Raw genomic sequence first — 112166 nt, forward strand, 5'->3', positions numbered from 1 at the left:
GGCTTCATGTCTTGGGCGCGGTAGTGCCAGTGCGTGAGGACGAGGACCTGGCGTCGTGAGAGGGGGCGTCTGGTGGTGTTCTCGTCGGGTTTGCGCTGGTTGTGTTTGGAGTGTGCTTGGCGGAGTGCGGTGAGGGTGGTCGAGTGACGGTGTGACTTGGTGGATCGACGAAAGTTGATGGTGGGTGGGGACTCTTGCCCGCTGCCACGGTGTCGGTCCTCCGAGGACGCTCGCCGTATGGGCCTACGCGGACGGTGAGGAGATCGTCCTGCTGATGAAGGGCCAGGGCGACAGCGGGTGGCGGCCGTCCTCGGACTCGTTCTACGGGTTGTCGCCGAAGCAGGTGGCCGATCTGCCGACCGAGCCGAAGAAGTTGGAGCAGGTGTTGCTGGGCCTCAGGGGCAAGTGGCACGCGGTCAGCGTCGACGGTGCCAAGGAGGAGACGATCGGCGAGTTGAAGGGCCAGGAGCGGCTCCGGGCCCTGACCGAGGTGGCCGGGGGGCTGCTGAGCACGACGCCGGCCTCGGGGAAGGTGCGGGCGGCGGTGTACCGGATGGTCGCCGGGCTGCCCGGCCTCAAGGTCAGGGGGACGGCGACCGATCCGCTGGGCCGCACGGGGGCGGTGGTGTCCATGCCGCTGAAGACGACGGTGCCGCTCGGCCTCTACACCGCGCCGAAGCAGCTCGGCAGCTACACGCGGCAATGGATCATCGACACGGGAACCGGGATGCTGCTGGCCACGCGTGATCTGGTGGCGACGCCGCCGCATGGTTCGCTGAGGCTTCCGTCGGGCGACAACGGCAAGCCGCGCCGCCTGACCGTCGCGACGCAGCCCGATCGGTTCCACCGACCGGGTGAGGTGCTCCAGTACGACGCCTACAAGGTCGCGGAGTGGACGGACTCGGGCCCGAAGGGCTGACCGGGACGGCCGGGTGGCGTGACGGGCGTCGCGTCGCCCGGCCGTGTCAGGACGTCCAGAGGCGGAGCTTCTCGGGGTTGAGGACCGCCCAGATGTTCCTGATCTGGGCGTTCTCGATGTCGAAGGCCATGACGGAGACGGTGGCGCCGTCCAGCTGGGCGGCCAGGCCGGGCTGGCCGTTGACCGTGCACTCCACGAGGGTCGCGCCGGAGCGGGTGGCGAAGAAGCGGGCGATCTGTTCGGCCCCTTGGAGGGGACGGGGTTCGGCGTGGGCGAGTCCGCCGCCGTCGCCGGTCGCGGTCGCGTCGGGGGCCAGGAGGCTGACGAGGGCGTCGATGTCCTTGGCCTCCCAGGCGCGTTTGAAGGCGCGGACGACGTCGGCGTGCTGGGGCGCGGGCGGGTGCTGGGACGCGCGGATGCGGCGGCGGGCCGAGGTGGCCAGCTGGCGGCAGGCCGCCGGTGTGCGGCCGACGATCTCGGCGACGTCGGCGAAGGGGTAGCGGAAGACGTCGTGCAGGACGAACGCGACGCGCTCGGCCGGGGTCATCGAGTCGAGGACGACGAGGAACGCCATGCTGACCGACTCGTCGAGGGTGACGCGGTCGGCCGGATCGGTGCTCGCCCATTCGTCGCGGTCGGGCAGCGGCTCGGGCACCCATTCGCCGACGTACTGCTCCCGCCTGGCGCGGGCCGAGCCGAGCAGGTCGAGGCAGACGCGGGTGGCGACGGTCGTCAGCCAGGCGGCGGGGGACGCGATCGCGTCCTGCCGCCGCGGCGGCATCGCGTACCAGCGGGCGTAGGTCTCCTGGACGGCGTCCTCGGCCTCGGTCAGGGAGCCGAGGAGCCGGTACGCGAGGTTGATCAGCCGGCGCCGCTCGCTCATGAGCGGGTCCGGTCCGGTCGGGGTGGTCATCGGGCGCCGACTCCTTTCCTCTCGTGGTCTCGACGAGTCAGCGCGCCGGGATGTGAGGTCGCCGCCTCACATCCGCGGGGAGTCCGTCGTCGTACCCGGGGACGAAGGAAGGAGCGATTATGGAACCCGTCAACATCGCGATCGTTTACTACAGTGCCACGGTCGGGGCGCCTGATCGGTTTAGTCGCGTTTGATGACGCCGGTGAGACCCGCTACGACGGCCGTGGTCAGGATCCATCCGGCGGCTATGAGCGCCCAGGAGCAGTACATCGCCGTGCCGTGGGGCTGCCATGCCTTCTGCTGCCCGAGGTCGATGACCGGTAGCAGGACGTCCAGTGTGTAGGCGAACGCGTTGAATGCGGGTCCGTCCGGGCTGCTCCGCGTCATGGCACCGGGATGCGCGTGGGCGAAGATCCAGGTTCCGGCGAGGAGCAGTCCGGCCAGCCATCCCGCGGCGAGGCGCGTCCGGTAGCCGTAGCCGACGGTCAGGTAGAGCAGCCAGTTGGCCAGCTTGCCGCCGAGGCCGAGCACGTGGCGGCGGTGCCGCTGCTTGGCGATGGCGACCTGGCGCGCGGCCTCTTCCCGTCCCGCACGGCGGTACGCGGCGGCCAGCTGGTCGTAGGCCTGTGGTGTGTAGCCGCCGCGGTCGCGGGCCAGCCAGCGCAGGCGTTGCCGCCCGTCCGTGCCGTCGTCGGCGAGGGTGCCGTAGGTGAAGCCGTGCAGGCGCAGGACGGCGGGCCACGTCGCCTGCGCGTCATGGAAGACCCTGACCTGGGCGTTCGTGAGGTTGACGAGCCCGTCCGGAGCTTCGCCGGGCAGCAGGATCAGCTCGTCGGCACGCGCCGCTTCGAGGTCCAGGGCCTGCTGGCCGGAGTTGCGCAGGCGGGCACCGGTGAAGTCGCAGGCACCGCCGATCCGGGCGCCTTTGATGCGGACCTCGCCCTCGGCGGTGAATCCGCTGCCGCATTGGACGTCGTGTTCCACGATGAGGCCGTAGCCGTCCAGTGCGGTTCCGCCGGGAGCTTTCAAGTCGGCCCTGGACATGTCTAGGTAGGAGATGCGGGCGCCCGCCAGGCGGATGCTTCCTTCGGCCCGAAGGTTCTCGCACAGCATGTGCTGGCCGACGGTGAGCCAGTTCGCTTGGAGCGCGGTGCCTCCGGCATTGGACAGGTGGGCGTCCTGGAGGACGAGTCGTCCGTCGATATGGGCGCCGAGCAGGCGAACCTCGCCTTCGGCGGTGAAGCCGCCGCCGCAGTGGAGGCCGTGGTTCACGGCCAGGCGGTCGGCGTTCAGGGCTCGGCCGCCGGGGTTGGTGAGGCGGGCCCGGCGGAGGGAGAGCTTTCCGCCGATGGTCGCGCCGAGAAGGTCGACGGGCCCTTCCACGGTGGATCCGTCGTTGAGTTCCAGGTCGCCGGTGGTGCGGAGGCTCCGGGCCGACAGGCCGGGCAGGTGGCAGCCGTGGAGGCGGACGGTCAGGGCGCTGGCGTCGTTCAGGGTGACGACGTCGTCGAAGTCGCAGCCGTCCAGTAGTAGGGGACGGGTGAGGGTGCACGCCTCCAGGTCCAAAGGGCCGGTGAAGAGGGCGCCCCGGATCTTGATCGGCCGGATGCGGCCGCCGTCGGACGGTGGCGCCTCGACGAGCCGTTCGCCCAGCCACGCGGCTCGCACCGTGCGGTGCGGGGGATCGCCGCCGCTGAGGTCGACCGGCTCGCCGGCGTCGATGCGCGGCATGATCCGCTGCTCGTTCTCGGTCATCGCAGTCCTCCGGTAGCCGATGCCGGAAGTGTGACGGAGGAGGGAGGCGGCGGGCCGGAGCGTGGGCGGGAGCGATGAGTTTCGGAAGTGTCGGTGGTCGTATCGATGATGGGGTCCGCCACGGTCCCTGAAGGGAGCACGGACATGAGCGCGGTACGGGTTCTGGTCGGTACGCGCAAGGGCGCGTTCATCCTCGAATCGGACGGGAAGCGCGAGCGGTGGGAGGTCAGCGGGCCGCACTTCGGGGGGTGGGAGCTGTACCACGTCGTGGGCTCCCCCGCCGATCCGTCGCGGCTGTACGCGTCGCAGTCGAACGGCTGGTTCGGGCAGGTGATCCAGCGGTCGGACGACGGCGGCCGGACGTGGCGTCCGATGGGCAACGAGTTCGCCTATGACGGAGATCCGGGCACCCACCAGTGGTTCGACGGCACGCCGCATCCGTGGGAGTTCGCCAGGGTGTGGCACCTGGAGCCGTCGCCGGCCGATCCGGACACCGTCTACGCCGGGGTCGAGGACGCCGCCCTGTTCCGGACCGTCGACGGCGGTCAGAGCTGGACGGAGCTGCCGGGGCTGCGCGGCCACGGGTCCGGGTCGTCCTGGCAGCCGGGCGCGGGCGGGATGTGCCTGCACACGATCGTGCTGGACCCCGTCGACGAGGCGCGGATGTTCGTCGCCATCTCCGCGGCGGGGGTCTTCCGGACGGACGACGCCGGCAAGACGTGGCAAGCGGCGAACAGGGGCCTGCGGTCGGAGGGGATCCCGGATCCCGAGGCCGAGATCGGCCACTGCGTCCACCGCATCGTCCAGCACCGGTCGCGGCCGGAGGTGCTGTTCATGCAGAAGCACTGGGACGTCATGCGCAGCGACGACGCCGGCGGGACCTGGCGGGAGATCAGCGGCGACCTGCCCAGCGACTTCGGGTTCCCCATCGCGGTCCACGCCCACGAGCCGGACACCGTGTACGTCGTCCCGATCAAGAGCGACTCCGAGCACTACCCGCCCGAGGGGCGGCTGCGCGTCTATCGCAGCCGGACGGGCGGGGACGAGTGGGAGCCGCTGACCAGGGGCCTTCCGCAGGAGCACTGCTACGTCAACGTGCTCCGGGACGCGATGGCCGTCGACTCCCTCGACGAGTGCGGTGTGTACTTCGGGACGACCGGCGGCCAGGTGTACGCCTCGGCCGACGCGGGGGACACCTGGGCGCCGATCGTCCGGGACCTTCCCGCGGTCCTGTCGGTGGAAGTGCAGACCCTGCCGTGATCCGCGTGGTGCTGCCCGCCCATCTGCGCGCGCTCGCCCGTGTCGACGGCGAGGTGAGCCTGGACGTCCGGGAGCCGGTCACGCTGGCCTCGGTCCTGGACGTGCTGGAGGACCGGTATCCGATGCTGTGCGGGACGATCCGCGACCGCGGCACCGGGCGGCGCCGCGCGTTCGTGCGGTTCTTCGCCTGCGCGGAGGACCTCTCCCACAAGCCTCAGGACGCTCCGCTTCCGGATCCCGTCGTCGAGGGGAGTGAGCCGCTCATGGTCGTGGGCGCCATGGCAGGGGGTTAGGAGATCAGGTTCCGGTGGTCACGACGATCTTGCCGATCTGGGCGTTCGACTCCAGGTAGCGGTGGGCGTCGGCGATCTCGTCCAGGGTGAAGGTGCGGTCCACCATGGGCCGGAAGGCGCCCGAGCGGAGCCCGGACGCCACGAAGGCCTCCGCGCGGCGCAGCCGTTCGGGCTGGGTGGTGGTCTCCAGGAGGGTGTAGGTGCGCATGTTCAGCGGCGGCATGCCGAGGTCGATGCCCGGATAGGGGGTCGGTTCGCCGCTCAGCGCGCCGTAGACGAGGAGCATGCCCTCGCGGGCGACGACCCTGGCCAGGTCCGTGACGCCGGGGCCGGCGACGGCGTCGAAGACGAACTCGGCGCCCCGCCCGCCGGTCGCCGCGAGGACGCGGTCGACGACGTCGTCCGACTCGGTGACGATGACCTCCGCGGCGCCCGCCTTCAGCAGCGCCTCCTTCTTGGCGGCGGTGCGGGTGAGGGCGATGGGGGTGGCCCCGACGCGATCGGCGACGTGGATGGCGGCCAGCCCGACGCTGCTGGACGCCGCGTTCAGCACGACCGTGTCGCCCGGCCGCATCCCGCCGACCTCCACCAGGGCGCCGTAGGCCGTCACGTACGGCATCCACACCGCGGCGCCTTCGACGGCACCGATCCCCTCGGGACGGTGCAGGACCGCCGCGGCGGGCACGATCGCGCGTTCGGCGTAGACGCCGTAGTCGTTCTGGGAGAACGCGGGCACGGTGCTGACGGGCTGGCCCGGCCGCAGGCCGCCGACTCCCTCGCCGACGGCCTCGACGACCCCGGCGGCCTCGGTGCCCAGCCGGGCGGGGAACCGCCGCACCGGCTCGATGTAGTGGCCGGTGCGGAACAGCACCTCGGCCCGGTTCAGGCCGATCGCGTCCACGCGGATGCGCACCTCGCCCGGTCCCGGTTCGCCGACCTCGACGTCCTCCAGCCTCATGACCTCGGGGCCTCCGAGCTCGTGGAACAGCACCGTCCTGGCCATCGTGTCGTCCTCTCTCGCGATGCGGTGATCTACTCAAACCCGAAAGTACGATCGCTGTCAAACTTTGATGAGTGTCGTACTATGGGCGGCATGGACGACGACCGCAACCCGCACCATCCCGACGTGCGGACGATCACGCTTCAGCAGGTCCTGGAGGCCCTCGTCGACCCGGTGCGGCGGAGCATCGTCACGCAGCTGTGCGCCTCGCCGGTGGACCTCAAGTGCGGCGGCTTCAACCTGTCCGTGAGCAACTCCACGGCCACGCACCACTTTCGGGTGCTGCGCGAGGCGGGCCTCATCCGGCAGTACTACGTGGGCACCTCGCGGATGAACACGTTGCGGCGCGACGAGTTCGACGAGGTCTTCCCCGGGCTCCTGGACACCATCGTGGCCGCCGAACGCGCACCGGCCTCTCGCGCGAACTAGGGCGAATCGGGGAGGGTGATGCGGACGGTCGTGCCCTGACCGGGCGCGGAGAGCAGTTCGGCGCGTCCGCCGTGGGCGGCGGCTATGGCGGCGACGATCGGGAGGCCCAGGCCCGCGCCGGTGGTGCCCTGCTCGGCCCGGTGGAAGCGCTCGAACGCGCGGGCGGCGTCGTCCGGGGACATGCCGGGCCCCTCGTCGGTGACCTCGATGACGCCGGGCGCGAGGCGGATCGTCGCGGATGTCCCGGGAGGCGTGTGCGCGCGAACGTTCGCCAGCAGGTTCGCGAGGACCTGCCGTATGCGCGCCTCGTCCACGGTCGCGGTCAGAGTTCCGGGGGCGTCCAGAGTGACCGGATGCTCCGCGGACGCGGCGGTCGAGTCGGCGATCGCGTCGCGGGCCAGGGGCACGAGGTCCACGGGCACCGGCCGCAGGGCGGCGCCGCGGTCCAGGCGGGCGAGCTCCAGCAGGTCGGTGACCAGGCTGTTCATCCGGCGGGCCTCGTCCTCGATGCGGCGCATCGCGTCCGGCAGCCCGTCCGGGCTGAGCGCGCCGTGCCGGTACAGCTCGGCGTAGCCCTGGATGGTGGTCAGCGGGGTGCGCAGCTCGTGCGAGGCGTCCGCGGCGAACTCCCGGACGCGGGCCTCGGAGCGGCTCGTGGCCCAGAACGCCTGCTCGATGCGTTCCAGCATGACGTTGATGGCGGCGGCGAGGCGGGCCGTCTCGGTGCGCCGCCCGGGGTCCGGCATGCGTGCGCGCAGGTCGCCGCCGGCGGTGATGGCGTGGGCGGTCGCGGCCATCCGGTCGAGCGGCCGGAGACCCCGGTGGATCAGCCATCGGCCGAGCAGCAGCAGGACGGCGAGCAGGGCCGCCGCTGTGGCGACCTCGGTCAGCACGAGGTTGCGGACGGCCGCCCGGATCTCGTCGAGCGGCGTCGCCACGACCACGACGCCGTTGCGCCACGGGCGGGCCACGGCGCGCATCCCGGCGAGGGAGAAGGGGCCGCCGCCGGCCTTGGCGGCCAGCTCGGCCGGGCCGAGCCGGCGCACGTCGGCGACGGCGCGGTCCGGCGCGGGCTCGTCCCCGCTCAGCACCCGGACCTGCCCCTGCGCGGTCACGGCGAGCACGACGAACTGCGCGGGCGCCACCCCCTCCCCGGGCAGGCCGGGCCGGACGAGGCGCGCGACGGCGCGGTCCCGCGTGGCCTGGAGCTGCCCGTCCACGCGGTGCATCAGGTAGCCGTGCAGGACGAGCGCGCTGACCGACCCCATGATCGCCAGACCGGCGAGGGTGACGGCCAGCAGCCCGGCGAGCAGCCGCGCGTTGAGCGTCATGGCCGCAGCGCGTAGCCCACGCCGCGCTGGGTGTGGATGAGCGGGGCGCCGAGCGGGTCGAGTTTGCGCCGCAGGTAGCTGATGTACGTCTCGACAACCTGTGCGTTGCCGTGGTGCTCCCAGCCCCACACGCCCTCCAGCAGCTGCGTGCGCGACAGGACCTTCCCGGCGTTCCGCATCAGGTACGCGAGCAGCCGGAACTCCGTCGGCGACAGGTCGACCTCGACGCCCGCGCGGCGGACGGTCCAGCGGGCCTCGTCGAGCTCCAGGTCGCCCGCGCGCAGGACGCCGTCGTCGGCGGGCGGCGCCGCGGCGGGCGGGGCGGCCCGCCGCAGGACGGCCCGCACCCGCGCCACCAGCGCCTCGATCGAGAACGGCTTGGTGACATAGTCATCACCGCCGAGTGTGAGCCCGGTGACCGTGTCGGACGGCGTGTCCCGCGCGGTCAGGAAGATCACCGGGACCTGGTCGCCGCTCGCGCGCAGCCGCCGGCACACCTCGAAGCCGTCCAGGTCGGGCAGCATGACGTCCAGCAGGACGAGGTCGGGCCGCGCGGACCCGGCCGCGCGCAGCGCCTCGTCCCCGGTGCTCGCGGTGAGGGTCGCGAAGCCGTGGAAGCGCAGCGCGACCTCGATGAGGTCGCGGATGTTGGCCTCGTCGTCCACGACCAGGACCCGCCGGCTCTCGCTCATCGGCTCCTTCCCCGGCGGCCGCCGTCCGCCTTCAGATGTGCCCGGAGGCTCGCACCGCGGGCCCAGTTCACCAGATCAGACTGCCAGGCCCAAGCCCCTGCGGCTCCCGCCGTGCAGGTCAGCGCTTCTTGGGCTCGCGGATGAACGCGGCGGTGCGGGTGGTCCCGGAGCGCTCGCCGAAGACGAGGACCTGGTCCCCGTTGGCCAGGGCCGAGAGCGTGGACTTGGCGCCGTTCTCGCGGACGCGGGTCTTCGCGTCGGTGGTCCAGGTCCAGGTGGCGCCGTCGGTGCTGCGGACGGTCAGCGCGGCGCCGGAGCGTCCGGTGACCTGCCCGCGCTGCCAGGTCGCGAGGTGGTAGCCGTCCTTGCGCTTCACGGTCGCCTCGCCGTGGACACCGCGCAGGCCGCGGATCGCCCGCGCCGCCCGCGGGTGGTCCTTGCGGGGCTGCGCCTTAGCGGACGTCGAAGGCGACGGCGAGGGGTTGGCCGCGGCGGCAGGGACGGCGACGTACAGGCCGAGGCCGAGAAGGCCGGCCGCACCGAAGCCGGCCGCGAGAGTCTTCTTGTTGGTACGCATGCGGCCATGTAACCGGCGCCGCCTGGCAGAACCCCGCACAGGACCCTGGGAGAACCCTGGGAATCGCCTGCGGTCTCGCCGACGGCCGGGTCAGGGCGCCTGGTCGTCGGCCAGGGTCGCCAGGACCTGCTCGCCGTACTTGGCCAGCTTGTTCTCGCCGACGCCGTTCACGCGCCCGAGCTCGGCGAGCGAGGACGGCAGGGCGGTGGCGATCTCGCGGAGCGTCGCGTCGTGGAAGATCACGTAGGCGGGGACGCCCTGCTCCTTGGCGGTGGCGCCGCGCCAGGCGCGCAGCCGCTCGAACACCGGCACCGCCTCGGCGGGCAGCTCGACCGGGGCCTTGCGCTCCTTCGCGGCCTTGGCCGCGCGGGCCGTCGCGCGCTCCGGCTCGCGGCGCATCATGACCTTCCGCTCGCCGCGCAGGACGTCGCCGCTCGCGTCGGTCAGCACCAGGCAGCCGTGGTTGCTCTCCACGGCGACGAGCCCCTGCGCGAGGAGCTGGCGGACGACGGCGCGCCACTCGGCGTCGCGCAGGTCGGTGCCGATGCCGAAGACCTTCAGCGAGTCGTGGTCGAACTGGATGACCTTCGCGTTCTTCTTGCCGAGCAGGATGTCGACGATGTGCCCGGCGCCGAACTTCTGCCGCCGCTCCCGGTCGAGCCGGACCACGGTGGACAGCACCATCTGCGCCGGGACGGTCGCGTCCCACGTCTCCGGCGGGGTCAGGCACGTGTCGCAGTTGCCGCACGGCTCGCCGGACTGCCCGAAGTAGTTGAGCAACTGGACGCGACGGCACTCGACCGCCTCGCACAGCGCCAGCATCGCGTCGAGGTGCTGGCTCTGGCGGCGGCGGTGCGCGGCGTCGCCCTCCCCGCCGTCGATCATCTTGCGGAGGTTGACGACGTCCTGGAGCCCGTAGGCGAGCCAGGCGGTGGACGGCAGCCCGTCGCGTCCGGCGCGGCCGGTCTCCTGGTAGTAGCCCTCCACCGACTTGGGCAGGTCGAGGTGCGCGACGAAGCGGACGTCGGGCTTGTCGATGCCCATGCCGAACGCGATCGTCGCGACGATGACGAGGCCGTCCTCCCGCAGGAAGCGCGCCTGGTTCGCCGCGCGGACCTGCGCGTCCAGACCCGCGTGGTACGGCAGCGCCTCGATGCCGTTCTGCGTGAGGAACTCGGCGTGCTTCTCCACCGAGTTGCGGGACAGGCAGTAGACGATCCCGGCGTCGCCCTTGTGCTCGGTCTGGAGCAGGTGGAGGAGCTGGCGCTTCGCGTCGGTCTTCGGCTCGATGCGGTACTGGATGTTCGGACGGTCGAAGCTCGCGACGAAGTGCCGGGCCTGCTCCAGCCCCAGCCGGGACGCGATCTCGGCGCGGGTCGCCTCGGTGGCGGTCGCGGTCAGCGCGATGCGCGGGACGTCCGGCCAGCGCTCGTGCAGCCCCGACAGCATCAGGTAGTCGGGGCGGAAGTCGTGCCCCCACTGCGAGACGCAGTGCGCCTCGTCGATCGCGAACAGCGAGATCGTCCCGCGGTCGAGGAGCTCGACGGTCGCGGGCACGCGCAGCCGCTCCGGAGCCAGGTAGAGCAGGTCGAGCTCGCCCGCGACGAACTGCGCCTCGGTCACGCGGCGCTCGTCGAAGTCCTGGGTGGAGTTCAGGAAGCCCGCCCGGACGCCGAGCGCCCGCAGCGCGTCGACCTGGTCCTGCATGAGCGCGATCAGCGGCGAGATGACGATCCCGGTGCCCCGCCGGACCAGGGCGGGGATCTGGTAGCACAGCGACTTGCCGCCGCCGGTCGGCATCAGGACGAGGGCGTCCCCGCCGGAGACCACGGTCTCGATGATCTCCTGCTGGCCGGGCCGGAACGCGTCGTAGCCGAACACGCGCCGCAGCGTCTCCAGCGCCCTGCCCGCCGCGTCGGACATGCCGCCGGACGCGCCGGGCGCCGCGTCCGGTGCGCCCGACGCCGCCTCGCTCAGCTCGGTGCCGATCTCGGGGGAAGCCATCGGCCCATCCTATGAGCCGCCGCCGACACTCGTCCGGAGGAACGGAGCGCCGCTCCCCCGGACGCCGGTCTCAGCGCTTCAGGCCGTCGATCAGGTCGGGGGTGAGGGCGTCGAGGTCGTCCGCGACGAAGGAGGCGAGGGCCAGGGCGTCCGGCGCGGGCGGGTGGGCCGGGCGCGGGATGGCGATCACCTGCATCCCCGCCGCGTGCGCGGAGCGGAGGCCGTTGCTGGAGTCCTCGATCGCGACGCAGTCCGCGGGGGAGACCTCCATCTGCGCGGCCACGGCCAGGTAGCCGTCGGGCGCCGGCTTGCCCGCGTCGACCTCCTCCGTGGACACCGTCGCCACGAACAGGCTCCCCACCCCGAGCTTGCCGAGGACGAGGTCGATCAGCGCGCGCGGGGACGAGCTGGCCAGCCCCAGCGGACGGTGCGCGGCCAGGCGGCGGACGGCCTCCTCGGCGCCCGGCAGCAGCGGCAGGCCGTCCGCGTACCGCTGCGACATCTGGTCGACGACCTCGTAGGCGACCTCGTCGGCGCTCAGGCCACCGATGAGGTCGGTGGCGAGGTAGTCGGCCCACTCCGCCGTGCTCATGCCCATCAGCCGGTCCTGGGTGTCGGGCAGCCAGCGGCCGCCGCGGTCGGCGACGTAGGCGCGCCGGACCTCCTCCCACACGGGCTCGGAGTCGATGAGAACACCGTCCAGGTCGAACACGACGGCCCGCACGGACATGGGTCCCTCCAGGGGTTCGGCACGCGTGATCACTACCCGGTGCGATCGCGGGGGAACCCGGCGCGATGGTTCCGGCGAACCCCCAGGGACCTGTATATATCCGGCGAATCCGACACGGTGCGGCGGGTGTCTGGCATGGTGGGTGATCTCCGTCCCCCTCCGGAGCTCACCGCAGAGGAGATCTGCAATGGTGTTCGTTGGCTTCCTCCTGCTCGCCGCCGCGATCGCGGTCGGCGCCGGCGTGGTCCTCGACGACGGCGGACCCGCGCACCTCGTGGTCTTCGGCCGGACCGTCCCCGGCGTGGAGGAGCAGTGGCAGGTGTTCCTCGCCGGCGCGGCCGTCGCCGTCGTGTTCGTCGCCGGGATGTCGCTCACCTTCATGGGCGCCGCGCGCCGCGTCCGTGCCCGCCGCGACCTGCGCTACCTGCGGGAAGAGCACGAGGAGTCGCTCACCACCCTGGAGATGGAGAAGCGCCGCCTGGAGCGGGAGCTCGCCCGCGTCCGTGGAAGCGGCGCCTCCGGCCCCACCGCTCCAGACCCGTCCGGCGCCCCGGGCCCGTCCGGTCCTCCGGTCCCGCCCGCACCCCGCCGGACGCCGCCAGCCCGTCCCGCGGCGCCCGCCGTGCGCGTCGCCCCGCGCTCGCAGATCCCGGCCACATCTCCCTTCTTCGACCGGACCGAATGAGCGCGCCTCGTCCCCGATGATGAGCGGGACGGCCGGCGAAATCGCCGCGTGGAGGGATTCCGCGGACGCCGCCGCCCAGCAGGATCGTGATGTGCGGATTCTTCTCAAGGTGGGCATCACCGCGGTGGCCCTGTGGGCCGCCACCGCGCTGATCCACGGCATCACGGTCACCGGCGACTCGGCCGGCCGGCGCGCGCTGACCCTCATCGCCGTCGCCGTCATCTTCGGCCTCGTCAACGCCGTCATCAAACCGGTCGTCAAGACGCTCGGCTGCGCCTTCTACATCCTCACCCTCGGCCTCATCGGGCTGGTGGTGAACGCGCTGCTGCTCTGGCTGACCAGCGAGCTCGCGGAGGAGCTCGACCTGCCCTTCCACGTCGCCGGGTTCTGGTCGGCGTTCTGGGGTGCGATCGTCGTCGGCGTCGTCGGCTGGCTCCTCCACCTCGTCCTCGGCGGGGACGACGACGATGACTGACCGCCCGGACGCGGCCGCCGCTCAGCCGTCCAGCAGATGGGGCGCGGCCACCGCGGCGCGCTCGAACGGCCCGTGCTCCAAGCCGTCGACCCCGGCGTACTCGCGGTAGGACACCGGACGCGTACCGGGCTCGCCGATCAGCACCCAGCGGCGGGCCCGGACCGCGCCGATCAGGAAGTCCGCGTCCGTGACCGCCCCGGCCCCGGCGACGACCAGCGCGTCGAACTCCTCCCCGTCCACCGCGACGCCCGCGCCCAGCGGGGTGCCGACGACCACGTCCGCGGTGCGGAGCAGGACCTCGCTCGCCGCCTCGGACGCCTCACCGCCCTCCATGAACCCCCTGAGCTCCTCGATACGGGCCATCGCCCGCCGCTGATGCGTGGGGATCAGCTCGGCGTCGTCCGCCGGATCGGCGCCGCAGATCTCGCGGACGTTCTCCCGCGAGCGCGCCTCCGCCTCCGCCGCCGTCGCCTGCTCGGCGTCCCGCCTGGCCAGCTCCTCCGCCGCCTCCGCCACGTGCCGGTCGAGCGCGGCCCGCACCTCCGCCGCACGGGACGCCGCCTGCTCGGCCTCCGCCCGCGCGCGCTGGGCGGCCGCGAGAGCCTGCTCGCGGGACGTCCGGGCGGCGTTCACCCGCTCCTCGATCACATGGGCGGCCTGCTGCGCGCCGCGTGCCTCCAAACTCGCCTGCGTGGCCCGGTCGACGGACTCCGCGGCCAGCCTCGCCTGCTCCCGGTGCTCCGCGCCCGCCTTCTCCCGCTCCGTCGCCAGCCACGCCAGCTCCGTCCCGAGCCGCTGCTGCGCCTCCTGCGCCGTCGCGAGCCGCGACCCGCCGTCCGACACGAACGCCGCGATGCCCTGCCGGTGCTCCTCCGCCCGCTCCGCCGCGTCCTTGGCCTCCTTCGCCCGCCGCGCCGCCTCGTCCGCCTCCCGCGCCCGGGCCTTCACCTCCGCGCGCAGGCCGTTCAGCCCGGACGGCGGCGACGCGACGTGCAGCCGCTGCCCGAGCGTCATCTTCCGCCGCAGCGCCGACAGCGCCGACTCCGCCGACACCAGCCGGTAGTAGCTCGCATGCCCCTCGGCCGCCGCGTCCGCGTCCGCCGCCGCCAGCCGCTCGGCCTCCTCCGCCGCCGCGGGCAGCGCCTGCCTGGCCCGCTCCAGCTCGTCCACCAGGGACTCTTCCAGCCGCCGCGCCGAGTCGAGCTCGTTCTTGGCCGTCATCGCCCGCTGATCGAGCTCGGCGCACCGCGCGAACGCGGCATCCGCCGTCCGGGTCAGCTCGCCCGCCTCCGCGGCGGCCGCGTCCGCCACCGCCTGAAGCCGCTCCGCCTCCGCCCGCGGACCCTCCAGCTCCGCCTCCGCCTCGGCCTGCACGACGGCCAGCCGCTCCGCCTCCGCCTCGGCCTCCTCAGCCGCCCGCCCGGCCGCGGCGACCACGCCCTCCGACTCCTCGATCCCCGCCGCCAGCGCCGCCTGCTCCGCCTCCAACTGCTCCCGCCGCCGCAACCCCTCCGCCTGGACGGACTCCAGCGCCGCCGCGTCCCGGGGCCACTGCTCCAACCACATCAACCCGCGCTGCAACATGCGCGCTTCCGTCCGCCACGACTGCCGCCACGCCTCCCCGACCGGCCGCACGACCACCTCGCGCACCCGCGCCTCGGGCGCCTGCGGCGCTTCGCTCCCGACCTCCGGGACGACCGGCGCGGGCAAGGTCTCATCGGCGCCGACCTCGTCCGGAATGACCGGCAGCCCCTCGACCCGGGTGACCACCGACGGGGACTCCGGCTCGTCGGGCTCCGGCAGACTCACCGGCCGGAACTCGACCGTCCCGTGGGCCCCGAACTCCCTGACCGGCAGATCCGCCGCCCCGGCCTCCTCAACGACGGGCGCCGCGATCGTGCCGGTACTTCCCTCCTCCACGGGCCGGGTCTCGATCAGCAGCGGGAAGACCTCGGGATCGTCCTCGAAGCCTTGCAGCAGCTCAGCGGCCCTCTCCTGCGTCGGCGCGAGCAGCAACGCCCGGTCACCCCCGGCCGCCAGCGCCTTGACCACCGCACGGACCGCCTCGACCTCCGCCGCCCCGTCCCGCACCTCGACGAGACGGACCTGATCCGTCCCCTGCGCCAGCGACCCGGGCGACACGAGCAGCCGTGCGAGCACCTCCCAGTCACCCGCCACCCGTCCCTCACGCAACGCCCGCAACGCCGCGACATGCGGCGCCCACCCCACCGGCGGCACGGCCTCGGGCACCGCCCTTACTTGCGCGTCGAGCCGCTCGTACACCTCGGTCAGCGCCCCGAAGACGCTCTCGACCAGCTCCCGCCCACCCCACGCGTCCTGCTCCACACCAAGCGGCGGCGTGACGTTCGCCGACCCAGCCTGATCCCCCACAGGCTCGATCGGCATCGTCTCGAACCCCGATCGAGCATCCAGCACAGGCTCCTCAAGCCCCCCGACAACAGACCCGCCGTCCCCAACATCAGGCACGGTCTCCTCAGGACTCCCCGCCAAGGAAGCCGCCACATCACGCCCCACCTCGGCAGATGCGCCCGGCACGCCGGAAGGGGACCCAAGCCCCGTGGACACCGCCGCGTCCTCGCCGGGCATGGACACGACCTCAGACTCCGGCAGCGCAACCGGATCGGGCGCAGGCGCAGCCTCGGTCGGCGTGGGGCCGCCCTCGAATCCGGGAGCGCCCGAGAGTGGCTGCTGGGCCGCGGGTGTCACGGGCGTGGCTTCAATGGGCGCGTCCCCAGACCCGAGCGCGCCCGGGGCGGGCTGCGTGGGCGTGGACGCATCGCCAGCTTGCGCGGACGTGTTCTCGGTGGGCGCGTCCGGAGTGGCCGAAGCGGACCCAAACCCCGTGGACACGGGCGCGTCCTCGCCGGGTGTGGACCCCGGTAGCGCAGACGTGGGCAGCGCAGCCGGATCAGGCGCGGGCCCTGGAGGCGCCGACGCGGTCTGGGCGGGCGTGGGGGCGTCCTCAGACCCGGGCGCGGCCGAAAGTGGCTGCGTGCGCGCGGGTGCCACCTCAGGTTCCGGCGTGGCGTATGTGGGCGGCGCGGGCGTGACCTCGTTGGGCGCATCATCAGACGCGGGTGCGGCCGGGGCGGGTTGCGTGGGCGTGGACGCGGCTTCCGGCTCCGGCGCGGCGAAGGTGGGCGGCGCGGGCACTGTGGGCGTGGGCGTGGCCTCGGTGGGCGTGGGCGCGTCGTCAGCTCGCGTGGACGTGGGCGCGGCCTCAGGCTCCGGTAGCGCGGACGTGACCGGCGCGGCCGGATCGGGTGCGGGCCCTGAGGGCGCAGGCGCTGCCTCGGCGGGTGTGGGCGCGTCCTCCAACCCGGGCGTGGCCGAGAGTGGCTGCGTGCGCGCGGGTGCCACCTCAGGTCTCGGTGCGAATGCGGGCGGTACGGGCGCTGTGGACCCAGGCGCCGCTTCGCTGTGGGTGGACGCGTCCTCAACCTGCGTGGACGCGGGCATGACCTCAGGCTCCGGCACGGCAGATATGGCTGGCGCGGCCGGATCGGGTGGCGTGGCTGAAGCGGACCCAAGCTCCGTGGACACAGGTGTGGGCTCGGCGGGCGTGGGCGCGGCCTCAGACCCGGGCGTGGCCGAGAGTGGCTGCGTGCGCGCGGGTGCCGCTTCGGGTTCTGGCGCGACGAATGTGGGCGGCGCGGGCGTGGGCGGCGTGGCCGGATCGGATGCGGTCCTAGTGGGCGCAGACGCGGCCTTGGCGGGCGTGGGCGCATCATCAGACGCGGGTGCGGCCGGGGCGGGCTGCGTTGGCGTGGACGCGGCTGCGGGCTCCGGCATCGCGGAGGTGGGCTGCGTGGGCGTTGTGGGCGCGGGCGTGGCCTCGGTGTGCGTGGGCGCCTCGTCAGCTCGCGTGGACGTGGGCGCGGGCTCAGGCTCTGGCATCGCGGACGTGGCCGGCGCGTTCTCTGGCCCGGGTGCGGCCGGGAGTGGCTGCGTGGGGGCCGGTGTGGGGGCGGGTGGGGGCTTGAGCTCAGGGTCGGGTGTGGTTGCCGGGTGTTGTTCGTCCGGTCCGTTGTTGCCTGCTGACTGCTTCACCGACGCCATCCCGTTCCCAGATCGACCCCGGGGCCGTATTTCTCCCCTTCTGCTCGGGTCTAACGTCTCACAGGTCAGGATCAGCGGTGTCCGGCGAGAACGGCATGGTGATCTTCGCCGTCGCGGGGTTGCGGGTCGGGGTGGACGAGGGCCGCGGACAGGCGGGGCAGGGCGTGCAGGAGGTTGTGCTCGGCGTCCACGGCGACCTGGTGGGCTCGGACGACGGTGGAGTGCGGGTCCACGGTGACGTCGCATTCGGCGCGGAGGCGGTGGCCGATCCAGCGGAGGCGGACGTCGCCCACGGCGAGGACGCCGGGGGTCGCGGCCAGGGCGGATTCGGCGCGGTCCAGGAGGGCGGGGTCGACGGCGTCCATGAGGCGGCGCCACACTTCGCGGGCCGTCTGGGTCAGGACGCCGAGGATCGCGGCTGTGATGAGGAGGCCGACGGCGGGGTCGGCCCAGGGGAGGCCGAGGGCGACGCCGGCCGCGCCGAGGAGGACGGCGAGGGACGCGAAGCCGTCCGTGCGGGCGTGGAGGCCGTCGGCGACGAGGGCGGCGGAGCCGATGCGGCGGCCTACGCGGACGCGGTAGCGGGCGACGAGTTCGTTGCCGCAGAAGCCCACGAGTGCCGCGAGTGCGACGGCCGCGAGGTCGTCCACAGGCTGTGGATGGAGGAGGCGCTGGACGGCCGCGTATCCGGCGGCGACGGAGGACGCGGCGATGGCGAGGACGATGGCGACGCCCGCGAGGTCCTCGGCCCGGCCGTAGCCGTAGGTGTAGCGGCGGGTCGGCGGGCGCCGGCCGAGGATGAACGCGATGGCCAGCGGGACGGCGGTCAGGGCGTCCGCCGCGTTGTGGAGGGTGTCGCCGAGCAGCGCCACCGAACCGGAGAGCGCGTACACCCCGGCTTGGATCAGGGTGGTCGCGCCGAGGCCCGCGAGGGAGATCCACAGGGCGCGCATGCCCTCGGCGCTGGCCTCCAGCGCCGAGTCGACCTTGTCGGCGTGCTCGTGCGCGTGCGGGCGCAGCGTGTGGAGGAGCCTCCGCGCCCGCCCATGCCCGTGACCGTGTCCGCTCATGCTTCAACGATGACGTAGATCACACGTTGCAGCACGTCGACAACAGCGTCGTGTTCGCAGGAGCGAGATCAGTGCGGGTTGGTGGCCAGCAGCTCCGCGAGGAGGTCGTCGAGGGTCACGATGCCCGCGAACTCGCCGCCGTCGTCGTTGATGACGGCGAGCTGGGCGCGGGCGCGGCGCATCCGGGTGACGGCGTCCAGGACGGTCGCCTCGGCGGTGAGGACGGGCGCCGGGTGGGCGAGGTCCTCCGCGCGGCGGTCCCCGTCGGGCTCGGTGATCGCGGCGCGGACGTGCACGATGCCGGTCATGGCGCCGTCGCGGTCGCGGACGAGCAGGCGGCTGTGCCCGCTGGCGGTCGCCGTCCGGCGGATCTGCGCGGCGGTCGCGCCGGCGTCGATCGTGGTGACGGACGTGGCGGGGACCACCAGGTGGCCGACGGTGGCCTCCCGCGCGGAGATGGCGCGGCCGAGGAGCTCGTGGTCGTGCCGCCCGATGAGGCCGAGGCGGCGGGACTCGCCGAGCAGGTGGCTGAGCCGGGCCGGGTCGGTGTGGCTGTCCAGCTCGTCCTTGGGGGTGACGCGGATGAGGCGCAGGAGGCCGTTGGTCGTGGTGTTCAGCGCGGCCAGTATCGGGCGGGAGACCTTCGCGAAGCCGCGGAACGGCAGGGCGAGGATGATCGCCGAGCGCTCGGGGTGCGCGATCGCCCAGGACTTCGGCGCCATCTCGCCGACGACCATGTGCAGGAACGTGATCACGGCGAGCGCGGCGGCGAGCGCGACGGCCTTCGAGCCGGCCTCGGGGACGCCGAGGGCGTGCAGGGGCGGTTCGAGGAAGTGCTCGAAGGCGGGCTCGGTGACGATCGCGAGGCCCAGCGAGCACATGGTGATGCCGAACTGGGCACCCGCGAGCATCAGCGACAGCTCGCGCGTCCCGGCGACGGCGGCTGCGGCGGGCCGGCTGCCGCGGGTCGCGGCGCGTTCGAGCTGCGAGCGGTTCGCGGCGACGAGCGCGAACTCGGCGGCGACGAAGAACCCGTTGCCGAACAGCAGCAGGACGGTGATGAGCAGCGAGGTCAGCGGGTCCATGTCGCCCCCTGGGAGGACGTGGCGTCGGACGGGGCGGGCGACGGGACGGCGCAGGGCGGGTCGGAGAGGTCCGGGCGGCCGGCGCCGTCGGCCGGGGCGGCCGCGGTGGTGCGGATGCGGATCTTCTCGGCGACGCGCCGGGCCACGCTGACGACCTCCAGTTCCACGTGCCCGGGGCGGCCGGACGCGGGGTCGAGGGCGACGGTGAGGCGGTCGCCGGGGCAGGGCAGGCGGCGCAGTTCGGCCATGACGAGGCCGCCGAGGGTGTCGTAGGCGTCGCCCTCGGGGAGGCCGAGGCCGGTCTGGCGGCCGACCTCGTCGATGCGCAGGCCGGCGTCGACGAGCCAGGAGCCGTCCGGGCCGGACGTCGGCGCGTCCTCGCGGGCGTCGGTCTCGTCGGCGATCTCGCCGACGAGCTCCTCGGCGACGTCCTCGAAGGTGAGGATGCCGGCGAGGCCGCCGTACTCGTCGACGACGCAGGCGAACTCCTCGCCGGAGTCGCGCATCCGCTCGATCACCCCGTAGAGGGGCTGGCTGCCGGGGACGAGGAGGGCGGGCCGGGCGATCCGGGCGACCGGGATGGACTGGTCGAGGGAGTCGTCGGCGACCTCGCGGACGCCCGCGACGCCGATCACGTCGTCGACCTCCGTGCCGTAGACCGGGTAGGCGCTGTGCCCGGTCTCGCGGATCAGCGCGACGAGGTCGGCGAGGGGCGCGGTGCCGGGCAGGGTGCTGACCTGGGGCCGCGGCACCATGACCTCGTCGGCGGTGCGGTCGCCGAAGGACAGGGCGCGCTCCAGCAGGCGGGACAGGTCGGCCGGGAGATGGCCGGAGCTGTGCGACTTGCCGATGATGTCGCCGATGTCCTCCAGGGTGGCGCCGCCGTGCAGCTCCTCGACCGGCTCGACGCCGACGGCGCGCAGCAGGCGCTCGGCGGCGCGGTCGAACAGCCGGATCAGCGGCCCGGCGACGGCCAGGTAGACGAGGGTGGACGCGGCCAGCGCGCGCGCCAGGTTCTCGGCGCGCGCGAGCGCGAGGTTCTTGGGGAACAGCTCGCCCAGCAGCATCTGGATCAGCGTGGCCAGGACGAAGCCCGTGGCGAGCGCGATCGCGCCGGTGGCCCCGGCGGGGATGCCGGCGAGGTCGAGCAGCGGCTCGATCAGCTCGGCGAGCGCGGGTTTGGCGATGAAGCCGACGACCAGGGTCGTCATCGTGATGCCGAGCTGGGCGCCCGACAGCATGAACGACAGCCGGCCGATGACCTTGAGGGCCCGCCGGGCGGACGTGTCGCCGCGGTCGGCGGCCGCCTCCAGCGTGGGGCGGTCCGCGGCGACGTAGGCGAACTCCTGGGCGACGAAGTATCCGGTGGCGGCGGTGAGAAGGATCACCGCGAGCACTCCCAGGGCCGCGCTCAGCACGGCGCACCGGGTCTATGACTGGGGTCCGACACCGCGGACTCACCACTCCTCTCGTGAACGACCTACCTTGCGTAACGTCACCTCACACCACGAGGTTCCAGCTGCCCAGGGTACGGCGGCGTGATGATCGCCTCACCTGGGTCGCGCGGCGCGCCGCGGACGGACGGCCGGTGCGCGACGCCCCGCCGCGGCGGGGGTGTCGCGGAAGGAAGACCCTTGTCTCGCTCAGTGTCACGGATCACACTTGGAGGCGAGCGCACGTCCGATCCTGGAGCGGTCTCTGCTCCCAGACCGCCCGGCCGGGGGCGCCACCGGGGACCGACGGGACCGATCGCGGGGCAGATGTGGATGAGAGCGGGGCTGGGGCCGCCGCACCCATGAGCCGGGAGGGCGTCGACCATGCCCTCGGCACCCTCCGGGACGAGCGGGAGCGGATCGCCGCGTCGCTGCTGGAGCTCGACGGCCACCACGGCAACCGGCTGCTGAAGGGGGCGCGGCTCGGCGGGGAGACGTGGCGGCGGTGGGACGCGGCGCAGAACCGGCTGGCGATGCTCTGGCGGCTGTTCGACGCCTACCAGCGCGTCCTGGAGGAGGCCGCCGAGGTGCGGGGGCGGTCGTCGCGGCCCGACGCGGCGACGCTCGTCGAGCTGACCGGGATGCTGTCGGGGACGTCGGTGGAGGTCCCGGACGGCGAGATCCCGCTCCAGTCGCGCACGCTCCTTGGGCCACAGGCGCGGCGGGTGACGCTGGACGAGGCCGTCGCCCTGATGTCGGAGGCCTTCGAGTTCGTGGCGGCGGAGATCGCGGCGATCGACGCGGCGTGGACGGAGCTGCTGCCGCCGCTGGAGGAGGCCGAGGAGACCTGGCGGGAGACGGCGCGGCTCGCCCACGCGCTGGACGGGACGCGCCATCCCGAGCTGGACCGGCTCGGCCGCGAGCTGACCGCGCTGGGCCGGCTGGTCCGCACCGATCCGCTGTCGCTGGTCCGGGACGGCCGGGTCGACACGTCCCGCCTCGACCGGGTCACGTCGGTGCTGGCGTCGCTGCGCGGTGAGCTCGCCGGGGTGGCCCGCCTCCGGGACGGCTACGAGGAGCAGATCGCGCCGATCGCCGCGTTCATCCGGGAGGTGGAGGACACCGAGCGCCGCGCCGCCGAGACGTACGCGGCGGTGCTGGAGAAGATCGAGTCGCCGATGCTGCCGGAGCCGGCCCGCGACCTCGGCGCGGGGCTGCGCGACCGGCTCACCGCGCTGGAGCGGCTGCGGGAGGCGGGCCGCTGGGTCGAGATGGCCGGCCGCGTCGCCGAGCTGGAACAGGCCGCCGCCGACGCGCTGGAACGGGCGCGCAACGACCTGCGTCTCAGTGCCGGACTGCTCGAACGCCGGGGCGAGCTCCGGGGGCGGCTGGAGGCCTACCGGGCCAAGGCCGCGCGCCTGGGCCTGGCCGAGGACGAGACGCTCACCCGGCTCTACGGGGAGGCCCGCGACGTGCTGTGGACGGCGCCGTGCGACCTGCGCGGCGGCACCGTGGCGGTCGCGGAGTACCAGCGTGCGCTCAGGGCGTGCGAGACCGAGACGGGAACGCCGCGATGACCCGATGTGCCCAGGACGGCTGCACGGGCGAGATCGACGCCGACGGCTTCTGCGACGTGTGCGGCATGGCGCCGCTCGCGGAGCCGCCGCCGGTGGACCCGTCCGCCGCGTCCGAGGGGAGCCCCGCGCCGGGGACCGGTGGCTCGTCCGTCCCCGTGGGCCCGCTCTCCGTCGGGACGACCCCGACCCCGCCCGCCGTGCAACCCACCTCCGAATCGAGCGGTACTGGGAGCTCCGGGGACGGATCGGTGCCCTCCGGCGGGACCGGGCGGACGGCGTCGCGCGGCGGGACGCGAGGGACGGGCTCCAGCGGCTCGACCCGGCGCGGGATGCTCGGCGCCGGGCTGGTGGAGGTGCCGCCCGTCCCGGCCCGCGATCCCGCGTCGGCGGTCATGGCGGTCGCCGAGGTGCCGGAGAACCGGCGCTATTGCAGCCGGTGCGGCGAGAAGGTCGGCCAGGGACGCGACGGGCGCCCGGGCCGCACGGAGGGGTTCTGCCGGACCTGCGGGCATCCGTTCTCGTTCACGCCGAAGCTCCGCAAGGGCGAGATGATCGGCGGGCAGTACGAGGTGCTCGGCTGCCTGGCGCACGGGGGCCTCGGCTGGGTGTACCTGGCCCGCGACCACAACGTCAGCGAGCGCTGGGTCGTCCTCAAGGGCATGCTCGACTCGGGCGACGCCGACTCGCTCGCCGCCGCGACCGCCGAGCGCGCGTTCCTCGCCGAGGTCGAGCACCCCAACATCGTCAAGATCTACAACTTCGTGCGGCACGGCGGCTCCGGCTACATCGTGATGGAGTACGTCGGCGGCCGGTCGCTCAAGGAGATCCTGCTCAGCCGCCGCGAGGCCGAGGGCGAGCAGGCCGCGCTCCCCCTCGGCCAGGTGATCGCGTACGGGCTGGAGGTGCTGAGCGCGCTCGGCTACCTGCACGGCGTGGGCCTGCTGTACTGCGACTTCAAGCCGGACAACGCGATCCAGTCCGAGGAGCAGCTGAAGCTGATCGACCTCGGCGGGGTCCGGCGGGTGTTCGACGCCGACAGCCCGATCTTCGGGACGCCCGGCTACCAGGCGCCCGAGATCGGCTCGGCCGGGCCGTCCGTCACCTCCGACCTGTACACGGTGGGGCGGACGCTCGCGGTGCTGAGCTTCCCGTTCCGCGGCTACACGGGACGGCACCTGCGCAGCCTGCCGCCGCGCGAGGAGGTGCCGCTGTTCCAGCGGCACGAGTCCTACCACCGGCTGCTGCGCCGGGCCACGCACCCCGACCCCGCCCGCCGGTTCCAGAGCGCCGCCGAGATGGCCGAGCAGCTCACCGGCGTGCTCCGCGAGGTGCTGTCCGCCGAGGACGGGCGGCCCCGGCCGGCGCCGTCGGCGCTGTTCGGGCCGGAGCAGTACGCCGCCGGCACGGAGATCCTCGGCATCGGGAGCCTCGGCGACGCCCGCCCGATTGCGGCCCGCGCGAACGGATCCCGTGGCGGTAAGGCCCGCGCGAACGGGTCCAGTGCGAAGCTCGCCACCGCGGCCGGTACCCAGGCGAGCGGGGCCGGTGCGGGCGGGCGGGTCGTGCCCGTCCTCGCGCCGCTCTCCTCGGCGGCGGCCGCCGCGGCGCTGCCCGTCCCGCTCGTGTCGGGGACGGATCCGGCGGCGGGGTTCCTCGCGGGCCTCACCGCCCGCGACCCCGGCGACCTCGCCTCCGCGCTGGACGCGGCGCCCGTCCCGTCCCGCGAGGTGCGGCTCGCGCTGGCGCGGGTGCGGATCGAGCTGGGCGACCTGGACGGTGCGGGCAAGCTCCTCGACGAGCTCGGCGCAGACCGTCCCGACGACTGGCGCGTCGACTGGTACCGGGGTGCCCGCGCCCTCGCGGGGGGCCGGTGCGCCGAGGCGGCGGCCGTGTTCACCGACCTGTACGACCTGATGCCGGGGGAGCAGGCGCCGAAGCTCGCGCTGGCCTTCTGCAACGAGTGCCGGGGCGACGCGGCCGGTGCCGAGCGCTTCTACGAGACGGTGTGGCGCACCGATCCCACGCACGTCAGCGCCGCGTTCGGGCTGGCCCGCTGCCGGCTGGACGCCCGCGACCGCGCGGCGGCCGAGCGGGTGCTCGACTCGGTCCCCCGCATCTCCAGCCACTACCAAGCCGCGCAGCTCGCGGCGGTCGCGACGGCCGTGCGCGGGCGCCGCCCCGGCGAGCTGGACGCGGCCGTCCTCGTCGAGGCGGGGCGGCGGCTCCAGTCGCTGCGGCTCGACACCGAGCGGTACGCGGCGTTCGCGGCGGAGGTCCTGGAGGCGGCGCTGGACTGGCTGCGCGCCGACCGCGGCGCCGCCCGGCGCTCCGACCGGCGGGTCCTCGGCGTGCCGTTGCGGGAGCAGGCCCTGAGGGGGGAGCTTGAGGGGAAGTACCGGGTCCTCGCCAAGCTCGCGGGCGGGCAGGAGCAGCGGCACGCGATGGTGAGGCGCGCGAACGCGGTCCGTCCGAGGACCCTGTTCTGATCATGGACGCCGACATGAAGCCCGGCACGGACGCCGGTCGGAAGGCATTAGGGGAGGCGCGCGGCGGGGCCTGCGCGTCCTGCGGCGAGCCCTACGAAGGGACGGACCGGTTCTGCGAGCGCTGCGGCCATCCGCACGCGTGCCGCATCGCCGTCCCGAGGCCGGAGGCCGGGCCCGGACGCTGCGCCGACTGCGGTGCGGGAGCCGTCGGCGCCGACGGGTACTGCGACCAATGCGGCCTGCGGCAGCCGTCAGGCCGGGAGCATCTGGAGGCCGAGCTGAAGGGGGACGCCGGTCCGCCGTCCGCCGCCGCCGTGACGGACGTCGGCTCGCGCCGCGCCCGCAACGAGGACGCGTTCGCCCTCGTGGCACTCCCGCAGGCGGTGTGCGGGGTCGTGTGCGACGGCGTGGCGACGGCTCCCGGGTCCGAGGAGGCGGCGTGGCTCGCCGCCGGGACCGCCGCGCGCGTCCTCGCCGGACGGCTCGCCGCCGGGATGAGCCCCCATCTCGCGATGCGGACCGCCGCGGTCCTGGCGGGCGAGGCCGTGGCGTCGCTGCCGGGCAGCGGCGCGCCGGGTGACCCGCGCGGCCGTCCCGCCTGCACGTTCGTGTCGGCGATCGTCCAGGACGGCGGTGTCACGGTCGGCTGGATCGGCGACAGCCGGGCCTACTGGCTCGCGGGGCCGGAAGGCGGGTCCCGGCTGCTGACACGGGACGACTCGTGGGCCGTCCGGATGATCGCGCGGGGGACGATGAGCGCGGCGGACGCCTGGGCCGACCGGCGGGCGCACCTGCTGACGGCCTGGCTGGGCACCGGCGCGGGCCTGCTCGACCCGCACGTCACGGCGTTCCGGCCCGGCGGACCCGGGCTCGTCCTGATCTGTAGCGACGGGTTCTGGAACGACCTGCCGGACGCGTCGGCCATCGCGGCCGTCGCACGAACCGGCACGAACACGCCCGCAGGCCCGGATCCGGACATGGACGTCGGCGCGGACCCGTTCGCCGATCCGCTCGCCGTGGCCCGGCGCCTGGTGCGGGCGGCGCTCGACGCGGGCGGGCACGACAACGTCACGGTGGCGGCCATCCCGTTCCCGCCGCACGGCCCCGACGGCGCGTCCACCGGCGGAACCGAACCCAGCCTCACCGAATTCAGGGAGCCCGGACCATGACCGACCTTCCCGAGTTCACCATCAGAGTCGACCAGAACCCGTACCTCCCGGCGGACGGCACCGAGATGCACGCGATCATCTCCGTCGAGGCGCGCGCGTCCGCGGGCGCCCGGCCGGGCACCCCGCGCGGCGAGGCGGCCGAGATCATCATCATCGACACCTCGGGGTCGATGTCCTACAGCGGCAAGATGGCCGCGGCGAAGCGGGCGGCGAAGGCGGCGGTCGGCGTGCTGCGCGACGGCGTGCACTTCGCCGTGGTCGCCGGCGCGAACCAGCCGCGGATGGTGTACCCGCAGCAGGAGCGGCTGGTGCGGGCGGGCGAGAAGACCCGGCGGGACGCGGCGGGCGCCGTCCAGCGGCTGGACGCGGCGGGCGGGACGGCGATCGGGTCGTGGCTCCGGCTGGCCGACCGGCTGTTCGCGGGGCACGGCGACGCCGTCCGGCACGCCATCCTGCTGACCGACGGGAAGAACCAGCACGAGTCCGACGAGGAGCTGGAGTCGGCGCTCCGGCAGTGCGCGGGCGCGTTCGTCTGCGACGCGCGGGGCGTCGGCACCGACTGGAACGTCGCCGAGCTCCGCAAGATCACCTCGGCGCTGCTGGGCGGCTTCCTCGACGTGCCCGACCCGCGCGATCTGGAGGCCGACTTCCTCGCGATGGCGCGGGACGCGATGGGCAAGGAGATCGCGGACGTGGTCCTGCGCGTCTGGACGCCGCAGAACGCCGAGGTCGGGCTGATGAAGCAGATGGCGCCCACGGTGGAGGACCTCACCGGCCGCCGGTCGGAGGCGGGGACGCGGCTCGGCGACTACCCGCTCGGCGCCTGGGGTACGGAGCAGCGCGAGTACCACCTGTCCGTGACGGTCCCGCCGGGCGACGTCGGGCGGCAGATGCGCGCCGCCTGGGTGAAGGTGATCGCTCCCGCGCGGGGCGGGGAGGCCGAGCGGGTCCTGGCCACCGGGAACGTCCTCGCGGAGTGGACGGACGACGAGGCGAAGTCGACGAGGATCAACATGCGCGTGGCGCACCACACCGGGCAGGCGGAGCTCGCCCAGGCCATCAACGAGGGCATGGAGGCCCGGCGCGAGGGCGACGAGGACACCGCCACCGCCCGGCTGGGGCGGGCCGTGGTGCTGGCCAAGCGGGTCGGGAACGAGGAGATCGCCGGGCTCCTGGACCGGGTCGTCGACGTCGTGGACGCGGAGTCGGGCACCGTCCGGCTGAAGCGGGACGTGTCCAAGGCCGACGAGATGTCGCTGGAGACCCGGTCCGTGCGGACGGTGCGGACACGCCAGGGCGAGGAGCCCCCGAACGAGGCCGGGAGCTGAGGCCATGCCGGTATGCCCGAGCGGGCACGCGTCCGCCGCCGACGACTACTGCGACGTGTGCGGCACGCTCATGGGGGGCGCGCCGCGCGCCGAGTTCTCCGAGGCGGGCCGGGGTCCGGCGGCGTCCCCGTCCGGGTCCTCGGCGGCTTCGTCACGCGGCGGAGCGGGAGAGGCGGGAGCGCCGGAGGTCTGCCCGAGCTGCGGTACGCCACGGTCCGGACGGTTCTGCGAGGTGGACGGTCACGACTTCGAGGCTGGTGCCGCCCGGACGACCGCCCTGTCCACGGCCCGCGCGGCGGAGATGGCGCGAGCGGCCGGGGCCCGCGCGGGGGAGCGCCCTGCCCGCGCGGTGGAGGACGCATCGCGGGTTCCGCCTCCGCGGGGCGCCGATCCGCCGAGTGGAGCCGAGGCTCCGCCGGGCTGGTCGGTGCTCATCAGCGCGGACCGCGACTACTACAACTCGGTGATCGCGCAGGAAGGCCCCGACTCGGCGTCGCTCGCCTTCCCCCCGTACTGCCCGGACCGCCGGTTGCCGCTGGTGGGCGACCAGGTGCGGATCGGACGGCGCAGCACGTCCCGCGCCATCCTGCCCGAGATCGACCTCAGCGTGCCCCCGGAGGACCCGGGCGTCTCGCACCTGCACGCCGTCCTCCTCGCCCAGCCGGACGGGACGTGGGTGCTGGTCGATCCCGGTTCCACCAACGGGACGACCGTGAACGGCGGCACCGAGCCGATCGCGGTGAACGTCCCGGTGCCGCTGCGGGACGGGGACCGCGTCCACGTGGGCGCCTGGACCACCCTCACGATCACGCTGCGCGAACCGCCGGGCGGGACGGGGACGTCCGGTCCCGGGCGGGAGGGACCGCGATGACTCCGCCTCCGGGACAGCTTGCGCCCGCGACCCGCCCGTCCGCGAAGCCCGCGCAGCCGGGTGCGGACCAGTCCGCACCCCTGGTGACCGGGATATCCGGGAACGTCGCCGAACGGCGGGAGGGCCGGTTGGCGACGTTCGTCCGGGGACGCTGGATCCACACCATCCCGGGGCGCATCCGCGCTTACACGGCCGCGATCCTCGCCGCCCTGGCGGTGCTGCTCACCGTCCTCACCGTGGCCGTCGGCAACGCGCGCGACTCCGTCCAGACGATCGGCCACGACGCCGGACCGCAGGTCGTCGCCACCGGCACACTGTACTTCGCGCTCAGCGACATGGACGCGCAGGTCTCCAACATCCTGCTGATGGGGCGCGACCACGACCTCGGCATCGGCTACGACGCGACGCTGCGGGTCTACGAGCGGCGCCGCGCGGAGGCGGGCGCGGCGGCGGTGCAGGCCGCGCAGCTCGCCAGCCGGGACGCCGACCTGCGGACGACCGTCCAGCAGGTCCTGCAGGGCCTCGGCCGGTACGAGGAGCTCGTCGGGCGGGCCCTGCTACTCGACCAGCAGGCCGACCACCCGGCGGGACGGCTGCCGGGGCAGGTCGTCGACGCCTACCGGCAGGCGACCGACCTCATGCGGCTCGAACTGCTGCCCAAGGCGTACAACATCACGCTCGACAGCGGCGCGAACGTCCGGCAGGCGTACGAGACGAAGCGGTCGGCGGTGCTGTCCGGCCGGGCGTGGGTCGCGGTGACCGGCGCGCTCGTCCTGCTGCTCATGATCGCCGCGCAGGTCTACCTCGCCCGGACGTTCCGCCGCGTGCTCAACCCGGCGATGGTGCTCGCCACGGTCGCGGCGGCCGTGCTCGCCGCCGTCGGCACCGGCCTGCTGACGGCGCAGGCCGGGCACATCCGGACCGCCAAGCAGGACGGCTTCGACTCGATCCTCGCGCTGTCGCGGGCCCGCGCGATCAGCCACAGCGCGTTCGCCGACGAGAGCCGCTACCTGCTCGACCCGGGCCGCGCCGACACCTACGAGCAGACGTACCTCGACAAGTCGCTGTCCGTCCTCTACCCCGATCTCGGCACCAGGCCCGTCGTGCTGGAGAACTACTACACGGGCCTGGACGAGCAGGTCGGCGCGTACACGCCCGGTGGGCCGGTCCGCTTCCTCGGCTTCTTCGGCGACGAGGCGCGCGGGATCGGGCGCGGCGGACCGGAGGCCGACGCCCTCGTCCGGACGCTCCGCTCGTACCGGACCGTCCTCGACAACGACCGCCGCATGCGCGCGCTCGCGGCCGGGAACGACCGGCCCGGGGCCGTCGACCTGCGCATGGGCAAGTCGTCCAGCGCGCTCCGCGACTTCGACGCCTACGACGCGGCCCTGCGCGGGCTGACCGGCGTCCACCAGGACGTCTTCGACCAGGCCATCGACGACGCGGACGGCGGGCTGCGGGGCTGGTCCGCGCTGCCGCCGATCGCCGCCGCGGCCATCGCCCTGCTCGTGCTCGCCGGGGTCCGGCCCCGGCTCGCCGAGTTCCGCTGACCCGCCCGACCAGCCGCCCGACCAGCCGCCCGACCAGCCGCCCGACCAGCAGCCCGACCCGGAGGAGCACGCCATGCGCGCGACCCGCACCGCCGCCGCCGTGGGCGTCCTGACCGTCCTCGCCGGGACGTCCGCCTGCGGGCTGGACGGCTCGGAGCCGCACACCGTGGCCCGCAAGCACTCCCTGGTCATCGGGGTCAAGGAGGACCAGCCGATGCTCGGGTTCAAGCGCGGCGGCACCTACGAGGGCTTCGACGTCGACGTGGCGCTCTATGTCGCGGGCCGGCTCGGGGTCCCGCGGGACCGGGTGCGGTTCCGCACGACGAACTCCTCGGTCCGCGAGTCGGCGCTGGCGTCCGGCGCGGTCGACATGATCTTCGCGACGTACTCGATCACGGCGAAGCGCAAGACGCAGGTCACGTTCGGCGGCCCGTACTACGTCGCCCACCAGGACACGCTGGTCCGCGCCGACGCCACGTCCATCGGGAACGTCCGGGACCTGAAGGGCAAGCGTATCTGTGAGGTGACCGGGTCGAACTCCTGGCGGCGCGTCGTCGAGGAGCGGAGGATCGCGGCGCGGCCGGTCACCGCACCCACCTACGGCGCCTGCATGGACGACCTGGCCGCGGGAAAGCTCGACGCCGTCTCCACCGACGACCTGATCCTGGCCGGGTTCGCCGCGGGCCGCGGCGTCCGCATCGTCAACGCGCCGTTCACGGACGAGAAGTACGGCGTCGGCCTGAAGAAGGGCGACCTGGAGGGCTGCGAGCTCGTCAACCGGGCGATCACCCGCATGTACCAGGACGGGACGGCGGCGCGCCTGCTGGACAAGTGGTTCGGCAAGTCGGGGCTCAAGCTGACGACGAGCGTCCCGCAGTTCGAGGGCTGCTCCTGAACGCGGCTCCGGCATCCATGATCGTCACTGAGAGTGGCCAATTGCGGACACCGTGTCGCGATCGTGCGGCGGGCGGTGCCGTTCCCGTCAGGAAGTGGCCGAGGGCAGGGCGCCGAGGGCCTCGCGGAAGGTGCCGTAGATCGGGACGAACTTGTCGATCCCGGTGATGCGGAAGACGCGCTCGACGCGCGGCGGGAGCGCGATCAGTGCGACGTGGGCGCCGTGCTGCACGGCGCGGCGGTTCGCGGCGACGATGGCGTTGAGGCCGGTGGAGTCGCAGAAGGTGACCTGCCGCATGTCCACGATCATGATGCGGGCGGTGCCCGCGACCTCGAAGAGCGTCTCCTCGAAGCGGGCGCGGGACACGACGTCGATGTCGCCCTGCACCCGCACGAGTGTGCAGCGGTCGTCGTGCATCAGGTTGATGTCGAAGTCCATGAGCCGCCTCGTGCCCTGACGCGAGCGGGCGCTACGGGCCCGTCCTGGGTGACTCCTCAGGATCGCCCAGCCGCGCCCGCATTCCAAGCATTTCCAGGGAAAGGGACCGGGTCGCCCACGCCCGCCCCGGACCGTAACGCCGCGCGCGGGGACCGGTCGGTGGCCCGGCGTCGCCGAGCGGCCGACGGCGGGCCGTCCCGGGGGCCGTGCTCCGGTCGTGCTCCGGGCCGTCCTGCGGCCGTGTCCCGCGCCGAACGCCCGGAAACCGCCGCAATAACCTACTGGAGAGAAACTTACTTCACAGTAAGAATGGTCGGCGGCTCCGTCGCGACGCCGAATGAGACGGAAGTCCAGACGCCCGGTTCTTGACCGGGCAAAATCTCCCGGGGTAGGCCGTGACCTGCACGGAGGCCATTCATGACCGGCCCGGCGGTGAGAAAGGGAGGTGGTGACCGGAGCCCGGATCGGCGCAGAGGTTAGAGTGGCGGTGCCGAAATTCGGGAGGCTGGGTGTTCTACACGTTCATGACGCGCGTGGTGCGTCCGATCCTCTGGCTGCTTTTCCGCCCCCGGGTGGTGGGCGGCGACAACGTGCCGGGCTACGGGCCGCTCATCGTGGCCAGCAACCACCTGTCCTTCATCGACAGCTTCATCATCCCGCTGGCGGTCCCCCGCCCGATCACCTACATCGCCAAGGCGGACTACTTCGAGGGCGGCGGCCTGAAGAAGGGCTTCGTCCGCTGGTTCCTCACCAACCTCGGGCACGTGCCGGTCCGGCGCGGGGCGCGGCGCGCCGCGATGGGCGCGCTGGAGCAGGCCGTAGAGATCCTGGAGAACAGCGGCGCGTTCGCCGTCTACCCCGAGGGCACCCGCTCCCCGGACGGGCGGCTCTACCGCGGCCGCACCGGCGTGGGCTGGCTCGTGCTGACGTCGGGCGCGCGGGTCCTGCCGGTCGCCCTGGAGGGCACCGAGAAGATCCAGCCGATCGGCGCGTCGTTCCCGCGCGTCTTCGGGCCCCGCCCGACCGTGCGGATCGGCCCGCCGATGGACTTCTCGCACTACCGCGACCTGCCGCCCGCCAAGGCACGCCGCGCCATCACGGACGAGATCGTCGAGACCATCCAGAAGATGTCGGGCCAGGAGTACGCCGCCGCCTATAACGAGCGCGCCGACCAGCAGCAGCCCTGACCGCCGGTCACGCGGCGCCCCGGCGGACCGGGCCGCCGGGCGCGCTCAGCCGCCGAGGTTCGGGCTCTTCTCCTTGATGTCGGTGCCGGTCTGGTCCTTCGCGGTCGACTTCAGCCCGTCGATCGCGCCGGACAGCGACCCCAGCTCGCCTGGGTCGACCTGCCCCGACTTCAGCTTCTTGGCCAGCGCGGTCAGCCTCGACCAGACGGCGTCGGCGGGCTGCTTCAGCGCCTTGCACAGCTTCGGGTCGGCGTTGATGAGCTTGCGGGCCGCGTTCAGCCGGTTCGCCGCGAACGCGCCCGCGGCGGCCGCCTTCACCAGCGCCGTCTTGCGGCCGTCCGCGCCCTGCTGGAAGTCGCCCGCCTGGTACGGCTTCCAGATGTAGCGGTGGAAGGCGCCGAACGACAGGCCCGCGTCCGCCGCGAACCGCGTCTTCGCGAACTTCTTCGTCTGCTCGGTCGGGCAGGCCGCGGCGCCCGAGGCGGAGCCGCTCGGCGCGGACGCGGCGGCGCTCTGCCCGGCGGGCGTCACCGGCGCGCCGATCCCGCTGCTCGGTGTCCTGCCGTCGTCGCCTCCGCAGGACGTCAGCATCGTCATCGCCAGCAGCAGGGCGGGCACCACGAGCAGGCTGCGCACCATCGTCCATCCCCCGAGAACGGTCGCGAGGCCGTCCGGCGGGGCCCCTTTCCGGGCGATCTACCCGGCCGCGGGCAAAGGACCGTTCACGGACGCGGCACGGCACGGCCCGCTTTCCGGCTCCGGATCGTCCCGAGGGCGTGTCGTCTGCGGTGACTTGCACGGTCTGCGCCGTAAGGTCGCCGGCATGGCCCACAGGCTCCTCCCGATCACGCTCCTCGCGACGCTGGCGGCCGTGTCGGCCTGCGGCGGGGGCGGCGAGCACGCCGAGCAGGTCCGCGGCACCGCCGGGGCCGTCCTCGCCGGCACCGGCTACACCTCCGACCAGCTGAAGCAGGCGCTGCTCGTCGAGTCGCCCGGCTACCAGCGCGCGGGCGAGCCCGACTCCGGCGAGTACGGCTCGCTGAAGGCCTTCCAGGACCTCGGGCAGCTCCGGCGGCAGGTGAAGGTCGACAAGCCGCGCTGCCAGAGCGGCGGGGCGGGCGGGCTCGTCGGGGACGTCGACCCCGGCGTCCCCGCGGCGCTCACCACCTTCGCCAAGCGGGACGGCCAGACCGTCACCGAGACGCTGATGGGGATGAGCGACACCGACGCGGAGAAGCAGGTGACCGCGCGGGTGCCCGCGGGCTGCCTGACCTTCCGCACCGGGGTCGGCAACCAGTGGTCCGAGCACCGGGTCGCCGAGTCGCCGGCGGGCGACATCGGCGACGGCTCCCGCACGGTCGGCGTCACGACGATCACCGGCCGCGCGTCCACCCGGACCTGGTACGTGGTCGTCAAGGGCCGCCACTTCCTCGCGACGATCAGCGTGTTCGGACCCGACGCCACCCGCCAGGAGGCCGAGCGGATCGCCCGGCTGTCGCTCGCGCAGGCCGACCGCGTACTGCGCTAGCGGAACGCTCTCGCGGCCGGTGCCGTCCAGCGGATACCGTTCGACTACGCGGGCGGACGCGCCGCGCGGGCGCGCGGCCCGCGACGGTCGCGGCGCCGACCGAACCATGCGGCCAGTGGGGGTGCGCTTGATCGGCAAGGAGGGCCGGGTGACCGGCCGGATCGGTCCCGGGCTGGTCGGGGAGGTCATGGTCCCCGTCCGCGGCGGGGTCGAGGCGTTCTACGCGCATCCGGTCGATCCGCGCGACGAGATCGGCGTCGGGACGATCATCGTGGTGGTCGAGTACCACCCGCCCCGCACCGTCTACGTCGCCCCGGCCCTCGCCCGGTGACGACCGGCTGATCCTCTTTCAGGCGAACCGTCCGGGCCGCCCCCGCGTCTATTGGGAAACGCGCGCGGACCTCCCCCCGGGGCCCGGCGCCGAGGGGGAAGGAGGATCGGATGCCCGTGGTCGTCGTGGCCGTCGCCGCCGTCGCCGCCGTCATCGTGCTCATCGTGCTGTTCAAGCTGGTCTGGCGGGTGGCCGAGCCGAACGAGGCGCTCATCATCTCCGGTCTGGGGGCGAGGGCCCACAACCGCGACACCGCCGAGAGCCTCGGCTTCAAGATCGTTACGGGCAAGGGCACCTCGGTGCTGCCCGGCTTCCAGACCTGCCGGCGCCTCTCGCTGGACACCCGCGCCTCCGACCTCGTGGTCACCTGCGTCACCCGGCAGGGCATCAAGGTCCACGTCCGCGGGGTGGTGATCTACAAGGTCGGGGACGACTTCGTCTCCATCGCCAACGCCGCCCGGCGCTTCCTCGACCAGCAGAAGCTGATGGACGACAAGACCCACCAGCTGTTCGCGGGCCACCTCCGGTCGATCATCGGGCACCTCACGATCGAGGACCTGATCCACAACCGGGAGGAGCTGACCAACCAGGTCCGCACCTCCTCCGCCGACGAGATGAGCAAGCTCGGCCTGGTCGTGGACTCGCTCCAGATCCAGGAGATCGAGGACGACTCCGGCTACATCGAGGCGCTCGGCCGCCCGGACGCCGCCGCCGTGGCCGCGAAGGCCCGCATCGCCGAGGCGGCCCGCAACCAGGAGGCCACCGTCGCCGAGCAGGAGGCCGAGCGGCAGAACGCGGCCGTGATCCGGGACACCGAGATCAAGAAGGCCGAGTACGAGGGCCAGGTCCAGCAGGCGGCGCAGCAGGCCCGCCAGGAGGTCATCCTCAAGGAGACCCGCAACGCCGAGCTGGAGGCCGAGCGCACCGAGAAGCGGCTGGAGAGCGAGATCCGCAAGCCCGCCGACGCCCGCGCGTACGAGCAGGTCACGCTGGCCGAGGCCGAGCGGGAGGAGCGCATCGCGCACGCCCAGGCCGCGGCGACCGAGGTCCAGCTCCGGGCGCAGCGGGAGGCGGAGGCCACCCGCATCCTCGGTGAGGCGCAGGCCCAGGCGACCCGCCAGAAGGGCCTCGCCGAGGCCGAGGCGATCAAGGCCCGCGGGGACGCGCTCGCGCACAACACCGACGCGGTCATCGCCCAGCAGCTCGCCGAGCAGTGGCCGCAGATCGTCGAGGCCGGCGCGGGCGTGTTCGGCAACGTCGACAACATGGTCGTGCTCAACGGCGCCGAGGGCGTCGAGGACATGCTCGCCAAGGCGCTCACCCTCGGCGGCACCGGTCTCGGCGTCGCCCGCCAGCTCCTCGCCGGCATGAACGGCGCCAACGGCCAGAACGGGCAGAACGGACGGAGCGGCGGCGCGCCCGAGGCGTCGCCCGTCCCCGCGGCTCCCGTCGAGGCGCCCAAGGACAACTGAGGACACAGGAAGAGCGGCACCGTGCGGGGGCTCCGGCCCCGGCGGAACGAGGCCCGGCCGGGACGTCCCGGCCGGGCTCCTGTGATCTCGGCGTGCGGAGCGCCGTCCGGGCCCTACGAGTGGGCCGCGACCGCTAAGTTCGAGGCATGTCCGTCCCGCGGCTCGCCGTTACCGTCGACCTCGTCGTGCTCACCGTGCGGGAGCAGCGGCTGTGCGCGCTGATGTGGCGGCGCGACCGGGCGCCCTACGACGGCGCGTGGTCGCTGCCCGGCGGATTCATCCAGCTCGACGAGGACCTGCCCGTCGCCGCGTCCCGGCTGATGGCCGAGCGGGCCGGGCTCGCGGACGTCCGCATCCACCTGGAGCAGCTCGCCACCTACGGCTACCCCGACCGCGACCCCCGCCAGCGCGTGGTGAGCGTCGCCTACCTGGGGCTCGCGCCCGACCTGCCCGCCTCCAGCCGGGCCCAGGTCCTGTGGACGGCCGTGGACGACCTCATCCACCGCGACCAGGCCGCCTTCGACCACCGGCGGATCCTGTGCGACGGCGTCGAGCGGGCGCGGGCCAAGCTGGAGTACACCTCGCTGGCCGCCGCGTTCTGCCCGCCCGAGTTCACCGTCGCCGAGCTGCGCCGCGTCTACGAGATCGTCTGGGGCACGAGCCTCGACCCGCGGAACTTCCACCGGAAGGTCACCGGCGCCGACCGCTTCCTCGTCCCCACCGACCGGACGACGACCCGCGACGGCGGGCGCCCGGCGCGGCTCTACTCGCGCGGCGACGCCGAGCAGCTCCGCCCGCCGATGCTGCGCCCCCGGACATGAGCCGGACAGGGCGCGGAGCTGACCGCTATCGGCCCTGACCTGGGGCGATGGACCGAGCACGGGGTGCCGTTCGCTATGTTTGCACCCTATGAACGGTGACTCGTCCGAAGTGCTCGGACTGCTCGTCCGCGACATCGGCGAGGCCGGGGTCGCGGAGATGGCCGGCTCCCCGGGGCTCGCCGCCGCCGTCGACCAGCACGTGGCCGGGCTGCGCGACGAGCTCGGCGAGCGTCCCGGCGAGGACGAGCTCATGGGCTACCTCCGGGTCTTCGCCGAGGAGGCGTTCAACCGCGGCTGGTGGCCCGGCAGCACCCGCGACTGGGAGTTCGTCCGGATCGTCGCGGTCTGCTGGATGCTGCGGGAGTCGGCCGCACGGTAGCCGGGCCCCCTTCGCCCGCCGCGCGGCGGTCCGTAGGCTGGTGCCCACCACCCCTGCTCTCTGGAGGACAACGGTGTCCGACGTCACCACCCCGCGCTTCCGCTCCGTCCTCGACCGGTTCGTCGCCTACAAGCCCGGCAAGGTCGTGGTGTCGCCCGAGGGCCGCTCGTTCAAGCTGTCGTCCAACGAGTCGCCGCACGGCCCGCTGCCCTCGGTGCTGGACGCGATCGGCGAGGCGGCGGCGAACGTCAACCGCTACCCCGACAACAACGCCACCGCGCTGATCGAGGCCATCGCCTCGCACTGCGGCGTCCCCACCGACCACGTCGCGGTGGGCTGCGGCTCCGTCGGGGTCTCGCAGATGCTCCTGGAGGCGGTCGCCGAGCCCGGCGCCGAGATCGTGTACGCGTGGCGGTCGTTCGAGGCGTACCCGCTGCTGGTGGCGCTGTCCGGGGCGAGCGCCGTGCAGGTGCCGCTGCGGGACGAGACGCACGACCTCGCGGCGATGGCCGACGCGATCACCGAGCACACCCGGCTGGTGTTCGTCTGCAACCCGAACAACCCGACGGGCACCGTCGTCCGCCGCGCGGAGATCGAGCGGTTCCTCGACCGCGTCCCCGCGGACTGCCTGGTCGTGCTGGACGAGGCGTACCGCGAGTACGTCCGCGACGACGAGGTCCCGGACGGGCTGGCGATGTACGGCGACCGCCCGAACCTCGCCGTGCTGAGGACGTTCTCCAAGGCCTACGGGCTCGCCGGGCTGCGCATCGGGTACCTGGTCGCGCACCCGCTGGTGGCCGGGGCGATCCGCAAGACGTTCCTGCCGTTCAGCGTGAACTCCGTCGCGCAGGCCGCCGGCGTCGCGTCGCTGGCCGCGACCGGCGAGCTGCTGGCCCGGGTCGAGGACACGGTGAAGGAGCGCGAGCGCGTCCGCGACGCCCTGCTCGCCGACGGCTGGACGGTGCCGCCCACCGAGGCGAACTTCGTCTGGCTGCGTCTCGGCGACCGGACGACGGAGTTCTCCGAGGCGTGCGACGCGCAGGGGGTGAGCGTCCGCCCGTTCGCCGGTGAGGGCGCCCGCGTCTCGATCGGGTCGCCGGAGGAGAACGACGCCTTCCTGGCCGTCGCCCACTCCTTCCCCCACGGCGGCTGACCGCCGCGGCCGGCGGCGAGCGCACGCGGCCCGGTATGGCATGGCACGGCGCCGGGAAACGCACGCGCCCCCGGACCGGCACGGTGTCCGGGGGCGGCGCATGTCAGCCGCGTGCGTGGTTCAGCTCGCGCCGGCCTTCGGGCCGAGCTTCTCGACGATCAGCCGGTAGAGCTGGCGGGGGCGGCCGGGCTGCGGCGTCCGGTTCGGCGGCAGCGGCCAGGCCAGCCCTTCCTCGACGAGGGTGCGCAGGAGCCGGCGCGCCGTGCGGGGGGTGACGCCCAGCATCTTGCCCGCGTTCTCCGCGTCCACGATCAGCGGCTGCTCCTGGTCGCCGAGCTTGTCGGCCAGCCGCGCGAGGATCTCCAGCCCCTTGGGCTTGGCCTGCGGCTGCGTGCGCGGCGGCGTCCGCGGGGCGGGCACGAGCGCCCGGCCGTCCCGGTCGAGCGCGAAGCCCTGCGCGCGCTGCGAGCTCTGCGAGCGGGCGAGCGCGGCGCGGGCGTGGTTCTCCGCCTCGTGCGCCGTGCGGCCCATCCCGATGCCGACCTCGATGGCGAGGCCGAGCTCCTCGCGGACCCGCTCGACGAACGGCGGCGTCCGGAAGCCCTCGGTGGACGCGGTGACCGAGCCGCGCGTGGCGATGACCAGGTAGCTGTGGTCGTCGAGCGGCCACACCGAGGCGTTCATCCGGTGCGCCTCCTGGAGCAGCACCCGGTGCAGCGCCAGCTTCAGCTCGTCGCGCCAGTACCGCGGGGTCACCCGGCGCGGCGTCTCGCGGAGCGTCGGCACGTCCACCAGCACGACGACGAGCTGCGACTCCTCCAGCCGGTGGTGGGCGCCCAGCAGCGCCGCGGTCTGGAGGGAGCTGCGGATCGCGGCGCCGGTCGGCCGGACGCGCAGGGTCGGCACGCCCGCCATCTCCATGCGCTCCGCGGTGGCGTGCACGCAGGTCATCGCGACCGTCGTCGCGCCCCGCCGCCACAGCCGCTCGTGGAAGGCGGCGAGCGTCCCCGGCCCGGCCGCCTCCTCGCGCAGGTGCACCTGCTCGGTGCCCAGGTTGATCTCGGCGTACGCCTCCTCGACCTCCGCGCGGCCGAGCACGTCGATGCTCACCCGGGACGGGTCGAAGCGCTCGTCGAGGGACGCCCGCAGCAGGGCGCCCTGGAGGGCGGCGCCGTTCAGCGGGACGTACGTGGCGGGCATCGTGAGCACGCCCGCCTTCCGGGCGAAGTCGTACGGGACCGGGCTGGCGAACAGGCACACGTCCACGCCCGATCCCAGCCGGACGACCTTGTCGGCCGCCTCCTGTTCGTCCCGGTACGCCGCGGCCACCAGCCGGCTGGGCACCGGCGTCGGGCCGTGGCCCATCAGCATGACCCGCTCCACCAGGTCATGGGGGCCCACAACGCCGATCGTGAGGTCGGGTGTCACCGACCCCGTTCGTGCGGCCGTCATCGATGATCGCTCGCTTCCGGTCCATCCTCTCGGCGGGGGCCCGGCCCCGGCCATGCGTTCGCGCACGCTCCGCCCAACGGTTGACTCATGGCTTGTCGCCCCTGCCTTCTGACCCAGCACCGCAGTTCCCGTGCGATTCGCGTTCCCTAGCCCCCGCCCACCACCCTGAAGCGGAAGAGGGCATCTTCTCTTGGCCAGATCGGGTCAGGGCGACGAAGTGTGACGCCCAGACGCGAAATCGAATCAAGAGTGCGGCGAAAAAGTAACCTACGCGACCCCCTAGTCAGTAATTTGTCACCATTCGGCCAGCCTTGATCCTGCATCTTCGGTCGTCCGAAGTTGAAAAACAAGACCCGAAAACACCGCGAGGGGCCTCCCCTGGCGCTGTTGCGCACTGGAGAGGCCCCTGCGGCGTGCGTTCGGTTCATGCCCGGGCCGAAACTCGACCGTGTCGACGCCCGGGCGACCGGAAAGACGAGTGATCCGTTCGAGAGGCCGTGACCGTCCGCAGCGGTGAATTTCTACCGCGTTACGGTCCGGTCCGACGGGACCGTTCCAGACACTACCTCCCAGGTCAGCGCCTCGGCATCGGAGACAGGGAAGCGTTACCGCTCAGCCATGCGTAGTTGCCTTGTAACGCGGTGCTGAGCGAAAGTCGCGGTCCCGCGTTACAAGCCCCGTCAGGGGCAACTCGGAAGTGGGTCAGGTCCCGCCCGCGGGGGCCCGGCGCCGGGCCGCGCCTGCCCGTCCGGCGGCAGGCCACTTGCGGCCGTTTCCCGCACCGCAAGTGACCACCTGGTCGGGGCTAGTCGGCCTCGCGGACGATCTCGGCGCCGAGCTGCGAGAGCCGCTCGGCGGTGTGGGCGTGCCCGCGGTCGAGGTAGTAGGCGGAGGTGATCGTCGTCTCGCCCTCGGCGGCGAGGCCGGCGAGCACCAGCGCGCTGCCGCAGCGCAGGTCGTGCGCCTCGACCTCGGCGCCGCGCAGCCCCCGCGGCCCGTTGACCTTGGCGCGGTTGCCGTCCACGTCGATGTCGGCGCCCATCTTGCGCAGCTCGTCGGCCAGCTTGAACCGGCCGTCGAAGATCCGCTCGTAGATGTAGGACGGGCCGTCGGCCAGGCAGGACAGCGCCATGATCGGCGACTGGAGGTCGGTGGCGAAGCCCGGGTACTCGTCGGTGATGACGTTGATCGGGCGGAGCGTGCGGTCGCGGCGGACCTGGAGCACCGCGCCCTGCTGGTGGAACTCGACACCCATCTGCTCCAGCTTGTCGGCGGCGACGCCGAGGTGCTCCAGCGTCGCGCCGACGAGGTTCAGGTCGCCGCCGGTGATCGCGGCGGCCATCACGAAGACGCCGGCGTCGATGCGGTCGGGCATCACGGTGTGCTCGACGGCGGTCAGCTCGTCCACGCCCTCGACCGTGATGAACCCGGTGCCGCCGCCGCTGATCTTGGCGCCCATGGCCTGGAGGATCGCGATGTTGTCGAGGACCTCGGGCTCCAGCGCCGCATTCTTGATCAGCGTGGTGCCGTGCGCGAGCGCCGCGGCCATGATCAGGTTCTCGGTGCCGGTGTGCGAGGGGGTGTCGCAGTACAGCGTGCCGCCGCGCAGGTCGCCGGCCTTGATGTGGATGATGCCGTCGCCGTTGTCGGCCACGTGCTCGGTGACCGTGGCGCCCATCCGCTTGAAGCCGTTGTAGTGGAAGTCGAGGTTGCGGCTGCCGAGGTTGCAGCCGCCGACGCCCTCGATCACGGCCTCGCCGAGCCGGTGCAGCAGCGCCGGGACGAACAGGAACGAGCCGCGGAACCGGGACGCGATGTCGGCCGGCAGCACCGGGCTGTCGAGCGAGGAGGCGTCGATGACCAGCGTGCGCTCGGTCTCGTGCAGCTCGGCGCGGGCCCCGACAGCGCGCGCGAGCTCCACCGCCCGCCGCACGTCCTCGATGATCGGGACGTTGCGCAGGACGGTGCGGCCCGTGGAGGCCATCAGCGACGCGCCGATCATCGGCAGGACCGCGTTCTTCGCGCCCTGGATGAATACGGTGCCGTGCAGCTGCCGGCCGCCGCGCACGCGGTAGCGAACCTCGTGGCCCATGCTCATGCCGCCTTACTCCTTCTCGGGTGTGCGTTACGGTGCCTACCGGATCATGCGGGACGACGGCGGATCCAAGGGCCGAGCGCGCCGAACGGTGTCCCCCCACTGCGCCGACGCGACCCAAGTAAACCACCGAGCCGCCAGTGGGGCGTCCGGTCCGGCCGCGCCGGTGTCCGTCTGATCGTTTAGATACCCCGGGGTCCCCGCGAGTTCGCAATCGGGGCGGAAAAACCGGGACCGGACCTGTCCGCGCCCGGCCGGGCACTAGGGTGATCTTCATGGACGAGTCGCCCGGCTGGGACGCCATCGACGACGCCCTGCGGCCCCTCTACGGCGATGCGGAGCCGTACCACATCGGCACCGTGATCAAGTGGGCGCTCGGCGGTCCGGACCCGCTCGACGGGGTCAGCGTCTACCCCCGCACCGAGCCGGTGCCGCACTGGCACTTCGTCTCGTACGGCATGTCGGAGCTGTACTCGAAGGAGTCCGAGAACCCTGACGAGTCGGGCTGGGGCTTCGAGTTCACGTTCCGGCTCGTCCGCGATCCGGCCGCGGAGACGCCGCCGGTCTGGGCGGTGAACCTGCTCCAGAACCTCGCCCGGTACGTGTTCACCTCGGGCAACTGGTTCGAGCCGGGCCACCACATGAACGTCAACGGGCCGATCGAGGCGGAGCGCGAGGACTCGGAGATCCGCGCGGTGGCGTTCGTCCGCGACCCGGAGCTCGGCGAGATCTCCACCCCGCACGGGCGAGTGGAGTTCCTCCAGGTCGTCGGGCTGGCGACGGAGGAGTACGAGGCCGTGCGGCAGTGGAACGCGGCGGCGTTCCTGGACGCGCTGGCCCCGCACCTGCCGCTGTTCGTCACCGACGTCGGCCGCCGGTCGCTGCTGGCCGATCCGGAGCTGGCGCGGACCGTCCGGGAGGGCATCGAGCGGGACGGGTCGAACAGCGGCCTCCTGTTCGTCTCGACCGTGGACTGGGACCTGGACGGCGGACCGGGCGGTGCCGGTACCGTGACGCTGCGCCTCGGCGCTTTGCAGGCTCCCGCGATCGCCCAGGCGCTCCGGGGCCGCCTCCCGTTTGACCGCCCGCTCGTCCTCCAGAGCGAGGACCGCGTGCTGACGTTCCATCCCGCGGACGCGTTCTCGGTCGAGGAGACGGATGAGGGGAACCTCGACGTGGGCGTGCCGTCCGCCGCGCTGGACGACCTGACCGCCGCGATGCGTCCCACGGCGGGCACGGCGGACGTCCCGTCGCTGCCCGGCCTGACCGTGGGGATCGTCCCGACCGCGCTGCGCGACGGCTACGGCGAGAAGACGGGCGAGGTCGTCGGCTGACGCGCGCGGGGCGCGTCAGGTGAAGGTGCGGCCGGTCAGGCGCTCGTAGGCCTCGACGTACTTGGCGCGGGTCCGCTCGACGATCTCGTCCGGGAGGGGCGGCGGGGCCTCGCCGGACGCCCGGTCCCAGCCCGACTCGGGCGACAGCAGCCAGTCGCGCACGAACTGCTTGTCGAAGGACGGCTGGGCGCGGCCGGGCTCCCACGCGTCCGCGGGCCAGAAGCGCGAGGAGTCGGGGGTGAGGACCTCGTCGCCGAGGACGAGCGCGCCGTCCGCGGCCCAGCCCAGCTCGATCTTGGTGTCGGCGACGATGATGCCGCGCTCCAGGGCCAGCTCGGCGCCGCGCCGGTAGACGGCGAGGGTGGTGTCGCGGAGGCGGGCGGCGACGTCCGCGCCGGTCGCGGCCTCGACCTCGGCGAGAGTCATCGGCTCGTCGTGGTCGCCGACGTCGGCCTTGGTGGTCGGGGTGAAGATCGGTTCGGGCAGGCGGGACCCGTCGGCGAGGCCGTCCGGCAGCGGGACGCCGCAGACGGCCCCGGTGGCGCGGTAGTCCGCGAGCCCGGAGCCGGTCAGGTAGCCGCGCGCGACGCACTCGACCTTGACCATGTCGAGGCGGCGGGCGACGACGGCGCGGCCCTCCCACTCGGCGGGCGCGCCCTCCGGCAGGCCGGTGGAGACGACGTGGTTCGGCACGACGTCCGCGAGCCGCTCGAACCACCACAGCGACAGCTGGGTGAGGATGCGCCCCTTGTCCGGGATCGGGGTGCTGAGGACGTGGTCGAACGCCGAGATCGTGTCGCGGGCGACCATGAGGAGGTCGCCGCCCGGCAGCTCGTACAGGTCCCGGACCTTGCCGCTGTGCAGGTGCTTCACTTGGTCTCCAGGATCTCCACGGGGTCGCCGAGCGCGAGCTCGCCCGTGGTGCGCGGGAGGGCGTTCTGGCCGAAGCGGATGCCGCGGTCGATGGTGCGGTAGGACGCGAGGGTCCGCAGCGGCTCGCGGCCGCGCTCGCCGGTGTCCTGGTCGGTGGTGGTGACGACGCAGCGGGCGCACGCCTTCATCATCTCGATGACGCAGCCGCCGACGCGCAGCAGGCGGACGGAGTCCTCCCCGTAGGGGCCGAGGCCCTCGACGACGAGGCTCGGCCGGAACCGGTTCATCGGGAGCGGCTCGTCCAGCCGCGCGTTGAGGTCGGCGAGCGACTCGGCGGACAGGACGAGCAGCGGGTAGGAGTCGGCGAACATCGTCTCGCCGCCGCCCCGGGACGTCGGCCGGTGCCCGGTGAAGCGGACCAGGCGGCAGTCGGTGCCGAGCAGGGCGGAGAACCAGCGGGCCGGGTCGTCGCCCTGGTCGACGCCCTGGCACTCGTGGCGGTGGACCATCACGTCCAGGACGTCGCCGGTGTCCGTGGCCTTGTGGACGAGCGTCTCGGCTCCCGCGACCTCCACCGTGAGGACCTCGCCGTCATAGGACGGCCGCAGCCGCGCCATCTCGGCGTGGTCCCGCTGGGACAGGAAGCGGCCCTCCGGGGTGACGAGCATGAACTCCCGGTCGTGCCGCAGGCCCCTGGGCGTCAGCTCGGCGGTGGTCAGGGGCGTGCCGCCGCCGCCCTTGAGGGGGTAGACGTTCAGCTCGGTCAGGGTCGCCTTCTGGGTCACCGGGTCAGCCCTCCGTCAGGTCAGCGCCGCGAGGCGGTCGAAGACGGGGCCGAGCCGCTCGACGAAGCGCTCGGGGCGGCACACCTCGTCCAGGCGCGCCTCGTCGAGGGTGAGGCCCGCCTCGGCGGCGTGCTTGCGGAGCGTCTCGCGGAACGGGACGCCGCTCTCCCAGGTCTCCATCGCGGCCTTCTGGACGAGCGGGTACGCCTCGTCGTCGCGGGACATACCCGCTTCGACGAGTTCCAGCAGCACCGTCGAGGTGTAGATCAGGCCGCCGGTGGACTCCAGGTTGGCGCGCATCCGCGCCTCGTCCACGACCAGGCCGGACATCAGCCGGTTCGTGAGGTTCAGCATGTAGTCGAGGGCGATGGACGCGTCCGGGAGGGCGATCCGCTCGGTGGAGGAGTGGGAGATGTCGCGCTCGTGCCAGAGCGGGATGCCCTCCAGCACCGGGACGATCTGCGCGCGGACGATCCGGGCCATGCCCGCGAGCCGCTCGGAGATGATCGGGTTCTTCTTGTGCGGCATCGCCGACGAGCCCTTCTGGCCCTTGCCGAAGGGCTCCCAGAGCTCGCGGACCTCGGTGCGCTGGCCGTGCCGGACCTCCAGTGCGACCGCCTCGCACACCGTCGCCATGATCGCGAGGGCGGACACCCACTCGCTGATGCCGTCGCGCATGACGACCTGCGTGGAGACGTCGGCGGAGCGCAGCCCGAGCTTGCGCGCGACGTGCAGCTCGACGGCGGGGTCGATGTTGGAGTAGGTGCCGACGGCACCGGAGATGGCCATGACGCCGACGGCCTCGCGGGCGCGGCGGAGCCGGTCCCGGGAGCGGGCCATCGCGAACGCGAAGTCGGCGACGCGGTGCCCCCACACGTCGGGCTCGCCGTGGATGCCGTGCGTCCGGCCGACGCGGAGGGTGGCCCGGTGCGCGAGGGCGTGGTCGCGGAGGGTGGCGACGAGCGCGTCCGCCTTCGCCAGCAGGATGTCGGTGGCCTCGACGAGCTGGAGCGCGAGCGCGGTGTCGAGCAGGTCGGACGAGGTCATGCCGAAGTGGACGTACCGGGCCGCCTCGCGCGGTTCGGTGTTGTCGGCCCAGGCCGACAGGAAGGCGATCACGTCGTGCTGGGTGACCGCCTCGATCTCGTGCACCGCCGCGGGCGTCGGCGGCGGTGCCTTGCGGACCGGCTCGACCACCTCCGCGGGGATGGTGCCGGCCTCGGCGTGGGCCTCGACGACGAGGACCTCCACCCGGCACCACAGCTCGTACTTGTGCGCGTCGCTCCAGACGCGTCCCATCTCCGGCAAGGTGTAACGCTCGATCACCTGATGATTGTCCCAGGTCGAGGCCGCGCCGCGGACGTCCGGGTCCGGCGCGCCCAGCGGGCGAGGGCGGGGACGGGCGCCGAGCAGGCGAGGAAGATCCCGGCGGCGAGGAACCAGCCCCCGGCGGACAGCCCGGTGAGCGCCAGCGTGAACACGGCGGGACCGGCCATCTGCACCGTGGCGGTGGCCGCCTCGGTGGCGCCCTGGTAGGCGCCGCGGGCGTCCTCGCGCATCAGCGTGATCGACAGCCCCCAGCTCGCGGCGACGAAGCCGAGCTCGCCCGCGAGGTGCAGCAGCGCGGCGGCGATCACGACGGACGCGGCGAGCGCGCCGGCCCCGCCCGCCGTGGTGGCGAGCAGGACGCAGCTCGCGGCCAGGGCGGCACCGGCCCACACGGCGGTGCGCGCGGCCTGCGCGGTGGTGGCGGCGAGCCGGGAGGCGGGCACCTGGAGGGCGGCGATGCCGATCGAGCTGATGACGACGACGGCGCCGCTCAGCCCGAGCGGCAGGTCGGTCGAGCGGGCGATCCACAGCGGGAGCCCGGTGGACAGCATCGCCCAACAGAGCGAGAGCACCGCCGTGGCGCCCACCACCGCGAGGTAGGGCCGGTCCCGCAGGACGAGCCGGGCGGCTCCCGCGTCCCCGGACTCCGCGGCGCTCTCGCGGGCGGGCGGGACGTCCGGAATCGTGGCGGTGACGGCGGCCAGCACGACGAAGCTGAGCGCGTTGCCGACGACGGCCGCGAGGTAGGCGGACGGCCGGTCGGCGGCGAGGACGAGCGCTCCGAGCCCCGCGCCCGCCGCGTAGCCGACGTGCTGGGCGACGCGTTGCCGGGCCAGCGCCCCCACGCGGGCCTCGGTGTCGGTGACGAGGCCGGCGACCAGGGCGGTCCGCACCGCGGTCGCGCCGTTCGCCGGCGCCGTGAACGCGATCGTGACGACCAGGAACCACCAGGTGCCGTCCACGGCGAGGTAGGCCGCGGCGGCCGCCGCCCGCAGCAGCGTGACGGCCACGAGGATCCGGCGCGGGCTGTACCGGTCGGCGAGCGCGCCGATCGGGATCGCGACGGCCAGCGCCGCGCCGCCGGCCGCGGCCATGGCGGCGCCCACGAGGGCCGGGGACAGGTGCAGGACGCGGGTGAAGAACAGGGCCCAGATCGTGAACCACAGGCCGTCGCCGAGGGCGGAGATGCCGCGCCCCCACAGCAGCCGCCGCAGGCCCGCCCGGGCGATCGCCGTGTCGCCCTCCGGACGCGTCGCCGTCGCCGTCATGGCATCCACCCTTCATGTGATCGTGAATGGTGAATGTAACCAGGATGCGCCGGATCATGCAAAGATGATTCATGAAGTTCTGAATGGTGCTAGCGTGAGAGATGCCGCGAAGGGAGCGCCCATGGCCGTGTGGATCGACCCGCAGGACCGCGTGCTCGCCTCGGTCACCGCCCTCGCGGCCGAGCTGGCGGATCCGATCCGGCTGACGGTCCTGCAACTGCTGACCGCCGAGGGCCCGCACACGCTCAGCCGCCTCGCCGACACGCTCGACGTCACCGCGCCCCGCCTCGCCAACCACCTGGCGCGGCTCCGCGCGAGGGGCCTCGTCACCGTCGAGCGGACGGGCCGGCACGCGGTGTACCGGGCGTCCGCGCCCGGCCTCGACGACGTGCTGGCCGCCCTCGCCCGGTACGCGCACGCCGACCCGTCCGCCCGTCCGGGCCGTCCGGCGGCACCGGGCGACATCGCGCGGACCTGCTACGGCCACACCGCCGGACGGCTCGGCGTCGCCGTCTACACGACCCTGGTGGACCGCGACGCGCTGCGCCCGCCCGACGGCGACGGCACGGTCACGCTCGGCCCCGGCGCCGCCGCGTTCGCCGACTTCGGCATCGACCTGGACGGGATCGCCCCCGGGCGCCGCAAGCTCGCCACCGCCTGCCTGGACCGCACGCTCCGGCTCCCGCACCTCGGCGGCGTCCTCGGCGACGCCGTGCTCGACGCCTTCCTCCGCCGCGGCCTCGTCGAGCAGAACGAGGGGAGCCGCGACCTGACGATCACCGCCGAGGGCGCCGAGGCGCTACCCGCCCTCCTGCCTGGCTTCACCCCGGATCCGGAGCCGATGTCCGGGTAAAGGGCCGCACACCCGAAATTGGGCCCTGGGTTTCCCGTCCCGCGTTGTGCCTGGGTATTGCGGCTTTGGTACCGACATCGAGCGCACATGGGGGACACAGCCATGCCTTACGCCACCACCCGCGACGGCACCGAGATCTACTACAAGGACTGGGGCAGCGGCCCGCCCGTCCTCTTCTCCCACGGCTGGCCGCTGAACGCCGACGCCTGGGACGACCAGATGAAGTGCGTGGCCGACAACGGCTACCGCGGCATCGCCCACGACCGCCGAGGACACGGCCGCTCGTCCCAGCCCTGGGACGGCTACGACTTCGACACCTTCGCCGACGACCTCAACGACCTGATCAACCACCTGGACCTGCGGGACGTCACGCTCGTCGCGCACTCCATGGGCGGCGGCGAGGTGACCCGCTACATCGGACGGCACGGCACCGGCCGCGTGGCCAAGGTCGTCCTGCTGTCGGCCATCCCGCCGCTCATGGCCCAGGCCGACGGCAACCCCGAGGGCGTCCCGGCGGAGGCGTTCGACCAGATCCGCGACGGCATCCTCACCGAGCGCTCGCAGTTCTGGAAGGACACCGCCGAGGGCTTCTTCTCCGCCAACCGCCAGGACACCAAGGCCACGCAGGGCAACAAGGACGCCTTCTGGTTCATGGCCATGCACCAGAGCATCAAGGCCGGCGTCGACTGCGTGACGGCCTTCCAGGAGACCGACTTCCACGACGACCTGAAGAGGTTCGACGTCCCCACCCTCGTCGTGCACGGCGACGACGACCAGGTCGTCCCGATCGACGCCACCGGCCGCAAGACCGCCGAGATCGTCGAGGACGCCACCCTCAAGGTCTACGAGGGCGGCTCGCACGGCATCGGCCTGGTCCCCGGCGACAAGGACCGGTTCAACCAGGACCTGCTGGACTTCCTCGAACGCTGACCGCGCTCAGGAGCCGACCGTCTCCACCGCCTTCAGCGCGATATCGGTGCGGTGGTGGGCGCCGCGGAGCCCGATCCTGCCGACCGCCTCGTAGGCGGCGGCACGGGCGGCCGCGAGGTCCGGGCCCGTCCCGACGACGTCGAGGACCCGGCCGCCACTAGCGATCAGGCGGCCGTCGTCGCCGAGCCCGGTGCCCGCGTGCAGCACGTACGCGCCGGGCACCCGCGCGGCCTCGTCCAGCCCGGTGATCTCGTCGCCCTTGACCGGCGCGGCCGGGTAGCCCTCGGCCGCGACCACCACCGTCACGGCGGCGCCCGGCTCCCAGGACGGCTGGAACGCCGGGTCGAGCCCGCCGATCGCGCACGACTGGAGGAGCCGCCCGAGCGGGGTGGCCAGCCGGTCCAGCACGACCTGGACCTCCGGGTCGCCGAACCGCGCGTTGAACTCGATCACCTTGACGCCCCCGGCCGTCAGCGCCAGGCCCGCGTACAGGACGCCCACGTACGGGGTCTGGCGGCGGCGCAGCTCGTCCACGGTCGGCTGGACGACGGTCGACATGATCTCCTCGACCAGGCCCGGCGGCGCCCACGGCAGCGGCGTGTAGGCGCCCATCCCGCCGGTGTTCGGGCCCTCGTCGCCGTCGTGCGCGCGCTTGAAGTCCTGCGCGGGCAGCAGCGGCACCGCGTGCTCGCCGTCGCACAGCGCGAACAGCGACACCTCGGGCCCGTCGAGGTACTCCTCGATGACGACCCGGTCGCAGGCGGCGGCGTGCGCGAGGGCCGCGGCGCGGTCCCCGGTGACGACGACGCCCTTGCCGGCCGCCAGCCCGTCGTCCTTCACGACGTAGGGCGGGCCGAACGCGTCGAGCGCCTCCTCGGCCTGCCCGTCGTTCTCGCACACCCGGGACGCCGCCGTCGGCACCCCGGCCGCCTCCATGACCTCCTTGGCGAACGCCTTGGAGCCCTCGATGCGGGCGGCGGCGCGGTCGGGCCCGAAGCACGGGATGCCCGCCGACCGGACGGCGTCGCCGACCCCCGCCATCAGCACCGCCTCCGGGCCCACCACGACCAGGTCGATCCCGAGCCGCGCGGCGAGCTCGGTCACCGCCGTCGGATCGAGCGGATCGAGGTGGTGGTTGTCCGCGATCTCGGCCGTGCCCGGGTTTCCCGGGGCGCAGTGAAGGGCGGTGACGACGGGGTCGCGGTGCAGGGCGCGGGCGAGCGCGTGCTCGCGGCCACCCGATCCAAGGACGAGTACTCGCACGTCACGCGAGCTTAGTGGGAGCGGGCCGGGCGCGGCGCCCGGACCGCGGGTCCCGGCCGCCGCCGCGCCCGCGTGAGGCCGCCGTCACACCGGTCACGGGTGAACCCGGGCATTGTTCCCGGCGTCCTAGATATCGGCTGGTAGGCTCGGACGGGCTTGACGGCCTGTCGTCTAGTGCGTGGAAGGAGGTGGTCGGGATGAGTCCTGGTGATACTTGCAGTTCGCCGGAGAACCCTCACAGTCCGGACTGGACTGTTCATCCGTCCGCCTCCATCTGGCAGCCGGCCGTCGCTCTCGCGCGCTCCCCTCGCTGACGCCTGGGTCGAGCGCGCACGCGCGTGCGTGGCCGGCGGGTTAGGAGCACTCCATGGCCATGACACGAGTCCGCCCGGGCCGCGCCCTCTTCAAGACCCGCGGCCGCCCGCACGGCGTCCCGCGGCAGGGCCGCGACCGCGACTCCTCCGTCATCGACTGGGCCGCCTACATCGACGGGCACCGGGTCTCCACCGGTACGGTCGCCGACGCCGTCCGCCTGATCCGGGACGGCGAGCTCACCCGCACCGGCGACAGCGCCGGCTTCGTCTGGGTGGGCCTCCACGAACCGTCCGCGACCGAGCTCGCCGAACTGGCCGAGGTCTTCGGGCTGCACCCGCTCGCCGTCGAGGACGCGATCCACGCCCACCAGCGGCCCAAGCTGGAACGGTACGACGACGTCCACTTCGTCGTGATGAAGACCGTCGGCTACGTCGCGAGCGGCACGGGCGGCGCCGAGGTCGTCGAGACCGGCGAGATCATGATCTTCTGCGGGCCCGACTTCGTCGTCACCGTCCGGCACGGCGCCCACGGCGCGCTCGGCCCCGTCCGGCGGCAGCTCGAAGCCGACCCCGGCCGCCTCGCCATGGGACCCGCGGCCGTCCTGCACGCCGTCGCCGACCGCGTCGTGGACGGGTACGTGTGCGTCGCCGACGCCGTCCAGGAGGACATCGACGAGGTCGAGGAGGCCGTCTTCTCGCCGGAGCGCACCGACGAGTCACGCCGCATCTACCGCCTCAAGCGCGAGGTCATCCAGCTCAAGCGCGCCGTCGGGCCGCTCGCGGGCCCGCTCCGCAACCTGTCCGGCCGCCGGTTCGTCCCCGCCGAGATCAGGGAGTACCTGCGCGACGTCGAGGACCACCTCACCCGCGTCCGCGAGCAGGTCGAGTCCTACGACGAGCTGCTCAACCCGATCCTCCAGGCCCACATGACCCAGGTGACGGTCGCCGACAACCAGGACATGCGCAAGATCTCCGCCTGGGGCGCGATCTTCATGGTGCCGACCGCGATCGCCGGGGTCTACGGCATGAACTTCGACTTCATGCCCGAGACCCGCTGGCACTACGGCTACCCGATGATCCTCGTCGTCATCGCCCTGTCCTGCCTGTCCCTCTACCGAGGCTTCCGCCGCAACGGCTGGTTGTAGTTAATGCAATCCCGGCCCAGGCCGCTCGCCTGGCGGCTGTACTCATGCAATCCCGGCCCAGGCGCTCGCCTGGCGGCTCGCACCTGACCGCGCTTGGGCGAGCGCTGCATCGCTTCGCGATCTTCCCGGTGGGGGCTCGCCTTCGGCTTCGCCCCCACCGCTCAGTTAACGCGCTCGCGTGCGTGGCTGAGGTCCCCGTGCGTGGTTTTGTGCCCCGTGCGTGGCCTAGACCTCGTGTGTGGCTTAGAGCCCGTGCGTGGCTTAGAGCACGTGTGTGGCTGGGAGGCCTTGCGGGCGTGGGTTTGTGGGTTCTGGCAGGGGGAGGCCTTGCTCGGTCATTACTCGGCGGAGGCGGTCGGGATAGTCGGTCACGATCGCGTCCACGCCGTACTTGATGAGGCGGGACATGTCCTCCGGCTCGTTCACCGTCCACACGACGACCGGGAGCGCGAACGCGTGCGCGTCGTCCACGAGGCCGGGCGTGACGAGCGCGTGCTCGGGCGACAGGGCGGTGGCGCCGGCCGCGAGCGCCGCGCGGACCGGGTCGTCCGGTGGCGCGCCGGCGAGCCACGCCGTGCCCGGGACGAGCGTCTTGCGTTCCAGCAGCGCCACGCGGCCGAGGCCCGGGTCGCGCCTGCGGACCTCGGTGAGGACGCGCCAGTCGAAGCCGAGGAGGCGGCTGCGTCCCGTGAGCCCGGCGGCGGCGAGGACGTCCGCGACGGCGGAGGTGAAGCGCGCGACCTCGGCGTCCGGCCAGCTCGGGTCGGTCTTCAGCTCGACGGCCAGCCGGACCCCCGCGGGGCCGAGCAGGTCGCACGCCTCGGCCAGCGTCGGGATCCCGGTGCCGGGGAGCGGCACCTGCGTCGCCGCGAACGCGTCGCCCGGCCGCCGGACGCCCGCGTCGACCGTCCTGAGCTGCGCGAGCGTCAGCCCCCTGATCGCCTTGCCGACGTAGGGGAACGCCGGATCGCCCGGGTGCGCCGGTCCCGTGTCGGTCAGCGTCACCGCCGACAGCACCTGGTCGTGGCCGAGGACGACCACGCCGTCGGCGCTCAGCCCCACGTCCAGCTCGATCGCGTCGACGCCCAGTTCGAGAGCGTGCGCGAAACCGGGCAGCGTGTTCTCCGGACGGAGTCCCCGCGCTCCCCGATGGCCGTGCACCTCGACGGTCCCCCCGGTGGATGGCACGGCACGCACGCTACAGCGGGTGACCGAACGCGCGGTGGACGATCGGTGAGATCGGTCGAAACGCCCGTTGGCGCGACCCGGCCGCCGGGCGGGGCCGTCAGATCAGCGAGCGCAGCGACAGGGTCTGGTCGCGGCCCGGGCCGACGCCGATCGCGGAGATCTGCGCCCCGGACATGTCCTCCAGCGACCGCACGTACGCCTGCGCGTTCTTCGGCAGGTCGTCGAACGACTTGGCGCCGGTGATGTCCTCCTGCCAGCCGTCCAGGTACTCCAGGACGGGCTTGGCGTGGTGGAACTCCGTCTGCGTGGTGGGCATCTCGTCGACCCGCCGGCCGTCGATCTCGTAGGCGACGCAGACCGGGACCCGCTCCAGGCCGGACAGCACGTCCAGCTTGGTGAGGAAGTAGTCGGTGATGCCGTTCACGCGGGTCGCGTACCGGGCGATCACGGCGTCGAACCAGCCGCAGCGGCGGTCTCGGCCGGTCGTGACGCCGTACTCCCCGCCGGTCTTGCGCAGGAACTCGCCCCACTCGTCCAGCAGCTCGGTGGGGAACGGTCCCGAGCCGACGCGGGTCGTGTACGCCTTGAGGATGCCGATCACGCGGTTGATCTTCGTGGGGCCGACGCCGGAGCCCGCGCACGCGCCGCCCGCCGTCGGGGACGAGGACGTGACGAACGGGTAGGTGCCGTGGTCGATGTCCAGGAGCGTGCCCTGGGCGCCCTCCAGCAGCACGACCTTGCCCTCGTCCAGCGCCTTGTTCAGCACGAGCGTGGTGTCGGCGACGAACGGCTTGAGGCGCTCGCCGTAGGCCAGGTACTCCTGGACGATCGGGCCGGTCTCGATCCGGCGCCGGTTGTAGACCTTCGTCAGGACCTGGTTCTTCTCGCGCAGCGACAGGTCGAGCTTCTGGGTCAGGATGTTCGGGTCGAACAGGTCCTGGACGCGGACGCCCATCCGGTTGATCTTGTCGGCGTAGGCGGGGCCGATGCCGCGGCCGGTGGTGCCGATCCGGGCCTTGCCGAGGTAGCGCTCGGTGACCTTGTCCAGCGCCCGGTGGTGGGGCATGATCAGGTGCGCGTTCGCCGAGATCAGCAGCCGCTCGCAGCCGATGCCGCGGTCCCGCAGGCCGTCGATCTCCTGGAGCAGCACGGCCGGGTCGATCACCACGCCGTTGCCGATCACCGGGACGGCGTCGGGGGAGAGCACCCCGGACGGCAGCAGGTGCAGCGCGTAGCTCTTGTCGCCGATGACCACCGTGTGGCCGGCGTTGTTGCCACCCTGGTAGCGGACGACGTAGTCGACGTCGCCGCCCAGCAGGTCGGTGGCCTTGCCCTTGCCCTCATCTCCCCATTGGGCTCCGACAAGAACGATGGCCGGCATGCCGCTTTCCTTCCCACGACGAAGGCCCCGGTCGCAGCAAGCGCGCGAAGGGGCCTCTTGCGATCAAATCGTACCCGTACCCGGACGGTGCAGAAACCGCACCTCACCGGCCCGGTCCCGGTCCGGTTCCGAGCCGGTGACGTGAAGGTGGCGAAGGTACCAGAGCGGCGGGAGAGGCGCCGCCCGTCCGGATGCCGCCCGACCGGACACGGGCGCGATCAGCCCGCCAGCGCCTCGGCGGCCTCGGTGCTGCTGTCGCGGAGGAAGGCCTTGCAGCGCTCCGCCTCGTGCTCCTCGCCGATGGCCGCGGCGGCGCGTCCGAGGGCGTGGAGGGCGCGCAGGAACCCGCGGTTGGCCTCGTGCTCCCAGGGGATCGGGCCCTGGCCCTTCCAGCCGGCGCGGCGGAGCTGGTCGAGCCCCCGGTGGTAGCCGGTGCGCGCGAACGCGTAGGAGTCGATGACGCTCCCCTTCGCGAAGGCGCGGTCGGCCAGCTCGGCCCACGCGCCCGGGTAGTCCGGGTGGCGCGCGGCCACCTCGAACGGGTCGACGCCGTTCTCCAGGGCCTCGCGGGCCTCCGCGTTGTCCGGCAGTTCGGTCGGAGGGGGGCCGCCGAGCAGGTTCTGGGTCATGCGGCACATCGTAAGTCGCCGCCGCCCGCCCGCATCAACCCGGGTGGCGCGCCGTTCCGGAACCCTGGCCGGTCAGGCGGGCGCGGGCATGGGGAGCGGGAGCCGGAAGTGGGCGGCGCCGTCCGCGCTGGACGAGCGGACCGCGGGCCAGTTGCTGCGGATCGCGAGGATCGCCTCCCGGTTGCCGAGGATGACGTCCGCGTCGAACTCGGTGACGCCGCGCCGTCCGGCCAGCTCCGCGAGGTAGGCGACCAGGCGGCTGCCGAGGCCGCGGCGCTGCCACGGGTCGGCGATCAGCACGGCGATGTCCGCGCGCGCCGGGCGCCGCACGTCCCGGATGTACTCGGCGACGCCGATGACCTCCCCGGCCAGCAGCGCGACCAGGGCCTCGCGGTCCCAGTGGTCGAGGTTCTCCAGCGTGCCGACCCAGTGGTCGGGCAGCCGCGGGGTCCCGGAGAAGAACCGCGTGTAGAGGCTCGCCTTGGACAGGTGCTCCGCCATCCGGCCGAGCCGCTCGCGGTCGGTGACGCCGTACGGGCGGATCCGTACGTCCTCCAGCGCGGGCGGCCTCGGCGTCCCGGACGCGGAGGGCGGCGGCTCCCCCGTCCGGGCGAGGGCGGCGGCAATGTGGGCCACGCTGCGCACATCGAGTTGCTTCATGAAACCCATTGGACCGCAACGAGTTTCGTGAAGCAACCAACTGGGGATGGCGAGTGCGCGTCCGGATCCGGAAACGCCGGAGGCGCGGGGAATCAGGCCCCAGGGCCGGGGCGGGGCTCCACGTCCGTGGGCCCGAGCGGCGCGCCGCACGCGTCGCAGGTGAAGCGGTCGGTCAGCGCGCCCGGGCAGCCGCGGTGGCCGACGACGACCGGCGGGCCGTCCGGGGCGTAGTGCCGGTCGCCCCACATGAGCAGCGTCATCATGGTGGGCCACAGCTCGACGCCCTTGCGGGTGAGCCGGTACTCGTGGCGCTCGGGCCGCTCCTGGTACGGGACGCGGCGCATGATGCCCTCGTCGCACAGGCGCGTGAGCCGGTCGGTCAGGACGTTGCGGGCCACGCCCAGCACGTCCTGGAAGTCGTCGAAGCGCCGCACGCCCTCGAAGGCGCTGCGGACGACCAGCATGGTCCAGCGGTCGCCCACGACCTCCAGGGACCGGGCGATCGAGCAGTTCTGCGACTCGTACGTGCGGGGCAGCGCCACGGTCCCGAGACTACCGAAGTTTTGTCATGAAACGTACGGATCGGGGCCCGGGGGACGCCCCGGGCCCCGATCCAAGGTCGTGCCGGACGGCTCCTAGCCGAGCTTCTTCCCGGCGGACTGGAGGTGCTCGGCGGCCTCGACGATCCGCGCCGCCATCGCGGCCTCGGCGGCCTTGCCCCACGAGCGCGGGTCGTACTGCTTCTTGTTGCCGACCTCGCCGTCGACCTTCAGCACGCCGTCGTAGTTGCGGAACATGTGCTCGGCGACCGGGCGGGTGAACGCGTACTGGGTGTCGGTGTCGATGTTCATCTTCACGACCCCGTACGACACGGCCTCGCGGATCTCCTCCAGCGACGAGCCGGAGCCGCCGTGGAACACGAGGTCGAACGGCTTCTCCTTGCCGTGCTTGGAGCCGACCGCCTCCTGGATCTCCTTCAGCACCTCGGGACGCAGCTTCACCGAGCCCGGCTTGTACACGCCGTGCACGTTCCCGAACGTCGCCGCGAGGATGTAGCGGCCCTTCTCGCCCACGCCGAGGGCCTCCGCGGTGGCGAGGGCGTCACCCGGCGTCGTGTAGAGCTTCTCGTTGATCTCGTTGGCGACGCCGTCCTCCTCGCCGCCGACGACGCCGATCTCCAGCTCCATGATGATCCGGGCCTTCGCGCACTCCGCGAGGAGGTCGACGGCGATCTGGAGGTTCTCGTCCAGCGGCACGGCCGAGCCGTCCCACATGTGCGACTGGAACAGCGGCTCCTCGCCGCGCGCCACCCGCTCCTGCGAGATCCTCACCAGCGGCCGGACGAAGCCGTCCAGCTTGTCCTTCGGGCAGTGGTCGGTGTGCAGGGCGATGTTCACCGGGTACTTGGCGGCCACGACGTGGGCGTACTCGGCCAGCGCGGTCGCGCCCGTCACCATGTCCTTCACCGTCGCGCCGGACAGGTACTCGGCGCCTCCGGTGGACACCTGGACGATCCCGTCGCTCTCGGCCTCCGCGAACCCGCGCAGCGCGGCGTTCAGCGTCTGGCTGGACGTCACGTTGATCGCGGGGAAGGCGAAGCCGTCCTGCTTCGCACGGTCGAGCATCTCCGCGTAGACCTCGGGCGTTGCGATGGGCATTGTCAGCGTCCTTTCATACGCAGCGGTGCCGCCGGGCATCCGGCCGGGCGGTAGCACCCGAGCGTCCGCGTACCCGGGAAGGGACCCCTGGTCACGCGGTTCGGGTAGGGCATGCCGTCCACGGTCAGTATCTCGTTGCGGTACTCGCCCACCACGGAGGGGGCGCCATAGCAGCCGGCTCGTCGTCCGGTGCCCGCCCCCGGAGGGGCGCATGCACGACCAGTATCCCGGATTTCGCGCGACTGGCCAGCCTCGGACCCGGCGCCGGCGGCGCTGAAAACGCGCGGCAGGTCCCGTTTCCCCACTATTCGGAGCGTCGGTGCAGGTACGCTCGCAGTGTGGATCTCACGACCCTTCCCCTGAGCATCACCGAGTGGCTGCACCCCACCGCATGGCTGCAGCTGTTCGGCACGTTCGCGACGATCGGCGTCCTCGCCATCATCTTCGCGGAGACCGGACTGCTGATCGGCTGCATCCTGCCGGGCGACTCGCTGCTGTTCACGGCGGGGATCCTCACGGCGGTCTCGACCGTCAACGGGCAGGAGTTCCAGTCGCTGTCGCTGCCCTGGCTGCTCATCGGCGGCCCGGTCGCGGCGATCGCCGGGGCCCAGCTCGGGCACTGGATCGGCGCGCGGTACGGGCGAAAGCTTTTCGACCGGCCCGACTCCAAGGTGTTCAAGCAGGAATGGGTGGAGAAGGCCGAGTACTACTTCAACCGGTTCGGCCCGGCCCGCGCGGTCGTCCTGGCGCGGTTCATCCCGATCGTGCGGACGTTCCTGAACCCGCTCGCCGGAATGCTCGGCATGGACAGCCGCAAGTTCTTCGTCTGGAACGTCGTCGGCGGCGTCGTCTGGACCGACGCCCTGTTCCTGCTCGGCCACTTCCTCGGCAGCGAGGTGCCCGACATCGAGCGTTACATCCTGCCCGGTGTCGCCGTCATCCTCGTCGTCTCGGTCATCCCCATCATCCTGGAGATGAGGAAGGGCCGGGGCGGAAGCGGAGGCGCCCACCGCGGCGCCCACCGGAGCCCCAAGCGCAACGGTACGAATAAGAATGGCTCTGAAGAGTCACGTCCGTCGCTCAGCAGTGACAGTTATCGCTAACCTCCCCATGTGGGACGTCATCGGTCGGACCCTCGTGGTCTCGCGCGCATACTGATCGCGGCCGTAGCCGTGGTGGCCGCCTTAACGCTTCTCGTGGTCGGCGGCATGGCTCTGGTCAACGCGGTCTCGGGCGGGGGCGGCGAGGAACCGGGCCCGTCCCCGGCCGCCTCGACGACCGGTGGCGGCACCAAGTCCACGGACCGCTCGTCCGCGCAGTCCTCGGCCACGCTCCCGCTGGTCCTCCGCGTCACCGGACCGGCCACCAACGTGATCGTCAAGGTCTCGACCTCCGGGGAGATCCTCACGCAGGGCGTCCTCGCCACCGGCGAGACGCGCAAGTACGAGGAGAGCCCGCTCCAGGTCGTCGCCTACAACGGCTCCTCGCTCCAGGTCGTGATCTACGGCGAGGAGCAGCCGGCCAAACCGGCCGGGCGCGCCACGTGGTTCGTGAACAGGCAGCGGTGACGCCCGCCGGCGGCCTCAGCCCAGGCCGAGGTCGCTGACATCGAACGGATGGCGGTAGGCGAGTCCCTCCGCCGCGATCCGCTCGGCCGCCCCGCGCTCCAGGATCGTCGCGACCGCGACGACCTCGGCCCCCGCGTCCCGCAGCGCCTCCACCGCGGTGAGCACCGACCCGCCGGTGGTGGAGGTGTCCTCCACGGCCAGCACCCGGCGTCCCGCCACGTCCGGTCCCTCGATGCGGCGCTGGAGCCCGTGCGTCTTGTCGGCCTTGCGGACGACGAACGCGTCCAGCGCCCGTCCCCGCGCGGCGGCCGCGTGCAGCATCGCGGTGGCCACCGGGTCGGCGCCGAGCGTGAGCCCGCCGACGGCGTCGTAGTCCAGGTCCGCGGTCTCGTCCAGCATCACCCGGCCGACGAGCGGCGCCACCGCCCCGTCGAGGGTGACGCGGCGCAGGTCCACGTACCAGGACGCGCGCCTCCCCGAGGACAGCACGAAGTCCCCGTGCACGACGGCCTTCTCCTTGATTGCCTTCAGCAGGTCATCACGATCGCTCACGGGGAAACCCTATTCACCCCGGTCCGCCGCCCGTGCAGGCGCTCCGTCCCGGTACGGTTCCGGAAGGCGACGCGGCCGTCCGCCGTTTCGCGATTCCCGCGGACGAGGGGGGTGGACACCTGACATGACGCCCGGGACCCTCGTCCTCCTGCACGCTCCGGGCACCACGGCGGCCTCCTGGGGCGACCTCCCCGAGATGCTCCGCTCCTACGGTCTGGACGTCATCGCCCCGGACGTCGCCGACGGCGCCGGAGCGCGCTACGTCGCCCGCGTCTCGCTGATCATCAGCGCGACGGCGCCCGCCGTCCCGCTGGTCCTCGTCGCGCACGGCGCCGCGGGCCCGCTGCTGCCCGCCGTCGCGCTCGCCCAGCGCGCCGCGCACCGGCCCGTGGGCGGCTACGTCTTCGTCGACGCCGAGCTGCCGCGCCCGCTCCGCGTCCACGACCACAGTGCTCACGGCCACGGCGCCCACGACCGCGGTGCCCATGACGGTGCTCCGCGCGACGCGGTGCCCGTCCCGCCGGACTGGCCGGAGGCGCCCTGCGGCTACCTGCGCACCCACGCCGACCGCGCGTCCGCGCCGGAACGCGATGAGACGGTCAGAGAAGCCCGCCTGCGGGGCTGGCAGGTGCGGGAGCACGAACCCCCGGCGGCCGTCGCCCAGGCGCTCAGCGAGCTCGTGGCAACCCTCTAGGACCACCGCAGCGCGCACGCCGGGACGGGCGGCAGGCCGAGCGGGCGGGATCGGTGCCGGGTCAGGCGTTCTTGAGGAGGTCGTCGAGGAGCGCGTCGTAGTCGTCCTCGCCGCGGCCAAGGTCGACGCGGGCGCGGTAGCGCAGCCGGAGGAGGGCCTCCAGGCTGTCTTCGGCGAGGGCGGCGTCGTCCGGGCCGGGGGTCAGCGTGGTCGCGCCGGCCGGCGGGCCCTCCTCGGGACCGCCGCCCATGCCGGTGCCGACCGCCCGGTCGCGCAGCGCGAGGACGACGTCGGCGCCGCTGGTGGCCCATTCGTGGGCTCCCGAGGCGTCGCCCTGCGCGTACAGGACCTCGGCCACGGCGCGGTAGACCTCGGGGTCGCGCGGCTTGTCGGCGCGGATCTGCTCCACCAGGCCGCGCGCCTCGTCGGCCCGGCCCAGCTCGAAGAGCGCGTCGGCGAGATAGGCGCGCGGGTCGCCGTAGACCTCGCCGCCGTCCTCCAGGGCCTTGCGATACAGCTCGGCCGCCCGGGCATGGTCGCCGGCGTGCTGCCACTGCTCGCCCGCGCGCAGCAGCACGTTGGCGCGCGACACCCCGCCCGACACCGCCTCGGCCAGCTCGGACAGCCGCCGGGCCGCCGAGATGTGATCGCCGGTGCGAAGGGTGTCGAACTCCAGATCGTCGAGATCGTCTTCCGTCACATGCGTCACGCTTCAACGCTACCCGCCGCTCGCCGACCGAAGCGGGCGAATCGACGATGATCGTGAATTACCGGAGCGTAACCGGCCGCGGCGGGGCCGCTCACCTGCGAGAACGTTCGAGCGCGTCCCAGAATCCGCGGCGCAGAGCGTGCCGCACCTCGTCGTGGAGCAGGAAGTCGATGGGGAGCGAGGACCCCTGGAGCAGGCGCGCCTCCAGGTCGGACGGCATGCGCGGCTTGCGCGCGAGGACGGCCTCCAGCCAGAGGGCGGGGGCGTCCCGCGCGACGGACTCGCCGAAGTCCTGGCCCTCCTGGTGGGCGGCCTTCACCGCTTCGGCCAGGCTCGGGGTGGTCTGCTGGGCGGGGACGGGAGCGATCTGCTGCGGCCCGGTGTAGGGGCCGTGCGGCTGGCCGGACGGCACCGGCATCGGCTGCGACTGGTTCGACGGCAGCGGCATGGGCTGCGACTGGCTGGACGGCATCTGGCCGGCCTGCATCGACTGCTGCATCGACTGGGGCATGGACTGCGGCATCGACTGCGGCGGGGGCGGCGGCGCCGGAGCGGGGACGGGGTTGTACTGCGGCCCGGTCCCGCCGGGCGGCTGGGGCGGCCCCGGCGCCTGCGTCGAGGACGGAGACGGCGTCGGAGCGGCCTGCAACGACGGCGAAGGCGGCGCGGCACCGTTCCCGAACGAGGATCCGAGGCCGCCCGCGCTGCCCGGCAGCGGCAGAGGCCCGGTGGACATCCCCGCAGGCATGCCCTGGCCCGGCATCTGACCCGGCATCCCCGAACTAGAGCCGGTCATCTGACCGGGCATGCCCTGGCTTGAGGACGACCCCTGGCCCCCGGTCATCGCCGGACCCAGGTCGCGCACGGACGGGATGGACGGCAGGGACGACCCCGGCTGCCCGCCGATGGGCGACGCGGGCGGGGGGCCGTTCTGCGAGGTCGAGTGCAGCGGGCCGATCGAGCTGCCGCTGCCGTTGCCGTGCCCGTTGGACAGCGGGCTCGTCCCGTAGGACGGCGCGCCGGCCCCGCTGTCCATGCCGGAGAGCAGGTTGACGTAGGGGCGGAGGTGGCTGGAGCCGACCTCGATGAGGTCGTCGCACTCCTGCCGCAGCACCCGCGAGATCGTCCAGTTGCCGTCGACGGCGACGTGCACGACCGTGACGCGGACGCCGAGGTCCTGGGCGTCGGCGACGACCTGGGCGAGGTCCTCGTCGCCGCTGACCACGACCGCGTCGGCGAGCGCGCCGTTGCGGGCGAGCGTCATCAGGTCGCGGTGGATCTCGGTGTCGACGCCCTCGCGGCGGCCCGGGCGGATGCGGCCGAGCCGCAGCTTGAGCCCGGGCAGGTCGGCGAGCGCGTCGTGCTCGGGCGAGCGCCTGCCCTCGACCGTGGCCTCGTACCAGTAGCAGCGCAGCAGCGGCATGCCGGTGCGCTCGCGGGCCAGGTTGCTCAGCAGCTGCAGGAGGCCGCCGAAGTCCCACGAGACGGTCTCGCGATGGCGGGTGCCGTGCACCGCCATGGCGCCGTCGGCCAGCAGGTAGCCGGCGTCTACGAACAGCGCGCAGCGATCCATGCGACACCGCCCTTCCTCAACACGGGGCCTCACCAGGTGCCCACTCCTCGGTCGAGCCGGCGAGTACGACCATTGTCCGGCGGCCTGCCCTTCCTGCGCTCGGGATGTGGGCCGGCGTAGTGACCCCGGGCGCTTATAGCGTAGTGAAGCCCGTAAGCCCCGTAGGCCAATACGGCGATTCGCCACTCTTTCATGACGTCCCGCCGGTCCGCGACTCCCCGGTAACAGCGAATCAAAAGCCGCGGCGGACGCTACCAGCCGTTTCGGCCCGTCCCCGGCTATCACCATGATCTTTACAGGAAGCGGCAGGTGGGCGCTCCGCCCCTAGGGTCCCGCGACCGGGGCTTGCGCCGCAGATGGCGGCCCGTGGCGTGTCGCGGGCCGTCCCGTGGCGTTGCGCTCGGCGCGTGGTGTTCCGGCTCGTCGCGTGGCGTTCGGGCTCGGCGCGTGGCGTCCCGTGGCGTCGCGGCTCAGCGGGTGATCGCCGCGCGGCCCAGCTCGGCGAGCGCGGTCGCGTCCCGCGGCGTCTCCCAGCGCACCCGGCAGTCGCGGCCGGTCAGCTCGACGGTGGCGATCGCGTTGTCGAACCAGGGGCCCTCGGTCATCCGCCAGCGCAGCGGCGGCTTCGGCACCCGCGCGAGCCGCGCCAGCCCGCGGAACGGGCCCCCGGCGGCGCGGGAGTAGGCGATCCGGTTCGCCATGCGGAACTTCCCGATCAGCGGGTTGCGCAGGGGCGAGCAGACGATCTGGGTGATCTCCGAGCGGCTGTCGGGCGCGACGACCCTGGCGAGATAGGAGTAGTGAATGTCGCCGGAGAGAAAGGAAATGCTGGCGGGAGCGGGACCCCGATCGCCCCTGCCGACGGCGAGCACGTCCTCCGCCACCTCGCGGAAGGACCGCTCGAACGCCGCCCAGTGCTCCAGGTCCGCGGCCTGCCGGATCTTCTCGCCGAGCCGCGCGCCCGCCTTGCCCCAGGCGCCGCCGGCGACCGCCTCGTTCCACGCCTCGGCGTGGTGGATCGCCCGCGGCAGCAGGAACGGCAGGGAACTGGCGATGAGCAGGTGGTCCACGCCGCCCTGGCACTGCTCGTCCAGCCAGCGGAACTCCTCGTCGTCGAGCATGCCCCGCCGGTCGGCGGTGAGCAGCCGGGAGCAGCGGCTGTCGACGACGACGAGACGGGTGCCGCCCCAGTCGTGCGCGTAGCTCCACCGCGTGGAGGCCGGCTCCTTGTCGGCCCGCTCGGCGAACTCGTCGACGATCTTCCCGCCGTCCCCGCCGCCCTCGGACGCCGCCCGCACCGCCGCGTAGACGGGATCGGCCGCCCGGTCGTCCGGCGACATGTTCCCGAGCTGCTGGTAGATCCAGTACGAGCCGATGCCGCCGGTGATGCGCGCCCGCCACCACGGCTGCGACCACATCTCCCGGCGCCACGCGAACGAGGTGTTCCAGTCGTCGCGGATGTCGTGGTCGTCGAAGATCGTGAAGGTGGGGACGGTGGACAGAAGCCACCGCACCGCCGGGTCGTCGTGCCAAGCCAGCTTGTACAGGTGCGTGTAGTCCTCGAAGTCCGCCGCCTCGTCCACCGGCGGCTCGCCCGGGTCGCGGCGCCCGCGGATGAACGCGCGCATCTCGTCGCTCAGCTCGTCGGCGTACACCTGGTCGCCGACCATGAGCAGCACGTCCGGCCACGCGGTGCCCTCGCCGCCCGCGCGGAGCCGGTGGGCGAACGCCGCGAGCGCGTCGTGCCCGAACTCCTCGACCGTGCCCGGCGAGCGGCGGCACGACCCGAACGAGATCCGCAGCCCGCCCGCCGGATCGAGCGTCCTCAGCTGGCTCGCGGGGAACTCCGAATCCTGCTCGGGCCACACCCGGTCGCCGTCGATGAGGACCTCGTACGGGACGCGTGCGCCCTTGTCGAGCCCATCGATCTCGACGAGGGCGAAGTGGTGCCCGTGCACCGTGAACGTGCGGGCGCCCGCGTCCACCCCGTGCTCCGCGCTGACCACGCGCACCTCGCACGGCCGGGCGGTCTCCACCCAGATCGTCGCGGTGTGCTCGCTGACGTGCCGGAGCTGGGGCCCGAGTACCAAAGCGGTCATACTCCGTCTCTCTAGCGGACGGAGAGCACCCGCGTCCACCGAAGCGCCCATCCGCGGATGTGAACACTCGCGCACGATCACCCCCCTCGCGAGGGAAACTCAGGTGCGGATCGCGCGCAGCACCTCCTCTTCCCGCTCCGGATCCAGGCCGACCACCGGACGATCGGGACGTTGCGGCGCCCGTCCGCCGATGGATTGCAACCACGCCCACGTGTCCGCCACGGTCTCCCCTGCTGGACGGCACCGGAGCCCCGTGGCGAGCGCCTTGGACACGTTCGCCACGTGCGTCGAGTCGTACAGTTCCCCCGGCGGAAGCCAGATCGGTAGCTCTATCCACGGTTCGACACCGGCGGCCAAGACGGCCTCGGGCTCGACCCACACCAGCTCCGCGTCCGACCCCGTCACCTGGACGCACGCTCCGAGCAGCTCGTCCATCGTCGTGTGACCGGGCGGGCTCACCAGGTTGTACGGCCCGCCGAGACCCTGCTCTACGGCGTCCAGAGTCCAGGCAGCCAGATCGCGGACGTCGATGTACTGCAACCCCAGGTCTCGCGGACCCGGAGCCAGGACACGACCTCCCCTGGCGATCCGCGTCAGCCACCAGGGCAGCCGTCCGATGTTCTCGTACGGGCCGATGACCAGCCCCGCCCGCACCAGCAGGGCCCGGTCACCGAAAGCCCCGATCGCGGCCAGTTCCCCGCCCCGCTTGTCTTCCGCGTAGCCGACCTCACCGTCGTCGGGGGAGGCCTCCACCACGGCACCGTTCTCGTCCAGCCCGGCAGGGGCGGGATACGCATAGACGGACCGACTGGAGATGTAGACGTACCGGCCGACCCGTCCGGCCAACGTCTCCGCCGCATCGCGGACGACGGACGGCGCAGCGGACCACGTGTCCACGACCGCGTCCCATTCCCCCTCCTCGATGGCCTTGAGCCCGTCCACGGCAGTGCGGTCCCCGTGCAGCGAACTCACGCCCTGCGGAGGCTCGTGGCGTCCCCGATGGAAGACCGTCACGTCCCATCCCCGCTTTGTGGCGTCCTCGGTGATGGCCCTGCCCACGAACTCCGTCCCGCCCAGCATCAGAATCCTCATGAGAGCACTCTGCCTTCTGTACGTTCTGTACGGAAGGTACGCACGCTCTCGGCGGAATCCGCCTGGCTGTCACCACCCGCCGATACCGTCGCCGCGTGACCTTCGACATCGTCCGGGACCTCCCCGCGGCCCTCCAGGACCGCTCCGGCGCATGGACCTTCATCTGCGGTTTCGCCGAGAGCTGGGGCTTCCCCCTCACAGCCTCGGACGGGACACCCGAATCCGAGCTGGCAGCGGCCGAACACCGCCTGGACGTCCGCCTGCCCACCGCCCTCCGCGAGGCATACCTCCTCTTCGGCACCCGCACGGACCTCCACAGCAACCACAACTGGCTCCTGAGACCGGACGAGTTCTACCTGGAGGACAAGGCCCTCGTCTTCCGGGACGAGAACCAGGGCGTCACAGCCTGGGGCATGCTCCTCGCCGACCTGGGCGACCCCGACCCGGCCGTGCACTTCTCCATGGACTCGGATCCCTGGCAGCCCTGGCTGGACCGCTTTTCCATCGCGGCCGTGGAAATCGTCCTGTCAGAGGTGCTCCAAGCCCAGAACGACCTTTGCGACTACCGGGACCTCGAAGAGGGAGAGCAAGAAGAGCTCTCACGCCGCTTCACGCGCCTCCCCTTCCCCGCCTACCCGGAGGGCGAAGACGGCCAGAGGTTCTACGCGGCCCCCGGCCTGCTCCTCTCAACCAGCGGAGGGTCCTGGCTCTCCGTCCGCGCCCGCGACGAGCAAACCCTCGACACCCTGCGCGAGACCTTCCCCGGCGACTGGCTGGAAGGCTGACCTCACGAGTCCACCGCGACCCGGGCGGTGACGGGCAGATGGTCGCTACCGGTCGCAGGCAGCGTGCGAATACGCCCAACAGTCGCCGACCGCGCCATGACCTGGTCGATCCGCACCACCGGGAACTGCGCCGCCCCCACCGTGCACCCGGCGACCACCCGCCCCCGTGTCCAACAGACCGTCCGTCCGCGTTCCCCCCGCCTCCCACTAACCCGCCCCCGCGTCCACAGGTAGGGGCTGGACAAAGCAGACGGGCCCCTCCTTGCGGAGGGGCCCGCGTTGCGAGTCGTCAGCTCTTCAAGCGGTCCAGCAGGGCCCGGAAGCCCTCAGGGGCCAGAGTGAGGTGTCCACCCTCTGGGTGCTTGGAATCGCGCAGTCCGACTCCTTCGTCGAGACGCGCCGCTTCCACGCAGTTGTTGCCAGCTCCCGAGTACTTGGATTTCCGCCACGCGGGCTTGATCAGCTCCATCTTTCCTTGATCACCTTCCTCAGGAACGCCCGGCTCTCCTCGGCATTGAGCGCTTGCGCTTGAAGCCTAGTAAACGTTCGATGCAGGCGGGCGAGCAATTTGGGGGCGTGCACCGTCTCGCCTCCCAGGAGGGTGTCCAGAAAAGCGATCATGGTCATGTCCGGCAAGGTCGCCATGACGAACGAGCTCTCCGCCCGCGTTTCCGCGCGGTACGTCGCCACCTGGACCGTGACGACCGTCCCCTCGCTCACCATCAGCAGGTGTTCGAGCTGCTGCCGCATGATTCCGGGGTCACCGACCATGCGATGCAGGACGCTCTCGTCGAGGACGATGCGCAGGTCCGGGACATTCTCCCTATCGAAGATCTCCTGCCGCGCCAGCCGGTCGCGCAATTCCTCTTCGGTGCTGAGTCGAGCCGCATACTCCTTGGTCTGGACCAGCCCGGTCACGTAGGTGTTCTCGAACGACTGGATGAGGACGGCTTCCGCCTCGCGATCCGCGTAGTCCACGAACGGACGGGGCCGGTCGCTGTCCTTCACGTACCGCTCCCACGCCTCGACGATCCCGCCGTCGGCGCCGAGGATCACGTCGATGCGCTCGGCGCGGTCACGCGTGCACCGGGTGGTGCCTCTGAGGATCTGCCCGATGTAGGTCGCGCTGATAGGGATCTTGGCCGCGAGCTGCGCGTTGGTCAGGCGCGTCACCTCCAGGGCGTCCGCCATGATGGCACCGAACCGCAGGGTGCCGGGGGTCGGCTCGATCTTGCTCATCCGGTGTCCCTTCGGCGGCGCCGCTCAACCTCCGCTCAACCCGAGCGAACCGGTCCGCTGCGCCGCACCTCAGGCTTATCTCACTCCATGTGCTCTTCGCGTCACAATACGTTGCGGCGGAGAACCCTTGGCACTAACCACGAAGCCACAACGAAGGTGTTCCGCCATGCCGGATCTGCACAGGGGCGAACAGCGCACCCCTGACCCGTCCAACGCCGCCTCGCCGATGGCGCTCGCCGCCGGTGACGTTCCCATGCTCGTGCTCGGCTGCACCGACCAGGCGCCCCGCCTCGCACGCCGATTCCTTGCCGCCCGGTTCCGCGAGTGGGGCATCGTGGACGACTACATCGGCCGCTTGGTGGTGTGCGAGCTCGTCACCAACGCCTACAGGCACGGCGCCGGCCCGATCGTCGTACGGCTGTCCCTCGACGAAGGGCAGCCCTGCGTGGAGGTGTGGGACGCGGGGGAGAACCACCCGGTGGTCCGTCCCCAGAACTGCGCCGCGACGTCCGGGCGGGGCCTCCACATGCTCGCCGAGATCGTCAGCGGCCGCTGGGGCGTCCGGCCCCTCAACGGCGGCAAGGCCGTCTGGGCGAAGCTCCCCACCCCTTGAACGGCGACGCCATCACGCTGATGATCGTGCGCGCGCTCTTCCCCCACTGGTCGATCACGTTGGACGGCGCGGGCGTGTGGAGGGCCATCGGCCGCATGGTGCTCTCGGCGTCCGACGTCGACGGCCTGCTCGCGATGCTTCACGCCGCCGACCCCGAGGCCGCGCGACGCGCCGTGGAACTGCTGGAAGAAGCCTCCTGAGCGAGGGTTGAGCCGCTTGGTGCGTCCACATGGCCCGCCGGGGGTAAGGGCCTGTCACGTCAGATCCCAGAGGTAGCGCGTCTGTCGGCGCGCTGCCGTGGCGTGATTGTGAAACCTCATTCGCCGGATACAGGAGTCGGTGGCATGAGCGTTCGGTGGCGCAAGTCCAGTTACAGCGGAGGTACCTCGCAGAGCGACTGCGTGGAGGTGGCGCGGTTGGCTGGTGGTGTCGGGGTGCGTGACAGCAAGGCGCCTGGGGCGGGGCATGTGGTGATTGGGGCGGCGGGTCTCGCGGGGCTTTTCGGGCTGATCAAGGCGGGCTGCCTGGACGTGCAGTAGGGGTCTCCCGGCGGGAGGTGGCCGTCCGCGGCTGAGTGATGGGGTTGCCGCGTGGGGGTTTTGCTCGGGGGGCGAGGGTATTAGCGTGGCGGTATGCGGGGCTTTGCCATCGGTGTTTCCGAGCGGGCGTTGGACGATCTGCGGGAGCGGTTGCGGCGGACGCGGTGGCCGGACGGGGTTCCGGACGCGGGCTGGGAACGCGGGGTGCCGGTCGGGTATCTGCGGGAGCTGGCGGAGTACTGGCTGCGGTCCTACGACTGGCGGGCAGCGGAGGCGCGGCTCAACCGGTTCCCGCAGTTCGTGACGGAGATCGACGGGCAGCGTGTGCACTTCGTGCACGTGCGGTCGCCGGAGCCGGACGCGGTCCCGCTGATCCTCACGCATGGCTGGCCGAGTTCGTTCGCGGAGTATGAGGACGTCATCGGGCCGCTGGCGGATCCTCGCGCGCACGGGGGCGATCCCGCCGACGCGTTCCATGTGGTGGTTCCGTCGGTGCCCGGGTTCGGGTACTCGATGCCGCTGGCCGGGACGGGCTGGAACCACGGGCGCATCGCGAGGGCGTGGGCGGTCCTCATGGAGCGGCTGGGGTACCGCCGTTACGGGGCGCAGGGCGGGGACACGGGTTCGATCGTTTCGCCTGAGCTGGGACGCATCGCGCCGGAGAACGTGATCGGCGTGCATGTGAACGGCGGGCTGGCGTTTCCGGAGGGCGTCGAGGGCGTGGAGCTCACGCCGGACGAGAAGGTGCGGCTCGCGGCGGCCGAGCGGTTGCGGGAGACGGGGACGGGCTACGCCGATCTGCAGAGCACCCGTCCGATGACCGTGGCCTACGGGCTGAACGACTCGCCGGCCGGGCAGTTGGCGTGGATCGCGGAGAAGTTCTGGGAGTGGACCGATCCCGCCAAGGCCCTTCCCGAGGACGCGGTGGGGCGTGACCGGCTGCTGACCAACGTGACCTTGTACTGGCTGACGGGGACGGCCGCGTCCTCGGCGCAGCTGTACTACGAGGTGCGCGCCGCGCCGGTGCCGCCGCCGGGTCCCGGCGGGGTGCCCACCGGGATCGCGGTGTTCCCGAGCGATCCCGCGATCCGCGCTCTTGAGGAGCGGCGGCACAACCTCGTGCACTGGTCGGAGTTCTCGCGCGGCGGCCACTTCGCCGCCGCGGAGGCGCCCGACCTGCTCGTGGACGACATCCGGGCCTTCTTCCGCCGCCTCCGCTAGATCCGGCGCACGCGTCACCGGGTTACGGGCGTACCGGAATCGGGGGTGCCCCGAGTGCGGCCGATCGTGCGCGGATGTGGTCGATGGGGTTTGACCGGCCAAGGGGCAGAAAACAGCGACATCAAATACCCATGGGTATTTATGTCCTTTGCTGTGCTTGCGGCATTCGGCGGTGCGGACGTCTGAGTCGTGAGTAAGGTCGAGTTTCTGCAACTCTCATTCGTGGGGGAATGAGTAATTTGGCGGGTATTGAGAGCTGCCTCGCGCGGATGATGGCGATCCCCGGGGCGCAGCGCGTGACGCTGGTCGACTGCGCGAGCGGGCTCGCGGTCGCCGCGGCGGGCCGCGAGGACCTCGTCGACCAGCACGAGGACGCCGCGGGCGCGACGGACGTGGTGCGGGCGGTCCTCGCCACGCCCGCGCTCAGCGCGACCCCGGCGGGCGACGACGTCGAGGAGATCATCGTGTGCGGGACGGGCGGCTACCACCTTTTGTCGATCACCGGAGCGGATCTCGACGGCCATCTCTTCGTCCATTTGCTGCTCGACCGGGAGAAGGGCAACCTGGCGCTCGCCCGGCTGCGGATGAGCAGGCTCGTCCAGGAAATGGTGGACGGCTGACATGGTCGATTCACTATGTCCGGATATGACCGATGGCGGGGTCGTGGCGGTGCTCGGGACGCTGGAGCGCGAGCGCCGCACCGGCGTCCTGCGGGCCGGGGACGACGGCGCCCTGTACCTGGACGGCGGGGCGGTCGTCCGCGCGGAGAGCCGCCACGCGCCCGGGCCCGAGGATCTGCTCGGCGGGCCCGATCCGGAGCTGCTGGCGCTGTTCGACGCGGCGTACTTCGTGCTCGGCTCGGAGGTGGAGCCGCAGTTCATCGACGGGCCCGTCCCGGACGCCCCTTGTCGCGTCACCGCGGCGACGCTCGTGCACGAGTGCCGACGTCGCCGCGCCCTGCTCGCCTCAGCCTGGCCGTCCGCGGACGTGGACGTGGCGCCCGTGGTCCCGGTGCGGCGCGTCCGGCGGCAGCGCGTCATCCTCACCGGGCTCCAGGCCGAGATCCTGCTCAACGCCGACGGCGACGCCGCGCCCGCGGAGCTGGCCCGGCGGCTCGGGCGGACGGCCTTCGCCTGCCTCCTCGCCGTCCGCGGACTCGCCGCCGCCGCTCTCGTGCAGGCGCCCCCGCTGGACGGTGCTCCCGCCGCACCGCACGACACCCCCGCCATGCCGGACGGCGCGTCCGCCCTCCCCGCCGGGTGGGCGCCCGCCGACCACGACCTGCTCGCACGGCTCCGCGCCGCTCTCGCCGAGCTGGCGTGACCGTGCGCAGACGACGGATCGGGACACTGATCGAAAGGCTGACGAAGGTGGCGGACACGCCCGGGCCGGGAACGGCACTGGTACCCGAGCCGGCGGTGACGGACCAGCTCAGGAGGCTGCGGGCGCGGATCCCGCAGCTCGCCGGGAGCCTGGTGGCCTCGGCGGACGGCCTGCTCGTCGCGCACGACCTGCCGCCGGCGGTCGAGCCGTCCGGGATGGCGGCCGTGACCGCGTCCGGGCTGTCGCTCGCGCACCGGATCGCGCAGACCGCGCACGGCGGCGCCTTCTACGAGGTGGTGATCCGCGGAGTCGACGGCTACGTGGTCACCTACTCGGCCGGACCCGCGGCCTCGCTGACCGTCATCGCGGGGGCCGGTGTCAACGTCGGGCGCCTGCACCTGGAGTCCCGGCCCGCCGCCCGCGCCATCGCCGCCCTGCTGGCGGCCTCGTCCCGCGCGGCCCCGCCGTCCGGCGGCGGCCGCATGTGATCACAACGGAAGGGGAGCACGCATGTCCAACCTGGAACTCGCGCTGAAGGAGATGATGGGCATCGACGGGTCCGTCGGCGCCGCCGTCGTCGACTACAACAGCGGCATGGCCCTCGGGCAGCTCGGCAGCTCGAAGACCCTCGACCTCCAGATCGCGGCCGCGGGCAACACCGAGGTGGTGCGCGCCAAGCTCCGCACGATGGAGCAGCTCGGCCTCAAGGAGGACATCGAGGACATCCTGATCAGCCTGTCCGCCCAGTACCACATCATCCGGCCGGTGACCGGTCGCAAGGGCAAGGGCCTGTTCCTGTACATGGCGCTCGATCGCGGCCGCGCCAACCTGGCGCTGGCCCGGCACCGCCTGAAGGACATCGAGGAGACCCTCGAAGTCTGACGCCAGTGTGGCGCCGTCCCGGGAGCGGGACGGCGCCACAGGTGTTCACTTGCGCAGGGACAGCTTCCCCGCCGGGCCGACGGTGAGCCGGTCGGTGGCCTCGTCGAGGTCGACGACCACCTCGTCCCCGTCCACGACGTCGCCGGACAGCAGCTCGCGGGCGAGCTCGTCGCCGATCGCCGTCTGTACCAGCCGGCGCAGCGGCCGCGCGCCGTACAGCGGGTCGTAGCCGGTCAGCGCCAGCCACTCGCGGGCCGCGTCGGTCACCGTCAGCGTGAGCTGCCGGTTCGCGAGCCGCCGGGCGAGCGCGTCGACCTGGAGGTCGACGATGCGGGTCAGCTCGTCGGTCGACAGAGCGTCGAACAGGATGACGTCGTCCAGCCGGTTGAGGAACTCCGGCTTGAACGAGGCGCGCACCGCGTTCCACACCGCGTCCCGCTTCGCGCCGTTCTCCAGCGTCGGGTCGACGAGGAACTGCGAGCCGATGTTGGACGTCAGGATCAGGATCGTGTTGCGGAAGTCGACCGTCCGCCCCTGCCCGTCGGTCAGCCGGCCGTCGTCGAGGACCTGGAGCAGGACGTCGAACACCTCCGGGTGGGCCTTCTCCACCTCGTCCAGCAGCACCACCGAGTAGGGGCGGCGCCGGACGGCCTCGGTGAGCTGGCCGCCCTCCTCGTAGCCGACGTACCCGGGCGGGGCGCCGACGAGCCGCGCGACGCTGTGCTTCTCGCCGTACTCGCTCATGTCGATGCGGGTCATCGCCCGCTCGTCGTCGAACAGGAACTCCGCGAGCGCCTTCGCCAGCTCCGTCTTGCCGACGCCGGTCGGGCCGAGGAACAGGAACGAGCCGGTCGGACGGTCCGGATCGGAGATGCCCGCGCGGGCCCGGCGGACCGCGTCCGACACCGTCCGCACCGCGGACCGCTGGCCGATGAGCCGCTTGCCGAGCTCGTCCTCCATCCGCAGCAGCTTCGCCGTCTCGCCTTCGAGGAGCCGCCCCGCGGGGATGCCCGTCCAGGACGCGACCACGTCGGCGACGTCGTCCGGGCCGACCTCCTCCTTGACCATCGCGTCGCGGGTCTCGGCCGCCTCCGACGCCTCGCTGAGCTGCTTCTCCAGCTCGGGGATCTCGCCGTAGGTCAGCCGGGCGGAGGTCTCCAGGTCGCCGTCGCGCTGCGCCCGCTCGGCCTCGCCGCGGAGCTGGTCGATCCGCTCCTTGATCTCACCGACCCGGTTCAGCCCGGCCTTCTCCTGCTCCCAGCGCCCGATCAGCGCGTTCAGCTGCTCCTGCTTGTCGGCGAGGTCGGCGCGCAGCCGCTCCAGCCGCTGCTTGGACGGCTCGTCCGACTCGTTCGCGAGGTTCAGCTCCTCCATCTTGAGCCGGTCCACCGCGCGCTGGAGCTCGTCGATCTCCACCGGCCGCGAGTCGATCTCCATCCGGAGCCGGGACGCGGCCTCGTCCACGAGGTCGATGGCCTTGTCCGGCAGGAACCGGGAGGTGATGTAGCGGTCCGACAGCGTCGCCGCCGCGACCAGCGCCGAGTCGTTGATCTGCACCTTGTGGTGCGCCTCGTACCGGCCCTTCAGCCCGCGCAGGATCGCGATGCTGTCCTCCACGGACGGCTCGCCGACGAACACCTGCTGGAAGCGGCGCTCCAGCGCCGGGTCCTTCTCGATGCGCTCGCGGTACTCGTCCAGCGTCGTCGCGCCGATCATGCGCAGCTCGCCGCGGGCCAGCATCGGCTTCAGCATGTTGCCCGCGTCCATCGCGCCCTCGGCCGCGCCCGCCCCGACGACGGTGTGCAGCTCGTCGATGAACGTGACGATCTGCCCGTTCGACTCCTTGATCTCGTTCAGGACGGCCTTCAGCCGCTCCTCGAACTCGCCGCGGTACTTCGCGCCCGCGACCATCGCGCCGAGGTCCAGCGAGACGAGCCGCTTGCCGCGCAGCGACTCGGGCACGTCGCCCGCGACGATGCGCTGCGCGAGGCCCTCGACGACGGCGGTCTTGCCGACGCCGGGCTCGCCGATCAGCACCGGGTTGTTCTTGGTGCGCCGCGACAGCACCTGCACGACGCGGCGGATCTCGGTGTCGCGCCCGATGACCGGGTCGAGCCGCCCGTCGCGCGCCGCCGACGTCAGGTCGACGCCGTACTTCTCCAGCGACTGGTAGGTGCCCTCCGGGTTCTCGCTGGTGACGCGGGCGTGCCCGCGCACCTTCTCGAACGCGTCCAGCAGCGCCTGCGGCGTCGCGCCGAACTCCTTCAGCAGCCCCGCCGCGGGACCGCCGTCCGCCGCCAGGCCCACCAGCAGGTGCTCGGTCGAGACGTACTCGTCCTCCAGCTGCCGGGCCCGGTTGCCCGCGGTGTTGACGGCCCGCTGGAGCTGCCCGGACAGCCGCGGCGTCGCGACCGTCGAGCCCGCCGCCTTCGGCATCGCCGCGAGCGCCTCCTCGGCGCGCCGCCGGATCGCCTGCCAGTCCGCCCCGACGGCCTCCAGCAGCGGCACCGCCGTGCCCTCCGGAAGGCCGATCAGCGCGACCAGCAGGTGCTGCGGGTCGACCTCGGGATGCCCCTCGGCCGCCGCCCTGCGGACGGCGATCGACACCGCCTCCTGACTCTTCTGCGTCAGCTTGAAGTCCATGTTGTTCCCGTCCCCATGCTCGACCCGCCCGGGGGCAGGCCCCGCGCTCCGGGCGTGTGCGTTCGGCTTCCGCCCGGAGGACGGCCCTCCGGGCGGGCGTGGTTCTCAGTCCCGGTCGCGCTCATGCCAGACCACGACGCTGGTGCGCCTGATCGGCACCAGGTCGGAGCCGGGAGCGCCGGGCGGGTCGCCCTGCCGCCGCTGCTGCGCCAGCCGCGCCGCGACGGCCCGGGTCGACTCCAGTTCGTTGGCGAGCTCCTCCAGCGCGCGGTGCGCCTTGGCGAGCTCCTCCCGGAGCCGCACGTTGTCGCGCTGGAGCTCCAGGATGTGCTTGATGCCCGAGAGGTTGATCCCCTCCTCCTGCGAGAGCCGCTGGATCTCGCGGAGCATCACGATGTCGCGCATCGAGTAGCGGCGGCCGCGCCCCGCCGTCCGGCCGGGCGAGACGAGGCCCATCCGGTCGTACGTCCGCAGCGTCTGCGGATGGAGCCCCGACAGCTGCGCCGCAACGGAGATCACATAGACCGGAGTGTCATCCCCGAACGGGTCTGTGTTCATTGCCTCGCCTCCGCTCGGCGGCGAGCGTTCGCCTTACGCGACGGCTTCCCTCGTCGCGTGCTCGCTCCTTCGTCGCTGCGCGCGCTCCTCAGTCCAGCCGCCGCGCGCCCGCTCGCGTTCATTGCCTCGCCTCCGGGTCACTCCGTCTTCGCCTGTTCGAGGAGCTCGCCGCGGAGGTCGTCGCCGGCGCCGGTCTCGCGGAGGCGCAGGAGGGCCTCGCGGGTCTGGTCGTCGAGCTTCTGCGGCACCTGGACGTCCACCGTCACCAGCAGGTCGCCCTTGGTGCCGTCGCGGCGGGCGGCGCCGCGGCCCTTGACGCGGAACGTGCGGGCGTTCGGGGTGCCCTCCGGCAGGCGCAGCGTCACCGGCTGGCCCTGGAAGGTGGGCACCCTGATCTCGGCGCCGAGCGCCGCCTCCGGGAACGTCACCGGGACGGTCAGCGTCAGGTTGTCGCCGCTGCGGCCGAAGACCTTGTGCGGCAGCACCTTGATGTTCACGTACAGGTCGCCGTGCGGGCCGCCGTTCTCGCCGGGCGCGCCCTTGCCCTTGAGGCGGATCTTCTGGCCGTCGGCGACGCCTGCCGGGATGCGGGCCTGGATCGTCCGGGTGCCGGTGGCGCGGCCGCTGCCGTGGCAGGTCGGGCACGGGTCGTCGACGACGAGCCCGCGGCCGTGGCACTCCCGGCACGGCTCCTGGAACCCGAAGCTGCCGAGGTTGCGGGTCTCGTGCCCGGTGCCCTCGCAGTTCGGGCACACCCGCGGGACGGTGCCGGCCTTCGCGCCGGTGCCCCGGCAGCTCGGGCACGCCGCCTCGCTGGTCAGCTTGATCGGGACGGTCACGCCGTTCATGGCGCGGCCGAACGACAGCGTCACCTCGGTCTCGACGTCGGCGCCGCGGCGTGCCCGCCGCGTCCCGGCCGTCCGGGTGCCGCCGCCCCGGTTGAAGAGGCCGCCGAACAGGTCGCCGATGCGCTCACCGGCGCCGCCCTGCTGGCCGCCCTGCGGCTGTCCGAAGAGGTCGCCCAGGTCGAAGGGGAAGCCGCCGCCCTGCTGGCCGCGGAAACCGCCCGGCATGGACCGCACCGCGTCGTACTCCTTGCGGCGCTTGTCGTCCGAGAGGACGTCGTACGCCTCGGAGACCTCCTTGAAGCGGTCCTCGGCCTCGGCGTCCCCCTTGTTGGCGTCCGGGTGGTACTTGCGCGCCAGCTTCCGGTAGGACTTCTTGATCTCGTCCTGCGTGGCCGTCTTCGAGACACCGAGGACCTTGTAGTAGTCCTTCTCCAGGTAGTCCTTGGTGCTCACGGCGCCCCGCTCTCTGCTATCGCACTTGCGTCAGGTCGTTCGTTCCCCGCGGCGGCCCGTCCCGGCGGGATGCCGGGACGGACCGTCCGGGGGCCGGTCACTCGCCGCCGTCGCCGCTCTCGGCGCCGGCGTTCGGGTCGGGCTCGGCCACCGCGACGCGCGCGGGCCGCAGGACCCGCTCGCCGATGCGGTACCCGGGCTGGAGGACGTCGGCGACGCTCGTCTCCGCCACGTCGGACGAGTACGCGTGCATCAGCGCCTCGTGCACGGTCGGGTCGAAGGGCTCGCCCTTCTCGCCGAACCGCTCCAGTCCGAGCTTGCCGGTGACCGCCTCCAGCGCCTCCCCGACGGACTTGAAGCCGCCGGTCAGCTCGTCGTGGTCACGGGCCCTGCCGATGTCGTCGAGGACGGGGAGCAGCTCCATGAGCACCTGCCCGAGGGCCTGCTCGCGGACCGCGACCCGGTCCCGCTCGACGCGCTTGCGGTAGTTGTCGTACTCCGCCTTCAGCCGCTGGAGGTCGGCCAGGCGCTCGGCCAGCTGGGTCTTGAGCGAGGAGGTCTCCTCGTCCGCGCCCGCCGCGGCGCCCTCCTCCGGGGCCTCCGGGGCGGCGGCGGCCGGCGCCGCCGGCTCGCCGTTCTCCCGGACCTGCCCCGTCGCCGGATCGATGCGCCGCCTGTCGCGGATCACCGGGCCCTCCTGCTCCTCGCCCCCACCGGGAGAGGTCGTCACGAGGCATCACCCTTCGGCTTGTCCTCGTCCACGATCTCGGCGTCGACGACCTCGTCGTCCTGGCCGCCCTGCGCGTCGGCCGTCGGGCCGTGGTCCTCGGCGCCGGGCTGCGCGCCTTCGGGGTTCTGGGCGTACATCGCCGCGCCCATCTTCTGGCTGACCTGCGCGAGCTTCTCGGCGCTGGCCTTGATGGCGTCGACGTCGGTGCCCTCCAGGGCCTTCTTGACCTCGGCGACCGCGTCGCCCACCTCGGTCTTCAGCTCCGCGGGGACCTTCTCGTCGTTCTCCCGCAGGAACTTCTCGGTGGAGTACGCGAGGGTGTCGGCCTGGTTGCGGACCTCGGCCTCCTCCTTGCGCTTGCGGTCCTCCTCGGCGTACTGCTCGGCGTCGCGCATCATCTTCTCGATGTCCTCCTTGGGCAGCGCGCTGCCGCCCGTGATGACCATCGACTGCTCGCGACCGGTGCCCTGGTCCTTCGCGCTGACGTTGACGATGCCGTTGGCGTCGATGTCGAAGGTGACCTCGATCTGCGGGACGCCCCGCGGCGCCGGCGGCAGGCCGGTCAGCTGGAAGGTGCCGAGCTTCTTGTTGTACGCGGCGATCTCGCGCTCGCCCTGGTAGACCTGGATCTCCACGGACGGCTGGTTGTCGTCGGCGGTGGTGAACGTCTCCGACCGCTTGGTCGGGATCGTCGTGTTCCGCTCGATGATCTTGGTGAAGATGCCGCCCTTGGTCTCGATGCCGAGGCTCAGCGGGGTCACGTCCAGCAGCAGGACGTCCTTGACCTCGCCCTTGAGCACGCCGGCCTGGAGGCTGGCGCCGATCGCGACGACCTCGTCGGGGTTGACGCCCTTGTTGGGCTCCTTGCCGCCGGTCAGCTCCTTGACCAGCTCGGACACCGCGGGCATGCGGGTCGAGCCGCCGACCAGGACGACCTGGTCGATCTCGCCGACGGTGATGCCGGCGTCCTTCAGCACCGAGTTGAACGGCGCCTTGGTGCGGTCGAGGAGGTCGGAGGTCATCCGCTGGAACTCGGCGCGGGTGAGCTTCTCGTCCAGGTGCAGCGGGCCCTCCGCCGAGGCGGTGATGTAGGGCAGGTTGATCTGCGTCTCGGACGAGCCGGACAGCTCGATCTTCGCCTTCTCCGCGGCCTCGCGGAGCCGCTGGAGCGCCATCTTGTCCTTGGACAGGTCGACGCCGTTGGCGTTCTTGAACTTCTCGACCAGCCAGTCGACGACCTTGTTGTCCCAGTCGTCGCCGCCGAGGTGGTTGTCGCCGCTCGTGGCCTTCACCTCGACCACGCCGTCGCCCACCTCAAGCAGGGACACGTCGAAGGTGCCGCCGCCGAGGTCGAAGACGAGGATCGTGGCCTCGTTCTCCTTCTCCAGGTGGTAGGCCAGCGCCGCCGAGGTCGGCTCGTTGATGATGCGCAGGACGTTCAGGCCCGCGATCTGGCCGGCCTCCTTGGTGGCCTGCCGCTGGTGGTCGGAGAAGTACGCCGGCACGGTGATGACCGCGTCGGTGACCGTCTCACCGAGGTAGGACTCGGCGTCCCTCTTCAGCTTCTGCAGCACGAACGCGCTGATCTGCTGGGGGGTGAAGTCCTTGCCGTCGATGGTGGTCTTCCAGTCGGTGCCCATCTCGCGCTTGACCGAGCGGATCGTCCGGTCCACGTTGGTCACCGCCTGGCGCTTGGCGACCTCGCCCACCAGGACCTCGCCGTTCTTGGCGAAGGCGACGACGGACGGCGTGGTCCGCGACCCCTCCGCGTTGGCGATGACGGTGGGCTCGCCGCCCTCCAGGATCGCGACGACCGAGTTGGTCGTCCCGAGGTCGATGCCGACCGCACGTGCCATGTCTCTCGTCCTCCGTCGTGTGCGTTTATCTCGTTCCCGGTCGCGCCCCCCAGGGTGTGCGTCCGGACGGGTCCTCTGTTCGCAAGGGTGCCCGGCACGGATCTCGTTGTCAAATGACTTGAGCCGGCCGGACTCAACTTTGCTGATGCTCTTGCTAACAGGACGTCTGAGCCGTCTATTCCGGTTCCCGCCCGCCGCGGAAAATCCGTCCCGCCGGACTCCCGGGGGGAAGGCGATCACCCCCTTCGGACGATCACGAGTGATGCCCGCGACGAAGGGAACTCGATGACGCACAGACCCTGGAGCCGCGCCCTGCTGGGCGCGCTGCTCGCCGGCGGCGCCCTGGCGGTGCCGCCGACCGGTGCCGCCCACGCCGCCCCGGCGGGCGGATCCGGCGGCCTCCCGCCCGGCCGTTCCTGGACGGTCACCCTGCTGACCGGCGACGTCGTCCGGGTGCGGACGGTCCAGGGCCGCGCGCCGATGGTCGCGACGACCCCGGCGCCGGGCCGGGACCATCACCTCTTCCGCACGGTCGTCCGCCCGGACGGGCACGTGCTCGTGACGCCGGTGGACGTCGCGAAGCTCGTCGGGAGGGTCATCGACCCGGAGCTGTTCGACGTGACCGCGCTGATCGGGGAGGGCTACGACGACGCGCGAAGCACGGACCTGCCGCTGATCGTCCAGCGGGAGGGCGGTGTCCGCGCGAAGGCGGCGCTCGGCGGGTCGCTCCGCGAGGGCAGGGTCCTGCCGAGCATCTCCGCCGTCGCCGCCCGCCAGCCCAAGAAGGACGCCGGGCGGCTCGGCTCGGCCCTAGCCGGCATGGGCGGACCGTCCCTGAAGGCGACCGGCGGCATCAAGCACGTCTGGCTGGACGGCAGGGTGAAGGCGTCCACCGGACGGACCGCTCCGGGCCTCGGCGCGGCCGCCGCCGGGGATCTCGACCGCAACCTCGCGCAGATCGGCGCGCCGGCGGCGTGGAAGGCCGGATTCACCGGACGCGGCGCGAAGGTCGCCGTCCTGGACACGGGCGTGGACACCGGGCATCCCGATCTGAAGGGCCGGATCGCCGGCACCGAGAACTTCTCCGACTCCGCCGACACCGCCGACCGCGTCGGGCACGGCACGCACGTCGCCGCGACGATCGCGGGGACGGGCGCGGCGGCGGGCGGCGAGCGCAAGGGCGTGGCCCCGGACGCCGGCCTGCTGGTCGGCAAGGTGCTCGGGGACGACGGCTCGGGCAGCGAATCGCAGGTCATCGCGGGCATGGAGTGGGCCGCGCGGCAGGCCAAGGTCGTCAACATGAGCCTCGGCGGCGGGCCGACCGACGGCACCGACCCGATGTCGCAGGCCCTCGACCGGCTCAGCGACGGGTACGGCGCGCTGTTCGTCGTGGCCGCGGGCAACGACGGCTCCATCGGCTCCGTCGGCGCGCCGGGGACGGCGGACGCCGCGCTCACCGTCGGCGCGGTGGACGGCGCCGACCGGCTCGCCGGGTTCTCCAGCCGCGGCCCGCGCGCCGGGAGGTACGCGGCCAAGCCGGAGATCGTCGCGCCGGGCGTCGACATCGTGGCGGCCCGCGCCGAGGGCACCGCGATGGGCACCCCGCAGGACGCGCTCTACACGGCGGCGTCGGGCACCTCGATGGCAACCCCGCACGTCGCGGGCGCGGCGGCGCTGCTCGCCGCGAGGTACCCGGACCTCGCGCCCGCGCGGCTGAAGGCGGCGCTGACCTCGACGACCGGCCCCGCGTCCGGCGGCGACGCCTGGGAGCGCGGCACGGGACGGCTCGACGCGGCCACCGCCGTGACCGCGCCCGTGACCCCCGCGGAGGGCGTCATCGACCTCGGAACGGCCGCGTACCCGTCCTACGGCAGGCTGACCGCCAAGCTCGCGTGGGACGCGCGCTCGACCGCAACGCACCTGGATCTGAGCGTGCGTGTCACAGACCGGGACGGACGGGAGGCGGCCGGAGTCGCGACCCTGTCCGCGTCCCAGGTGGACGTCCCAGTGGGGGGTGGCGCGTCCGCGATCCTCGACATCGACGCCTCGAAGCTGTCTGGGAAGCCGGGGCTTTACACGGCGGAGGTCACGGCCAAGGGTGGCGGAGCGACCGTCCGGACCTTGGCGACGTTCTACGTTGAGCCGCGCACCCACACCCTCACGCTGGTCGCCAAGCCGCTGCCCGACACCGACCCCGCCGACTTCTCCGGATACGCGGAGATCGTCAACGTGTCCGACATCGCGCTGTACGCCGAATCCGTGGACGTCACCACGGACGGGACGTCCAAGTACCGCGTCCCCGAGGGCCGCTACAGCGTGCTGGGCACGCTCGACGACTTCGGAGGCGACGCGATCCGCTCGGTGGTCGCGGGCACGCCCGAGATTCTCGTCGACCGCGACCTGACGCTGACGATGGACGGCACGTCCGCCAAGCGGGTCAACGGAGGCGTCGAGGGGACGTCCACGACGGCGACCACGGCGAGCGTCTCCGCCGTCCGCGCGCTCAAGCAGGGCCTGTTCTCGGTCGGCATCTACTCCGACGACCCGGCGAGCGCTCCCGCCTACGCGCTGCCGATGGGGAAGGCGCAGACCGGGACGTTCCGCGCCTACGCCGCCCACCGGCTGACCGCGCCCGGGACCGTCTACGACATCATCCACTCCCTCGGCGACTCGATCCCCGCCGACCCGTCCTACGTCGTCGCCGGAGCCGAGAAGGCACGGCTGGCCCGCGTCGACCAGCGCTTTGCCGCCTTCGACGGCGACACCGGCAAGTCCGTCGGTGAGAAGCGCTACGGAACCTCGCCGGAGGGACTCCTCCTCGCGGGGCTGGACGCGTACAGCGAGGTACCGTCCGGCACCACGCGCACCGACTACCACTCGACCGGCAAGGGGATGCTCTGGTCGGACGAGGCGTTCCCGAGGGCCGTCGCGAACGGCCAGTGGGTCGACCAGGCCGGGTTCAGCGAGGTACCGGCCGGTAACCGCACCACGCAGACGTGGGGCCGCCAGCCGCTGCGTCCAGGACCGTACTCCGGCAGCGGAGTCGCCTTGAGCTTCTGCGCCCCGGCCCCGACCGCCCGCACGCGCGGCTCCCTGCGCGTCCAGCTCGTCGACCTCCAGACCCGGCCGGACGGCTTCGACTGCGGCGTGGACGGCATCACCGGACGGCTCGCGCTGTACTCCGGCGGCAAGAAGCTCGGTGAGAAGGCGGCGCCCTACGGGGACTTCACCATCCCGGCCGGTCCGGCGGCGTACCGGCTGACGTACGACAACGACGCGTCCGCGGTGCTGCCGGTGTCGGTCCGCACGTCCACCGCGTGGACGTTCCGCTCCGCGGCGCCGGACGGGCACGCGAGCGCCAACGTCCCGCTGCTGACCGTGGACTACGACCTCGGCCTCGACCTCCGCAACCAGCCGGCGGGCGCGCCCGCGACCTTCACCGTCGCCCGCGTCGCGGGCAGCGGCACGGCGAAGGTCACCGGCTTCCGCCTCTGGACGTCGGTGGACGACGGCGCGACGTGGCGAGCCGTCCGGGCGAAGGCGCTCGGCGGGGGCCGGTTCGGCGCTCCGCTTCCGGCGGCCGTCCAGGGGCAGGCCGTGTCGCTGCGCGTCGCCGCCACCGACGCCGGCGGCAGCGGCGTCGACCAGCGGATCATCCGCGCCTACCGCGTCAGGTGACCGTGCCGCCGGGCCGGGCGGACACGTCCGGACGGACAGGTTCGGAAGGACAGGTTCGGACGGACACCGCCCGGACTCGGCGGGACGCCCGGTAGGAAGGTGCACGGCGGTCCGCGGGCCGCCGGTCGCGCGGCGGCCGGAACGAAGATCGGCTTTTTCGGGCGGGAGGGGAAGGCGGCGCGGGGAGCGGACAACAACGGATAACCGCTGTCACGCCAACCATGTGTCGACCCACGACAGCCTCATCCGAAGGAGCCATCGATGGCCGCTCTTTCTGGGGGACGACCCCCGGTCTCCCGTGCCGCGCCGAGGGAGGTCCTGGCCTCGCCGGGGCCTCGCCCGGCCTCGTCCCCGGCGCCGTTCGGCGCCCCGGGGCGGCGGGACGCGGAGGTCATCGAGCGGTCGTGGCGGGAGCCCGAGCGGTTCGGGGAGATCTTCGACTCCTACTTCGCGGAGATCCACCGGTACGTGGCGCGCCGCGTCGACGCCCAGGTCGCCGACGACCTGGCCGCCGAGACGTTCGCGGTGGCCTTCCGGCGCCGCCGCCACTACGACCTGGCGCGCGGCAACGCGCGGCCGTGGCTGTACGGCATCGCCACGAACCTCGTCGGCCGGCACCGCCGCGACGAGCGCCGCAAGCTGCGCGCGCTCCAGCGCGTCGGCGCCGACGACCGGGCGGGCGGCCACGAGGACGCCGTCGCCGCCCGGGTCGCCGCGGAGGGGATCCGGGGACCGCTGGCCAAGGCGATCGCCGCGCTGCCCGCCGGGCAGCGCGACGTGCTGCTGCTCGTCGTCCTGGCCGACCTCGGCTACGACGAGGTCGCGGCGGCCCTGAACATCCCGTTCGGGACCGTCTCTTCCCGGCTCAACAGGGCTCGCAGAAAACTGCGCAGGGCGCTGGGCGGGACCAATCCGCTGCTGGACCAGGAGGGAACCACCCGATGAACGAGCTGACGTCCGTCCGCGAGCTGTACGGCGACCCGCCGCCGCCGACGGACCGGACCGTGGCCGCCGCCCGCGTCCGCATGACCCAGCCCCCGCCCCGCCGCCGCCCGCAGGTCCGCTTCAGCCGGTGGTCCAGGGTCGGGCTCGGGCTGGTGGCCGCCGGCGCCGCCGCCGCGGTCGCCGTCGCCGCCGCCGGATCCGGGACGTCCGGCCCCGCCGGGCCCTCGACGTCGGTCGACCTGGACCGGAGGGCCGTGCTGGAGGCGGCGGCCAAGGCCGAGGCCCTGCCGACGGGACGGTACTGGTACTCCGACGAGATCTCGGGGCAGTCGTACATCGTCCGGTCGAGGACCGGCGAGTACGCGATCACCGGCGCGCACAGCGAGATGTACCACTGGATCGGCGCCGAGGTGGGGACGGGGGAGGGCTACGCCAGCCGCGACCTGCCCGCGAAACCGCTGACGGCGGAGGACGAGGCCGCGTGGCGGCGCGCCGGGTCGCCGTCGTCCTTCCGCGTCTGGTCGAACGACCACTACTACACCTACCGGCGGACGGCCACGCCCTGGACGAAGGACAAGCCCGACGCCTCGGGCGGCGGCCGGTTCTTCCTGGTCGGGGGGCGGAAGATGACCACCGAGGAGGTCCGCCGCCTGCCGTCCGACCCGGCCACGCTCGCCCGGATGTTCTTCGGGCCGCCGCCCGAGAAGAAGGGGCTCACCGGCAAGGGCCGGAAGGCCGAGCAGCTCCGGGCCGCCGCGGTCTCGCCGCCGAGGTGGCCGTTCCGCGTCGTCGCCGCGCTCCTGCGGACGGCGCCGCTCGAACCGAAGGTGCGGGCCGGGCTGATGCGCGCCCTCGCGGCCCAGCCGGAGGTGCGGGCCCTCGGCAAGGCCACCGACCCGCTCGGCCGGACGGGTGTCGCGCTCGCCGTGGACGACATGTCGCCCACCGGGCGCGACGGCGAGTTCGGTGCGCCGAAGGAGGAGCAGGGCACGTTCAGCACCCGCTCGGAGCTGATCTTCGATCAGGCGACCGGGAAGCTGCTCGCCGAGCAGACCGTGCTGACCGCGCCGGGCGGCCCGTACCGTAACCGCAAGCCGGGCTTCGTCGTCTACTACTCGCTCATCCGGGACCTCGGCTGGACGGACGCCAAGCCCAAGCCCCCGGTCGAGCTGCCCTTCTAGAACCGCCCGGAACGTCCGGAACCGGTGGGAAACGGCTACCGCCGAGGTCGCTGTGGCTGGAGGTGTGGGATCGCTTTCCCGGGGCAGTAGTGACCCGCCTGTCCCTCCCGGACGGCCCCGTCAAGAGGCCCCTCGCCCCTCGCGGGCGGGGGGCCTCCGCGCTTCGAGACCGTCCAGGACGCAGCCGAGGCCGAACGCGAAGCGGCCCTCCAGCACGTCGCCCGTCTCCTTGGCCCAGACCTCCTCGATGTGGGCGGCGAGCTGCGGGCGGTCGGCGCGGATCCCGGCGAGGTAGGGGCCGAGCGCACCGATCCAGTCGGCCGCGCTCGCCCCGGTCTGGTTGACCTGCCAGCTCGCCTCGCTCCCGGCCGCGCCGATCACGTAGTCGACGACGAGGGACCAGGCGTACTCCAGGTCGAACCCGGTGAAGCCGCCGGCGCCGAACGCGACGAGCACCTCGTCCAGCACGCGGGTGGAGTTCGGGCCGAGCATCGGGCGGCTGCCGAACAGCGTGACCGTCCACGGATGCCGGTGGATCATCGCGCGGAGGCTGCGCGCGTACCCGGCCGCCGCCGCGCGCCAGCCGCCGTCCGCCGGGTCGGGGACGGCGACCTCGGCCATGACGCGGTCCATGGCGAGCTCCAGCAGCTCGTCCTTGTTCGCCACGTGCCAGTAGACGGAGGTGGCGCCGGAGTTGAGCCGGGTGCCGAGCCGCCGCATGCTCAGCCCGTCCAGGCCCTCGGCGTCGAGCAGCGCGAGCGCGGCGTCGACGATCTGGTCCCGGGTGAGCGTCGGCTGGTCGCGCCGCGCCCGGGCGGGCCTCGTCCACACCGAGGACGGCGCCGCCGCCTTCTTCGCGGTCATCCAAGCCTCCTGCCCCGCGGATTCTCGTACATGGTACCGGCACTTGAACGGTGTGCGAGTTGACTCGTACAGTGTGCGGGACAGCTCGTACACCGTTCGAGAAAGGTGCCCCCCATGTCCGACGGCCCGCCGCTCGCACCGCATCCGCGCCGCTGGCAGATCCTCGGCGTCCTCTGCCTCAGCCTCTTCGTGGTCGTGGTCGACAACACGGTCCTCAACGTGGCGATCCCGTCGCTGCTCAGGGACCTGGACGCCACCACGTCCGACGTGCAGTGGATGATCGACGCCTACTCGCTCGTCTTCGCCGGCCTGCTCATCGCGGCGGGCGGCCTCGGCGACCGGCACGGCCGCCGCCGCGCCATGCTCGCCGGCTTCGCGCTGTTCGGCGCGGGCTCGCTGCTCGCCGCCCTCGCCGCGGGCCCCGGCCAGATCGTCGCCATGCGCGCGCTCATGGGCGCCGGCGGCGCGCTCCTCATGCCGGGCACCCTGGCGATCATGGCCGAGGTGTTCGCCCCGGACGAGCGCGCCAAGGCGTTCGGGATCTGGGGCGCCACGTCCATGGTCGGCATCGCCGCGGGACCGACGCTGGGCGGCCTCCTGCTGGAGCACTTCTGGTGGGGCTCGGTCTTCCTCGTCAACGTGCCGGTCACGGTGGTCGCCGTGATCGGGCTGCTGGTCCTCGTCCCGGAGACGCGCGGACCCCGCCGCCGGACGGACGTGCCGGGCGCCGTCCTGTCCACGCTCGGCATGTCCGCGCTGGTCTGGGCGGTCATCTCCGGGCCCGAGCACGGCTGGACCGGGCTCCGCACCCTCGGCGGCCTCACCGTCGCCGTGGCGGCGCTCGCCGCGTTCGCCGCGTGGCAGCACCGCAGTCCCAGGCCGATGCTCGACCTCGCGCTGCTCCGCCGGCGCGGCTTCTCCGGCGCGGCGACCGTCATCGCGCTGTTCGGCTTCGCGCTCGCCGGGACGCTGTTCGCGCTCACCCAGATGTTCCAGCTCGTCCTCGGCTACGGGCCGCTGAAGGCGGGGCTCGCGCTGCTGCCCGTGGCCGTCTCCGCGGGGATCGGCAACGGCCTCGGCGCCGCGCTGGAGGCGCGGATCGGCGGCGGCCGCGCCATCGCCGCCGGATTCGCCATCGCGGCGGCCGGGTTCGCCGCCCTCGGCCTCGTCGGCCCGGGGGACGGCTTCCCGGCCATCGTCATCGGGCTCGTCCCGCTCGGATTCGGCGCGGGCCTCGGCGCCCCCGCCGCCTACAGCACGCTGATGGCCGCCGTCCCCCGCGAGGAGGCGGGCGTCGGCTCGGCCGTGAACGACGCGGGCCAGGAACTCGGCAGCGCCCTCGGCGTCGCCGTGCTCGGCAGCCTCATCTCCGCCGCGTACGCCCGAGCGCTCCCGGGCGGCGTCCCCGATCCGGCCCGCCACTCCCTCGGGGAGGCCCTGGCCGTGGGCGATCCCGGTCTCGCGCACGCCGCCCGCGACGCGTTCGTCCACGCGCTGTCGATCGGCTCGTTCACCGCCGGGGGCGTGATGCTGGCCGCCGCCGTCTTCGCGGCGCTGGTCCTCCGTGACCGCCGTCCCGCGCCCGGCACCCCCGTCCCGGACGGATCACGCCTTACCGCTTGATCGTGAAAGCGTTCCGGGGCAGCGGCGGAGTAGGGATGTGACGACCATTTCCCCGGAGGTACTCCATGCCGGACCCACAGCGAGGGGCCGCCGAGTGACCGCCCCACCCGATGTGGACGCGGCGGACCGCGTGCGCGACGACGACCGAGACGACGCCGCGCTGGTCGCCGCGTCCGTGCGCGACGCCGACCGCTTCACTGCCGTCTACGACCGGCACTTCGCCGGCGTCCACCGCTACGTCGCCGGACGGCTCGGACCGCAGGCGGCCGACGACGTCGTCGCGGAGACCTTCCTCTCCGCGTTCCGGCGCCGGGCCTCGTTCGACCCCGCGAAGGGCCAGGTGCGGCCCTGGCTGTTCGGGATCGCGACGAACCTCGTCGCGCAGCACCGCCGCGCCGAGACGCGCCGGTACCGGGCGCTGGCCCGCGTCGCGCCGGCCCCGGACGACGGCGGCCACGAGGACCGCGTCGCCGCCACGGTGACCGCCGAGCGGATGCAGCCGCGGCTCGCGAGCGCGCTCGCCGCGCTGTCCCGCAAGGACCGCGACGTCGTGCTGCTCGTGGCGCTCGCCCAGCTCACCCACGAGGAGGTCGCCGCCGTCCTCGGCATCCCGTACGGCACCGTCGGCTCCCGTCTCAGCCGGGCGCGCCGCAAGCTGCGCGCCGCCCTCTCCCAGGAAGGACACTGACCATGGACGAGCTCCAGATGATCGCCACGATGCTGGACGAGCCGCCGGCTCCCGAGTCGGAGGCGGCCGGCCGCCGCGCGCTGACCGAGGGGATCCGGAACCCGCGCCGGCCGCGCCGCGCGCCGGCCCGGCTGCGCTGGCCGGTGCTCGGGGGACTGGGCCTGGGCGCGGTCGCGGCGAGCGTCGCGGGCGCGGTGCTGCTGTCGTCCGGCACCGCCCCCCGAGCCCCCGGCGCGCCCCAGGCGGAGCCGATGTCGGCCCGGACGGTCCTGCTGTCCGCCGCCGGGAAGGCCGAGTCGGCACCGGCCTCGGGCAAGTACTGGCACGTCAAGACGGTCTTCGCCATCCCCACCAAGGTCGGGCCGAAGAAGAACCCGTACTGGATGGACTCCCAGCGGGTGGACGAGACCTGGGCCACGCGCGACGGGCGGTCCTGGACCGGGTTCCGCGAGGTGGGCGCGCGTCCCCACACGCCCGCGGACGCGTCCGCCTGGAAGCGCGACGGCTCCCCCACCAAGTGGAACCTCGGCCGGGCCGACACCACGCGGGGCGAGACGCTCGTCCTCAGCGTCGCCCCGAAACAGGGCGGGCTCATCGCCGCGAAGGGCGGGGACACGTTCTCGGTGTGCGAGCGCGCCCTCACCTTCAAGCAGGTGCAGGCCCTGCCGGCCGAGCCGGGAGCCCTCAAGGACCGGCTGGCCCAGTACCTGCGCACTTCGCCCGACGGTGCCCCCCAGAATGTCAGTGACGGCCTCGGGCAGTGCCTCGTCGGACTCCTGGCGGACGTCCCGGCGCCGCCCAAGGTGCGCGGCGCCGCCTACCGGGCACTGGCGGCGCTCCCCGCCGTGAAGGCCGCCGGGCGGACCACCGACGACCGCGGCCGTAAGGGCGTCGCGCTCGTGGTCACCGGCACCGGCCGGGCCCCGGTCGTCCGCCTCGTCGTCGATCCCGCGACGTCGCTGGTGCTGTCCAGGTCGGTCGAGCAGACCGGGAAGCTGGCGGCGATCAAGCAGAAGTCCGTCAAGACCACCTTCCTGGAGGCCGGCTGGACGGACGCCGGACCGCACGTCCCGTCCGTCCCGTAAGGCGGTCGGTGCGGACGCGACCGCCCCGGCCCGAAGCGGAGCCGGGGCGGTCGCGCGAGCGCGCACCGTCAGAGCAGGTCGGACGGGCTCGTCCCGGGTTCCGTGAGGGGGAGGCCGAGGGCGGCGCGCTCGGTCAGCCAGCCGCTCGGACGGTACCGGGGGTCGCCGGTGGCCTCGTGGAGGCCGCGCAGCACGTCCAGGACGAGCCGCCCGCCGACCTGGTCGCCCCACTCCAGCGGCCCGCGCGGGTAGCCGAGGCCGAGCCGCACCCCCGTGTCGATGTCGGCGGGCCGTGCGAGCCGCTGCTCGGCGATCCCGCAGGCGACGTTGACGATCGAGGCGAGCAGCCGCTGCGCCACGGACGCGTGCGCGTCCCGGACCACGCTCACGGACCGTCCGGTCGCGGCCAGGGTCGCGAGGGCGGCGCGGCCCGCCTCCTTGTCCACGCCCGGGTGCACGGCGAGGACGAGCCGGGTGAAGAACCCGCCGAGCGGATCGATGCCGAAGGTGCGGTCGGCGGGCAGCCCTTCGGCCGCGGCGAGGTCGACGACACTCCGCCCGTAGGGGGCCACAAGACAGATCGCCTCGCCGGACGGTCCGTCCCCCGACTCGACCTCCACATCCGCCTCTGTGAGCAGTGCCCCCAGCTGTTCCCGGACCCCCGCCTCCTGGTCGTGAACCCACACCGGACGAGGCGCGACGTCCGGAGCGGTGATCTCCGGGGGCTCCTGCTTGGCGCCGTCCACGTACGTGTAGAAGCCCTCACCCGTCTTACGGCCGAGCAGGCCCGCCTCCATCCGCGCCCGCGCGAGCCGGGACGGACGGAACCGCGGCTCGGTGTAGAAACCCGTCCAGATCGACTCCATCACCGGGTGCGACACGTCCAGCCCGGTCAGGTCGAGCAGCTCGCACGGCCCCATCTTCAACCCGAGGACGTCCCGCGCGATCCGGTCGACGTCCACGGGCTCGGCGACGCCTTCGGACAGGATCTGGAGCGCCTCCGTGACCAGCCCCCGTCCGGCGTGGTTGACGAGGAAGCCGGGGGCGTCCGGGGCGAGCACGGGCTCGTGGCCGAGGCGCCGCACGAGGTCCGCCAGCGCGTCCGGGATCCAGCCCGCCGTCCGCGCGCCCGGGATCACCTCGACCACCCGCATCAGCGGCACCGGGTTGAAGAAGTGCAGGCCCGCCAGCCGGGACGGGTCGGCCAGCCCCGCGCCGATCGCCGTCACCGGCAGCGAGCTCGTGTTGGTCGCGAGCACCGTGTGCTCCGGGACGACCTTCTCCAGCGCCGCGAACAGCTCGCGCTTCACCCCGAGGTCCTCCTGGACGGCCTCGATCACGAGGTCGCAGTCCTGGAACGGGGTCAGCGGCTCGCCGACCACCCGGAGCCGCTCCTTCGCCGCGGCGGCGTCCGCCAGCGACATCCGCCCCTTCCCGGTCAGCCTGTCGAACATCGCGCCGACGTGCTCGACCGCGCTCAGCACGGCCTCCAGCCGGATGTCGGCCAGCTCGACGGTCAGCCCGCCCGCCGCGGCGAGCTGCGCGATCCCGCGCCCCATCGCCCCGCTGCCGATCACCCGGACCGTCGCCACCCGCTCGGCCCACCGCTCCATCGCCGCCTCCTCGGTCGCCTGCCGTCCCGTGCATTCAATACTCCGCGGAGCGGAAGGGCGGCGGCGGCCCGCCCGCCCGCCGCGTCGTACGCTGCGAAGTGCCCCCTGCGTCCCCACCCGAGGAGCGACCATGCGCGACGTGGTGATCTGCGAGCCGCTGCGGACCCCCATCGGCCGGTTCGGCGGCATGTTCAAGGACGTCTCGCCGGTCGAGCTCGCCGCGACCGTCATCAGGGCCCTCGTGGAGCGCACCGGCCTGCCCGGCGACGCGATCGACGAGGTGATCCTCGGGAACTGCAACCCGAACGCCGACGCCCCCGCCATCGGCCGCGTCGCCGCGCTGGACGCCGGACTCCCCGTCGAGGTCGGCGGCAGCCAGGTGGACCGGCGCTGCGGCTCGGGCCTCCAGGCCGTCCTGGACGCCGCCATGCAGATCCAGACCGGCGTCAGCGACCTGGTCATCGCGGGCGGCACGGAGAGCATGAGCCGCGCGCCGTTCTACACGACCGAGGCGCGCTGGGGGATCCGCGGCCCCGGCCTCGAACTGAAGGACGCGCTCGCCCAGGGCCGCGTCACCGCCGGCGGCGTCAACCACCCCGTCCCCGGCGGGATGCTGGAGACCGCCGAGAACCTGCGCCGCGAGTACGGCATCCCCCGCGAGGAGCAGGACGAGGTCGCCGTCCGCTCGCATCGGCGGGCCGTCGCCGCGCAGCGCTCCGGGGCGTTCGCGGAGGAGATCGTCCCCGTGACCGTCCGGGGCCGCAAGGGCGACACCGTCTTCGACACCGACGAGCACCCGCGCCCCGACACGTCCCTGGAGGGGCTCGCGAAGCTCCGTCCCGTCCTCGGCAAAAGCGACGACCAGGCCACCGTCACCGCGGGCAACGCCAGCGGCCAGAACGACGCCGCCGCCGCGTGCGTCGTGACCACCCCCGAGCGCGCCGCCGAGCTGGGACTGCGCCCCCTCGTCCGCCTCGTGTCGTGGGGACGCGCCGGCGTGCCGCCGCGGACGATGGGCATCGGTCCCGTCCCGGCGACCGCGAAGGCCCTCGACGCCGCCGGGCTGACCCTCGCCGACATGGACCTGATCGAGCTGAACGAGGCGTTCGCCGCGCAGGTCCTCGCCGTCACCCGCGAGTGGGGCCTCAAGGACGCCGACTGGGACCGCGTCAACGTCAACGGCTCCGGCATCTCCCTCGGCCACCCGGTCGGCGCGACCGGCGCGCGGATCCTCGCCACCCTCGCCCGCGAGATGGGACGCCGCGAGGCCCGCTACGGCCTGGAGACGATGTGCATCGGCGGCGGCCAAGGCCTCGCCGCCATCTTCGAACGCGTCGCCTGACCCTCCCGCGGCGGCGCTCGACCGCGACTGCCCGGCGGTGCCCGGACGTCCGCGACGGGCGCCGCCGGGAGACGTCAGAACATCCCGCGATGCCGTCCCCGATAACGCGGCGGCCGCCGCCGCTCCACCGCGACCACGGTGACGACCGCCGTCAGCATCGCTCCGCCGAACGACACGACGGAGACGACCCCGATCACCGCGCCACCTCCGGCCCGGTGGTGAGCAGCGCCCGGACCACCATCGCCGCGTCCGCGACCCGTTCCGCTTCGGCGACGGGCTGCCGCCACGACGTGAAGAACCACGCCCGCCCGCCGTCGTCCTCCCGCTCCCGGACGCTGACGACATCCGCCGGATGCGGCCCGCAGCACCCGGCGCCCTGCGGGTTCACGACGCGCAGCCCGTCCTCCGTCATGGACGCGTGCAACCCGTACACCCGCAGAACAACCCCCAGCGCCTCCAGCCGGGCCCTACAGTCGGGACTCATGGATCTGGCCTCTCTCGAAGGTCGGCTCCAAGGCCCCGGCACGGTGGTGACGCACCGTGCCGGGGCCGTTCTGAAGGCTCCACGCTAGGGCAAGTGTCTTGGGGTGTCTTGGGATTCTGCAAGATTCTTGGCAGTACCTGAGGGTGCTTAAAGTGTCACCATGACCGAGTTGGACGGGATCGAGCCGCTGTACGAGCAGATCGCGGACATCCTCACGGCGCGGATCAGCGACGGGACGTATCCCCTGCGGTCGCGCATCCCGTCCGTCGTGTCCATCGCCGAGGAGTTCGAGGTCGGCAAGTCCACGGCGGAGGCGGCGATGCGGCTGCTTCGCGAGCGCGGTCTCACGCGCGCCACGCACGGACGAGGCACGTTCGTGATCGCTAAGCCGTCCGACACCTGACGTCCGATGGAAGTGGGCGGCTTTTCGGGCACCTGACACGGTGGGCGGGCGCGTTCATAATGATCGCGTGCTCGCCCTCCGGTACGGCTACGCCGTGACGCCCGTGCCCGCCGCGCAGGTGGCGCCCTGGGCCGCCGCCGACCTCCCGTCGTCCCGCTGGATGCCCATTCCGCCGGCGCTCCTGTTCGCCGCCGTCCCGCCGGCGCTCGCGCTCGTCGTGCTCGGCTGGGCCTGGGCCGTGGGCGGCGCTGGAGGCAGCGCCTTCCTCGCCATCGTCGCGTACGTGGGACCGGTGGCCCTGCTCATCTGCGTCTTCATCCTCTTGGGGTCGGCGCTGGCGAACCAGCGGCTCGTCCGCCAGATGCGGGAGCTGATCGAGCGGGAGCCGTGGCAGGCGTGGCCGTGCCGGGTCGAGCGCACGGGCGAGGAGGGCCAGGCGCGCCGCGTCGATGTCCGCGTGTCGCTGCTGGCCCCCGACCACAGCGTGGCCGCGCGGCACGACGCCCGGTTCCGGCCCGAGACGTGGCGGGCCATGACGGACGGCTACGGCGTCCTGCTGTTCGCCGGGGACGTGCGGTTCAACGGCGTCATCGCCGACCCGCGGACCCGGACCGCCCACCTGACCCACCCCGTCACCAAGGAGGAGGCGGGCGGGGATCGCGGCAACTCGGTCATCGAGGACGAGCTGACCCGCCAGGCGATCGGCTGGATGTTCTCGCAGTGAGCGGCCTCGGCTCGCGGTGGCCGAGGGTCAGGGGGCCGGCGGGGTCCAGGACGGGTCGCGGCCGGTGAGGGCGATCATGCGGTCGAGCGGCGTGGCGTCGTCCGGGACGGTGACGGTGGGGCCGAACAGGCCCGGGGTCCCGGCGCCGTCGTTCTCCCGCACCGCGGGTTCGACGAAGGCCAGGCAGGCCGCTATCTCGTCCGGGTCGCAGGCGTAGGGCTGCCCGATGGCCCGCGCGACGTCCCAGCCGTGGACGACGACCTCGTTCAGCGCGACCCTGCCCGCGACCTCGCCGGGCAGCTGGACGCCGCCGGCCTCGGTCATGCCCGTCCAGGCGTCCGGGGACCGCCAGGCGGCCCCGAGCGCGTCGAGCCGCTCCGGGACGCGGGCGCGCCAGTCGGGTTCCAGCCGGGAGGCGTCGCCGGACGGGCCGGTCGAGCCCATGCCGTCCGGCCATTTCTTGGACGCCGCCCACGTGAACGCCTGCGCCAGCCCGTTGACGTGGTCGATGAGGTCGCCGAGCGTGTAGTTCTCGCAGGGGGTGGGGGCGCCGAGGTCGGAGTCGCGCACGCGGGCGAGCAGCGCGCCGAGCCGGCGGGTGGCGGGGGCGAGGTCGGGATTCGTGGCCATGGTGCTCCTTCGCCGTTCGGAAAGGGTCCTCGCCGTTGCAGACTCGTTGATCGCCCGATACTCATCGGTGCCATGAATCACCGAGGTTGGGGAATGACGCGACCTGCGCGTGTGACCGCATAAGCTACTGCCGAGTAGTATTCGGGACCCGGATGAAGTGCAGTCCGTCGCGAGCCCTACGCTGACTGCCATCGCCCGTACCCCAGGAGGACGGAACAGTGTTCTGGATCACGTTGGTCATCGGGCTCGCCGGAACGGCGGTCGCCTTGGCGCTCGCCGGACGGCGGGTGATGTTCCTCTACACGATCGCCAAGAGCGGCCAACCCGACCCCGAGCGGGTGCTCCAGGTCAAGCGCGACAAGAAGGGCGACGTCGAGGGCCAGGTGACCGAGGTCCTCGGCCAGCGCAAGCTGCTGAAGTGGTCGGTCGCCGGCGCGGCGCACGCGGCCGTCATGTGGGCGTTCTTCCTGCTGATCACCGTCTACCTTGAGGCGGCCGTCGCGCTGCTGTTCGGGCTGGACAAGCACATCCCCGGGCTCCAGACCTGGGGTCCGATCGGCTTCGTCCAGGACACCATCGCGCTCGCCTGCGCCATCGGCCTCGCGACCTTCACCGCGATCCGCGTGAAGAACTCGCCCAAGCGCATCGGCCGCAAGTCCCGGTTCAAGGGCTCGCACCTGTCCGGCGCCTGGATCACGCTCTTCATGATCTTCAACGTGATCTGGACGATGTTCTTCTTCCGGGGCGTCGAGTGGGCCAACGGCAACCTCGCCTACGGCAAGGGCGCCTACTTCTCCTACGCGGTCGGCCACCTGTTCGACGGGCTGAGCCACCACACGCTGGACGTGCTTGAGTCCATCGGCCTGCTGCTCCACATCGCGGTCGCGCTGATCTTCCTGGTCTTCGTCGTCCACTCCAAGCACCTGCACATCTTCCTGGCCCCGCTGAACGTCATGTTCAAGCGCCGCCCGGACGGCCTCGGCCCGGCCCAGCCGATGATGTCGGGCGGCAAGCCGCTCGACTTCGAGGAGGCCGACCCCGACGAGGACGTGTTCGGCCGCGGCAAGATCGAGGACTTCACCTGGAAGGGCTTCCTCGACATGGCGACCTGCACCGAGTGCGGTCGCTGCCAGTCGCAGTGCCCCGCCTGGAACACCGGCAAGCCGCTGTCGCCGAAGATGGTCATCCTGGAGCTGCGCGACCACGCCCTGGCGAAGGCGCCCTACTTCACCGCGTCCGAAGAGGCCCGCGAGAAGTTCACCGACGAGCAGAAGCTCGCCATGCAGGTGGACAAGGAGCTCGTCGCCGAGGACGGCGTCATCCACCCGGACGTCCTGTGGTCCTGCACCAACTGCGGCGCCTGCGTCGAGCAGTGCCCGGTCGACATCGAGCACATCGACCACATCCTGGACATGCGCCGCTTCCAGGTCATGATCGAGTCCTCGTTCCCGTCCGAGGCCGGCGTCATGCTGAAGAACCTGGAGAACAAGGGCAACCCGTGGGGCATGTCCGAGATGAAGCGCCTCGAATGGATCGAGGAGCTGGACTTCGAGGTCGAGGTCGTCGACGACAAGCTGCCCGAGGACACCGAGTACCTGTTCTGGGTCGGCTGCGCCGGCGCCCTGGAGGACCGCGCCAAGAAGACCACCAAGGCCGTCGCCGAGCTGCTGCACATCGCGGGCGTCAAGTTCGCCGTGCTCGGCCCGATGGAGGCCTGCACCGGTGACCCGGCCCGCCGCCTGGGCATGGAGTTCGTCTTCCAGATGCTCGGCCAGCAGAACGTCGAGACGCTGAACGACGCGGGCGCCAAGAAGATCGTCGCGACGTGCCCGCACTGCTTCAACACCCTGGCCAACGAGTACCCGCAGATCGGCGGGAACTACGAGGTCGTCCACCACACCCAGCTGCTCGCGCACCTGGTCGAGGAGGGCAGGCTCACCCCGGTCGCGCCGATCGAGGAGAACATCACCTACCACGACCCCTGCTTCCTCGGCCGCCACAACAAGGTCTACAAGCAGCCGCGCGACATCATGGCTACCGTCCCCGGCGTCAAGACGCAGGAGATGCACCGCCACAAGGACCGCGGCTTCTGCTGCGGCGCCGGCGGCGCGCGGATGTGGATGGAAGAGCGCATCGGCAAGCGCATCAACACCGAGCGCGTCGACGAGGCGCTGGAGACCAACCCCGACACCGTCTCCACCGCCTGCCCGTTCTGCCTGGTCATGCTGGGCGACGCCATCAACGAGAAGAAGAACTCGGGCGACGCCAAGGAGTCCCTGGAGGTCGTGGACGTCTCCCAGCTCCTGATCCGCTCGATCAAGGGCGAGGGCAGCGCACCGGCGAAGGAGCCGGTCGCCGCCGAGTAGTCCCGGCCTGCGCACGGCCCCGGTCCCAGGAAGGGACCGGGGCCGTTCGCGTCCGGCGGTCAAGCGATCCAGGCCCGATCATGGCGCGTGCGGGGGCTTGCCGTCCGACCGGCCTGGTAGGACCGGGGGATGGCCGTGCTCGTGTCCGTCATCGCGTTCCTGACGACGCTGGCCGGCGGCCTCGCCGCGATGCGGGTGCGCGACCACCGGCACCTCGTCCTCGGCCTCGCCGGCGGCCTCATGCTCGGCGTCGTCGCGTTCGACCTGATCCCCGAGTCGCTGGAGATGTCCGGCCGCGGATCGTTCGGCGTCCCCCTCCCCATGATCGGGTTCGCGTGCGGCTTCGTCCTGCTGCACGTCGTCGAGCAGGCGGTCGCGATCCACCGCGCGCACGAGGGGGAGTACGCGCCGCACGTCCACGCCCACGGCCCCGGCGCCGGCGCGCCCATCGCCGCCCCCGCCGGACGCGTCGGCGTCCTCGCCGCCTGCGCCCTCATCGGGCACAGCCTGGTCGACGGCCTCAGCATCGGCCTCGGCTTCCAGTCCGGGACGGGCGTCGGCGCCTTCGTCGCGCTGGCCGTCATCACCCACGACTTCGCGGACGGCTTCAACACCTTCACCGCCGCGTCCCTGGACGGCGGCGACCGGCGCCGCTCCGCCCTGCTGCTCCTCCTCGCCGACGCCGCCGCCCCCATCGCCGGCGCCGCGCTGACGCTGCTCGTCACCGTCCCGGAGTCCGTCCTCGGGCCCTACCTGGGCCTCTTCGCGGGCGTCCTGCTCTACCTCGCCGCCGCCGAGATCCTCCCCGAGGCCCACAGCGTCCATCCGCGCGTCATGACGCTCTGCGCCACTGGCCTCGGGCTGGTCGCGGTCGGCCTCAGCGTCGCCTACGCGGGATAGGCGAAGGGCCGCCCGGTGACATACCGGACGGCCCTTCGGAACGTTCCCAAATCAGCCCGTCATCGACTGCGCGAACGTCGGGTTCGCCTTCAGCCACTCGGCGACCGCCTGGTCCGGCTGGCCCTTGTACTTGTTCTCGATCAGGTCCTCCAGCGACCCGAGCTGCTTGTCGTCCATCCGGAACTTCTTCAGCCAGCCCGCCACCTCGGGCTGGTCCTTGGAGAAGTCCTTGCGGGCGACGGTGTTGATGCCGTCCGGCTGCCCCATCGCGCCCTTCGGGTCCTGGAGGTCCCGGATGGGGAACTTGGTGTACGCCCAGTGCGGGCGCCACAGCGTCACCACGATGTCCTTCTTGGCGTCGGTCGCCTTCTTCAGCTCCGTCAGCATGGCCGCCGTGGACGACGTCGTCACCGCGTACTCGTCCTTGAGCCCGTACGCCGGGAGCATCTTCTCCTGCGACACCCGGTACAGGCCCGAGCTCTTCTCGATACCGACGATCTTGCCGCCGTACGCGCCGCCCTTGCCCTTGAGATCGGCGATCGACTGGAGCGGCGAGTAGGTCGGCACCGCGATCGTCAGCGGCGCCTTGTCGTACCAGACGCCGACCTTCTCCAGCTTCTTGCCGTACTGCTTCCAGTAGTCCTCGTGGGTCCCCGGCAGCCAGGAGTCGATGAAGAGGTCCACGTCCCCCTTGGCCATGCCCGTGTACAGCGGTCCGGTGTCGAGGTTCTTGACGTCGACCTGGTAGCCCTTGTCGGTGAGGAGCTTCTTCCAGAGCGCCGTCGCGGCCTCCCCTTCGGCCCACCCGGAGACCACGCCGATGGTGAGCTTCTTCCCGTCCTTCTTGGAATCGGAATTGCACCCCGCCGCGCTCAGCCCGAGCGCCAGCGTCACCGCCGCGACCGTCAGACCTTTGAACCTGAACCGCATACCCGTCCTTTCGTCGACCTACAGGGAAATGAAGAGATCAAGACTTGCCGGCCGTGGCGCGCGACATCTGCGTGCGGTCGCCCAGCGCCCCGGTGATCCGGTCGAGGAAGATGGCCAGGACGACGACCGCGAGGCCGCCCTCGAAGCCCTTCGCGACGTCCACCCGGTTGATGCCCTCCAGCACCTCGCCGCCGAGCCCGCCCGCGCCGACCATGCCCGCGATCACCACCATCGACAGCGACAGCATGATCAGCTGGTTGACGCCCGCCATGATCGACGGCATGGCGAGGGGGATCTGGATCCGCGTCAGGATCCGGTTCGGCGGCGTCCCGAACGCCTCGCCCGCCTCGACCATCTCCGGGTCCACGCCGCGGATGCCGAGCTCGGTCAGCCGCACCCCCGGCGGCAGCGAGAAGATCACCGTCGCGACCACGCCCGGCACCACGCCGATGCTGAAGAAGAAGATCGCCGGAATCAGGTAGACGAACGCCGGCATCGTCTGCATCAGGTCCAGCACCGGCCGCACGACCCGGCTGACCGCCTCGTTCCGCGCCGCCGCGATGCCCACCGGAATCGAGATGGCCACCGACACGACCGCCGACACGATCACCAGCGCCAGCGAGTCCATCGCCGGCTCCCACAGCTCCATGCTCTCGATCAATCCGAACCCGAGCAGCGTGAACAGCCCCAGCTTCCAGCCCCGCAGGAACAGCGCCAGCACCGCCAGCACCACCGTCAGCGCCAGCGGCGGGAGGAACGTCAGCACGTCCGTCAGCCCCTCGACGGTCGACTCGATCACCGAGCCGATCCCGTCGAACAGCCACCCGAGATTGTCCGTGCACCAGGTCACGAGGCTGTCGAACCACTCGCCCACCGGCACCCGGGGCAGCACGTCACTCACCGGTGCCCTCCTTCACCAACGCCGGCTCCGGCGCGCCCGCGCCCTCGTCCAGCACCTCGTCCACATGCGTGTTGATCGCCCCGAGCGCCGCCAGCAGCGTCACCCGCGGGATGACGCCGAGCAGCGTCCCGTCCGCGTCCGCCACCGGCACCGGCAGATCGCTCTCCGCGCACCGCGCGAACAGCTCCGCCACCGGCGTGTCCGCCGCCACCGGGTCCAGGTCTCCGGGGTCGAGCAGCCCGTCCAGGGTCTGCACACCGTCCGCCACCGCGTCCGCGATCACCTCGGCCGTCACCTTGCCCACGAGCCTCCGGTCCCGCCCCACCACGAACGCCGCGGACGTCTGGTGCTCCCGCATCGTCCGCAGCGCCGTCCGCGGCCCCGTGTTCGCCGGCACCGTGACCAGCGGCTTCTCCATCACCGAACGAGCCGTCAGCACCCTGGTACGGTCCACGTCCGCGACGAACTGGGCGACGTAATCGTTCGCCGGATCGGTCAGGATCTCCTCCGCCGTCCCGATCTGGACGATCCGCCCCTCGCGCATCACCGCGATCCGGTCACCGATCCGCATGGCCTCATTGAGGTCATGAGTGATGAACACGATGGTCTTCCCGAATCGCCCCTGAAGGTCCAGCAGCAGATCCTGCACCTCCCGCCGGATCAGCGGGTCCAGGGCGCTGAACGCCTCGTCCATCAAAATGATGTCGGTGCCCGCCGCAAGCGCCCTCGCAAGCCCCACCCGCTGCTGCATGCCGCCCGACAACTGCCCGGGCAGCCTGTCCTCCCAGCCCTCCAGCCCGACCAGCCGCAAGAACTCCCGGGCCTTACCCTCACGTTCCTCTTTCGGGACCCCGCGGACCTCCAGCCCGTACGCCGCGTTCGCCAGCACTGACCGATGCGGGAACAGCGCGAAGTGCTGGAACACCATGCTGACCTTGTTCTGCCGCAGCGCCCGCAGCGCCTTCGGCGACAGCTTCGCGACGTCCTGCCCGTCGATCAGAACAGTCCCCGAGGTGGCCTCCAGCAGGCCGTTCAGCATCCGGATCAGTGTCGACTTGCCCGACCCGGACAGCCCCATGACCACGAAGATCTCGCCCTGCTCGACCTCGAACGTGGCGTCTACGACGGCGGGCATGACACCGAGCGCCCGGACCTCCTCCAGATCCGCACCCGCCCCCAGCCTCCGCTGGGCCTCCGCCGCCTTCCGGCCGAAGAGCTTCGTGACGCTTTCCGCGCGCAGTATGGACACGATCTCCTTTCGCGTTCCCACGCCGAGCGCGGAAACCGTTCGTCTCCGGGACGGCGCCCGAGACGCGACTCACGCGAAAAGAGATGTCAACCGGACGCCACAGTGATGCGTCGATCGAAACTACCCGTCCAGCGAGAAAGTTTCATCTTTCGGTGATCTCGCTCACACCTTCGTCCGGTGGAAGTTCAGGTACGACCGCGACGGCGTCGGCCCCCGCTGGTCCTGGTACCGCGACCCGTACTTCTCCGACCCGTACGGATACTCCGCCGGCGAACTCGTCCTGAACAGGCACATCTGCCCGATCTTCATGCCCGGCCACAGCTTGATCGGCAGCGTCGCCACGTTCGACAGCTCCAGCGTCACGTGCCCGCCGAACCCCGGATCGATCCACCCCGCCGTCGAGTGCGTCAGCAGTCCCAGCCGCCCGAGCGAGCTCTTCCCCTCCAACCGCGCCGCCAGATCGTCCGGCAGCGCGAACACCTCGTACGTGGACGCCAGCACGAACTCCCCGGGATGCAGCACGAACGCCTCCTCGGCGTCCACCTCCACCAGCCGCGTCAGATCGCTCTGCTCCTCCGCGGGGTCGATGTGCGGGTACTTGTGGTTCTCGAACACCCGGAAGTACCGGTCCAGCCGCACGTCCACACTGGACGGCTGGACCATCGCCGGGTCGTACGGGTCGATCTTGACCCGCCCGGACTCGAGCTCGAACCTGATGTCGCGATCGGAGAGCAGCACGTCGCAAAGCTACCGGCCTGCCGCCCCCGCCCGCTCCCCGCCACACCCCCTCGCACTTTCCGGTACGATGTCCGAGCGGCGGTTCACCCCACCGCCTCACGCGGGTGTAGTTCAATGGTAGAACTTCAGCTTCCCAAGCTGACAGCGCGGGTTCGATTCCCGTCACCCGCTCCATAACGAAGGCCCAGGTCAGGAACATGCTTCCCGAGCCTGGGCCTTGATCGTTTTTGGTCGTCTTCACCGCTGGGCCATTAGCGGGCCATTAAGCCACCGGCACCAGCGCCCCGCCCGCTCCACCGTCCTCGTCGTCGTCCTGGCCCTGCTCTGCCTGAACCAGGGCATCGAGGCCATCGGCAATGGCGCGGTCGCCCTTGGCCGACTTGTGCTGGTAGCGCAGCGCGGCCCGCATGTCACCTCGTGACCCGCCTCGTGTGGGCTTCAGTCGAGCGCCATCCGGGGTAGCACGGCGCGAATCTCGCGGCCCTTCTGATGCTTGACACCGCTCCCACAGAGATGATCTTGGATGGATGTGGACGCGCGGGACGTCGCGGTGCTGGTCGGGGACCCGTGGGGACTTCTCTGGAAGGTCCTGATCTTGCTACGGACCAGAAGGTCAGCGTGCTACTGGGCCTCGCCGTCCTCCGGCCGATCTGGGCGCGAGGCGGGCCGAGGTCTGTAGGCTTTAGGTGCGGGAGAGGAGGGCTTGTGATGACCGCGCAACCGCAGGACTACCCAGCAGACGGTATGCCCCTGCCGGGGAAGGGTCTTCGTGCTATCCGGTCTGCTCTCGTGGTGGCGCAGGACCGCGACGCGTTCGACGCCGGTCTCAAGGCCGTGCTCGACGAGGTGCGCGTCAGCCTGGATCTGGGTGTCCTGAACGACTTCGTGCACATGTGGTGGCTCGCGGCCTGTGACTCTGCCAAGGATCCCGAAGGCCGGCGGCGGATGCATGCGATGGCCGAGCGCATCCAGGCAGGAGAGCCGGTTCCCCGGGGGCGGTCTGTGCGCGAGATCCTCGCCGAGCGTGAGGCCCGAGGGTAGTTGTATCGGCTCATCCTGACGCCGGAGGTCGAGGAGCAGGTCTCTGCCCTTCCGGATGAGGCTCTCGGTCCCTTCGCCGAGCTGATCACTCTATTGGAGGTCTCTCCGTGGAGTGGTCGGCCGTTCGGCAGGTCCAACCCCCGAGGCAACATGCTCACGCTCGCCTTCGGAGACGGCGGCCTTGCCGTCTACTTCGTCCTGGAGGAGCAGCGGGAGACGTGCCTGATCCGCGTTACGTGGCTCTGATTCATCGCCCCGACGCCGCTGGACGTCGGTGATGAGGCAGGTCGGTGGTTCTGCTGTACAGCACGGAAGTACAGCAACAGCCCCACATAACGGCTTACGCGACCTGCCAGCGGCACACGTCACTACGTGGGTGAGACTGCGATGGGCTGAGTGTACCGGTGGTCCGCATCGAGGTGGCATCGATTGGCCGCGCTCGCAGAGCGAGAGCGGCTGACGCGCCGCAGGTCAGTGGACCCGCTGCGTGCCATTAGCGTGCCATTAAGAGCGGCGATCGGGGGTCGATCACGGTTACTTGCGGAACGTCCGAACGCCAGGTCAGGCGCTGTGACAGGCAAGATCGCGATGGTTCCCAAGCTGACAGCGCGGGTTCGATTCCCGTCACCCGCTCCACACAGAAGGCCCGGGGCAGAGACATGATCTCCGGGCTTCTACGGTCGCCGTGCAATGAGCGTGCGATTAGCCTCACCGCCACCGGGGCCCGCCCACGCTGGCCTGACCCTCGGTGAGCGCAGACCAGCGGGATCGCACCGGTCAGCGGTCGTGGCGAAGCCCCAAGTAGGTGCGCCGAAGGTACCCTGGCTAAGGCACCAGCACCCGACGATCTGACCGGAGGCACCAGGAGCCATGCCTGCGATGACCCTCCCCTTGCCGTCCGGTGACACCTGGACTCGGGCAGACTACGAGGCGCTTCCCGAAGACCTCCCTGTACGTGTGAGCCTCATCCACGGAGAACTCGTCGTCGGCCCACGGCCCCGCCCGATCCACCAGCGCATCGCGCGGCGCTTGGCGACCTCTCTCGAAGAGGCGGCCACCGACGCTTGGCAGGTGGACACGGACGTGGACGTGCTGCTGGACGAGGACGAGACAGAGCCGGTCGAGATCGCTCCCGACATCGTCGTCTACTCGGCCGAGCACGACCCCTACGAACGTCCGATCCATGCCGAGTCGGTCACCCTCGTCGCCGAGGTGGTGTCACCATCCACCAAGCGCAAGGACCGACGCATGCAACCGGCCCTGTACGCAGCGGCCGGTATCCGGCACTACTGGCGAGTCGAGACCGACCAGACCGCGCCGGCGTTCGCGATCTATACCTACGAACTCGACGACGCCACAGGCTTGTATATCGCGACCGGCGTCCACCACGACCGCATCTCCGCGACTCTGCCTTTCTCTCTCGACATCGACCTCAAGGCCGTCCGCGGACGCTGACGTCGCAGAACGAGAGGCAGACCGCCTACTGGTGGCCCAGGGTTCCCAAGCTGACAGCGCGGGTTCGATTCCCGTCACCCGCTCCGAGCATGAAGGCCCAGGTCAGCGAGTCACGCTCCAGCCTGGGCCTTTCGCTATCACCGGCCGCCGTGCCCGTTACGTGCCCGATCCCGAGGCGCCCGGCTTCTTCTTGCCCTTCCCCTTCTTCCCCTTCGCCTTCTTGAGCTCGCGCTTGGCCATCTTGCCGAGCGTCAAGGGGCGGCGGCGCTCAGGCCGCTGCGCGGCCCCGCGCCGGGCCGTCCGGAGCGTGCGGCGTGGACGCCGGTCACCGGACGGCCGCGCCGGACCGCGCATCGTGCCGCCGCTGCCCCGTCCGCCAGTCGCCGGCGGTCACGGGGTCCGCGCCGCCGCCCAGTCGCGGGCCACCACGTGGCCGAGGTCTTCTTTGCCTCCGGCGGGGGCACGCCGACTCCGGGAAGCAGAGGCCGCGCCCGCTGCGGTCGTCGTGGAGTGAGGGAGGAAGCTCAGGCAGGTGGGTGGTGCTGCTATAGCGTCAATGTCAACATGGCGCCATGGCGTCTCTACGAACACACCCATGAGCCGAAGGCCGCCAAGTCGTGTACGGGCAATCCGGTACACCAAGCATGCAAAGCCACCGTCACGCGTCCCCGAAGGCGTGCCTGCGAAGGTGCTACGGCAGATTGAGCACGCCTCACGGACGGGCGCTTGTCCATCGGTCCAGGAGATGGGCACTGCGCTCTCTGCGTTGGCATGGTTCCTTGGCCAGCAAGGCCGAACGTTGACATTGGACCCGGATACAACTTGCCCATGTCATGATCCCCGAGACGCGTTGGACACTCTTCACATGATCACGCGGGCGCTCCCCAGTCCAGCCAGACGGCAGGTTGAGGCGGTCATGTCTCCGCTCGTTGAGCAGTTCCGCGAACGGACCTTGCCGGATCCGCTCGCTACAGAAGATCAGCCTTGGTGGTGGCGGCGCATTACCGACCGCTAGACCACTGTGCGCGCACGCTGTGCGGCGGAAGCCGTGCCCGTTGGAGCGGACAACCACGGGCACGTGCGGTCGCTCACGGGGTTGGGCACGCAAGGGCAGCTCAGCGGCCTTGCTGGTGATCGTTGATCCAGGAAAGTGACTTCCCGAGCTGACAGCACGGGTTCGATTCCCGTCACCCGCTCCGAGCATGAAGGCCCAGGCCAGGGACATGATCCCCAGACCTGGGCCTTAGTTGTTCCGGTCACACTCACGCTACCGGGCAATTAGCGGGCACTTAAGCCACCGGCACGAGTGCCCCCGCTCCTCTGTCGTCGTCCTCGTCGTCCGGTGCCTGTCGCTCTGCCTGGACGAGCGCGTCTAGGCCGTCTGCGATCACCCGGTCCGCCCGGGTGGCGCCGCGTTCGTGCACTCGCTGATCAGGCTCGGTGTGGTCGACGAGTACCGGCTGTGGGTGCAGCCCGCCGCCACCGGCAAAGGCGCGCCGCTGTTCCCCGAGATGGACCAGCCCCTGAATCTGCGCCTGGCGTACCTGTCCGGGACGCTCGGACTGGTGTATGGGCCAGTCGGGGAATTAGCCTTCTGCGCTTCGCGTGTGGTCTCTTGTCTATGATCGGTGAATGCCCCTTGGTCATATTGGAGTGAACGTCCGGGACCTCGCGCAAGCCAAGGCGTACTACGACGAGTTCATGCCCCTGGTCGGCTTCGAGAGCTTCTTCGCCACTGATGAGGAGTTCTCCTACCGTCCTGTGGACGGCAAGCCCGGCACGTACCTGTTCTTCTATCCCGCGCTGGAGGACGCCGACTACTCACGGCATCGTCCTGGCCTTCAACACCTGGCTTTCATGGTGAAGACCCGTCCGGAGGTGGATCGTCTGCATGAGTGGGCGGTCGAGCGAGGCGCGAACGTGCTGTACGAGCCGCAGGAGTTCCCTCAGTACCATCCCACCTACTACGCCACGTTCTGGGAAGGGTTTGACGGCGTCACTCTGGAGGTCGTCTGCCACCGGTAAGCCGCTTCACGCCTCGGCGAGTGACAGGCTGTTGCCGTCTGGGTCCAGCACGACCACGTGGCGAACGCCGTTGCTGTAGGTCTCCACTGGTTCGTGGGCGATGCCGTGCGCGGCGAGGCGGGCGAGGATGTCGTCGAGGTCGGTCACACCGAACGTGACCATGGCGCCGCCTATCCGTGTGGTTCGCATCTCCCGGTCGTCGATGACGATCCACGCGTTCTCGCCGACCTGCCATAGGTGCTCTTCGCCGATGACCTCGTCGGCGGGACGTCCGAAGAACGCCTCGTACCACTCCGATGCGCTGGTCCGGTCGCTTACGCACATGACGCTGTACAAGTCCACTTGGCTGCTCCTCGCGGGTTAGAGGACGGCTTGGAGTTTGTGCGTGAAGCGGTGCATGTTCGGGTCCAGTGAAGTGATCGGGGTGGTGAGGATTTCGGAGGGGCTCATCCATTCGATGCCTGCGAACTCGCGGTCGTCGAATGTGGTCACGCTCGTCGAGGGGTGCGCCAGGTACCAGAGCGAGACGTCGGTGTGCCGGCCTGCTCCACGTGTTTGCGTCCAGGTGACGAAGAAGGGGCACTCGGCGGAGTTCGGAACGACCTCCACGCCTAGTTCCTCGTGGGTCTCGCGCGTCACTGTGCGCCAGGGTTCTTCGCTCGGCTCGACGTGTCCGCCCGGTGGGAGACGCAGGCCGGCGAGCCGGTGATCGACCATCAGGATGCGCCCGTGCTCGATCAGGATGGCGTAGCTCACCAGGTGGATCGGAGGGACGTCGGGTTTGCGCGTGCGATACAAGGGAGCCCCGCTGGTGATCCACTCCGTGGCCTGCCGACGATGCTGCTCCTCTGTCGCGTCCCACGGTTCCAGGTCGTTCAGGAGGTGGAGGAGGTGACTTCGCTCGCGCGCGTCCTGGTCTGGCATCTCCGCATCATGCCGGATCCCGGGCGGCGCACTCCATCGGCTGATCGTCCGAGTGATCCCCGGGGCGGTGGGGCGCGTCCAATCAGGTGGGGGTTTCGACATGCTGGGACGAGCGTGGAGGCGCCGCCGACCGCGGAAGAGCGCCCCGGTGGCGGTGGGGGCGAGTACGCGGATTCCGCTTCTCCCGCCCTCCGCGGTCGGTTTGAGTCCGCCCATGGCCCGTGCCCAGCACCGGCGGCGGCGATCCTGATGGTCGGTCTGTTCCTGCTGAGCTGGGTGCTGTATCTGCGTCTGAACCTTGACGCCATGGTCGACACGGTACGGCTGGCCACCGCGCCGGAGTACACCGCGACCGTGGAGCCGCCTCGCCCGGGCGGCGACCTGCCGGTCCTCCACTGGACCGGTGCAGAGGGGGTCGAGCGTTATGGGCGCCCGGACGCGTCAGACGGTTACCGGCCCGGCGAGAAGGTACGCGTGGTGGAGTACTCAGCGGCCACCTGCTGGACGTGGGAGAGCGATGAGGACCAGCTGGACGATGTGTCCGGGATGATCCTGTTCCTGTTCGTCCTGCCCGCCGCCGCGATCACCCGGTACCTCGTTCACCGGCGTCGGCACTGGCTTGCCGTCCTCCGGGCGGCGCGGGCGGGCCTAACCGCGGGCCAGGTCGTCGCGCTCTACGAGTTCGGTCGCCGCAAGGTCGTGACGGTCGATCTAGGGACTCGTCGGGTGTACGTACCGCTCTTGAACGGCCAGTTCGTCAACGCCCTGACATCGTTGGACGGGCTCCAGGTCCAGCGACTTCCGGACAAGCGCTTCATCGCGTTCCGCGTCGCCGGCACGGATCGCGTGGTGTGGCCCAGCGGGCGCTATCGGAGGCGCATGGTGCCCGTGGCCGACGTCGTGGCCCGCCTTGCGTGGGTCGGCGGTCCGCCGCTGCTCACCCTCGCCGTGCATCTGTTCACGGCGCCGCTCTCGCCGTGCTGAGGCCGCTCTCTTCGCTCACCGGACGGCGCGAAAGGCGGCGCCCCGGGTGGGGGCGCCGCCTTTTCGGGTTAGTGCACCTTGAGCCAGCGGCCTACGGCGGAAGTGTAGAAGAGGTTGTTCTTGATGACTCCGACGCCGGCCTGGACGCGGAACGTCGTCTTGTTCCAGTTGTCGATTTCCCCGGCGATGCGAAGGGTCTTGTTGTAGCCCTTGGTGTTCACATAGCAGTAGTCGCGGACGTCGACGTCCGGGCCCTTGAGGTAGTAGCAGAAGCCGGCGGCCTTGCCGTCCTTCCTGGTGTCCTTGACCTTGGTGACCAGGTAGACGAAGCCCGGTCCGTCGCCGTAGCGGGCCCAGTACCAGTGGCCCCAGACCGTCGCGCCCTTGACCGCCGGCGCCTTGAAGGAGTGGATGTAGCCGATCCGGTGGAACTTCCCGGTGTCCTTCGCGGAGACGGCCGGCCCGCCGAACCCGTCGGTGGAACGGGTGATCGGGTGCGGGGCCGGGGTGGTGGCGGCGCCGGCGGCCGGTGCGGCGACGCCGACCGTCGCAGCCAGCGCGGCGATACCGAGGCCGGCCGTGACGAATTTGCGCATGGGTGTCCCTTGGGGGTGATGGAGCGGGGGGAAAGAGAGGTGAACTCTATCAGATGTCGATCTTCGTGCAAGCGGATAAAGGGCGTCCGGATCTGGTCGTCGCATTGTGAGTCCGGGCCTTATCGGAAAGTAACCGAGTGACGCCGGAATTGTGTTGGCGTTCGCGTTTCCGTGTCAGGTGAGGACCACGGGGCCGGACGGGCAGGACAGGGTGGCGGTCAGGCCCGGACGGGCCGCGGCCGTCACGTCCAGGTGGGCGCCGACGGCGTCCAGGCCGCTCCGGATGACGTCGGGTTCCGGGTGGGTGCCGGTGAGGGCGGTCAGCGGGACGGTCGGGAGGCCCTGCGCGGTCGGGTGCGCGGTGGTGCCCCAGTCGATGAGGAAGGGGACGAGGCCGGATCGGGCGTAGGCGAGGCGCCAGCTCAGGAGGTCGCCGGCGGGGGTGCGGCGCGACATGTCCTCGACGTCGCCGGGGTCGTAGCCGTGGCGGCGGGCCCGTGCCACGCGGTCGCGGATGTCGGCGGCCCGGATCGCCCAGGTGACGAGTTCGGCCGCGGTGAGGGTGTCGATCCGGAACGGGCGCGGGGCGGCCGGTTCGGGCTGGTCGCCGTCGGGTCCGACGATCTCCAGGTAGCGGCGTCCGCCGAGGCCGAGCAGGTAGTTGCGGGTGCCGAGGCCGGGGTGGCGGCCGCCTTCGACCGGTCGCGCGCCGGTGAGCCGGTGGACCCGGTCGAGCGTCGCCGGCAGGTCGGGGGTGGCGTAGACGAGGTGGTCCAGGGCTTCGTCGATGACGGGCATGAAGATCATTGTCGCTCAGGGACGGGCGGCGGGGGCCGTGGGCGGGCGTCCGGAAGCGGCGGTCAGGGCGTGAGGCGCTCCTCGGTCCGGATGAGCAGGTCGAGGATCTCCTCGTCGTCCGTCCGCTCGAAGGCGTCGCGGACGGCCTCCGCGGCGTCTCCTCCGGTGAGCCAGGCGACCACCTGTTCATACGCTACGCCTGTGTCGTCCCAGAACGCGTTGAGCAGCCTGGGGCGGCCGCGTCGCCAGGTCAGCTCGTCGGTGGTGAACGCGTGCAGGTGGCGGATCGCGGTCGTGGAGTCGAGGCGTCCCCATGCGGAGAGGCGGGGTGCCAGGTCGGCGGCGGCGCCGCCGAGCGCGCAGAGCGCCGTCCCGGCGGACGGGCGGGACGGGAAGCGCGCCAGCGTCCGCGACCAGAACGCGTCGAGGAACGCGGTGACCGCGTCGCGCTGCGGCCAGTCCCGCCAGCCGGCCTGGGCGAGCTTCAGGCAGATCGGCTCGGCGTCGAGGTCGTCGGCGGCGGCGAGTTCGAGGAGCCGGGGCGCGAAGTAGCGCAGGTCGTCGGGGCCGCCCCAGGTGTTCAGTGCCTTGGCCGCGTACCTGCCGAGGTCGTCGGGCGTGAGGTCGCGCAGGGGGCGGTCGAGCAGCGGGCGGTCCTCGCCGGGCGCGACGCAGCAGGGGCACCCGTCGAGTGAGGAGGGGCGGGTCACGTCCGCGAACGCCGCGTACAGGTCGTCGAGCACGTCAGGCGCTCCGGGTGCGGAGGGTGCTGATGGTGATCTTCCGCTTCGGCTTGCCGTCGTCCTGGCCGTCCACTCCGGCGCGGGCGACCTGGTCGACGATGTCCATGCCGCCTGTCACCCGTCCGAAGACCGTGTAGGACGGCGAGAGGGTGGGCGCGTCGTCGTAGAGGATGAAGAACTGGCTCCCGTTGCTGTCCGCTGTGCCCGCGTTCGCCATGGCGACGACGCCTCGGGCGTACCGGGGGCCGAGATTCTCGCTGCCGAACCGGTAGGACGGGCCTCCCGTCCCTGTTCCGGACGGGTCGCCGCACTGGAGGACCTTCAGTTCGGTGGTGGTCGTGAGGCGATGGCAGGACGTGCCGTCGTAGTACTTCCGGTTCGCGAGGTAGACCATCGAGTTCACCGTGCAGGGCGCCTTGGACGCGTCGAGTTCCAGCACCATCCTTCCCAGGTTCGTCTGGACCGTCGCCGTCACCAGGCCCCGTGCCTGCGGGTTCGGGGAGGGTGTCCCCACGTCCTTGACGACGGCCTTGTCGGCCGTCGCCGGGAGGTAGGTGCACCGGCTGGCCGCCTGGGAGGCGGAGGTCGTCGTCGAGGACTGCGGCCTGCCGCCCTTGTCGTCGTCTCCGTTGAGGAGGACGGCGGCGGTCGTCCCGGCCACGGCGAGCAGCGCGACGGCGGCCACGGCTCCGATCACGAGCAGGCGGCTGTTCTTCTTCGGCGCGCCGGGGCCGGGCACCGTCGTTCCTGGCGCCGGAGGGAAGGTCGCGTAGGGGTAGGGAGGGCCCGGTCGCGCGAACGGCGGTGGGGCGAACCCCGCCGGAACCGGCGGCGGGAAGGCTCCGCCGCGGCCGGTCAGGGTCGCCGCCGCCGAGGTGCCCTCCGCGAGCAGGTTCTCCCGGCGGTCGGTGCCGAGCAGCCGCTTCAGGACGTCCAGGGCCGTGGGACGTCGCGCGGGGTCCTTCGCTAGGCAGGACGCGACCAGGTCGCGGAGCGGGCCGTCGAGGCGCCCGAGCTCGGGAGGGGCGTGCAGGATGCGGTGCATGATCGCCGGGATCGAGTCCTGGCCGAACGGCGGCGTGCCGTTGGCGGCGTAGGCCATGGTGCAGGCCCAGGCGAACAGGTCCAGCGGCGGGCCGCCGGTCGTCCCCGCGATCTGTTCCGGAGCCATGTAGGCGGGCGTCCCGACCGCGCCGGTGAGGCTCGCGGAGGTGGCCTCCAGCGAGCGGGCGATGCCGAAGTCGATGACCTTCGGGCCGTCCGGGCCCAGCAGGACGTTCGCCGGCTTGAGGTCGCGGTGCACGACGCCCGCCTCGTGGATCGCGGCCAGCGCCGTCGCGGTGCCGATGGCGAGCCGGGTCAGCTCCGCGGCGGGGAAGGGGCCGCACTCGGCGACCGACTGGCGCAGCGACGGCCCGTCGATGTACTCGCTGACGATGTAGGGGGAGTCGCCGTCCGCCTTCGCGGTGATGATGCGCGCCGTGCAGAAGGGGGCGACCTGCCCGGCCGTCGCCAGTTCCCGCTCGAACAGGGTGCGGGCCCGCTCGTCGCCGTCGATCTCGGCGTGCAGCACCTTGACCGCGACGCGCTCCCCCGTTCCGGACGTGCCGAGGTACACGACGCCTTGGGAGCCCTCGCCGAGCCGGGCGGTGAGCCGGAACCCGCCGATCTCGCGGGGATCGTTCGGGCGCAGCGGACGGGGCTCGGGCATAGGGGGACCTCCACCGGGACGGGGCGACAGCAGGCTATCCGCGTCGCCCGGTCCGGTGGCGGGTGGTGTGATCAGGGGCCGGACAGGACGCGGAAGCCCGCCTCCACGGGGACGCGGGCGCCGGTCACCGCGTGGAAGGCGCCGGCGGCGAAGGCGGCGATGACCGCGGCGACGTCCTCGGGCTCGACCATGCGGCCGAGGATGGAGCGGTCGGCCAGGACGGCTTCGAGCTCGGGTGTCCTGGTGGCGGGCGAGGTCTCCGTGCGGACGGGGCCCGGGGAGACGACGTTGACCGCGATGCCGCGCGGGCCCGCCTCCAGGGCGACGTGGCGGGCGAAGGCGTCCAGGGCGGCCTTGGCGGACGCGTGGGCGATGGCGCCGGAACGGGTCAGCTCGGCGCTGAGGCTGGACACGTAGACGATCCGGCCGCGGTCGGGCATCGTCGCGAGGACGGCCCGGGTGATGTGGAAGACGGCGGCGAGCTCGCCGTCCACC

107 protein-coding genes, 1 tRNA gene and 2 pseudogenes (1 of these 110 only partly in view) are annotated in these 112166 nt (G+C 72.4%); 53 read left to right on the plus strand and 57 right to left on the minus strand.

Translation table 11 applies throughout. From position 1 onward, the window contains the following. The first annotated feature begins 184 nt into the window (after positions 1–184). Positions 185–919 (plus strand): hypothetical protein, encoded by a 735-nt coding sequence (locus E1300_RS00230; protein WP_131754785.1) that lies wholly within the window; start codon positions 185–187, stop codon positions 917–919. A gap of 46 nt (positions 920–965) precedes the next feature. On the opposite strand, the gene sigJ is transcribed toward E1300_RS00230, so the two are convergent. Continuing rightward, positions 966–1832, minus strand: coding sequence for an RNA polymerase sigma factor SigJ (gene sigJ / locus E1300_RS00235; protein ID WP_131754786.1), 867 nt, complete (start codon positions 1830–1832; stop codon positions 966–968). Between the two features lie 180 nt (positions 1833–2012). Further along, positions 2013–3587 (minus strand): hypothetical protein, encoded by a 1575-nt coding sequence (locus E1300_RS00240; protein WP_131754787.1) that lies wholly within the window; start codon positions 3585–3587, stop codon positions 2013–2015. Between the two features lie 144 nt (positions 3588–3731). Between E1300_RS00240 and E1300_RS00245 the strand changes: the two genes are divergently transcribed. Next, positions 3732–4847 (plus strand): WD40/YVTN/BNR-like repeat-containing protein, encoded by a 1116-nt coding sequence (locus E1300_RS00245; RefSeq protein WP_131754788.1) that lies wholly within the window; start codon positions 3732–3734, stop codon positions 4845–4847. Next, a complete protein-coding gene (locus E1300_RS00250) occupies positions 4844–5140 on the plus strand; it encodes a MoaD/ThiS family protein (RefSeq protein WP_131754789.1) in 297 nt (98 codons plus the stop codon). Before E1300_RS00245 ends, E1300_RS00250 begins: the two co-directional genes overlap by 4 nt. A 4-nt stretch (positions 5141–5144) precedes the next feature. Here the strand turns inward: E1300_RS00250 and E1300_RS00255 are convergent, their stop codons facing one another. Then, positions 5145–6143 (minus strand): zinc-dependent alcohol dehydrogenase family protein, encoded by a 999-nt coding sequence (locus E1300_RS00255; RefSeq protein ID WP_131754790.1) that lies wholly within the window; start codon positions 6141–6143, stop codon positions 5145–5147. 90 nt (positions 6144–6233) lie between these two features. On the opposite strand from E1300_RS00255, the gene E1300_RS00260 reads away from it, so the two are divergent. After that, complete coding sequence (locus tag E1300_RS00260) at positions 6234–6569, plus strand: ArsR/SmtB family transcription factor (RefSeq protein ID WP_207399402.1); 336 nt, start codon at positions 6234–6236, stop codon at positions 6567–6569. Here the strand turns inward: E1300_RS00260 and E1300_RS00265 are convergent. The 5 genes from E1300_RS00265 to E1300_RS00285 all read right to left on the minus strand — a co-directional run bounded on the left by E1300_RS00265 (position 6566) and on the right by E1300_RS00285 (position 11903). Continuing rightward, the gene (locus E1300_RS00265; RefSeq protein WP_131754792.1) at positions 6566–7900 is read right to left on the minus strand and encodes a sensor histidine kinase; all 1335 of its coding nucleotides are present in this window, start codon (positions 7898–7900) and stop codon (positions 6566–6568) included. The two genes, E1300_RS00260 and E1300_RS00265, sit on opposite strands and share 4 nt — an antisense overlap. Then, positions 7897–8592 (minus strand): response regulator transcription factor, encoded by a 696-nt coding sequence (locus tag E1300_RS00270; RefSeq protein ID WP_131754793.1) that lies wholly within the window; start codon positions 8590–8592, stop codon positions 7897–7899. Before E1300_RS00270 ends, E1300_RS00265 begins: the two co-directional genes overlap by 4 nt. A gap of 118 nt (positions 8593–8710) precedes the next feature. Then, positions 8711–9169, minus strand: coding sequence for a DUF5666 domain-containing protein (locus tag E1300_RS00275; protein WP_131754794.1), 459 nt, complete (start codon positions 9167–9169; stop codon positions 8711–8713). Positions 9170–9259: 90 nt separating this feature from the next. Next, positions 9260–11173, minus strand: a complete 1914-nt coding sequence (recQ, locus tag E1300_RS00280) for a DNA helicase RecQ (protein ID WP_165502610.1) — start codon at positions 11171–11173, stop codon at positions 9260–9262. A 70-nt stretch (positions 11174–11243) separates the two neighbouring features. After that, positions 11244–11903 carry an HAD family hydrolase gene (locus E1300_RS00285; RefSeq protein WP_131754795.1) on the minus strand — a complete coding sequence of 220 codons (660 nt, stop codon included), beginning with the start codon at positions 11901–11903 and terminating at the stop codon, positions 11244–11246. A gap of 187 nt (positions 11904–12090) precedes the next feature. Here E1300_RS00285 and E1300_RS51225 point away from each other — a divergent pair, with 187 nt between their 5' ends. Further along, positions 12091–12588 carry a hypothetical protein gene (locus E1300_RS51225; protein WP_207399403.1) on the plus strand — a complete coding sequence of 166 codons (498 nt, stop codon included), beginning with the start codon at positions 12091–12093 and terminating at the stop codon, positions 12586–12588. 91 nt (positions 12589–12679) lie between these two features. Further along, on the plus strand, positions 12680–13063 hold the full coding sequence (locus E1300_RS00295) for a phage holin family protein (protein WP_131754796.1): 384 nt from the start codon (positions 12680–12682) through the stop codon (positions 13061–13063). A 21-nt stretch (positions 13064–13084) separates the two neighbouring features. Here the strand turns inward: E1300_RS00295 and E1300_RS49720 are convergent, their stop codons facing one another. From E1300_RS49720 to E1300_RS00315, 4 genes are all read right to left on the minus strand, one after another. Beyond that, the gene (locus tag E1300_RS49720; protein WP_165502611.1) at positions 13085–15469 is read right to left on the minus strand and encodes a hypothetical protein; all 2385 of its coding nucleotides are present in this window, start codon (positions 15467–15469) and stop codon (positions 13085–13087) included. Between the two features lie 1745 nt (positions 15470–17214). Beyond that, the gene (locus E1300_RS00305) at positions 17215–18213 is read right to left on the minus strand and encodes a cation diffusion facilitator family transporter (protein WP_131754797.1); all 999 of its coding nucleotides are present in this window, start codon (positions 18211–18213) and stop codon (positions 17215–17217) included. A gap of 68 nt (positions 18214–18281) precedes the next feature. Then, positions 18282–19298 (minus strand): hemolysin family protein, encoded by a 1017-nt coding sequence (locus tag E1300_RS00310; RefSeq protein ID WP_131754798.1) that lies wholly within the window; start codon positions 19296–19298, stop codon positions 18282–18284. Further along, positions 19286–20716: a hemolysin family protein gene (locus E1300_RS00315; protein ID WP_131754799.1), complete on the minus strand. Its 1431-nt coding sequence runs from the start codon at positions 20714–20716 to the stop codon at positions 19286–19288. The genes E1300_RS00310 and E1300_RS00315 overlap by 13 nt, the downstream gene beginning before the upstream one ends. Before the next feature lie 377 nt (positions 20717–21093). Here E1300_RS00315 and E1300_RS00320 point away from each other — a divergent pair, with 377 nt between their 5' ends. The 7 genes from E1300_RS00320 (at position 21094) to E1300_RS00350 (ending at position 30607) form a co-directional block, all read left to right on the plus strand. Then, on the plus strand, positions 21094–22308 hold the full coding sequence (locus E1300_RS00320) for a hypothetical protein (protein WP_131754800.1): 1215 nt from the start codon (positions 21094–21096) through the stop codon (positions 22306–22308). A 329-nt stretch (positions 22309–22637) separates the two neighbouring features. Beyond that, positions 22638–24794, plus strand: a complete 2157-nt coding sequence (locus tag E1300_RS00325; RefSeq protein WP_442316416.1) for a serine/threonine-protein kinase — start codon at positions 22638–22640, stop codon at positions 24792–24794. A gap of 2 nt (positions 24795–24796) precedes the next feature. Beyond that, positions 24797–25963, plus strand: coding sequence for a PP2C family protein-serine/threonine phosphatase (locus E1300_RS00330; RefSeq protein WP_242618857.1), 1167 nt, complete (start codon positions 24797–24799; stop codon positions 25961–25963). Further along, positions 25960–27291 carry a VWA domain-containing protein gene (locus E1300_RS00335; RefSeq protein WP_131754801.1) on the plus strand — a complete coding sequence of 444 codons (1332 nt, stop codon included), beginning with the start codon at positions 25960–25962 and terminating at the stop codon, positions 27289–27291. The genes E1300_RS00330 and E1300_RS00335 overlap by 4 nt, the downstream gene beginning before the upstream one ends. A 4-nt stretch (positions 27292–27295) precedes the next feature. Then, positions 27296–28162, plus strand: coding sequence for an FHA domain-containing protein (locus E1300_RS00340; RefSeq protein ID WP_131754802.1), 867 nt, complete (start codon positions 27296–27298; stop codon positions 28160–28162). Between the two features lie 83 nt (positions 28163–28245). Beyond that, positions 28246–29712: a GlnX family signal transduction membrane protein gene (locus E1300_RS00345; RefSeq protein WP_242618858.1), complete on the plus strand. Its 1467-nt coding sequence runs from the start codon at positions 28246–28248 to the stop codon at positions 29710–29712. Between the two features lie 73 nt (positions 29713–29785). Beyond that, positions 29786–30607, plus strand: a complete 822-nt coding sequence (locus E1300_RS00350; RefSeq protein WP_131754803.1) for a glutamate ABC transporter substrate-binding protein — start codon at positions 29786–29788, stop codon at positions 30605–30607. Positions 30608–30694: 87 nt separating this feature from the next. Here E1300_RS00350 and E1300_RS00355 read toward each other — a convergent pair whose 3' ends face one another. Beyond that, positions 30695–31045: an STAS domain-containing protein gene (locus E1300_RS00355; RefSeq protein WP_131754804.1), complete on the minus strand. Its 351-nt coding sequence runs from the start codon at positions 31043–31045 to the stop codon at positions 30695–30697. A 509-nt stretch (positions 31046–31554) separates the two neighbouring features. Between E1300_RS00355 and E1300_RS00360 the strand changes: the two genes are divergently transcribed. Beyond that, the gene (locus E1300_RS00360; protein WP_131754805.1) at positions 31555–32232 is read left to right on the plus strand and encodes a lysophospholipid acyltransferase family protein; all 678 of its coding nucleotides are present in this window, start codon (positions 31555–31557) and stop codon (positions 32230–32232) included. A gap of 45 nt (positions 32233–32277) precedes the next feature. Here the strand turns inward: E1300_RS00360 and E1300_RS00365 are convergent, their stop codons facing one another. Continuing rightward, positions 32278–32871 carry a hypothetical protein gene (locus tag E1300_RS00365; RefSeq protein WP_131754806.1) on the minus strand — a complete coding sequence of 198 codons (594 nt, stop codon included), beginning with the start codon at positions 32869–32871 and terminating at the stop codon, positions 32278–32280. 184 nt (positions 32872–33055) lie between these two features. On the opposite strand from E1300_RS00365, the gene E1300_RS00370 reads away from it, so the two are divergent. The 6 genes from E1300_RS00370 to hisC all read left to right on the plus strand — a co-directional run bounded on the left by E1300_RS00370 (position 33056) and on the right by hisC (position 37916). Beyond that, a complete protein-coding gene (locus E1300_RS00370) occupies positions 33056–33760 on the plus strand; it encodes a hypothetical protein (protein ID WP_131754807.1) in 705 nt (234 codons plus the stop codon). A 148-nt stretch (positions 33761–33908) separates the two neighbouring features. Further along, a complete protein-coding gene (locus E1300_RS00375) occupies positions 33909–34091 on the plus strand; it encodes an NfeD C-terminal domain-containing protein (RefSeq protein ID WP_131754808.1) in 183 nt (60 codons plus the stop codon). 110 nt (positions 34092–34201) lie between these two features. Continuing rightward, the gene (locus E1300_RS00380; RefSeq protein WP_131754809.1) at positions 34202–35563 is read left to right on the plus strand and encodes a flotillin family protein; all 1362 of its coding nucleotides are present in this window, start codon (positions 34202–34204) and stop codon (positions 35561–35563) included. Positions 35564–35709: 146 nt separating this feature from the next. Further along, positions 35710–36384, plus strand: a complete 675-nt coding sequence (locus E1300_RS00385; protein WP_131754810.1) for an NUDIX hydrolase — start codon at positions 35710–35712, stop codon at positions 36382–36384. An 88-nt stretch (positions 36385–36472) separates the two neighbouring features. After that, positions 36473–36763 carry a DUF6401 family natural product biosynthesis protein gene (locus tag E1300_RS00390; protein WP_131754811.1) on the plus strand — a complete coding sequence of 97 codons (291 nt, stop codon included), beginning with the start codon at positions 36473–36475 and terminating at the stop codon, positions 36761–36763. A 73-nt stretch (positions 36764–36836) separates the two neighbouring features. Further along, positions 36837–37916, plus strand: coding sequence for a histidinol-phosphate transaminase (gene hisC, locus E1300_RS00395; RefSeq protein ID WP_131754812.1), 1080 nt, complete (start codon positions 36837–36839; stop codon positions 37914–37916). Between the two features lie 120 nt (positions 37917–38036). Here hisC and E1300_RS00400 read toward each other — a convergent pair whose 3' ends face one another. Both E1300_RS00400 and murA read right to left on the minus strand, forming a co-directional pair. Beyond that, positions 38037–39302, minus strand: coding sequence for a GTP cyclohydrolase IIa (locus E1300_RS00400; protein ID WP_165502619.1), 1266 nt, complete (start codon positions 39300–39302; stop codon positions 38037–38039). Positions 39303–40173: 871 nt separating this feature from the next. Then, complete coding sequence (gene murA, locus E1300_RS00405) at positions 40174–41460, minus strand: UDP-N-acetylglucosamine 1-carboxyvinyltransferase (protein WP_131754914.1); 1287 nt, start codon at positions 41458–41460, stop codon at positions 40174–40176. 278 nt (positions 41461–41738) lie between these two features. Here murA and E1300_RS00410 point away from each other — a divergent pair, with 278 nt between their 5' ends. Beyond that, complete coding sequence (locus E1300_RS00410; RefSeq protein ID WP_131754814.1) at positions 41739–42797, plus strand: suppressor of fused domain protein; 1059 nt, start codon at positions 41739–41741, stop codon at positions 42795–42797. A gap of 15 nt (positions 42798–42812) precedes the next feature. Here the strand turns inward: E1300_RS00410 and E1300_RS00415 are convergent, their stop codons facing one another. From E1300_RS00415 to E1300_RS00430, 4 genes are read right to left on the minus strand one after another with little or no spacing between them, the layout of a single operon-like run. Further along, entirely contained in the window at positions 42813–43670 is an 858-nt protein-coding gene (locus tag E1300_RS00415) for a phosphoribosylaminoimidazolesuccinocarboxamide synthase (RefSeq protein WP_131754815.1), read from the minus strand. After that, a complete protein-coding gene (locus E1300_RS00420) occupies positions 43667–44455 on the minus strand; it encodes an MOSC domain-containing protein (protein WP_131754816.1) in 789 nt (262 codons plus the stop codon). Before E1300_RS00420 ends, E1300_RS00415 begins: the two co-directional genes overlap by 4 nt. A 15-nt stretch (positions 44456–44470) precedes the next feature. Next, on the minus strand, positions 44471–45781 hold the full coding sequence (purB, locus tag E1300_RS00425) for an adenylosuccinate lyase (RefSeq protein WP_131754817.1): 1311 nt from the start codon (positions 45779–45781) through the stop codon (positions 44471–44473). Next, positions 45778–47052, minus strand: a complete 1275-nt coding sequence (locus E1300_RS00430; RefSeq protein WP_131754818.1) for an MFS transporter — start codon at positions 47050–47052, stop codon at positions 45778–45780. Before E1300_RS00430 ends, purB begins: the two co-directional genes overlap by 4 nt. Positions 47053–47173: 121 nt before the next feature. On the opposite strand from E1300_RS00430, the gene E1300_RS00435 reads away from it, so the two are divergent. Together E1300_RS00435 and E1300_RS00440 are read left to right on the plus strand one after the other, a co-directional pair. Then, on the plus strand, positions 47174–47905 hold the full coding sequence (locus tag E1300_RS00435; RefSeq protein ID WP_131754819.1) for an ArsR/SmtB family transcription factor: 732 nt from the start codon (positions 47174–47176) through the stop codon (positions 47903–47905). A gap of 102 nt (positions 47906–48007) precedes the next feature. Then, positions 48008–48835: an alpha/beta fold hydrolase gene (locus E1300_RS00440; RefSeq protein ID WP_131754820.1), complete on the plus strand. Its 828-nt coding sequence runs from the start codon at positions 48008–48010 to the stop codon at positions 48833–48835. Between the two features lie 6 nt (positions 48836–48841). Here E1300_RS00440 and purD read toward each other — a convergent pair whose 3' ends face one another. Beyond that, positions 48842–50098 carry a phosphoribosylamine--glycine ligase gene (gene purD / locus E1300_RS00445; RefSeq protein WP_131754821.1) on the minus strand — a complete coding sequence of 419 codons (1257 nt, stop codon included), beginning with the start codon at positions 50096–50098 and terminating at the stop codon, positions 48842–48844. Between the two features lie 367 nt (positions 50099–50465). Here purD and corA point away from each other — a divergent pair, with 367 nt between their 5' ends. Beyond that, entirely contained in the window at positions 50466–51557 is a 1092-nt protein-coding gene (gene corA / locus E1300_RS00450) for a magnesium/cobalt transporter CorA (protein WP_131754822.1), read from the plus strand. 261 nt (positions 51558–51818) lie between these two features. Here corA and E1300_RS00455 read toward each other — a convergent pair whose 3' ends face one another. From E1300_RS00455 to fbaA, 6 genes are all read right to left on the minus strand, one after another. After that, positions 51819–52745, minus strand: coding sequence for a glycerophosphodiester phosphodiesterase family protein (locus E1300_RS00455; RefSeq protein WP_131754823.1), 927 nt, complete (start codon positions 52743–52745; stop codon positions 51819–51821). Positions 52746–52842: 97 nt separating this feature from the next. Continuing rightward, complete coding sequence (locus tag E1300_RS00460) at positions 52843–54126, minus strand: adenylosuccinate synthase (protein WP_131754824.1); 1284 nt, start codon at positions 54124–54126, stop codon at positions 52843–52845. A gap of 218 nt (positions 54127–54344) precedes the next feature. Continuing rightward, complete coding sequence (locus E1300_RS00465; RefSeq protein WP_131754825.1) at positions 54345–54764, minus strand: DUF3151 domain-containing protein; 420 nt, start codon at positions 54762–54764, stop codon at positions 54345–54347. A gap of 63 nt (positions 54765–54827) precedes the next feature. Beyond that, entirely contained in the window at positions 54828–55415 is a 588-nt protein-coding gene (locus E1300_RS00470) for a GNAT family N-acetyltransferase (RefSeq protein ID WP_131754826.1), read from the minus strand. A 92-nt stretch (positions 55416–55507) separates the two neighbouring features. After that, positions 55508–55957, minus strand: a complete 450-nt coding sequence (locus E1300_RS00475; RefSeq protein ID WP_131754827.1) for a winged helix-turn-helix transcriptional regulator — start codon at positions 55955–55957, stop codon at positions 55508–55510. Between the two features lie 93 nt (positions 55958–56050). Continuing rightward, on the minus strand, positions 56051–57073 hold the full coding sequence (gene fbaA / locus E1300_RS00480) for a class II fructose-bisphosphate aldolase (RefSeq protein ID WP_131754828.1): 1023 nt from the start codon (positions 57071–57073) through the stop codon (positions 56051–56053). Positions 57074–57411: 338 nt separating this feature from the next. Here fbaA and E1300_RS00485 point away from each other — a divergent pair, with 338 nt between their 5' ends. Continuing rightward, the gene (locus E1300_RS00485) at positions 57412–58176 is read left to right on the plus strand and encodes a DedA family protein (protein WP_131754829.1); all 765 of its coding nucleotides are present in this window, start codon (positions 57412–57414) and stop codon (positions 58174–58176) included. Between the two features lie 105 nt (positions 58177–58281). After that, complete coding sequence (locus E1300_RS00490; RefSeq protein WP_242618859.1) at positions 58282–58641, plus strand: hypothetical protein; 360 nt, start codon at positions 58282–58284, stop codon at positions 58639–58641. Positions 58642–58656: 15 nt separating this feature from the next. Here the strand turns inward: E1300_RS00490 and pyrE are convergent, their stop codons facing one another. Beyond that, complete coding sequence (gene pyrE, locus E1300_RS00495) at positions 58657–59193, minus strand: orotate phosphoribosyltransferase (RefSeq protein ID WP_131754831.1); 537 nt, start codon at positions 59191–59193, stop codon at positions 58657–58659. A 124-nt stretch (positions 59194–59317) separates the two neighbouring features. On the opposite strand from pyrE, the gene E1300_RS00500 reads away from it, so the two are divergent. After that, a complete protein-coding gene (locus E1300_RS00500) occupies positions 59318–59887 on the plus strand; it encodes a lipase family protein (RefSeq protein ID WP_131754832.1) in 570 nt (189 codons plus the stop codon). A 61-nt stretch (positions 59888–59948) separates the two neighbouring features. Here the strand turns inward: E1300_RS00500 and E1300_RS00505 are convergent, their stop codons facing one another. From E1300_RS00505 to E1300_RS00520, 4 genes are all read right to left on the minus strand, one after another. After that, complete coding sequence (locus tag E1300_RS00505; RefSeq protein ID WP_242618860.1) at positions 59949–60596, minus strand: tetratricopeptide repeat protein; 648 nt, start codon at positions 60594–60596, stop codon at positions 59949–59951. A gap of 91 nt (positions 60597–60687) precedes the next feature. Continuing rightward, on the minus strand, positions 60688–62169 hold the full coding sequence (locus E1300_RS00510) for an NYN domain-containing protein (RefSeq protein WP_131754833.1): 1482 nt from the start codon (positions 62167–62169) through the stop codon (positions 60688–60690). Between the two features lie 470 nt (positions 62170–62639). Beyond that, positions 62640–64268 (minus strand): alkaline phosphatase D family protein, encoded by a 1629-nt coding sequence (locus E1300_RS00515; RefSeq protein WP_131754834.1) that lies wholly within the window; start codon positions 64266–64268, stop codon positions 62640–62642. A 99-nt stretch (positions 64269–64367) separates the two neighbouring features. Next, a complete protein-coding gene (locus E1300_RS00520; protein WP_131754835.1) occupies positions 64368–65360 on the minus strand; it encodes an NAD-dependent epimerase/dehydratase family protein in 993 nt (330 codons plus the stop codon). 95 nt (positions 65361–65455) lie between these two features. Here E1300_RS00520 and E1300_RS00525 point away from each other — a divergent pair, with 95 nt between their 5' ends. Then, a complete protein-coding gene (locus tag E1300_RS00525; RefSeq protein WP_131754836.1) occupies positions 65456–66145 on the plus strand; it encodes an SMI1/KNR4 family protein in 690 nt (229 codons plus the stop codon). 289 nt (positions 66146–66434) lie between these two features. Here the strand turns inward: E1300_RS00525 and E1300_RS00535 are convergent, their stop codons facing one another. Then, positions 66435–66614, minus strand: coding sequence for a DUF397 domain-containing protein (locus E1300_RS00535; RefSeq protein ID WP_131754837.1), 180 nt, complete (start codon positions 66612–66614; stop codon positions 66435–66437). Further along, entirely contained in the window at positions 66605–67384 is a 780-nt protein-coding gene (locus E1300_RS00540) for a helix-turn-helix domain-containing protein (RefSeq protein ID WP_131754838.1), read from the minus strand. Before E1300_RS00540 ends, E1300_RS00535 begins: the two co-directional genes overlap by 10 nt. Before the next feature lie 166 nt (positions 67385–67550). Between E1300_RS00540 and E1300_RS00545 the strand changes: the two genes are divergently transcribed. The 8 genes from E1300_RS00545 (at position 67551) to E1300_RS00575 (ending at position 71962) form a co-directional block, all read left to right on the plus strand. Then, on the plus strand, positions 67551–67997 hold the full coding sequence (locus E1300_RS00545) for an ATP-binding protein (protein WP_165502612.1): 447 nt from the start codon (positions 67551–67553) through the stop codon (positions 67995–67997). Continuing rightward, complete coding sequence (locus E1300_RS00550) at positions 67994–68197, plus strand: hypothetical protein (RefSeq protein WP_131754840.1); 204 nt, start codon at positions 67994–67996, stop codon at positions 68195–68197. The genes E1300_RS00545 and E1300_RS00550 overlap by 4 nt, the downstream gene beginning before the upstream one ends. 144 nt (positions 68198–68341) lie before the next feature. After that, positions 68342–68536 (plus strand): DUF397 domain-containing protein, encoded by a 195-nt coding sequence (locus E1300_RS00555; protein ID WP_131754841.1) that lies wholly within the window; start codon positions 68342–68344, stop codon positions 68534–68536. A gap of 93 nt (positions 68537–68629) precedes the next feature. Continuing rightward, positions 68630–69757 carry an epoxide hydrolase family protein gene (locus E1300_RS00560; protein ID WP_131754842.1) on the plus strand — a complete coding sequence of 376 codons (1128 nt, stop codon included), beginning with the start codon at positions 68630–68632 and terminating at the stop codon, positions 69755–69757. A gap of 239 nt (positions 69758–69996) precedes the next feature. After that, positions 69997–70377: a hypothetical protein gene (locus E1300_RS49725; protein ID WP_165502613.1), complete on the plus strand. Its 381-nt coding sequence runs from the start codon at positions 69997–69999 to the stop codon at positions 70375–70377. A gap of 25 nt (positions 70378–70402) precedes the next feature. Continuing rightward, positions 70403–71080, plus strand: coding sequence for a hypothetical protein (locus tag E1300_RS52055; RefSeq protein WP_242618861.1), 678 nt, complete (start codon positions 70403–70405; stop codon positions 71078–71080). Between the two features lie 47 nt (positions 71081–71127). After that, positions 71128–71568, plus strand: coding sequence for a roadblock/LC7 domain-containing protein (locus E1300_RS52060; protein WP_242618862.1), 441 nt, complete (start codon positions 71128–71130; stop codon positions 71566–71568). Positions 71569–71590: 22 nt separating this feature from the next. Continuing rightward, on the plus strand, positions 71591–71962 hold the full coding sequence (locus tag E1300_RS00575) for a hypothetical protein (RefSeq protein WP_131754843.1): 372 nt from the start codon (positions 71591–71593) through the stop codon (positions 71960–71962). Between the two features lie 45 nt (positions 71963–72007). Here the strand turns inward: E1300_RS00575 and clpB are convergent, their stop codons facing one another. From clpB to dnaK, 5 genes are all read right to left on the minus strand, one after another. Beyond that, positions 72008–74605, minus strand: a complete 2598-nt coding sequence (clpB, locus tag E1300_RS00580) for an ATP-dependent chaperone ClpB (RefSeq protein ID WP_131754844.1) — start codon at positions 74603–74605, stop codon at positions 72008–72010. Positions 74606–74710: 105 nt separating this feature from the next. After that, complete coding sequence (locus E1300_RS00585) at positions 74711–75163, minus strand: heat shock protein transcriptional repressor HspR (RefSeq protein WP_131754845.1); 453 nt, start codon at positions 75161–75163, stop codon at positions 74711–74713. Positions 75164–75300: 137 nt separating this feature from the next. Beyond that, complete coding sequence (gene dnaJ, locus E1300_RS00590) at positions 75301–76464, minus strand: molecular chaperone DnaJ (RefSeq protein WP_131754846.1); 1164 nt, start codon at positions 76462–76464, stop codon at positions 75301–75303. Positions 76465–76561: 97 nt separating this feature from the next. Beyond that, positions 76562–77194 (minus strand): nucleotide exchange factor GrpE, encoded by a 633-nt coding sequence (grpE, locus tag E1300_RS00595; RefSeq protein ID WP_131754847.1) that lies wholly within the window; start codon positions 77192–77194, stop codon positions 76562–76564. Beyond that, positions 77191–79050: a molecular chaperone DnaK gene (gene dnaK, locus E1300_RS00600; protein ID WP_131754848.1), complete on the minus strand. Its 1860-nt coding sequence runs from the start codon at positions 79048–79050 to the stop codon at positions 77191–77193. Before dnaK ends, grpE begins: the two co-directional genes overlap by 4 nt. Positions 79051–79335: 285 nt before the next feature. Here dnaK and E1300_RS00605 point away from each other — a divergent pair, with 285 nt between their 5' ends. From E1300_RS00605 to E1300_RS00615, 3 genes are all read left to right on the plus strand, one after another. Continuing rightward, positions 79336–82728 carry a S8 family serine peptidase gene (locus E1300_RS00605; protein WP_131754849.1) on the plus strand — a complete coding sequence of 1131 codons (3393 nt, stop codon included), beginning with the start codon at positions 79336–79338 and terminating at the stop codon, positions 82726–82728. A gap of 261 nt (positions 82729–82989) precedes the next feature. Beyond that, positions 82990–83673, plus strand: a complete 684-nt coding sequence (locus E1300_RS00610; RefSeq protein WP_131754850.1) for an RNA polymerase sigma factor — start codon at positions 82990–82992, stop codon at positions 83671–83673. After that, entirely contained in the window at positions 83670–84854 is a 1185-nt protein-coding gene (locus E1300_RS00615; RefSeq protein WP_131754851.1) for a CU044_5270 family protein, read from the plus strand. The genes E1300_RS00610 and E1300_RS00615 overlap by 4 nt, the downstream gene beginning before the upstream one ends. 120 nt (positions 84855–84974) lie before the next feature. On the opposite strand, the gene E1300_RS00620 is transcribed toward E1300_RS00615, so the two are convergent. Next, entirely contained in the window at positions 84975–85718 is a 744-nt protein-coding gene (locus E1300_RS00620) for a TetR/AcrR family transcriptional regulator (protein WP_131754852.1), read from the minus strand. Between the two features lie 114 nt (positions 85719–85832). Here E1300_RS00620 and E1300_RS00625 point away from each other — a divergent pair, with 114 nt between their 5' ends. The 3 genes from E1300_RS00625 (at position 85833) to E1300_RS49730 (ending at position 89114) form a co-directional block, all read left to right on the plus strand. After that, positions 85833–87341 carry an MFS transporter gene (locus E1300_RS00625; RefSeq protein ID WP_131754853.1) on the plus strand — a complete coding sequence of 503 codons (1509 nt, stop codon included), beginning with the start codon at positions 85833–85835 and terminating at the stop codon, positions 87339–87341. A 94-nt stretch (positions 87342–87435) separates the two neighbouring features. Continuing rightward, complete coding sequence (locus tag E1300_RS00630) at positions 87436–88029, plus strand: RNA polymerase sigma factor (RefSeq protein WP_242618863.1); 594 nt, start codon at positions 87436–87438, stop codon at positions 88027–88029. Between the two features lie 2 nt (positions 88030–88031). Continuing rightward, a complete protein-coding gene (locus E1300_RS49730) occupies positions 88032–89114 on the plus strand; it encodes a CU044_5270 family protein (protein WP_165502614.1) in 1083 nt (360 codons plus the stop codon). Positions 89115–89182: 68 nt separating this feature from the next. On the opposite strand, the gene E1300_RS00640 is transcribed toward E1300_RS49730, so the two are convergent. Next, the gene (locus E1300_RS00640) at positions 89183–90727 is read right to left on the minus strand and encodes a 3-hydroxyacyl-CoA dehydrogenase (protein WP_131754854.1); all 1545 of its coding nucleotides are present in this window, start codon (positions 90725–90727) and stop codon (positions 89183–89185) included. 130 nt (positions 90728–90857) lie between these two features. Between E1300_RS00640 and E1300_RS00645 the strand changes: the two genes are divergently transcribed. Then, positions 90858–92069: an acetyl-CoA C-acetyltransferase gene (locus tag E1300_RS00645; RefSeq protein WP_131754855.1), complete on the plus strand. Its 1212-nt coding sequence runs from the start codon at positions 90858–90860 to the stop codon at positions 92067–92069. Between the two features lie 74 nt (positions 92070–92143). On the opposite strand, the gene E1300_RS53270 is transcribed toward E1300_RS00645, so the two are convergent. Further along, positions 92144–92266: a hypothetical protein gene (locus tag E1300_RS53270; protein ID WP_278045331.1), complete on the minus strand. Its 123-nt coding sequence runs from the start codon at positions 92264–92266 to the stop codon at positions 92144–92146. After that, positions 92263–92553, minus strand: a complete 291-nt coding sequence (locus E1300_RS00650; protein WP_131754856.1) for a hypothetical protein — start codon at positions 92551–92553, stop codon at positions 92263–92265. The genes E1300_RS53270 and E1300_RS00650 overlap by 4 nt, the downstream gene beginning before the upstream one ends. A 160-nt stretch (positions 92554–92713) precedes the next feature. Between E1300_RS00650 and E1300_RS00655 the strand changes: the two genes are divergently transcribed. Both E1300_RS00655 and E1300_RS00660 read left to right on the plus strand, forming a co-directional pair. Then, positions 92714–92956, plus strand: coding sequence for a winged helix-turn-helix domain-containing protein (locus E1300_RS00655; protein ID WP_131754857.1), 243 nt, complete (start codon positions 92714–92716; stop codon positions 92954–92956). 67 nt (positions 92957–93023) lie between these two features. Next, entirely contained in the window at positions 93024–93680 is a 657-nt protein-coding gene (locus E1300_RS00660) for a hypothetical protein (RefSeq protein ID WP_131754858.1), read from the plus strand. 27 nt (positions 93681–93707) lie between these two features. On the opposite strand, the gene E1300_RS00665 is transcribed toward E1300_RS00660, so the two are convergent. Then, positions 93708–94310, minus strand: coding sequence for a TIGR03086 family metal-binding protein (locus E1300_RS00665; RefSeq protein ID WP_131754859.1), 603 nt, complete (start codon positions 94308–94310; stop codon positions 93708–93710). A gap of 218 nt (positions 94311–94528) precedes the next feature. Between E1300_RS00665 and E1300_RS00670 the strand changes: the two genes are divergently transcribed. Then, complete coding sequence (locus E1300_RS00670; RefSeq protein WP_242618864.1) at positions 94529–96676, plus strand: (Fe-S)-binding protein; 2148 nt, start codon at positions 94529–94531, stop codon at positions 96674–96676. Between the two features lie 129 nt (positions 96677–96805). Beyond that, positions 96806–97576 carry a ZIP family metal transporter gene (locus E1300_RS00675; RefSeq protein WP_131754860.1) on the plus strand — a complete coding sequence of 257 codons (771 nt, stop codon included), beginning with the start codon at positions 96806–96808 and terminating at the stop codon, positions 97574–97576. 51 nt (positions 97577–97627) lie between these two features. Here E1300_RS00675 and E1300_RS00680 read toward each other — a convergent pair whose 3' ends face one another. The 4 genes and pseudogenes from E1300_RS00680 to dcd all read right to left on the minus strand — a co-directional run bounded on the left by E1300_RS00680 (position 97628) and on the right by dcd (position 101394). Then, a complete protein-coding gene (locus E1300_RS00680) occupies positions 97628–98506 on the minus strand; it encodes a glycine betaine ABC transporter substrate-binding protein (protein ID WP_131754861.1) in 879 nt (292 codons plus the stop codon). A 37-nt stretch (positions 98507–98543) separates the two neighbouring features. Continuing rightward, positions 98544–99335 (minus strand): annotated as a pseudogene (locus E1300_RS00685) (ABC transporter permease); the annotation flags it as partial. Between the two features lie 64 nt (positions 99336–99399). Next, on the minus strand, positions 99400–100656 hold the full coding sequence (locus E1300_RS00690) for a quaternary amine ABC transporter ATP-binding protein (protein WP_131754863.1): 1257 nt from the start codon (positions 100654–100656) through the stop codon (positions 99400–99402). Between the two features lie 162 nt (positions 100657–100818). Continuing rightward, a complete protein-coding gene (dcd, locus tag E1300_RS00695; RefSeq protein ID WP_131754864.1) occupies positions 100819–101394 on the minus strand; it encodes a dCTP deaminase in 576 nt (191 codons plus the stop codon). 100 nt (positions 101395–101494) lie between these two features. Here dcd and E1300_RS00700 point away from each other — a divergent pair. Next, positions 101495–101568: transfer RNA gene (locus E1300_RS00700), tRNA-Gly, on the plus strand. A gap of 88 nt (positions 101569–101656) precedes the next feature. Here E1300_RS00700 and E1300_RS49735 read toward each other — a convergent pair. Then, positions 101657–101803, minus strand: coding sequence for a hypothetical protein (locus E1300_RS49735; protein ID WP_165502615.1), 147 nt, complete (start codon positions 101801–101803; stop codon positions 101657–101659). A 299-nt stretch (positions 101804–102102) separates the two neighbouring features. Between E1300_RS49735 and E1300_RS00705 the strand changes: the two genes are divergently transcribed. Together E1300_RS00705 and E1300_RS00710 are read left to right on the plus strand one after the other, a co-directional pair. Then, positions 102103–102435 carry a DUF6247 family protein gene (locus tag E1300_RS00705; protein ID WP_131754865.1) on the plus strand — a complete coding sequence of 111 codons (333 nt, stop codon included), beginning with the start codon at positions 102103–102105 and terminating at the stop codon, positions 102433–102435. Positions 102436–103305: 870 nt separating this feature from the next. Then, a complete protein-coding gene (locus tag E1300_RS00710) occupies positions 103306–103890 on the plus strand; it encodes a Uma2 family endonuclease (protein WP_131754866.1) in 585 nt (194 codons plus the stop codon). A 156-nt stretch (positions 103891–104046) separates the two neighbouring features. On the opposite strand, the gene E1300_RS00715 is transcribed toward E1300_RS00710, so the two are convergent. Next, on the minus strand, positions 104047–104244 hold the full coding sequence (locus E1300_RS00715; protein ID WP_131754867.1) for a hypothetical protein: 198 nt from the start codon (positions 104242–104244) through the stop codon (positions 104047–104049). Between the two features lie 1061 nt (positions 104245–105305). Here E1300_RS00715 and E1300_RS00720 point away from each other — a divergent pair. Together E1300_RS00720 and E1300_RS00725 are read left to right on the plus strand one after the other, a co-directional pair. After that, positions 105306–105515 (plus strand): annotated as a pseudogene (locus tag E1300_RS00720) (hypothetical protein); the annotation flags it as partial. A gap of 7 nt (positions 105516–105522) precedes the next feature. Beyond that, positions 105523–105915 carry a VOC family protein gene (locus E1300_RS00725; RefSeq protein WP_131754869.1) on the plus strand — a complete coding sequence of 131 codons (393 nt, stop codon included), beginning with the start codon at positions 105523–105525 and terminating at the stop codon, positions 105913–105915. A 6-nt stretch (positions 105916–105921) separates the two neighbouring features. Here E1300_RS00725 and E1300_RS00730 read toward each other — a convergent pair whose 3' ends face one another. Both E1300_RS00730 and E1300_RS00735 read right to left on the minus strand, forming a co-directional pair. After that, the gene (locus tag E1300_RS00730) at positions 105922–106257 is read right to left on the minus strand and encodes a VOC family protein (RefSeq protein ID WP_131754870.1); all 336 of its coding nucleotides are present in this window, start codon (positions 106255–106257) and stop codon (positions 105922–105924) included. An 18-nt stretch (positions 106258–106275) separates the two neighbouring features. Next, positions 106276–106839, minus strand: coding sequence for an NUDIX domain-containing protein (locus tag E1300_RS00735; protein ID WP_131754871.1), 564 nt, complete (start codon positions 106837–106839; stop codon positions 106276–106278). A 249-nt stretch (positions 106840–107088) separates the two neighbouring features. Here E1300_RS00735 and E1300_RS00740 point away from each other — a divergent pair, with 249 nt between their 5' ends. Beyond that, complete coding sequence (locus E1300_RS00740) at positions 107089–107823, plus strand: hypothetical protein (RefSeq protein WP_131754872.1); 735 nt, start codon at positions 107089–107091, stop codon at positions 107821–107823. 68 nt (positions 107824–107891) lie between these two features. Here E1300_RS00740 and E1300_RS00745 read toward each other — a convergent pair whose 3' ends face one another. The 5 genes from E1300_RS00745 to E1300_RS00765 all read right to left on the minus strand — a co-directional run. Continuing rightward, complete coding sequence (locus E1300_RS00745) at positions 107892–108419, minus strand: hypothetical protein (protein WP_131754873.1); 528 nt, start codon at positions 108417–108419, stop codon at positions 107892–107894. Positions 108420–108593: 174 nt separating this feature from the next. Continuing rightward, positions 108594–109217, minus strand: coding sequence for a VOC family protein (locus E1300_RS00750; protein ID WP_131754874.1), 624 nt, complete (start codon positions 109215–109217; stop codon positions 108594–108596). Positions 109218–109279: 62 nt separating this feature from the next. After that, entirely contained in the window at positions 109280–109960 is a 681-nt protein-coding gene (locus tag E1300_RS00755; RefSeq protein ID WP_131754875.1) for a hypothetical protein, read from the minus strand. Between the two features lies 1 nt (position 109961). Continuing rightward, complete coding sequence (locus E1300_RS51230) at positions 109962–111671, minus strand: protein kinase domain-containing protein (RefSeq protein ID WP_131754876.1); 1710 nt, start codon at positions 111669–111671, stop codon at positions 109962–109964. Positions 111672–111742: 71 nt separating this feature from the next. After that, a protein-coding gene (locus tag E1300_RS00765) for an SDR family oxidoreductase (protein ID WP_131754877.1) crosses the window boundary here: on the minus strand, positions 111743–112166 show its 3' portion. The gene runs 320 nt beyond the window's last position; only the last 424 of its 744 coding nucleotides appear in the window; its start codon lies beyond the right edge, outside the window; it ends in the stop codon at positions 111743–111745.

Source organism: Actinomadura fibrosa (assembly GCF_900659615.1).
In the GTDB taxonomy this organism is placed as follows: Bacteria; Actinomycetota; Actinomycetes; order Streptosporangiales; family Streptosporangiaceae; genus Spirillospora; species Spirillospora fibrosa.

Excerpts from the sequence above, each read along its gene's own strand:
- sigJ (WP_131754786.1), bottom strand. The coding sequence starts at position 1,832 with ATGACCACCCCGACCGGACCGGACCCGCTCATGAGCGAGCGGCGCCGG.
- E1300_RS00240 (WP_131754787.1), bottom strand. The coding sequence starts at position 3,587 with ATGACCGAGAACGAGCAGCGGATCATGCCGCGCATCGACGCCGGCGAG.
- E1300_RS00245 (WP_131754788.1), top strand. The coding sequence starts at position 3,732 with ATGAGCGCGGTACGGGTTCTGGTCGGTACGCGCAAGGGCGCGTTCATC.
- E1300_RS00255 (WP_131754790.1), bottom strand. The coding sequence starts at position 6,143 with ATGGCCAGGACGGTGCTGTTCCACGAGCTCGGAGGCCCCGAGGTCATG.
- E1300_RS00260 (WP_207399402.1), top strand. The coding sequence starts at position 6,234 with ATGGACGACGACCGCAACCCGCACCATCCCGACGTGCGGACGATCACG.
- E1300_RS00265 (WP_131754792.1), bottom strand. The coding sequence starts at position 7,900 with ATGACGCTCAACGCGCGGCTGCTCGCCGGGCTGCTGGCCGTCACCCTC.
- E1300_RS00270 (WP_131754793.1), bottom strand. The coding sequence starts at position 8,592 with ATGAGCGAGAGCCGGCGGGTCCTGGTCGTGGACGACGAGGCCAACATC.
- E1300_RS00275 (WP_131754794.1), bottom strand. The coding sequence starts at position 9,169 with ATGCGTACCAACAAGAAGACTCTCGCGGCCGGCTTCGGTGCGGCCGGC.
- recQ (WP_165502610.1), bottom strand. The coding sequence starts at position 11,173 with ATGGCTTCCCCCGAGATCGGCACCGAGCTGAGCGAGGCGGCGTCGGGC.
- E1300_RS00285 (WP_131754795.1), bottom strand. The coding sequence starts at position 11,903 with ATGTCCGTGCGGGCCGTCGTGTTCGACCTGGACGGTGTTCTCATCGAC.
- E1300_RS51225 (WP_207399403.1), top strand. The coding sequence starts at position 12,091 with ATGGTGTTCGTTGGCTTCCTCCTGCTCGCCGCCGCGATCGCGGTCGGC.
- E1300_RS49720 (WP_165502611.1), bottom strand. The coding sequence starts at position 15,469 with ATGCCGATCGAGCCTGTGGGGGATCAGGCTGGGTCGGCGAACGTCACG.
- E1300_RS00305 (WP_131754797.1), bottom strand. The coding sequence starts at position 18,213 with ATGAGCGGACACGGTCACGGGCATGGGCGGGCGCGGAGGCTCCTCCAC.
- E1300_RS00310 (WP_131754798.1), bottom strand. The coding sequence starts at position 19,298 with ATGGACCCGCTGACCTCGCTGCTCATCACCGTCCTGCTGCTGTTCGGC.
- E1300_RS00320 (WP_131754800.1), top strand. The coding sequence starts at position 21,094 with ATGAGCCGGGAGGGCGTCGACCATGCCCTCGGCACCCTCCGGGACGAG.
- E1300_RS00325 (WP_442316416.1), top strand. The coding sequence starts at position 22,638 with ATGCTCGGCGCCGGGCTGGTGGAGGTGCCGCCCGTCCCGGCCCGCGAT.
- E1300_RS00330 (WP_242618857.1), top strand. The coding sequence starts at position 24,797 with ATGGACGCCGACATGAAGCCCGGCACGGACGCCGGTCGGAAGGCATTA.
- E1300_RS00335 (WP_131754801.1), top strand. The coding sequence starts at position 25,960 with ATGACCGACCTTCCCGAGTTCACCATCAGAGTCGACCAGAACCCGTAC.
- E1300_RS00340 (WP_131754802.1), top strand. The coding sequence starts at position 27,296 with ATGCCGGTATGCCCGAGCGGGCACGCGTCCGCCGCCGACGACTACTGC.
- E1300_RS00350 (WP_131754803.1), top strand. The coding sequence starts at position 29,786 with ATGCGCGCGACCCGCACCGCCGCCGCCGTGGGCGTCCTGACCGTCCTC.
- E1300_RS00355 (WP_131754804.1), bottom strand. The coding sequence starts at position 31,045 with ATGGACTTCGACATCAACCTGATGCACGACGACCGCTGCACACTCGTG.
- E1300_RS00365 (WP_131754806.1), bottom strand. The coding sequence starts at position 32,871 with ATGGTGCGCAGCCTGCTCGTGGTGCCCGCCCTGCTGCTGGCGATGACG.
- E1300_RS00370 (WP_131754807.1), top strand. The coding sequence starts at position 33,056 with ATGGCCCACAGGCTCCTCCCGATCACGCTCCTCGCGACGCTGGCGGCC.
- E1300_RS00380 (WP_131754809.1), top strand. The coding sequence starts at position 34,202 with ATGCCCGTGGTCGTCGTGGCCGTCGCCGCCGTCGCCGCCGTCATCGTG.
- E1300_RS00385 (WP_131754810.1), top strand. The coding sequence starts at position 35,710 with ATGTCCGTCCCGCGGCTCGCCGTTACCGTCGACCTCGTCGTGCTCACC.
- E1300_RS00390 (WP_131754811.1), top strand. The coding sequence starts at position 36,473 with ATGAACGGTGACTCGTCCGAAGTGCTCGGACTGCTCGTCCGCGACATC.
- murA (WP_131754914.1), bottom strand. The coding sequence starts at position 41,460 with ATGGGCCACGAGGTTCGCTACCGCGTGCGCGGCGGCCGGCAGCTGCAC.
- E1300_RS00410 (WP_131754814.1), top strand. The coding sequence starts at position 41,739 with ATGGACGAGTCGCCCGGCTGGGACGCCATCGACGACGCCCTGCGGCCC.
- E1300_RS00430 (WP_131754818.1), bottom strand. The coding sequence starts at position 47,052 with ATGACGGCGACGGCGACGCGTCCGGAGGGCGACACGGCGATCGCCCGG.
- E1300_RS00435 (WP_131754819.1), top strand. The coding sequence starts at position 47,174 with ATGGCCGTGTGGATCGACCCGCAGGACCGCGTGCTCGCCTCGGTCACC.
- E1300_RS00440 (WP_131754820.1), top strand. The coding sequence starts at position 48,008 with ATGCCTTACGCCACCACCCGCGACGGCACCGAGATCTACTACAAGGAC.
- corA (WP_131754822.1), top strand. The coding sequence starts at position 50,466 with ATGGCCATGACACGAGTCCGCCCGGGCCGCGCCCTCTTCAAGACCCGC.
- E1300_RS00460 (WP_131754824.1), bottom strand. The coding sequence starts at position 54,126 with ATGCCGGCCATCGTTCTTGTCGGAGCCCAATGGGGAGATGAGGGCAAG.
- E1300_RS00465 (WP_131754825.1), bottom strand. The coding sequence starts at position 54,764 with ATGTGCCGCATGACCCAGAACCTGCTCGGCGGCCCCCCTCCGACCGAA.
- E1300_RS00470 (WP_131754826.1), bottom strand. The coding sequence starts at position 55,415 with ATGAAGCAACTCGATGTGCGCAGCGTGGCCCACATTGCCGCCGCCCTC.
- fbaA (WP_131754828.1), bottom strand. The coding sequence starts at position 57,073 with ATGCCCATCGCAACGCCCGAGGTCTACGCGGAGATGCTCGACCGTGCG.
- E1300_RS00490 (WP_242618859.1), top strand. The coding sequence starts at position 58,282 with ATGGCTCTGGTCAACGCGGTCTCGGGCGGGGGCGGCGAGGAACCGGGC.
- E1300_RS00500 (WP_131754832.1), top strand. The coding sequence starts at position 59,318 with ATGACGCCCGGGACCCTCGTCCTCCTGCACGCTCCGGGCACCACGGCG.
- E1300_RS00510 (WP_131754833.1), bottom strand. The coding sequence starts at position 62,169 with ATGGATCGCTGCGCGCTGTTCGTAGACGCCGGCTACCTGCTGGCCGAC.
- E1300_RS00515 (WP_131754834.1), bottom strand. The coding sequence starts at position 64,268 with ATGACCGCTTTGGTACTCGGGCCCCAGCTCCGGCACGTCAGCGAGCAC.
- E1300_RS00520 (WP_131754835.1), bottom strand. The coding sequence starts at position 65,360 with ATGAGGATTCTGATGCTGGGCGGGACGGAGTTCGTGGGCAGGGCCATC.
- E1300_RS00535 (WP_131754837.1), bottom strand. The coding sequence starts at position 66,614 with ATGGAGCTGATCAAGCCCGCGTGGCGGAAATCCAAGTACTCGGGAGCT.
- E1300_RS00540 (WP_131754838.1), bottom strand. The coding sequence starts at position 67,384 with ATGAGCAAGATCGAGCCGACCCCCGGCACCCTGCGGTTCGGTGCCATC.
- E1300_RS00545 (WP_165502612.1), top strand. The coding sequence starts at position 67,551 with ATGCCGGATCTGCACAGGGGCGAACAGCGCACCCCTGACCCGTCCAAC.
- E1300_RS00555 (WP_131754841.1), top strand. The coding sequence starts at position 68,342 with ATGAGCGTTCGGTGGCGCAAGTCCAGTTACAGCGGAGGTACCTCGCAG.
- E1300_RS00560 (WP_131754842.1), top strand. The coding sequence starts at position 68,630 with ATGCGGGGCTTTGCCATCGGTGTTTCCGAGCGGGCGTTGGACGATCTG.
- E1300_RS52055 (WP_242618861.1), top strand. The coding sequence starts at position 70,403 with ATGACCGATGGCGGGGTCGTGGCGGTGCTCGGGACGCTGGAGCGCGAG.
- E1300_RS00575 (WP_131754843.1), top strand. The coding sequence starts at position 71,591 with ATGTCCAACCTGGAACTCGCGCTGAAGGAGATGATGGGCATCGACGGG.
- clpB (WP_131754844.1), bottom strand. The coding sequence starts at position 74,605 with ATGGACTTCAAGCTGACGCAGAAGAGTCAGGAGGCGGTGTCGATCGCC.
- E1300_RS00585 (WP_131754845.1), bottom strand. The coding sequence starts at position 75,163 with ATGAACACAGACCCGTTCGGGGATGACACTCCGGTCTATGTGATCTCC.
- dnaK (WP_131754848.1), bottom strand. The coding sequence starts at position 79,050 with ATGGCACGTGCGGTCGGCATCGACCTCGGGACGACCAACTCGGTCGTC.
- E1300_RS00605 (WP_131754849.1), top strand. The coding sequence starts at position 79,336 with ATGACGCACAGACCCTGGAGCCGCGCCCTGCTGGGCGCGCTGCTCGCC.
- E1300_RS00610 (WP_131754850.1), top strand. The coding sequence starts at position 82,990 with ATGGCCGCTCTTTCTGGGGGACGACCCCCGGTCTCCCGTGCCGCGCCG.
- E1300_RS00615 (WP_131754851.1), top strand. The coding sequence starts at position 83,670 with ATGAACGAGCTGACGTCCGTCCGCGAGCTGTACGGCGACCCGCCGCCG.
- E1300_RS00620 (WP_131754852.1), bottom strand. The coding sequence starts at position 85,718 with ATGACCGCGAAGAAGGCGGCGGCGCCGTCCTCGGTGTGGACGAGGCCC.
- E1300_RS00625 (WP_131754853.1), top strand. The coding sequence starts at position 85,833 with ATGTCCGACGGCCCGCCGCTCGCACCGCATCCGCGCCGCTGGCAGATC.
- E1300_RS49730 (WP_165502614.1), top strand. The coding sequence starts at position 88,032 with ATGGACGAGCTCCAGATGATCGCCACGATGCTGGACGAGCCGCCGGCT.
- E1300_RS00640 (WP_131754854.1), bottom strand. The coding sequence starts at position 90,727 with ATGGAGCGGTGGGCCGAGCGGGTGGCGACGGTCCGGGTGATCGGCAGC.
- E1300_RS00645 (WP_131754855.1), top strand. The coding sequence starts at position 90,858 with ATGCGCGACGTGGTGATCTGCGAGCCGCTGCGGACCCCCATCGGCCGG.
- E1300_RS00650 (WP_131754856.1), bottom strand. The coding sequence starts at position 92,553 with ATGAGTCCCGACTGTAGGGCCCGGCTGGAGGCGCTGGGGGTTGTTCTG.
- E1300_RS00655 (WP_131754857.1), top strand. The coding sequence starts at position 92,714 with ATGACCGAGTTGGACGGGATCGAGCCGCTGTACGAGCAGATCGCGGAC.
- E1300_RS00665 (WP_131754859.1), bottom strand. The coding sequence starts at position 94,310 with ATGGCCACGAATCCCGACCTCGCCCCCGCCACCCGCCGGCTCGGCGCG.
- E1300_RS00675 (WP_131754860.1), top strand. The coding sequence starts at position 96,806 with ATGGCCGTGCTCGTGTCCGTCATCGCGTTCCTGACGACGCTGGCCGGC.
- E1300_RS00680 (WP_131754861.1), bottom strand. The coding sequence starts at position 98,506 with ATGCGGTTCAGGTTCAAAGGTCTGACGGTCGCGGCGGTGACGCTGGCG.
- E1300_RS49735 (WP_165502615.1), bottom strand. The coding sequence starts at position 101,803 with ATGCGGGCCGCGCTGCGCTACCAGCACAAGTCGGCCAAGGGCGACCGC.
- E1300_RS00705 (WP_131754865.1), top strand. The coding sequence starts at position 102,103 with ATGACCGCGCAACCGCAGGACTACCCAGCAGACGGTATGCCCCTGCCG.
- E1300_RS00710 (WP_131754866.1), top strand. The coding sequence starts at position 103,306 with ATGCCTGCGATGACCCTCCCCTTGCCGTCCGGTGACACCTGGACTCGG.
- E1300_RS00715 (WP_131754867.1), bottom strand. The coding sequence starts at position 104,244 with ATGCGCGGTCCGGCGCGGCCGTCCGGTGACCGGCGTCCACGCCGCACG.
- E1300_RS00725 (WP_131754869.1), top strand. The coding sequence starts at position 105,523 with ATGCCCCTTGGTCATATTGGAGTGAACGTCCGGGACCTCGCGCAAGCC.
- E1300_RS00735 (WP_131754871.1), bottom strand. The coding sequence starts at position 106,839 with ATGCCAGACCAGGACGCGCGCGAGCGAAGTCACCTCCTCCACCTCCTG.
- E1300_RS00740 (WP_131754872.1), top strand. The coding sequence starts at position 107,089 with ATGGTCGGTCTGTTCCTGCTGAGCTGGGTGCTGTATCTGCGTCTGAAC.
- E1300_RS00745 (WP_131754873.1), bottom strand. The coding sequence starts at position 108,419 with ATGCGCAAATTCGTCACGGCCGGCCTCGGTATCGCCGCGCTGGCTGCG.
- E1300_RS00750 (WP_131754874.1), bottom strand. The coding sequence starts at position 109,217 with ATGCCCGTCATCGACGAAGCCCTGGACCACCTCGTCTACGCCACCCCC.
- E1300_RS51230 (WP_131754876.1), bottom strand. The coding sequence starts at position 111,671 with ATGCCCGAGCCCCGTCCGCTGCGCCCGAACGATCCCCGCGAGATCGGC.